Consider the following 112,798-nt stretch of genomic DNA (forward strand, 5'->3'; position numbering starts at 1 on the left):
GGTCGGCGTGCATCGCGGCGACGACCGGCCCGGGTGCGCGGTGGTGGATGCCGCGCATGCCGTTGAACGCATGCGTGAGGATCGACGCGCCGGCGTCGAACGCCGCGAGCGCCGTCGCGAAGTCCGCCCCGGTGTGCCCGACGGCGACCACCACGCCCGCGTCGACGAACCGGGCGATCGCCTCGGCCGCTCCGTCGTGCTCGGGAGCGATCGTGATCTGCCGCAACGTTCCGTCGGCCGCCGCGAGCAGCCGGTCGACCGCGACTGCGTCGGCCGCGCGCAGCAGCGCGGGGTCGTGCGCGCCGCGGAACGCGTCGTCGAGGAACGGACCCTCGAGGTGCGAGCCGAGCACACGCGGGTCGCGCGCGGCGAACCGCCCGATCGCAGCGACCTGCTCGGCGAGCCGGTCGACCGACGCCGTCACGAGCGAGAGCACCGAGCGGGTCGTGCCGTGGGCGTTGTGCACCGCGAGGATGCGCTCGATCGCCTCGTCGCCCTCGTCGACGGCGAAGCCGCCGGCGCCATGGCAGTGCAGGTCGATGAATCCGGGAACGAGGAAGCGCCCCGAGGCATCCGTGATGCTCGTCGCGGGGTCGAGCGCGGCGCGCCATCCGTCGCCGAGCCCGCGCTCGGCGATGCGGTCGCCCTCGAACCGCACCCACGCGTCGGGCACGCTGTCGAAGCCCGACACCAGGCGTGCGGAGTGGATGACGGTGGACGAAGGCGTCGAAGCGTCGGGGGTGCTCACCTAAGCAACGATAACGTCGTAGCCGTGGTCGGCGAGGCGCGCGAGCTGGTCGTCGGTGACGCCCGAATCGGTGATGAGCGTCGAGAACAGCCGACGCGGTCCGATCTGGGCGAACGCGCGCTTGTCGAGCTTCGACGAATCGGCCACGAGGACCGGGTGGGTCGCCCGCGACGCCATGAGCGCGTTGACCGCGGCCTCGCGCTCGTCGTGCGACGTCGGCCCGATGGCGGGGTCGATGCCGTTGACGCCGATGAACGCGTAGTCGAGCGTGACGCTGCCGAGCACGGCGTCGGTGTACGCGCCGACGAGCTCGTACGAGCGGGCGTGCACGACGCCGCCCGTGACGACCGTCTTGATCTGGGGCCGGATCGCGAGCTGCATCGCGATGTTGACGGCGTTCGTGACGACGGTGAGGCTCGGGTCGGTCGCGGGCTCCATGATGTCGGCGCGCGACATGAGCGCCTCGACGATCGCGGTCGCGGTCGTGCCGCCGCAGAGGCCGATCACCGCGCCCCGCGGAACCATCTCGCTCGCGGCCCGGGCGATCGCCGCCTTCGACTCGGGGTTCTGCTGGTTCTTGTACCGGATCGGCAGGTCGTACGCGACCGAGTGCGCCACCGCACCGCCGCGGGTGCGGGTGAGCAACTGCTGGCTCGCGAGCGCGTCGAGGTCGCGCCGGGCGGTGGCCGGCGACACGTTCAACCGCTCGACGATCTGCTCGACCTCGACCTGGCCGCCGTCGGCGAGCAGGTCGAGCACGGCACTCAGTCGTTCAGCGCGATTCATCCGATCCCGTCCTTCCCGGCCTGGGCCGAGGCGAAGAGCCGCAGCATCCGGCCCGCTTCGATGCGCACCGCGTCGCGGCCCGCCGCGACGTACTTGCGAGAGTCTACGGCGGCGGGATGCTCCGCGAGGAACTCCCGGATCGCGCCCGTGAACGCCTTGTTGAGATGCGTCGACACGTTGACCTTCGTGAGCCCCGCGGCGATGCCCGCGACGATCGTGTCATCGGCCACCCCCGACGACCCGTGCAGCACGAGCGGCACGGGCACGGCGGCGTGCAGCCGGGCGATGAGCTCGAGGTCGAGCGCGGCGGTGCGCTCGGTCATCGCGTGCGACGAGCCCACCGCGACGGCGAGGGCGTCGACGCCCGTCTCGGCGACGAATCGGGCGGCCTCGTCGGGGTCGGTGCGCACGCCGGGCGCGTGGGCGCCGTCCTTTCCGCCGATCTCGCCGAGCTCGGCCTCGACGAGGACGCCGCGTGCGGCCGCCGCGCCGACGACGCGCCGCGTGGTCGCGACGTTGTCGGCGAAATCGAGCTTCGCCCCGTCGTACATGACGGAGCCGAACCCCAGGTCGACCGCGCGCAGCGCGAGTTCGGGGTCCTCGGCGTGGTCGAGGTGCACGGCGACGTTCGCGGTCGACGACTCGGCGACCGCGAGCGTCGCACGGGCGATCGGCTCGAAGGCGCCGTGGTACCGCACGCAGTTCTCGGACAGCTGCAGGATGACCGGCAGCCCCGTGTCCTCCGCGGCGCCCGCGAGCGCCTCTGCGGTCTCGAGGTGCAGCACGTTGAACGCACCGACGCCGGTGCCGGCGGCGGCCGCCGCTTCGAGGATGGTGCGGGTGGGCGTGAGCGTCATGCGGTGGCCTTCGGGTCGGCGAGGGGGGTGGATGCCTCGGGGTTCGCGTCGTCGATGTCGACGACGACGCGGGATTCGATGGTCGGGTGCTCGGGCGAGAGTGCTCCCGCGAGCGGCATGAGCACGGCCGAGGCCGACCAGGCCGTCGCCCGCCGCGCGAGTGCGATGCGGGCGTCGCGCTCGCCGGGATCGATGGCGAGTGTCGGGGAGGCGGCGAGGGCCGCGGCGATCGCCGCGACGGCCGCGTCGCCGGCGCCGGTCGCGTTGCCGTGCAGGGGCTCGGGGAGGCGGGCGCGGATGCCGCGGGCCTCCGCCGCTGCGACGACGAGGAGCCCTTCGGAGCCGAGCGAGACGACGACGAGGCGGGCGCCCGCCTCGATGAGCACCCGTGCGCCCGCGACCGGGTCGTCGAGGCCGGTCACCTCGGCGAGCTCGTCGCGGTTGGGCTTCAGCACGGTGGCGCCGGCGCGGGCGGCCGCGATGAGCGCCGGCCCGCTCGTGTCGACGATCACGGCGGCACCCGCAGCGGTCAGCTCGGCGACGAGGCCGGCCAGCTCGGTCGGCTCGAGCCCGGGCGGCAGGCTGCCCGAGATCGCGACGACCGAGGCGCTGCGACCGAGCCGGGCGGCCTCGGCGAGGAGCGCCGTCGACTCGTCGGCGGTGAGCGCCGAGCCGACCTCGTTGAAGATCGACGTCTCGCCGGTCGCCTCGTCGACGAACGCGAGGCTGCGCCGGGTCTCGCCGGCGACGGGCACGATGCGGTGCGCGACCCCGCTGCGCTCGAGGTCGGCGACGAGGCGTTCGCCCGTTCTGCCGCCGGCGGTCGTGAGGGCGAGCACGTCGTGGCCCTCGTCGGCGAGCACCCGGGCGACGTTGAGGCCCTTGCCGCCCGCGCGGGAGGCGCCCGTAGGCACCCGATGGGTCTCGCCGGGGCGGAGCGCGTCGACGTGCCAGGTGAGGTCTTCGGCCGGGTTCGGCGTCACGGTGAGGATCACGGGGTCGCCTCCCAGGCCGTCGAGCGGGCGGCGAGGTCTCGCGCCGCGAGCGCCGTGCCGAGCAGGCCCGCGTCGTCGCCGAGCGATGCGCGCACGAGGACGGGGCGCCGATGGAAGCTGAGCAGCGCGTCGAGGCGTTCGCCGAGCGGCCCGAACAGGGCCGGGCCGGCCTGCGAGAGGCCGCCGCCGATGATGACGGCCTCGGGGGCGAGGTTCGCCACGAGGCGCGCGAGCGCCTGTGCGAGCGCCTCGATCGCCTCGTCCCAGATGCGTCGGGCCGTCGCGTCGCCCGCGGTCGCGGCGTCGAGCACCGCTCGTGCGCCGGAGACGGGCTCGCCGGTCGCGCCGGCGTAGCGGCGCGCGATGGCGCCGGCCGAGGCGATCGTCTCGACGCATCCGATCGCACCGCACGCGCAGCGGTCGCCCGCGGGGTCGGCGAGGGAGTGGCCGAACTCGCCGGCGTAGCCGCCGCCCGCGTAGGGACGCCCCTCGATCAGGATCGAGCTCGCGATGCCGGTGCCGATCGCGAGCACGACCGCATCGTCGTACCCGCGTGCCGCGCCGAGGCGGTGCTCGGCGTCGCCCGCGGCCCGCACGTCGTGTCCGAAGGCGACCGGCAGCCCGAGCGCGCGCTCGGCGAGCTCGCGGATGGGTGCGTCGCGCCAGCCGAGGTTCGACGAGAAGATGCCGGTGCCGGCCGCCTCGTCGACGAGTCCGGGCACGCTCACGCCGGCAGCGACGGGAACGACGCCGGGAGCGTCGGCGCGCAGTGCGGCGGCGAGGTCGGCGAATGAGCGCGCGATCGTGCCGGCCGGGTCGCCGGCGTCGAGCGGGGTCGGCGTGCGCCGCAGCCCGAGCACCCGCCCCGAGGCATCCACGAGCCCAGACTTGGTGTCGGTGCCCCCGACGTCGAAGGCGAGAACGGCCGCGCCGGGGCCGAGCGGCACCGAGTCGCTCGCGTCACCCATCGGCTCGGTGGTCATCGGTTCAGCCCTCGAGGATGACGGACCGCGTGAGGTTGCGGGGCTGGTCGGGGTCGAGCCCGCGAGCGAGCGCCCGCGCGAGCGAGACGCGCTGCGCGCGCACGAGGTCGGCCATGGGGTCGAGCGTGCTCGTCTCGAAGTGAGCGCCCGTCGCGGCGACGTCGCCGGCGAGCCCCTCGGGGGCCTCGCCGAACTGCCAGGTCACGCGGCCGGGCGCGGCGATCGCGATCGGGCCGTGGCGGTACTCCATCGACGGGTACGACTCGGTCCACGACTGCGAGGCCTCGCGCATCTTGAGCGCCGCCTCGTGGGCGAGGCCGACGCCCCAGCCGCGGCCGAGGAACGTGTACTGCTCGGCGTCGACGAGCGCGGGGTCGAGGTCGGCCGCGAGCGCGCGCTCGGCGTCGGCGATCGCGGGGGAGAGGTCCTCGCCGAGCGAGGCGCGGAAGAGCGCGAGCGCGGTCGTCGCGAAACGGGTCTGCACGACTGACTGCTCATCGGCGAACGGCAGCGTGACGGCATCGTCGACGAGGTCGACGAGCGGCGACGAGGCGTCGCCGATGACGCCGACCGTGCGCACCTTGCCGCGCAGGTCGCCGACGAGCTGCAGCACCTCGGTGGTCGTGCCCGACCGGGTGAGTGCGACGACGGCGTCGTAGCCGCGCAGGGGGAAGGCCTCGGACGCGGCGAACGCGTCGGTCTCGCCGTGGCCGCCCGACTCGCGCAGCCAGGCGTACGACTGGGCCATGAACCAGCTCGTGCCGCAGCCGACGACGGCGATGCGCTCGCCGCGCTGCGGCAGGCGCGACTGCTCGTCGCGGAGCTCGGCCGCACGCGCCCAGGTCTCGGGCTGCGAGGCGAGCTCGGCGGCCATGTGGGCGGCGGGGGCGGATGCGCTGGGCACGGTCACGGGATCTCCAGTCGACGGGCGGGGCCCGGCGATGCAGGGCACTGACGCTGCAATGATTGCAGATGACTGCAATCCGTGTCTACCGAGCATGGAAAAGATCGTTTCCGAACCGTGTCCCACGAAAGCGGGGTTTGTGAAGGATCCGAACAAAATCTGATAACAAATGGCTCCCGCGGCTTGACGGCCACGAGGCATCCGGAATAGATTGCCGAGCGTCGAATGAACGCACCTGATCGTTTGTTCGACGAAACGTTCATGAAACTGCACTTGTTTCCACGATCCGTGCAGGTTTCGAACGACGCACCGGCGCGTGAGCCCTCACGGCTGGTGCACCGACCACCAGAGTGAGGAAGCATTCAATGAAGAAGTCACTGCGCTTCGGCGCCGCGATCGCGCTCGCGGCCACCGCGTCGCTGACGCTCGCGTCGTGCGGTTTCGGCGGCGGCAACGGCGACGGCGGCGACGCCTCCGGCAAGACCACGCTCGACATGCTCGTCCCGAGCTACTCCGACGCCACACAGGACAACTGGGACACCGTCATCGAGGGCTTCGAGAAGGAGAACCCCGACATCGACGTGAAGCTCGAGGTCCAGTCGTGGGACAACCTCGAGTCGGTCATCACGACGAAGATCCAGGGCGGCGAGGCACCCGACATCTACAACGGCGGACCGTTCGCCGGATTCGCGGCCGACGGACTGCTCTACGAGACGAAGGACGTCGTCTCGGACGACACCTACAACGACTTCCAGGACTCGTTCCTCAAGAACGCCGAGGTCGACGGCACCGCGTACGCGCTGCCCCTCATCGCGTCGGCGCGCGCCCTGTTCGTCAACAACACCCTCCTCGACCAGGCGGGCGTCGAGGCGCCGACCAACTGGGACGAGCTGCTCGACGCGGCCACCAAGGTCTCGAAGCTCGGCGGCGGCGTCGCCGGCTACGGCATGCCGCTCGGCTCCGAAGAGGCGCAGGCCGAGGCGGCCGTGTGGCTGTGGGGCGGCGGCGGCACCTTCGGCGACGCCGAGGAGATCACGGTCGACATCCCCGAGAACCTGCCGGGCGCCGACCAGATCAAGAAGATGATCGACGCGGGCGCCACCCAGGCCGACCCGGGCTCGACCGACCGCACCCCGCTCATGGAGATCTTCGTCCAGGGCAAGATCGGCATGCAGGTCGGCCTCCCGCCGACCGTCGGCCAGATCGAGGACGGCAACCCCGACCTCGACTACTCGATCGTGCCGATCCCGACCAAGGACGGCTCGCCGTTCACGCTCGGCGTCATGGACCAGCTCATGGCCTTCCAGAACGACGGCGACAAGCAGGAGGCGATCAAGAAGTTCTTCGACTACTACTACTCGGCCGACGTGTACGTGCCGTGGGTGCAGGCCGAGGGCTTCCTCCCCGTCACGAAGTCGGGCGCCGACCAGCTGAAGGACGACGAGGCGCTCGCGCCCTTCCTCGCGGTGCTGCCCGACGCGCAGTTCTACCCGAGCTCGAACCCGAAGTGGCAGGCGACCGACGGCGCGTTCAAGGCGCTGTTCGGCCAGATCCAGTCGAAGCCGGCCCAGGACGTGCTGACCGAGATCCAGGCGCAGGTCGACGCGAGCTGACGCTCGCGCGATTCCACGGAAAGGGTTCGGTGATCCTCGCACCATGAGCTCCACGACCGACGCATCACCGAACCCGACGGGGGCGGCCCCAGGCCGCCCCCGTTCCGGGGGATCGCCGGCAGGCGGGACGGGCGCGAAGCCCGCCCGCCGCGGCAAGCCCGGCGGCCGCGACCTCGCGGCCGCGCTTCCCTGGATCACGCCCGCGCTGATCCTCATCTTCGGCGTCGTGCTCTTCCCGGCCGTCGTCATGTTCTACAACTCGACCCGCGACATCTCGCTGTCGGGGCTCGACAAGGGATCGGTCGGCTTCGACAACTACGTCGAGGTCTTCCAGTTCCCGTACTTCTGGCCGATCTTCTTCCGCACGATCGTCTGGGTCGTCGTGGTCGTGGCGTTCACGGTCGTGATCTCGCTCGGCCTCGCCCAGATCCTCAACAAGGCCTTCCCGGGCCGGCAGCTCGTGCGCCTCGTCGTCATCATCCCGTGGGCGGCCTCGGTCGTCATGACCACGATGGTCGTCTACTACGGCCTCGAACCGTACTTCGGCATCATCAACAAGTTCCTCGTCGACGTCGGACTCGTCGACACCCCCGAGGGCTACGGCTGGACGAAGAACCCGACCACCGCGTTCATGTGGTCGATCATCGTCGCGATCTTCGTGTCGCTGCCGTTCACGACCTACACGATCCTCGCGGGCCTCGCGACCGTGCCGGGCGACACGCTCGAGGCGGCGAAGATGGACGGCGCCGGCTCGGTGCGCACCTACTTCACGATCGTGCTGCCGCAGCTGCGGGGCGCGCTCAGCGTCGCCGTGCTCATCAACATCATCAACGTGTTCAACTCGCTGCCGATCCTCAGGGTGATGACCGGCTCGATCCCGGGCTACGACGCCGACACGATCATGACGATGATCTTCAAGTACATCCAGAACCAGCACAAGGTCGACGTCGCGTCAGCGCTCTCGGTCGTCGCCTTCGTGATCGTGATCGTGATCGTCGCGGTGTACGTGAAGGTCGTCAAGCCCATGAAGGAGGTCGGCGAGTGACCGTCACCGAAACCCGCGCGATGCTCGCGAGCGACACCGGTCGCGGGGCGTCCGGCGGCCAGACCCCGCCGCGCAAGCGCCGTTACACCGAAGACCAGGTCTCGCTCGGCCGCGTGCTGCTGCGCATGTTCGCGGGGCTCATCGTGCTCGCGATCTTCATCGTGCCGTACGCCATCATGTTCTTCGGCTCCGTCAAGACGAAGTCGCAGATCCTTTCGGTCGACCCCACCTACTTCCCCACGGAGTGGCACTGGGAGAACTACATCGACATGTGGTCGACGCCCGAGACGCCGCTGCCGCAGAACATGATCTCGACGATCGTGATCTCGGTGTTCGCGACGCTGCTCGTGCTCGCGGTCGCACTCCCGGCGGCGTACTACACGGCGCGGTTCAAGTTCCCGTTCCGCTTCGTGTTCCTCTTCCTCGTGATCGTCACGCAGATGCTGCAGCCCGCCGTGCTCACCTCGGGCCTGTTCCGCCAGTTCACGACGCTCGGCATGATCGACACCTGGGCGGCGATGATCTTCATCAACGCGGCGTTCAACCTGTCGTTCGCGGTGTGGATCATGCACTCGTTCTTCGCGGGCATCCCGAAGGAGGTCGACGAGGCCGCGCAGATCGACGGCGCGGGCCGGCTGACGGTGCTCTTCAAGATCAACCTGCCGCTCGTGTGGCCGGGCATCGTGACGGCCATCGTCTTCACCTTCGTCGCGTGCTGGAACGAGTTCGCCGCCTCGCTCGTGATCCTGTCGACGGCGGGCAACCAGCCGATGTCGGTGGCGCTCACGAAGTTCGTCGGCCAGTACTCGACGAGCTGGCAGTACGTGTTCGGCGTCTCGATCGTGGCGATCATCCCGGTCGTCGTGCTCTTCATGCTCATCGAGAAGCGCCTCGTCGGCGGCCTCACGGCGGGCAGCGTGAAGTAGGGCTCGTCGCGCAGACGGCAGGCGGATGCCTCGGGGCCGACCCCGGGGCATCCGCCTTCGTCGTCCGTGCCCGGCGTCGTGGTCGGCCCGGGGGTGGGACGGCTGCCGACAGCGGTGCTTGACGGTCGAGGCGCATGTCTCGTATGGTGTCGGGGGCAACTTAGTTTACTCACTCACTGAAGTGAGCATCGGGACGAGGAGGTCTCAGTTGGACGACAGGATTCCGCCCAGCGCGACGGGGGCGCGACGGCGACGCGCCACGGCCGTGGCGACGACGATCGCGACGACGGTCGCGCTGCTCGCCCTCGCCCCAACGCCCGCGCAGGCCGCGACCAACGCGGCGCCCGAGATCATCCCCGCGCTGCAGACGTGGACCGGCGGCGAGGGGGCGTTCGAGCTCGACGCCGACGCGCGGATCGTCGCCGATCCCGAGCTCGAGGACGTCGCGCGCCAGTTCGCCGCCGACCTCTCCGCCACGACGGGTGTCGTCGCCGAGGTGGCGATCGGCGCCGAAGCCGGCAGCGGCGACCTCCGGCTCGACCTCGACGCCGACCTCGAGTCCGCCGATGGCAGGGACCTGTTCGCGGCCGAGGGGTACCGCCTGAGCATCGACGCCGAGGGCGTCGAGATCGCCGCGCCCGCCTCGCAGGGGGCCTTCTGGGGCACGCGCACCGTGCTGCAGGCGCTCGTCCAGTCGCCGCTGCGCCGGTCGTTGCCGATCGGCGAGACGATCGACTGGCCGAATCACGGCGTGCGGGGCTTCTCGCTCGACGTCGGGCGCCGGTTCTTCACGCCCGAGTTCGTGCGCGACTACATCACGATGATGAGCTGGTACAAGCTCAACCAGTTCCAGTTGCACCTCAACGACAACGAGATCGCGCGGCCGGCGGGCGGCTGGAAGGACGCGTACGACGGCTTCCGGCTGAAGAGCGACGACCCCGCGTTCGCGGGGCTCGCCTCGGAGGACGGCGCCTACGATCGCGCCGACTGGCAGAGCTTCGAGGACACCGCCGCCGCGCACGCCGTGACGATCGTGCCCGAGATCGATGCGCCGGCGCACTCGCGCTCGTTCATCCGCTGGAAGCCCGAGCTGGGCTTCAACGGCGGCGACTCCGACCACCTCGATCTCTCGAACCCCGAGTCCACGGAGACGATCAAGGCCGTCTTCGACGAGTTCGTGCCCTGGTTCGAGGGCCCCGACGTGCACTTCGGCGCCGATGAGTACCCGCGCTCGGGCGCCGACCAGTACCGCGAGTTCTTCAACACGATGGCCGAGCACCTCCGCGGGCTCGGCAAGCAGCCGCGCGCGTGGGGCAGCATGAGCGTCATGCACGGCTCGGCCGACGGCTACGACCGCGACGTCGTCATCAACTCGTGGAACAACGGCTGGTACGGCATGGCCAAGGCCGAGGCCGACGGCTACCGGTACATCAACACGAACGACGGCGACCTCTACGTCGTGCCGTTCGCGAACTACTACCACGGCAACGGGCTGAACAACGCAGGCCTCTACGCGACGTGGCTCCCCAATCGACTCGGCTCGACCGCGGTCGTACCCGAGGGCGCGCCCGAGGGTGCGATGTTCGCGGTCTGGAACGACCTCGTGCACAAGGAGTACACCGAGCTCGACGTGCACGGACTCGTGCGCGACTCGTTCCCGGTGATCGCCCAGAAGACCTGGGACTCGCAGACGCCGACCCGCTCGTACGGCGACTTCGTCGAAGTGCTGCGCCGAATCGGCTCGGGCCCGGGGCTCTCGACGATCGACCAGGCCGGCGTCGCCCGGCCGGGCGAGCTGAGCCTGGGCGCGACGGCCACAGCGTCGTCGAGTGACGACGGCACGCCGGCCGAGTCGCTGACCGACGGCCTCGCACTCACTCGGTGGGCGACGAGCGAGGACTCCGCCGACGTGCGGATCGAGCTCGCCGAGCCCGCACCGGTGGGGAGGCTCGAGGTCGAGTGGGCCGGGGCCGCGCCGACGAGCTACGACGTCGAGGTGTCCCACGACGGCGTGTTCTGGCAGCGGGTCGCCGACGACGTCGACGGCGCGACGGCATCGGTCGAGCTCGGCTCGCTGCCGGCGAGGTACGTCGCGGTCCGCGACATCCGCTCCGGCGGCGAGGCCGTGAGCGCCTGGCGGATGTCGGTGTTCGCTCCCGAACCGCTCACGAGCGGCGCGACGGCGACCGCCTCGGGCGTCGAGGCCGCCGCGTTCCAGCCGGGTCTCGCGATCGACGGGGACGACAAGACGCGCTGGTCGGCGAACTACGTCGCGCAGCCGTGGATCGCCGTCGACCTCGGCGCGACGCAGCGGTTCGGCGAAGTGGTCCTGAACTGGGAGGGCGCCTCGGCGAAGGACTACGTCGTCGAGGTGTCCGGTGACGGGACGACGTGGACGAAGGTCGCGACGATGACCGGGCAGGCCGGCGGTGCGCGAGTCGACACCGTGACCTTCGAGCCCGTCGAGGCTCGCCACCTCCGGGTGACGGTGACGGCGAAGAACCTGAGCCCCTACCTCAGCCTGTTCGAGCTCACGATCCCCTCGAGCGGCGAGCCCGAGGCGTGGATCTCGGCCGAACTCTCGCCCGAGGCGCCCGACGGCCCCGACGGGTGGTACACCTCTGTGCCGACCGCGAGCTTCGCCGCAGGCGGCGCCCGGGGCTCGTCCTCGGCCGTCGAGTACCGGATCGACGGCGGCGCGTGGTCGGTCGCGGACGGCCCCGTCGAGATCGACGAGCAGGGCGACGTGCTGGTCGAGTACCGGGCGACGGTCGGGGACCGGCAGGTCACGGGCTACGGCCTGGTGCGCGTCGACACCGAGGCGCCGTCGGTCGAGGTCGACGCCGACCGCGCACCGGCCGTGAGCACTCCGAGGAACCCGGTGCGGTTCGCGGTCGAAGCGCACGATGAGGGCTCGGGCGTCGCGGGCGTCGAGGTCCGTCTCGACGGCGGCGCGTGGACCGCGTGGGACGGCGAGGACGTGGTCGTCGAGGCCCCGGGCCTGCACCGGCTCGAGGCGCGCGCCACCGACGGGGTCGGGCACGTCGGCCCGGTCGCGAGCTCACCGGCACCCGGTCGAGGGTGAACCGGGCGGGCCGGCTCGGCCCGTGCGAACACGGCGGATGCCTCGGGGTCGACCCCGAGGCATCCGCCGTCGTCGTGCGCGGAGCGCGCGCCGCTAGTCCTGCCAGTCGACCCCGCCGACCTGGCGATAGGCGACGCCGAGCCCGTCGAGGTGGGCGCCGAGCGTCGGCAGCCGCGAGCGGAAGTCCTCCTCGTCGCGTGCGTCGGCGGGCGACCACGCGACCTCGGCGATCGCGGCGATGCGGGGGAAGACCATGAACTCGAAGTCGGGCGCGTTCGAGAGCGTCTCGGTCCAGACCGACGCCACGACCCCGAGGATGTCGGACTCGTCGAGACCCTCGAGGGTCTCCTCGGGCCGCCAGTCGTACGCCTCCTCGAGTGTGATCGTGTCGGCCCACCGCGTGCCGAGCTCGGTGCCGAGCGGTCCGGCGGGGCGGTCGGGATACATCATGTCGAGGTAGGTGCGATCGGCGGGTGCGAGCACGAGCCTGCCGCCCTGCGCGAGGAACGAGCGCGCCTGACCGGCCGACTCGGCGTAGGGGCGCGCGGGTTCGTCGCGGCGGTTCGCCGCCATCTCGTGCGCGGCGGTGAGGTCCCAGTAGTGGCCGATCGTGCCCGGCGGAAGCTCGCTCGACGCGCCCATCTCGTGGTACGCGATCACGGTCTTCCCGGTCGCCGCGGCGGCCGCGGTGATGCGGCGCGTCAGGTCGAGGAAGTCGTCGGGCGCGGTCGCGAGCGGCTCGTCGCCGCCCACGTGGATCCACGGGCCGGGCGTCATCTCGGCGACCTCGGTCAGCACGTCGGTGAGGAACCGGTCGGTCGCCTCGGCGCGCTGAGGGTCGGCGCAGAGCGACGAGAAGCCGACCTCGATGCCCTCGTACGGCGCCGGCGCGACCCCGTCGCAGTTCAGCTCGGGGTACGCGCTGAGCGCGGCGTTCGTGTGCCCGGGCAGGTCGATCTCGGGCACCACCGTGATGAACCGCTCGGCCGCGTACTCGACGATGCGGCGGTAGTCGTCCTTCGTGTAGAAGCCGCCGCCGTCGCCGCCGACCGAGGTCGAGGCGCCGATGCCGGTGAGCTCGGGCCACGAGTCGACCTGGATGCGCCAGCCCTGGTCGTCGGTGAGGTGCAGGTGCAGCACGTTGAGCTTCATGAGCGCCATGCGGTCGAGGTGCTGCAGGACGTACTCGACCGGGAAGAAGTGGCGCGCGACGTCGACGAGCGAGGCGCGGTAGGCGAACCGGGGCCTGTCGGCGATGGAGGCCGCGGGCACCCGCCACCCGCCCTCGGGCTCGTCGGCGTCGGCCTCCTCGATCTCGCCCGGCAGCATCTGTCGCAGCGTCTGCGTGCCCCAGTACAGGCCCGCCGGCGCCGAGGCCGCGATCCGAACGCCGTCGGCGCCGCTGTCGAGCGTGTAGCCCTCGTCGCCCTCGACGTCGGGGTCGATGACGAGCGCGATGGCCGAGCCGTCGTCGGGCGCGGATGCCTCGGGCGCGAGCTCTTCGATCGGCAGCTCGTAGCCGGTGGCGGCGCGCAACGGCTCCGCGAACGTCTCGGCGACGCCCGCCGCGTCGTCGCCCGACACGACGAATCGCGTACCGGCGTCGAGGGTGAAGTCGCCCCGGTCGGTGCGCTCGAAGTGGGCGGGGGCGGGCACGACCCCGGCGAAGTCGGGGCGATCGGCCGGCTCGGCGGTGCATCCCGAGAGCACGAGCGAGGCGGCCGCGACGGCGACGGTCGTGCGGACGGCGGCGGTGCGGACGGTGGCGCGCGGCATCGGTGCCCCTTCGAAGCGAAAGACAGGAATCTTGACGAAATCGGCTCGGGGGACATGATGCCACGGACGGGCGGGCGCGCGGAAGGGGCGACGGGGCGCTTCGCGTCGCGAACTGCGGCGGCGCGAGGCATCCGTTGCTATGCTTGCTCGCGTCGCGACTGGCGTTGAGATGGATTCCCATCGGGGAGCGACTGGTACGGACCGACCGCACGCCTGGGCCGGTACGCCTGCTTCCGCGCGAGTCGCAGAGGCAGCAAACCCCTTGTTGGTCCGTACGTCATGAAGGAGCCAGTCTTGGCCGAATCCGTCTTCAACGCGCCCCTCTCCGAGGTCGACCCCGAGATCGCCGAAGTTCTCGAGCTCGAACTCGGTCGCCAGCGCGACTATCTCGAGATGATCGCGAGCGAGAACTTCGTTCCCGTCTCGGTGCTGCAGTCGCAGGGCTCCGTGCTCACCAACAAGTACGCCGAGGGTTACCCCGGTCGCCGCTACTACGGCGGCTGCGAGTACGTCGACGTCGCCGAGTCGCTCGCGATCGAGCGGGCGAAGTCGCTCTTCGGTGCTGAGTACGCCAACGTGCAGCCGCACTCGGGTGCGACCGCGAACGCGGCCGTGCTGAGCGCCATCGCGACGCCCGGCGACACGATCCTCGGCCTCGAGCTCGCCCACGGCGGCCACCTCACGCACGGCATGAAGCTCAACTTCTCGGGCAAGCTCTACAACGCCGTCGCGTACGGCGTCGACCCCGAGACCTTCCTCGTCGACATGAACGTCGTGCGCGAGAAGGCCCTCGAGCACCGCCCGCAGGTCATCATCGCCGGCTGGTCGGCGTACCCGCGCCAGCTCGACTTCGCGGCGTTCCGCGAGATCGCCGACGAGGTCGGCGCCAAGCTCTGGGTCGACATGGCGCACTTCGCGGGTCTCGTTGCCGCGGGCCTGCACCCGAACCCGGTGCCCCACGCCGACGTCGTCTCGTCGACCGTGCACAAGACGATCGGCGGCCCCCGCTCGGGCTTCATCCTCTCGCGCGACATGGAGCTCGCGAAGAAGCTCAACTCGAACGTGTTCCCGGGCCAGCAGGGCGGCCCGCTCATGCACGTGATCGCGGCGAAGGCGACCGCGTTCAAGATCGCCGCGTCGGCCGAGTTCAAGGACCGCCAGGAGCGCACGCTCCGCGGCGCCGCGATCCTCGCCGACCGCCTCACCGCCGACGACTCGCGCGCCGCGGGCATCGACGTGCTCACGGGCGGCACCGACGTGCACCTCGTGCTCGCCGACCTCCGCAACTCGAAGATCGACGGCCAGCAGGCCGAAGACCTCCTGCACGAGGCGCTCATCACGGTCAACCGCAACGCGGTGCCCTTCGACCCGCGCCCGCCGATGGTCACCTCGGGCCTGCGCATCGGCACGCCCGCGCTCGCGACCCGCGGCTTCGGCGACGCCGAGTTCACCGAGGTCGCCGACATCATCGCGCTCGCGCTCCAGGGCGAGGCCGATGTGGCCGCGCTCCGCGGCCGGGTCGAGGCCCTCACGGCCGCGTTCCCGCTCTACCCCGGCCTGCAGCAGTAGGCCCTTGCGCCGGGGCGGCGATCGCCGCCCCGGCGCAATGCCCCGGCTGAGGCATCCGCCGACGCCGAGGCATCCGCCCGCCCCGAGGCATCCGCCACCGCCCGCCCGCCACCGAGGAGCCCCATGACCGCCATCACCCTCGACGGGGTCGCCACCGCGTCCGCCGTGAAGCACGAACTCACCGGCCGCATCGCGCAACTGAAGGCGCGGGGCGCGACGCCCGGTCTCGGCACGCTGCTCGTGGGCGACGACCCGGCGTCGCGCTCGTACGTGGCGGGCAAGCACCGCGACTGCGCCGAGGTGGGCATCGAGTCGATCCGCGTCGACCTGCCGGTCACCGCGACCGAGGCCGACGTGCGGGCGGCGATCCGCGACCTCAACGCGGCTCCCGAGGTGACGGGCTACATCGTGCAGCTGCCGCTGCCGGCAGGGCACGACGAGAACGCGATGCTCGAGCTCATCGACCCCGACAAGGACGCCGACGGCCTGCACCCGACGAACCTCGGCCGGCTCGTGCTCGGCATCGAGGGCGAGCTGCACTCGCCGCTGCCGTGCACGCCCGCCGGCATCGTCGAGATGCTGCAGCGCTACGACGTGCCGATCCGCGGGCGCCACGTCACCGTGATCGGCCGCGGCCTCACGGTCGGCCGTCCGCTCGGGCTGCTCTTCACGCGCAAGGGGCTCGACGCGACCGTCACGCTCACGCACTCGCGCACGCAGGACCTCGCCGCCGAGGTGCGTCGCGCCGACATCGTCGTGGCCGCCGTCGGCGTGCCGCATCTCGTGAAGCCCGAGTGGATCAAGCCCGGCGCGGCCGTGCTCGACGTCGGCATCACGCGCGTGCAGGACGAGGAGACCGGCAAGGGCCGGCTCACGGGCGACGTCGACCCGGGCGTCGCGGCCGTCGCCGGCCACCTCTCGCCGAACCCCGGCGGGGTCGGGCCGATGACCCGCGCGATGCTGCTCGCGAACGTCGTGAAGGCTGCCGAGCTGCGCGTGGCCTGAGCGGGGGAGACCCTCCCTACGCGGACCGCTGCGCCGCAACCACGCCCCAGCGACGCTCGATCGTGTCGAGCACCGCGGTGTAGACGGCGTCCCAGTCGGCGTCGGGGGGCGCGACGCCCGCGAACTCGAGGCTGACGGCCCCGTGCACCTGCGCCCAGACGGCGATGGCGTCGCGCGCGACGTCGTCGGAGCCGGCGGCGGCGATCGCGGCCTGCAATGGCGCGAGCGACTCGGATGCCGCGGCCGGATCGGGTTCGCAGTCGGAGAAGTCGTCGAGCGAGCCGTCGAACATCAGCCGGTAGAGCGCCGGGTGGGCCCGTGCCCACTCGCGGTACGCGACGCCGAGCGCGCGGAGCCCGTCTGGGGCGGCGTGCTGCTGCGCCTCGGCGAACGATGCGAATCCGTGCTCGATGACGGCTGCGAGCAGCTCGCCCTTGCCGCCGAAGAGCGTGTAGATCGCCGAGGTCGACGTGCCCGCCGAGCTCGCGATCTCGCGCAGCGCGGCCTTCGCCGCGCCGTCGCGGTCCACCACCTCGGCGGTGACCTCGAGCAGTCGGACGCGGAGCGCCTCATCGTGGACGGGGGGTCTTGCCATGCTTGCATCCTAGCCGTAACATCGTTCTATAACGACGTTACGGAGAGAGCGATGACACGAGAAGTGTTCCCGGGGCGGTACACCGCGAAGCCCGAGCAGGAGACGATCACGGTGTTCCTCATCGGCATGCGTGCCAACCGCTGGTGGCGCTTCGCCCGGGTGCAGCGCGTCGCGAAGCAGATGCCGAAGATGCTGCGCCACCTCGCGACCCACCCCGAGTCGGGCATGCTCGGCTTCGAGAGCTGGGTCGGGCGCACGACGATCCTGCTGTCGTACTGGGAGAGCCCCGAGCACCTGCAGCGGTTCGCCGCCGACCGCGCGGCGCCGCACCTCGAGCCGTGGCGCGAGTTCATGCGCACGGCGCTCGGCACCGGGCACGTCGGCGTCTGGCACGAGACCTACGAGGTGCGGGTCGCCGATGCCGAGTCGGTGTACGCCGACATGCCCGCGTTCGGGCTCGCGAAGGCCACGGCCCACGTGCCCGTCGGCCCGGGCATGAACACCGCACGCCAGCGCCTCGGCCGCGAGCGGCGGCCCGCGGCGGCCTGACGGCCGGCGCCGCCTGCGGGCCGTTCCCGATCCGGGCGCTCCGAACGGGCCGCTCCGAGCCCGTGGTCACGGCGCGAGCTGCGCGACGACCTCCTCGGCCAGGGCGATCGCGGTCGCCTGGTCGGCGCCGGACACGTTGATCCAGTCGGGCCCGAGCGCCAGATCGACCGCGCAGGTCGGGCCGTAGGCGGCATCGCACCGGATCATCGCCTCGTCCCCGGCCGCGAGTCCCGTGATCGTCGTCGGCGCGAAGGTGCCCGCCGACAGTGCCCGGTCGAACGCCCACCGACCGTCGCGGATCCAGTCGACGGTCGCGACGTTCTGCTCGCCGACCGCCCAGCGGCAACCCTCGTTGCCCGCGGCGAGACGCGCCTCCGCCCAGTCGCTCCAGCCGCCGCCCGGGTGCGAGAGCACGGCCGAGGACTCGCCGGTGACGGCCTGCACGCTCGCCGGCGGGAGGACGAGTTCGCAGTCCGACGGCAGGGGCGGAGACGTGCGTGCCGGCGTGGGCAACGGCGCCGGAGCACCGGCCGCGGTGATCGACGAGACGGCGGCGGCCATGAGTGCCTCGGCCGCGGTCGGATCGATCGTCGCGACCGTGCCGCCCGATGCCTCGAGCGTCAACCAGGCGTCGCCGGCGACCCGGCTGAGCGTGCACAGGTCGGCCGCGCATGCGGTCGCATCGGCCGGCATGCCGTACTGCGCCGCCTTCGACGACCAGCCCGAGGCCGGTTTCGGCAGCACCGAGAGGAGGACGCCGGCGTAGGCGGCGTTGCCGCCGTACTGGGAGTTGTACGACTCGGCGTTCGACCATTCGCACACCGTGCCGCCCTCCGAGATGATCGACGTCTGCCGGGGGATCGCGACGCCGACCGCCGACGCGGTGACGAGCGGATCGGAGGCGGCCACCGGCACCGAGACCACATCGAGCGCGAGCGCCTCGTCGACGAGGCCGTCGCAATCGACTCCGTAGCGCGACGAGGGCTCGGCCGAGGCCGGCGCGTCGGTCGGCGACGACGGAGCGGTCGAGGTCGGTGCCGACGTCGTCGGCGGACCGCCCGTACCGCTGTCCGCGCAGGCGACGAGCGCGAGCGCGACGGTCGCCGAGGCGAGGATGAGCACCGGAGCGTTGCTTCGCATGGCCGGAGCCTAGGACCCCGTGCGTGCTCATGACATCAGGGGAGGCCCTGAAGCCCGCCCGCCGCGAACCGTTCACCCTCGCGCCACTCCGGCGCCACCTCGGCTCCGTAGCCTGCCCGCATGGCCGAGTCGAAGACCGATCCGCGCGGCGTCGCCGTCGCGATCATTCCGGCGCGGGGCGGGTCGAAGGGCCTCCCCGGCAAGAACCTCATGCGGCTCGGCGGCGTCTCGCTCGTGGGCCGAGCGGTCGCCGCCGCACGTGCCGCCCGCAGCGTGGGCGCCGTCGTCGTCACGACCGACGACGAGGAGATCGCGCGGGTGGCGCGAGCCGCCGGCGCGGAGGTGGTCGACCGGCCGGCCGAGTTCGCCGGCGACACGGCGTCGAGCGAGTCGGCGCTCCTGCACGCGCTCGACGAGCTCGAGGTCGACGGGCCGTTGCCCGCCGTCACCCTCTTCATGCAGGCGACCTCGCCATTCATCGATCCGTCGGACCTCGACGCCGCGGTCGCGCGCGTCGTCAGTCACGAAGCCGACAGCGCGTTCGCGGCGGTCGAGAGCCACGCGTTCGTCTGGCGTGCGGCCGGCGACGGCTCGGTGTTCGGCGCGAACCACGACGCCGCCGTGCGCCACCGCCGGCAGGAACGCGAACCCGAGTACCGCGAGACCGGCGCGTTCACGGCCATGCGCACGGCCGGATTCCGCGCTGCCCGCCACCGGTTCTTCGGCCGCATCGCGCCGCAGGTGGTGCCGCAGCTGCACGGCGTCGACATCGACACGGCGGCCGACCTCGTCATCGCGCGGGCGCTCGTCGAGCTCATCGATCGCCCGGCGCGCAGCATCGACGTCGACGCCGTGGTCACCGACTTCGACGGTGTGCACACCGACGACACCGCCTGGATCGACACCGACGGCCGCGAACTCGTGCGAGTGAGTCGCAGCGACGGGCAGGGCGTCGCCCGCCTGCGCGACGCCGGCGTGCCGCTGCTCGTGCTCTCGGCCGAGACGAACCGCGTCGTGGCCGCACGCGCGGCCAAGCTCAGGGTCGACGTGCTCCAGGGCATGCACGACAAGGCACCGGCGCTCGCCGAGTGGGCCGAGGCCCGCGGCATCCCGCTCGAGCGCATCGCCTACCTCGGCAACGACCTCGGCGACCTGCCGGCCATGGCCGTCGTCGGCTGGCCGCTCGCGGTCGCCGACGCGGTGCCGGCCGTCCGCGACGCTGCGCGGCTCGTGCTCGAATCGCGCGGGGGCGACGGCGCGGTGCGCGAGCTCGCCGACCTCGTGCTGGCGGCGCGCGAGCCCGCCGCCCTCGACGCCGACAGCACCGCCCGGACCGATCCGCCCGCCACCCGCCACGCACCCCAGGGAGCCCTCGCATGAACACCGTCCGCATCGGCCGATCGGCGATCGGCCCCGGCCAGCCCGTCTACGTGATCGGCGAGATCGGCCTCAACCACAACGGCGACGTCGAGATCGCCAAGCGACTCGTCGACGTGGCCGTCGAGGCGGGCGCGCAGGCGGTCAAGTTCCAGAAGCGCACGCCCGAGATCGCGACCCCAGAGCACATGCGGGACGTCGCCCGCGAGACCCCGTGGGGCACGATGAGCTACCTCGAGTACCGCCATCGGGTCGAGTTCGGCGAGTCCGAGTACCTCGAGATCGCCTCGTACGCGATGCGGTCGGGGCTCGACTGGTTCGCCTCGCCGTGGGACGTGCCGTCGGTCGCGTTCCTCGAACGCCTCGACGTCGTCGCCCACAAGGTCGCGTCGGCCTCGATCACCGACCTCGACCTGCTCGAGGCGATCGCGGCCACCGGCAAGCCCGTCATCTGCTCGACCGGCATGTCGACCCTCGACGAGATCGATCGCGCCGTCGAGGTGCTCGGCACCGAGCGACTCGTGCTCATGCACGCGACCTCGAGCTACCCCATGCCGCCCGAGGAGGCGAACCTGCGCACGATCGACACGCTGCGCCGACGGTATCCCGACGTGCCCGTCGGCTACTCGGGGCACGAGCGCGGCCTGCAGATCTCGCTCGCGGCGGTCGCGCTCGGAGCCGTCGCGGTCGAGCGGCACATCACGCTCGACCGGGCGATGTGGGGCTCCGACCAGGCCGCGTCGCTCGAGCCCGCCGGGTTCGAGCACCTCGTGCGCGACATCCGGGTCATCGGCGACGCCATGGGCGACGGCGTGAAGCGCGTGTTCCCCGGTGAGGAGGCGCCCCGCGCGAAGCTCCGCCGGGTGCCGGCGCTGTGAGCACCCGCGTCGTGCAGCGCCGACGGCTCGTCGTCGTGGCCGACTCGGACTCGTACGTCAAGTGGGGTGCGGCGTTCGCGTCGCGACTGCCCGACGGCTGGGAGGCGGAACTCGTCGTCGTGACGACGCCCGTGATGCCGAGCGACCGCCAGCTCGCGGCCGCCCTCGCCGGCTCGGACTTCACGGCGAAGGGCGTGCGACGGCTCGACCTCGCCTCCCTCGAGCGTCGGCTCGCCGCCCGGCCGGCCGACGCCGTGATGCTGGCGCTGCGCGGGCCGTTCGTTCGTGTCGTGGCGCCGATCGTGGCGTCCCTCCCGGGGCGCCCGGTCGTCATGAGCGGCTTCCCGGGCCTCACGATCCCCGCGGTGCCGAAGGCCGTCGTCTATCGCGAACAGGTCGACCTCGTCGTGCTGCACAGCCGTCGCGAGGTGCGGGAGTTCGAGGAGGTCGCGCGCGCGCTCCGCGTGGACGTCGCGTTCGGGCTCGCGACCCTGCCGTTCCTCACCGACCGCGGGCGGGGCGCCGACGATGGGGCGGATGCCTCGGGCGCGGCATCCGCACCGCCGTCGGCGCCGCACGACGGCGACCTCGTCTTCGCCGCCCAGGCGAAGGTTCCCGCCGACGCGGACGATCGGGTGCGGATGCTGCGACTGCTCGCGGATGCGGCCCGACGTCGCCCCCGGCGCCGGGTCGTGGTGAAGGTGCGTGCCCGACGCGGCGAGGCGCAGACCCACGCCGAGGCGTACGACTACGCCGAGCTGCTCGCCGACCCCGAGGTGCGCGCACGGCTCGGCGGCGTGCCGCCCAACCTCGTGGTCGAGGACGGCCCGATGGCGGCGCACCTCGACCGGGCCTCGCTGCTCGTGACGGTGAGCTCCACGGCGGTGCTCGAGGCGGTCGCCGCGGGGGTCCCGGTGATCGCGGTGGACGAGTTCGGGGTGGGGCCGAGGCTCATCAACACGGTCTTCGAGGGCTCGGAGCTCTTCGGCGACGGGGCCGACGTCGCCGGCTGGGCCGCGAAGCAGCCCGCAGCGGGGTGGCTCGCCGACAACTACTTCCACGGCCCCGCGCTCGACGATTGGGTCGAGCGGCTCGACGACCTGCTCGAACGACGTGACGCGGGGCTGCTGCCCCGGCCCGTGCGCCGGCACAACCTGGTCGGCGGGGCGGCGCGTCGGGCGTTCGAGCGCAAGCGCATGCTCGGCCCGTACGACCGCTCGGTCGCGGGGGCGATGTCGCTCGTCGTCGCGATCCCCTCGCGGTGGGCGGTGCGGCGGGTTCGGGCCGTGCGGCGCGCGGTCGTCGGTCCCGAGCGGGATGCGCCCGTCGTGAAGCTCTCGAACGCGGCGTAGCCCGGAGGTCAGGCCTCGGCGGTGTGCTCGCCGACGTGCGAGAGGTACGAGGCGGCGTTGCGGCGGATGCCGTCGCGCTCGGCCTCGCTCAGCTCGCGGCGCACCTTGCCCGGCACGCCAGCGACGAGCGAGCCCGGCGGCACGACGGTGCCCTCGAGCACGACCGCCCCGGCGGCGACGAGGGATCCGGCTCCGATGACGGCGCCGTTGAGCACCGTGGCGTTCATGCCGATGAGGCTGTCGTCCTCGACCGTGCAGCCGTGCAGCACGGCGCCGTGGCCGACCGAGACGCGCCGTCCGACCGTGAGGGGGAAGCCGGCGTCGACGTGGCAGACCACCGTGTCCTGCAGGTTCGACTCCTCGCCGAGCACGATCGGCTCGGCTTCGGCGCGCAGCACCGCGTTGTACCAGACGCTCGAGCCCGGCTCGAGGCGCACGTCGCCGACGATGACGGCGCCGGCCGCGACGAACGCCGAATCGTCGATGACGGGGGCGGTGATGCCGGCCAGCGGGATGATGCGTGCGGTGGGATCGACGGACATGGCGACAGCCTACCCGCGGGCGCGGCGGCGCCTGCGGAGGGCTCCGGTCGCGAGACGCCAGGCCGCGCCGACGAGGAAGACGACGACGCCGGCGACGATCGCGCTCGTCGGAAGGGTCACGACGAGCACGAGGCATCCGATCGCGCCGAGCGCCGACAGCGCGCGCGGGACCCGGCGCTCGCTCGCCGGCTGCGTGATCGCGGCGAGGTTCGCGACGAGGTAGTAGGCGAGCACGCCGAACGAGCTGAACCCGATCGCCTCGCGCAGGTCGACCGTGAGCACGAGCGCGACGATCGCGACCGCGACGGCGATCTCGGCGACGTGCGGCACGCGGAACCGCTCGCTCACGGTGGCGAGCGGGCGGGGCAGTTCGTCATCGCGCGCCATGGCGAGCACCGTCCGGCCGATGCCGGCGATGAGGGCGAGCAGCGCCCCGAGCGCGGCGGCTGCCGCACCGACCCGCACGATCGGCGCCGCCCAGGTCCAGCCGACCTCGTCGACGAGGTCGACGAGCGGTGCGGTCGACGCCGCGAGCGCGTCGGCGCCGAGCGTCGCGAGCAGGACCGAGCCGATGACCCCGTAGAGGGCGACCGCGATGCCGAGGGCGATCGGCACGGCGCGCGGGATGGTCCGCGCAGGATCGCGCACCTCCTCGCCGAGGGTCGCGATGCGGGCGTATCCGGCGAAGGCGAAGAAGAGGAGTCCCGCCGACTGTAGGATTCCGGGCCAGCCCGCCTCGAGCAGGCCCCCGGTCGGGATGCCGCGGGTGAGGAGCGGCCCGGCCCCCGCGGCGATCACGAGCAGCAGCACGGCGAGCACGGCCGCGACGATGATGCTCGCGGCTCGCGCCGTGCGGGTGATGCCCCTGAGGTTGACGGCCACGAGCACCACGACGGCACCGGCCGCGACGGGGCGCTGCCAGGCCGCGGGCACGAGGTAGGCGGCGAACGTCATCGCCATCGCCGCACAGCTCGCCGTCTTGCCGATCACGAACCCCCAGCCGGCGAGGAACCCCGGCCACTCGCCGAGTCGCTCCCGCCCGTAGCGGTATGCGCCGCCGGACTCCGGATAGCGCGCCGCGAGCTGCGCCGTCGAACTCGCGTTCGCGAACGCGACGATCGCGGCGATCGCGAGCCCGATGAGCAGGCCCGTGCCGGCGGCGGCCGCCGCCGGGGCGAAGGCGGCGAACACGCCGGCGCCGATCATGGCGGCGAGTCCGATGACGACGGCGTCGCGCAGGCCGAGTCGACGGTCGAGGGAGGGCTGTGGCACGCGCGAACTCTACGCCACCGAGGTTTCGCATCGGTGCCCGCCATAGGATCGGGGGATGAGCGCAGCGTCGTCCACCCCCTCGCACGCCGCCGTCGACCGCGTCGCGGCGGCGCTCGCCGAACACGGTCTCGAGCCCCGCATCGTCTGGTTCGACGACGCCGTGACGACCGCGCAGCTCGCGGCCGACGCCCTCGGCGTCGAGGTCGGGCAGATCGCGAACTCGCTCGTGTTCACCCTCGACGACGAGCCGATCCTCGTGCTCACCTCGGGCGCGCACCGCGTCGACACCGAGTGGCTCGGAGCCCAGCTCGGCGGCGTCATCCGCCGCGCGTCGAAAGAGACGGTGAAGGATGCGACCGGCCAGGTGATCGGCGGCGTCGCACCCCTCGGCCATCCCGCGCCCGTGCGCACGATCGTCGACACCGACCTCGCGGGTTACCCCGTCGTCTGGGCGGCCGCGGGTCACGCCAAGACGGTGTTCCCCACGACGTTCGACGAACTGGTCCGCATCACGGCCGGCACCCCGAGCGCCGTCGAACCCGCCCGCCTGACGGCCTCCGAAAACGCCTGATTCGTTCTCGCCTCCGCTGCTCGGCTGCTTCCGGAGCGTTCGCCCGGTAACGGCTCCCCGCAGCATCCGCCCGCTCCCGAGCGACCCGACCGCCCCACGGCCATCGAACAGCGGTCCCCACGGTAGTCCTACGTCACTGCTCCGTTCCGCGGAGCAGTGACGTAGTCGCCGGAGGGACGCCATGCGTGCATCTGCGGTCGCGCCGATGTCGGTGGGCCGCGTGATCGTTGATCGCAATCGATGACGGGAGGTGACATGGCATCGAACCGCAACGCTTGCGACGAAGCCGTGTGCGATGCAGGCGTCGACGTTGCTGGCATGGTGCTGCGAGTCCGTCGGAAGCTGGATCTGAGCCAACGGGAGCTCGCTCGTCGGCTGGGTATCGGCAATGGATCGATCGCTCGGATCGAGGCGTCGCAGGTGACCATCAGGGTCGCCGAGTTCGAGCGTGTGCTCGCTCTCGCAGGCATGCGGCTCGTGGTGCTCGATGAGGGCGGTCGCGAGGTCGCTCCGGTGCCCGAGGACGTGCTGCGCGACAATGCGGGGCGACGCATGCCGGCTCACCTCGACGTGCGAGCGCCCGATGATCCGCCGCGGTCGAAGCTGACCGACGTCCGCTACGACCGCGCCGCGCCGAACGGGTGGTATCACCATCGGGCGCGCCGCGACGAGCGTCGCTCGCGCCTCGGCCTGACCGAGGGAGACGACCAGCCGACGGTGAGCGCCCTGGTCGACGCCGCGCGGCATCGGCGCCGGGAGCGGCTCGCACGCGCGCGGGAGCGCGCTCGGCGCGAACCGATCACGCTCGACGACTGCCGGTGCTCGGCAGCGTGCTGGGAGACCGGCGAGTGCGTCGAGGGCTGCGGATGCGAATGCGCGACCTGAGCGTCGGGATCAGCCGTCGCGGCGGGCGCCCTCCGACGGGCGCACCGTGAAGATCGCGGGCTCGCGGTAGCCGTGCTCGGCGAAGGCCGACGTGACGGCGCGGGCGACCTCGGACACGAGCGCGTCGGGCACGAGTGCGATCGCCGAGCCGCCGAATCCGCCCCCGGTCATGCGGGCGCCGATCGCACCCGACGCCTGCGCGGTCTCGACGGCGAGGTCGAGCTCGGGCACGGAGATCTCGAAGTCGTCGCGCATCGACACGTGCGAGGCATCCAGCAGGGGGCCGATCGCACCCGCGCCGTGCTCCCGCAGCGTGCGCACGGTGTCGAGCACGCGCTGGTCCTCGGTGACGACGTGCCGCACGCGCCGGAAGGTCTCGTCGTCGAGCACCTCGGCCGCTCGAGCGAGATCGTCGATGCGCACGTCGCGCAACGACTCCACGCCGAGGCCGCGCGCACCGGCCTCGCACGACGCGCGGCGGGCCGCGTAGCCGCCCGAGGCGTGCGCATGCGTCACGCGCGTGTCGACGACGACGATCGACAGGCCCTCGGCCTCGAGCCCGAGCGGGATGACGTCGGCGTCGAGGCTGCGGCAGTCGAGGAACACCGCCGCGTCGGGCTCGCCGAGCAGCGACGCGGTCTGGTCCATGATGCCCGTCGGCGCACCCACGACGCGGTTCTCCGCGAGTCGGCCGACCTTCGCGAGCGTCGGGCGATCGAAGCCCAGCCCCCAGTGCTCGTCGAGGGAGAGCGCGACCGCGCACTCGATCGCCGCCGAGCTCGAGAGCCCAGCGCCGATGGGCACATCCGAGGTGATGTAGAGGTCGACGCCGCGGGCGTGGTCGAGGTCGGCGCCGAACTCTCGCAGTGCCCACGCCACGCCGAGCGGGTAGGCGGCCCAGCCCGAGACCGCATCGGGAGTGAGCTCGTCGAGCCGGATCTCGACCGCCTCGGGCTCGTGGCTCGTCGCCACCCGCACCACACGGTCGTCGCGGTCGCCGAGCGCGACCGTCGTGCGACGGTCGATCGCGAACGGGAAGACGAACCCGTCGTTGTAGTCGGTGTGCTCGCCGATGAGGTTCACGCGGCCGGGCGCCGACCAGACGCCGGCGGGTCGGCGGCCGAACCACTCCGCGAATCCGTGGGCGGCGTCGGCGACGGTCATTCTGCGGCTCCTTCGATCGCGGCGCGCAGCGCCTCGGCCTGTGCTTCGGGCGGGACGTCCCCGACCCATGCTCCCATCGCGGCCTCCGAGCCGGCGAGGTACTTCAGCTTGTCCTCCCCGCGCCGGGGACTCGTGACCTGCAGCATCAGCCGCACGTCGTCGCGGCGCTCGTGGGCGGGCGCCTGGTGCCAGGCGGCGATGTACGGCGTGGGCGTGTCGTACAGGGCGTCGATGCCGCGCAGCAGGCGGCGGTACAGCCCCGCGAGCTCGTCGCGCTCGTCGAGCGTCGTTGCCGCGAGGTCGGGCACGTGCCGGTGGGGGAGGAGGTGCACCTCGATGGGCCAGCGGGCGGCGAACGGCACGAACGCGGTCCAGTGCTCGCCCGCGAGCACGACGCGGGGACCGATGCGCTCGCGGTGCAGCAGGTCGGCGAAGAAGCCGGGCCCGTAGGCGTCGATCGAGGCGAGCAGCCGCTCGGTGCGCGGAGTCACGTAGGGGTAGGCGTAGATCTGGCCGTGCGGGTGGCCCAGGGTCACGCCGATCTCGCGACCGCGGTTCTCGAACGGGAAGACCTGCTGCACGCCGGGCAGCGTCGAGAGTTCGGCGGTGCGGTGCGCCCACGCCTCGATCACGGTGCGCGCCCGCGAGACCGACTGGGTGCCGAACGACCCCTCGTGGTCGGGGCTGAAGCACACGACCTCGCAGCGGCCGACCGACGGCAGGCGGCGCTCGAGCCCCACCCGGCGCAGTTCGGTGAGCGAGGCGCGCGCCCCCGACGGATCGGCGACGCCGGCCCGGGCGAGCTCGGGGCCGAACGAGGGCGACCGGTTCTCGAAGACCGCGACGTCGTAGCGGCTCGGGATCTCGGACGGATTGACCGGGGACTGCGGCGCGAGCGGGTCGAGCTCGGCCGGCGGCAGCACGACCCGGTTCTGGCGGGCCGCCGCGACCGAGATCCACTCGCCCGTGAGCACGTCCTGGCGCATCTCCGCCGTCGCGGGACGGGGACCGAGGTCGCGCTCGTCGACCGCCCGACCGGCGGGCAGCGTGGTGTCGACGTCGTCGAAGTAGATGAGCTCGCGCCCGTCGGCCAGACGTGTGCGGTGCACCGCGATGCGCGGGTCGGCGATGGGGGTGTCGGTCACGCCGCAACCCTACGTGACTTTCGTTTTGCAAACAAGCGTGCTTTCGTATTGCAAAGTACCGATCGAGGCAGCAGGATGCAGGTATGCAGGAGCGGAGCGAGGACCAGCTCGACGCGCCGCGGCGCCGGGAGCTCACGCGGGCGCTCGTCGCCGAACGCGGCTTCGTGCGGGTGGCCGAGCTGAGCCGCGCCTTCGGCGTGACGACCGTGACCGCCCGCACCGACCTCGACGCGCTCGAGCGGCAGGGCGTGATCCGCCGCGTGCACGGCGGTGCGGTGCCCGCGGGCACCCCGGGCGTCGACCGGCCCGAGCGCGAGCCGAGCTTCGAGGAGGCGCTCGAGGCCTCCGTCGAACCGAAGCGACGCATCGGCGAGCACGTCGCCGGCCTCGTGCGGAGCGGGCAGAGCCTCATCCTCGACGTCGGCACCACGACCCTGCAGGTCGCCCGCGCGCTGAAGCTCCGCACCGAGCTCGACGAGGTCGTGATCTTCACGAACGGGCTCTCGATCGCCCTCGAGCTCGAGAGTGAGATCCCCCGGTTCCAGGTCGTCGTCACGGGCGGCACGCTGCGTCCGCGGCAGCACTCCCTCGTCGACCCGCTCGCGGGCTCGATGCTGCGCGACGTGCACGTCGACCTCGCCGTCATCGGCTGCAACGGCGTCGACCCCGTGCACGGGGTGACGAACGCGAACCTGCCCGAGGCGCAGGTGAAGGCACTCATGCTGCAACGAGCCGCGCGGGCCGTCGTCGTCGCCGACGGATCCAAGATCGGCGAGGTGCACCTCGGCCGGGTCGGCCCGGTCGACGCGTTCGACCAGCTCGTGACCGACGCCTCGGCACCCCGCCCGGTGGTCGCCGAGCTCGAGGAGGCGGGACTCGCGGTCGTCACCGCGCACGGGCCGAACGCAGACCCTAGAGTTGGTGCATGACCCTTCCCACGGGCGAGCAGTTCGAGCTCGAGACGACGACGTCGAGCGGCGAGATCAGGGCCACCGTCACCGCGGTCGCGGCCGGGCTCCGCAGCCTCAGCATCAACGGCATCGACCTCATGCCGACCTACGGCGAGGACCAGTCGCCGCCGATGGGGGCCGGCATCGTGCTCGCGCCGTGGCCCAACCGCATCCGCGACGGTCGCTGGAGCCACGACGGGGTCGACCACCAGCTCGCCATCACCGAACCGGCGCGCGGCAACGCGATCCACGGGCTGCTCCGGTACACCGAGTACACGGTCGCAGGCCGCGAGCGCGACTCGGTCACGCTCGCCGCGCGCATCTACCCGCAGCTCGGCTACCCGTTCCTCCTCGGCACCGCCGTGCACTACGAGCTCGTCGCCGACGGACTGCGGGTCACGCACTTCGTCGAGAACCTCGGCGCCGAGGCCGCGCCGGTCGCGATCGGCACTCACCCGTACCTCAAGATCGGCGGCGTGCCGACGGCCGACCTCGTGCTCCGTCTCGACGCGGCGAGCCACATCGAGGTCGACGACCGGCTGCTGCCGACGGGCGAGGTGCCCGTCGACGGCACCGAGTGGGACTTCCGCGAGGGGCGTCGCGTGGGCGACGTGCAACTCGACGACGCGTTCGGCGAGCTTGCGGGCGACGACGGCCAGGTGCTGCACACGCTCACGGCACCCGACGGGCGCAGCGTGTCGGTCTGGGCCGACGACGAGTTCGGCTACGTGCAGGTCTACACGTCGCGCCAGTTCCCCGGCGAAGACGGCGACGTCGCGATCGCGATCGAGCCGATGACGGCGCCAGCCGAGGCGTTCAACTCGGGCCGGGGCCTGCGCTGGCTCGGCCCGGGCGAGGAGTGGCAGCTCAGCTGGGGCATCCGCTTCGAGGGCTTCGCCGCCGACTGAGACCGGTCAGGCGGCGCACGACCCCGAGTCCACGGCGTCGTCGAGGCCGGATGCCTCCGCCGCGAGCGGCGCGAGCGTCGACACGGGGATGGCGAAGCCCACGGTCGCGGCCGCCTCCGAACGGGCGAAGACGACGCCCGCCACCTCGCCGTCGACGTCGAGCACGGGCCCGCCCGAGTTGCCGTGGTCGACCTCGGCCGAGAGCGTCACGATGTCGCGGGTCGAGGTCGCACCGTCGGTCGTGATCGTCACCGGGCCGCTCGCCGCGACGCGGCCGGGCCGGAGCTCGAGCGGTCCGCCGAACGGGTACCCGGCGACGGCGACCTCGTCGCCGATGCCGGGCTCGTCGAGCGTCAGCGCGGGCGCGTCGAGCCCGTCGACGGCGATCACGGCGAGGTCGTGCTCGGGGTCGAACGCGACCACCCGGCCGGCGACCGCCGGAAGTCCGGGCGCCTCGACGATGGGCTCGTCGACGCCGGCGACGACGTGGGCGTTCGTGACGATGCGGTCGTCGGCGACCACGAAGCCCGACCCCGAGAGGTTGCTGCCGCACTCGAACGCGGTGCCCGTGATGCGCACGACCGAGTTCGAGGCGGCGGCGATCGCGGGCGAGCCGACGTCGCTCGGCGGGGCCTCGGTCGGCAACGGGGTGTCGAGCACGTCGACGAGCCACGGCAGGCCCTCGCCGAGGGCCGCCGCGCGGAGCTCGGCGAGCGCCGACTTCGCGGGCGGCGGCGTCACCTGGTCGAGTGCGCGCACGATCGCCGACCCCGCGACCGCGGGCGACAGCACGGGCACCGCGAGCGCCGAGACCCCCGAGGCGACGAGCGCGACGACGAACGCCGTGACGATGAGATTGCCGAGCACGCCGAGTACCCGGTCGAGCACGCCGAGTCTCACCTTGCGGGCCCCTCGATGCAGCGCCCGCCCGACGATCGCACCGAGCCACGCGCCGAGCGAGAGCAGCACGAGCGCCGCGGCGATCGCGACGGGGGCGCGCAGTGCGGGCGTCGGCATGAGGCCCGCGAGCCACGGCATGACGAACCACGCCGCGACGCCGCCCGCGACGAGCCCGACGAGGCCCGCCGCGGTGCGCAGGAGTCCCGAGCGCCACCCGTTCACGGCCGCGGCGATGAAGACGAGCACGAGCAGGAGGTCGAGTACGAGGCTCCAGGCCATCGGTCCTCCGTCCGGTCGTTTGGAGTCCAGCCTGCGGCATCCGTCTCGGAGCAACCTGAGGGTCGTCGGAACCCCACAAACCGGCGCGGCCCGGGCGCCCGCGTTCGGTAGCCTCTGAGTGCCCGTGCGCGCGCCGCCGGGCATTTGCACGAACCCCACACGATGAGGAGTGACGGATGCGCGTCGGCATGTTCCTGAACTACGCGGGCGGATTCCGCGAAGCGGCCGAGGAGGTCGCCGAGCTCGAGGCATCCGGCATCGACCTCGTCGCCGTGCCCGAGGCGTACTCGTTCGACGCCGTCAGTCAGCTGGGGTTCCTCGCCGCGCGCACCGAGCGGATGACGCTCATGAGCGGCATCCTGCAGCTGTACACGCGCACGCCCACGCTCACCGCGATGACCGCGGCGGGGCTCGACTTCGTCTCGGGCGGCCGGTTCGAGCTCGGCATCGGCGCCTCGGGGCCGCAGGTCATCGAGGGCTTCCACGGCGTGCGCTACGACGCGCCGCTCGGCCGCACGCGCGAGATCATCGACGTCTGCCGCATGACCTGGCGTCGCGAGCCCGTCGTGCACGAGGGCCGCAACTACACGATCCCGCTCCCGGCGGGCGAGGGCACGGGGCTCGGCAAGCCGCTCAAGCTCATCAACCACCCCGTGCGCGAGCGCATCCCGATCACCGTCGCGTCGCTCGGCCAGAAGTCGGTCGAGCAGACCGCCGAGATCGCCGACGGCTGGCTGCCCATGTTCTACCACCCCGAGCGAGCGGGCGACGTGTGGGGCGCCGCGCTCGCCGCGGGCGCCGCGAAGCGCGACCAGGCGCTCGCGCCCCTCGACGTGTTCGCGAGCCCCGCGCTCGCGATCACCGAGGACCCGCAGCTCGAGGCGATGGCGCTCGCCGCGGCGAAGCCGCAGCTCGCGCTCTACGTCGGCGGCATGGGCGCGCGCGGCAAGAACTTCTACAACGACCTCATCGCGAGCTACGGATTCGAGGCCGAGGCCGCGCACATCCAGGACCTCTACCTCGACGGTCGCAAGCAGGAGGCCGTCGCCGCGGTGCCCGACGAGCTCGTTCGCGCGATCTCGCTCATCGGCCCGGCGTCATACGTCGCCGAGCGCGTCGCGGCGTTCGCGGCGAGCGGGGTGACGACGCTCGCCGTCACTCCGCTCGCCCGCGACTCCGCCGAGCGCGTGGCGCTCATGGCCGGGTTCAGGCGACTGGTCGGCTGACCGGCAGCTCCGAGGGCTCGACTCGCTCCGACGGCTCGAGCGACTCGTCCTCGCGGCGCCAGGCGGCGTACGCCCAGACGGCGAGGGCGAGCATCGGGCCCCAGAACCAGAGCGGCAGCACGAGGTCGAACACGACGATCTCGACGATCGAGCCCGCGTCGAGCGACATGATGAGGAGCGGCACGGCCGAGATCGTGATGATCGCGGCCGCGGCCAGACCCGGCACGACGGCCAGCCGCGCGGGCACCGGCCGGCCGCCGATGCGCGGCATCCATCGCGGGAACTCGCGGCCCCACGGCAGGACGAGCCCGAGCGTGAGCACGACCGCGGCGGCCGCGCCCGACCCGAGCATGAGCCCGGTCGCGAGCGTCGCCGTCGACATCTCGTCGGCCGGGGGCGCGAACAGCGGCCACGGGGTGAGCCAGCTGGCCCGCATGGCCAGGTAGGGCACGGGTCCGAGTGCCGCGAGCACGGTCAGCACGCGGCGGTGGCGCACGAGCCCGGCCTCGAAGGCGCGCACCTCGCGGGTCGTGCGTCCGGCGACGATCGCGACGGCGGTCCAGCCGACGAGGGCGGCGACGGTCACGGCGGAGACGAGGATGAGCACCGAGTTCGCCGCGAGCGCCGCCCCGAACTTGCCGAGGAACTCGGTGACCCCGGCCCACGTGAGGCCCGCCCACCACACCGCGAGGCCGACGAGCCCGGCGAGCAGCACGGCGAGCGGCACGCCGAGCCGGGGTGCCCGTACGACGAGCACGGCGGTCGTGATCACCCCGGCGATCACGGCGCAGAAGCCGAACACGTAACCGGCGAAGGTGATCGTGCCGGCGTCGCCGAGCACCACGATCACCGCGAGGGCGAGCAGCGCCGCGGCGGCGGCGACGAGCGCCGTGCGGCGCCCCCCGGCGCTTCGCGAGGCGGCGGCGATCCCGACGACGAGGCCGAGCGCCCCGGTCGCGACGACCGTCGCGGCGAACTGGGCGGGATCGAGCAGGAGGCTCGCGAGGCTCCGAGAGGTGGGCGAGGCGTACGGGTTCGAGGTCGGCACGATCCACCAGACGAGCCCCAGGACGGTGATCGCGGCGGAGGCGACGAGTGCGAGCATCGCGGCCGCGCGGAGCCGCGGCCCCCCGGTGCCGTCTCGGCCGGGAGCCCCGTCGGGGCCGGCGTCGGCGTCGCGTGCGGGGTCGGCGCCCACGGTCGTCGGTCGGGTGGATGTCATCGTGAACTCCTCTGCGTCGGCCGGGAGGTCGCCGATGGGCGACGTTCCCGGCGGCTCCGGCCGGCGACCGGCGGGAGCCTTCGCCAGCGTCCCGCGCGACCGGGACCGGGCGCCTCACCCCATCGGGTGAGATGCGGCAGGCGGTGCGCCGGTAGCGTGGGGCCGGTGATGGATGCCTCGACCGAGCGCCGGTCCCCGGGCCTCGCCGACCTCGCGTGGGCGGCCGCGGCCGCGGCCGTGCTGCTGCCGATCACCGTCGCCGAGGTGCTGCGCGAGGCGGGGCCCGGCGCACTCACGTGGGCGGTCGTCGTGCTCGCGCTGTTCGCGGTGCTGCACGTCTTCGTCGCGCTGCGTCGCCGGTGGCCGCGTACGTCGATCGTCGTGGCATCCGCCCTCATGCTCCTGCTCGCCGTGGCGAGCCTGCCGGGCATGCCGGGCCTCGCGGTGCTGCAGGCGAGCTCGCTCGCGTACCTCGCCTTCGTCTACGGCGCGGCGGCGAGCGACGATCGCGCGGCCGGCGCGGCAGCGCTCGCGTTCGGCCTCGTGGGGGCCGGGATCATCACGGGCGTCGTGCTGCTGTCGGGCCGCGCGAGCGACGCCGCGATGGTCGCGACATCGGGTGCGGTGCTCGCGCTCGCGGGCTCGCTCGCCGGCGGGATCGGCGCGGCGTGGGCGCTCGGCCGCTACCGGCGCGAGATGCTGCGCAAGCGCGCCGCGCAGGAGCTCGCCGTCGCGCAGGCGGCGGAGCTGCGCCTGCAGGGCGAGCTGCGCGCCGTCGCCGAGGATCGGCGGCGCATCGCCCGGGAGCTCCACGACGTCATCGCCCACTCGCTCGCCGTGATGGTCGCGCAGGCCGAGGCGGGCCGACTGCTCGTCGGCCGCGACGACGACCGCGCCCGGGGCGCGATCGGGCACGTGGTCACGACCGGGCGGGCGGCCATGGGCGACATGCGCGGGCTGCTCGGGGCGCTCGCCGCGTCGCCGACCGCGCCGCGCGGCGCCGACGGAGCCGCGTCGGGCGACGTGCGGGCCGGCCACGTGCGGCCGGGCGGGATGCCGCGGGGCGACGGGCCGTCGGGCGACGCGCCGCGGGCCGACCCCGCCGCGCCGCTCGAGCCGAGCCCGGGGCTCGACGGCATCGCCCGCCTCGTCGAACGCTCGCAGTCGCCGGGACGCACGGCCGAGCTCGTCGTCGACGGTGCGCCGGTCGGGGTCCGGCCCGGGGTCGGGCTCGCCGCCTACCGCGTCGTGCAGGAGTCGCTCACCAACGTGCTCCGGCACACGGCGCCGCCGACCCATGCGCGCGTCGGGCTCGCGTGGGGCGACGAGCTCGAGGTCGAGGTCGTCGACGACGGGCGGGGTGCAGCGGCGACGGCGGAGGTTCCCGCGTCGCCCGGGCGGGGACTCCGCGGCATGCGGGAACGGGTCGAGCAGGCCGGCGGTCGCTTCGAGGCGGGGGCGCGGCCGGATGCACCGGGATGGCGGGTCGTCGCGCGACTGCCGCTCGACGACGGCACGGGCGACGCGAGCGGGGAGGCGGTGCGATGACCGGGGCGGCCGCGACGGCAGGCGCGACGGCGACGACCGCGTCGCGCATCCGCGTCGCGCTCGCCGACGACCAGGAACTCATGCGCTCGGCGATCGCGGTCATGCTCGAGGAGCCGCCCGACCTCGACCTCGTCGTGCAGGCGGGCGACGGCATCGAGCTCCTCGAGGCGCTGCGGGCGCACCGTGTCGACGTCGTCGTGATGGATGTGCGGATGCCTCGGCTCGACGGCATCGAGGCGACGAGGCGCGTGCGGGCGGAGCATCCGGGAACCCGGGTGCTCGTGCTCACGACGTTCGACCTCGACGAGTACGTCTTCGCGGCGATCCGCGCGGGCGCGAGCGGCTTCCTCACGAAGGACGCCACGGTCGACGAGCTCACGGCCGCGATCCGCGCGGTGCACGCGGGCGACGCGACGCTCGCACCGCGTGCGACGGCGAGCCTCGTCGACTTCATCGCCCGGGCGCCCGAGCCGGCCGACGCCGAGTCGCTGCTCGGACCCTTCACGGGCCGTGAGCGCGACGTGCTCGCCGAGCTCGTCGCCGGCGCCTCGAACGACGAGATCGCCCGGCGACTCCACCTCACGGGCAACACCGTGAAGACGCACGTGAAGGCGATCCTCGCGAAACTCGACCTGCCCGATCGCGTGCACGTCGTCATCTGGGCGTACGAGCGCGGGCTCGTGCCGCGCTGACGCGGCAGGTACGCGACGAGAACGTACGTCGTAGTGGACCCGGTGTGCCGTCGAGGCCCGATGTCCGCGGTCGAAGATAGCTTCGAACGAAGGAGGTCTTCGATGATCAATGGCGATGAAGATACTGGTCGACCGGAGGGTGCCCCCGGGGAATTCCGACATCCCGACCCGCTGATTAAAAGTCAGCTGCTCTGCCTCTGAGCTACGGGGGCGTGACCGAATGACGCAGAAGCGCTGCTCGGCTTGCCGACAGTCTAAGCCACTCGCCGATTTCAATCGGTTGCGATCCGCTCGCGATGGACTTCAGCCCATCTGCCGCGAATGCAACAAGCTCAAGGCTCGCGAGTACTACGCGAAGAACCGCGAGGCGCACATCCGGGTGATCATGGCGCGGAAGGCGGTTCAGCGCCGGATCGCGCTTCACGAGGTCGGCGGATACCTTCTCGAACATCCGTGTGTCGACTGCGGTGAGGCCGACGTTCGCGTGCTCGATTTCGATCATCACGAGAACTGCGGCAAGACCGCCGAGGTGATGAAACTCGTGCAAGACGGATACGGGCTTCGTCGCATCATGGCCGAGATCGCGAAGTGCGACGTGCGCTGCCGCAACTGCCACGCGCGGGTCACCTACGAGCGCATGGGCGACAACTGGCGCTCGGCGCTCATGCGTCGCACCGACGACGAGGGACGTGCGTCGTAGCGGGCACGGCGAAGAACCGCGATCGGTGCACGGCGATACGGCCGGTCAGGGGGGATCCGTGACCGGCCGCTCGCCATCTCGGTGACGGGGCACGTCGGCCAGAAGGGCCGGACGCGCTGCCCTCGAGCGGCATCATGGTCAGCTCGCCGCCCGCCCGAGAATGCTTCGGGTGTGCACGCCTCGCAGGCTATGCCCGATCGCGACGGCGCCGAAGCCCCCAATGCGGGCGGCCCCCACCCGGGGGAGCGGGCGAGGCCGCGCCCGGGGAGTACGGCATCCGACCGGAGTATCCTGTACCGAATGGCCGCCGACTTCCACCGCCCGACGAAGCTCCCGCCCGGCATGTTCGACGACTTCGTCGGCGGCGCCGACCCGGCCCACCTCAACCGGGCCGCGCACGACACCGCGCAGGCACTGCTCGCGCGCGTGCGCGCCGACCCCGACCCCGAGGTCGTCGCGCGACTGATCGCCTACACCGACCGTCACGGCATCGACGCGATCGCCGAACTCTGGTCGGGCGCCTCGGCGAAGAGCCTGCCCGGAGCGCTCTGGCGCATCTACCTGCTGCGCACGCTCATCGGCCAGGACGCCGAGATGCTGAGCCTCGCCTACCGGCGCGGCACCGAGGTCTCGCACACGATCGACCAGGTCGTCGCGGGCGCGGCCGCGCCCGCAGGACCCGCCGAGATCCGCGAGCTCGCCGATCGCGTGCTGCATGGCGTCTTCACGGGCGACTTCGCGGTGGCGCTCGAGCGCGCGGCGGCGTTCGCGCGCGTCTCGGCGATCGGCTTCACGAGTCTCGCCGACGACGCGGATGCCTCGGACTCGGTGCACCACGATCGCTCGGCCACGCTCACCCGGCGTGCGCTGCGCCTGACCGAGCTCGCCGACGAGCTCGCCTCCTGCGCGAAGCTGTGGCGCCGGGACGCGCTCGACTGACCGCCGGGGCCGTCGTCGCGAACGGGCGGGAATGAAGCGCCCCTCGACGTCGTTTAGACTGTCTGAGGCCGGCCGCAGTAACCCCGGGCTCCAAAATTCGCCGCTGCGAGCGGCCTCGCGCCGAGAGGCGTTCTGCGGCCGGCCTTTTCACGCCTCCGGGGGCGCCGCCCAGTCCGTCGTGCGGGTCTCGAGGTCGACGGTGCCGAAGCCGCGGGCGGGCGAGAACGTCGTCACCCGTCGCCCGGGCCGCACCCGACCGTCGTCGTGCCATCTCGCGGCGAGCTCGGCCTCGGCCGCGGCATCCCCGTCGTCGGCCGCGACGATGAGCCGGGCGATCAGGTCGGCGAGCGCGAGCGACTCCGCCGTGATCGGCGCGTCCGGTGCGTCCAGCACGCCCCAGCCGTCCCAGAGCAGCAGCTCGCTGCCCATGCGGTGCGCGAGGTCCCCGAGCACGTAGCCGTGCACGATCCATGGGCCCGAGATCGGATGCCCCGGCGCCACGCCGTACGCCGACAGCCCGGTCTCCCCGGAGCGATATGCGAGCCACGCCTCGGCGGCGGTCTCGAACGGCGAGCCGGGTCCGCGAGGCAGGTCGTGCACGTCGAACGCGAACGCCTCGGGGTCGAGCTCGGGGTCGAATCGCGTCCACCGGCCGTCGCGAATCACCTCGACGACGACGTGGTCGTGGCGGAACGACGGACTGAAGTAGTCGGCGAACCCGAGCCGCGTGCGCGCCGGCACTCCGTGCTCGCGCAGGATCGACACCGCGAGCAGCGAGTGGTCGCGGCAGCAGCCGCCGACGCGCTCGGCCGGAGCCCGGTCGGCGACGAGCGGGCCGTCGGAGCGCTCGACCGCGGCGTCGAGGATCGAAGAGATCCAGCGCCGGTCGACGTCGGCGACCTGCTCTCGGGTCGCCGACGCATCGGCCCGGTAGTGCACGATCGTGGCCGTCACCGCCCGGTGGATCGCGTCGGGGTCGGGCGCGACCCCGGCGACGAGCGCGCGATGGGCGCCCGGGTCGGAGAACGGCGAGTGGCGGCGGCGGTCGGCGGCCGGGTCGGGTGCGGTCATGCGTCGATCGTGCGCATGGCCCCCGGGGCAGGGTCAAGCCCGGCCCCGCCGATCGGCGTGACGGGCATCGCGATGCGCACGGCGATCGCGTCGTCGTCGTCGGGCCACCCGGCGGCGTACCACTCGCGAGGCGGCCCCGCCTCGCCCGGCCCCGCCTCGCCCGGCCCCGCCGAGCGTGCCGCCGCCCGCACGACGTCGTAGAACCGCAGCAGGTGCGGGTAGACGACCTCTCGGGCCGCCACGTCGGCGACGGCGTACCGGGCGGCGGGCTCGACGCGGAGCGAGATGCTCGGCGTCGGTGCGGCGCGGCCCGTGAACGGCACGGCCGTCTCGATGCGCCCGGGCAGGCCGTCGCCGACGGGGGAGTGGTAGATCACCCAGTGCCCCGCGTGCGGCGTCGCCCCTTCGCGCTCGAGGTGCCCGCGGAGCTCGATCACGTCGGCGACGAAGCTCGGCACGAGGCGCGGCTGCTCGACCGTGCGCACGATGCTCGCGACGGCGGTGTCGGGCAGCGTCTCGAACCCGACGGGCTCGTTCGCGAGCACCGACCCGGCGCCCGCGGGTTCGGCGGCCGCCTCCGCCGCGCCGGCCGCGAGCCGGTCGACCGCCTGGCTGCGCACGGCGAAATCGTCGCGCTGCGACGCCCACCAGTCGAGCAGCAGCTCGCGAGATGCCGCGGGCGGCGCGTCGAGCAGTTCGCCGACGAGCGCGAGCGGCAGGTCGATGCGGCGCAGCATGGCGATCGTGCGGGCTCGCTCGACCTGGTCGGGGCCGTAGCGGCGATAGCCCGTGCGCGGATCGACCTCGGCGGGCACGAGCAGCCCGCTCGCGTCGTAGATCCGCAGCGCCTTGCGCGAGAGCCCCGAGGCCCGGCTCATCTCCCCGGTCCCGAGCGCGTGCATGCACCGTACGGTAGCGCATGGCGGCGAGGCATCCGCCCGTACGATTGGGTGCATGCCCGAGACCGTGACGTTCCTCATCGCACCGCTCGCCGCCGACGCGCCCGCCGTCGACCTCGAGGCGACGTTCCATGCGGTGGATGCCTCGGAGCCGGCGCTGCGCGTCGGCGAGCTCTCCACCCAGCGCGGCGACGGCATCTTCGAGACCCTCGCGGTCGTCGACGGGCACGCGCAGGAGGCGGAGCCGCACCTCGAGCGGCTGCGCAACTCGGCCGCGATCTGCGAACTGCCCGAACCCAACCTCGCGCAGTGGCGAGCAGCGATCGCGGCGGCGGTGGCGCAGCTCCCGGCGACGGGCGAGTTCGCGCTGAAGCTCGTGCTCAGCCGCGGTGTCGAGCACGGCCCGGCGCCGACCGCCTGGCTCGCGGCGTCGCCCGCCGCCGACTTCACCGAATCGCGCGAGCAGGGCATCCGCGTCGTCTCGCTCGACCGCGGCCTCGCGCACGACGCGGCCGCGAAGGCGCCGTGGCTGCTGCTCGGTGCGAAGACGCTGAGCTACGCGACGAACATGGCGGCGATCCGCGAGGCGAAGCGCCGCGGCGCCGACGACGCGCTCTTCGTCTCGAGCGACGGGTACGTCATGGAGGGTCCGACCTCGAGCGTGATCCTGCGGCACGGCGAGGTCTACTCGACGCCCGAGCCGAGCGGGGCGATCCTGCGCGGCACGACGCAGTCGAGCCTCTTCGACTTCCTCGAGCGCGAGGGGCGCGTCACCGAGTACCGCGACATCCCGGTGGCCGAGCTCGCGACCGCCGATGCGATCTGGCTCGTGTCGAGCGTGCGGCTCGCCGCGGGCGTGACGGCGCTCGACGGGGCGCCCGTGCCGTTCGACGCGGCCGAGACGCGCCGCCTCAACGAGTACCTGCTGAGTCCGCGCGACTGACCCGGGGAGCCCCCTCGAACGGGGAGTTGCGCGGCGCGCGGCGACCCTCGCGACCACTTTGTAAATGTTGCTAACATAACCCCACGCGACCGATGGAGCGAGCGGAGGGGCCGATGCCTGACACACCCGAGCACCCCCGACCGTCCGCGCGGCACCGGTCGCCGATCGAGGCCTTCGAAGACACGCGCGCCGTCGTCGAACTGCTCGCGCGCCACCGGCTCGTCGCGGCTCCGCACGTCGCGGCTCGGCTGGGACTCGCACTCGGCGGCGATGCCGACGCGATCATCGAGGTCGCCGGGCTCCTGCGCGGTGCCCAGCGCCTCGGTCACGCCGTGCTGCCCGACCCGCTGCCCTCGGTGCCGGCGATCGAGGCCGCGATGGCGCCGAGCGGCACGCGACTCGCGCCCTGGGAGCGCAACGTGCTCATCGTCGCTTCGGTCTGCGTCGACGACCGCATCGACGCACTCCTCGCCGCCTCGGGCCGACCGGTCGCCGACCTCATCGACGGCGAGGTCAGCCGGCACCTGCTGCTCGTCGCCGGGCACTTCGCCTTCGCCGACCCGCGCATGCGGGTGTGGGTGCACGGTGCGGCGAGCCTCGCCGAGCGCACCGCGGCCCACGCGTCGCTCGCGCGGGCGTGCGCCGGTCTCGGCGACGCTCGGCAGGCGGTCTGGCATCGCTCGCTCGCGACGCTCGAGGGTTCGCGCGACCTCGTCGCGCCGCTGCTCGAGATCGCCGAGGCGGCCGACGCCGCCGGCGAGTCCGAGTGGGCGCACGCCGTCGCACGCGAGGCCGCGAGCCACGCGCGCGGTGCCGACGCCGTCGCCGCGTGGCGCATCGCCGGCCGTGCGGCCCTGCACGGCGGGCACGTCGACGACGCGCGCGGCTGGCTCGACCGTGTGCTCGAGCACGGCGACGAGACGGCGCGCACGGTCGTGCTGGCCGACTACCTCACCGCCTGCGCCGGGCTCGAGGGCGACGTGCCCGAGGTCGAGCTCGACGACCGGCTCGCGGCGCTCGCGGGCGACCTGGGGTTCGCGTCGACCGACGTCGACGGGCCCGTCGCCGACGCGGACGGGCGCCGGCGCGCCGCACGACCGCTCGACACGACCGATCGTGACGCCGCAGGCCGCGACGCGGCGGAGGGCGAGGCGACGGCCGGCGACCCGGCGTACGACGCTCCCGAGCTGCGCCGGCTGCGGCTGCACCTCGCCCGAGCCGTTGCGACGGCGGCCGGGCTGCTCGCGGAGCGCGGCGCCCTCGTCGCCGCGCGCCGCCGCCTCGAGCAGGCGCGCATCGTCACCGACGCCTACGGCCTCGATCGCGGCCCGCTCGAGGCGGGTACCGCCTGGTGCGCGCTCTTCGGCCTCGACGTGGATGCCGCAGGGGCCGAGGGCGCGGTCGTGACGGCCACGACGGGGGCGATCAAGGTCGTCGGCGGCGCGCAGGCCGTCGCGGCGGCCCTCGAACGCGGTCTCGCGGGCGACCCGGCGGGTGCCGTGCGCTGGCTCGGCGCGGTGCGCGAGACGTCGGCCGATCCGGCGCTCGCCCGCGACGACCGCTCGCCGCTCATGCGGGCGGCGCGCGCGGTCGCGACGAGCCTGCTCGAGTTCTGGGCCGGGGACGTGCGCCGCGCCGCGCAGGCACTCGCCCGCAGTGCGGCCGACCTGCCCGTCGCACTGCCGCTCGGCGGGCTCGGCGCGGCGATCGCCCGGCGCATCGACATCATCACGACGGGTGAGGTCTCGGCGTTCGCGCGGGCGATCGAGGCGTCCCGGCCGCCCTCGGCGGGCACCGTGCGCTACGAGGAACTGATCGATCGCGCCGTCGTGGCCCACCTCGGCGGCGCCCGCACGGAGGCGGCGACGCTCGTGGCGCTCGCGGCGGAGTTCGACCACGGCTCCGGCGGCCTGCACGTGCCCGGCCTCGACGCCGGCATCGACTGGGGCGCACGCGAGCCCCTCCCGGCCCCGGACGACGGCTCGGTGCGACGGCCTCCCGACGCGCGGCTCGCGAGCGCGCTGCGCCGACGCATGCGCAGCACCGACCGCGGGCGGTTCGAAGCCGACTACCTGACCGCCGTCGAGGGCACGCGAGCGATCGCCTCCTCGTACGAGCGGGCGCGCACCGAGCTCATGCTCGCGCGCGCGTGCGGCGAGGCCGGTGCGCCCGACCGCGCCGAGCGGCACCTCCTCGCGGCCGAGCACCTCTTCGGCGAGGCGGGCGCCGACGCCTGGCTCGCCGCCGTGGCCGACGAGCGGCGGTCGCTCGTCGCGTCGCCGCGCGTCGAGCGGGTCCCAGCTCCCGTCGTCCGGCCGTCCGCGCCCGCGCGACCCGTTCCCCCTGCGGATCCGCCAGGCGACCCGCTCGCCGCCTGCCGCACGGCCTGGGCCGCGGTGCTGACCGAGCGCGAGCTCGAGGTCGCGATGCTCGTCGCGGAGGGGGCGTCGAATCGGGACGCGGCCGCCCGGCTCTACGTCTCGGTGCGCACCGTCGAGGTGCACGTGGGCCGGGTGTTCCAGAAGCTCGACGTGCACTCGCGCGTCGAGCTCACCGTGCTCGCCCACCGCATGGCGCCGGCCGCGCGCGCCCTCCGCTGAACGCCCCGCTCCGGTCCTGAACCGCGCACGGGAACGCGCCGTACGCAGTCCTACGTATGCGGGGTCGTACGGACGCGCTCGACCCCTCCCGCAGATAGCGTCGAGCCGCCGGGCGGCCGCCGCCGCGGCATCCCCAGTCAGTGAGGACTCGAATGCGCACACTCTCTTCACGTGCCCGCTTCCGCGCGGGCGCGATCGTCTCGGGCCTGGCGCTCATCGGCACCCTCGGGTTCGCCGGCGCCACGGCCGCGACCGCCGCCACGACCGCGTGCGAACCCGCGTGGTCGTCGACGGCGACGTACACGGGCGGCCAGCTCGCCTCGTACCAGAACGTCAACTACAAGGCCAAGTGGTGGACGCAGAACAACGTGCCGGGCACCGAGCAGTGGGGCCCGTGGGAGGCGCAGGGCGCGTGCGGCACGGTCGACCCGACGCCGACGCCGACGCCGACGCCGACGCCGACGCCCACCCCGACGCCCACCCCGACCCCGACGCCCACTCCGACCCCGACGCCCGACCCGGGCGGCACCCCGTGGACGACGAACCCCGACGAGAAGTGCCGCCCCGACGGCCTGTACCAGACGCCCGGCGTGAACGTGCCCTACTGCACGGTCTACGACGAGCAGGGTCGCGAGAAGCTCCCGAACGGGCTCGAGCACCGCGTGATCGGCTACTTCACCAACTGGCGCACGGGCCAGAACGGCCAGCCGCGGTACCTCGCGAGCGACATCCCGTGGAAGCAGGTCAGCCACATCAACTACGCCTTCGCCCACATCGACGGGCAGGGCAAGGTCTCGGTCGATCAGGATGTCGCGGGCAACGCCTCGACGAAGATGACGTGGCCCGGGGTCGCCGGCGCCGAGATGGACCCGTCGCTGCCGTACCAGGGGCATTTCAACCTGCTCACGAAGTACAAGCAGCAGAACCCGGGCGTGAAGGCGCTCGTCTCGGTCGGCGGCTGGGCCGAGACCGGCGGCCACTTCGACGCGAACGGCGACCGCGTCGCCGACGGCGGCTTCTACACGCTCACCGACTCGCAGGCGAAGATCGACGCATTCGCCGACTCGGCCGTGCAGTTCATCCGCACCTACGGGTTCGACGGCGTCGACATCGACTACGAGTACGCCAACTCGAACGGCAAGGCCGGCAGCCCCGACGACTTCTCGTTCTCGGAGCCGCGTCGCGCGAAGCTGTGGGCCGGCTACGAGGCGCTCATGAAGACGCTCCGCGAGAAGCTCGACCGCGCCGGCGCCGCCGACGGCGAGCACTACCTGCTCACGGTCGCAGCACCCGCCTCGGGCTGGCTGCTGCGGGGGGCCGAGATGTACCAGGTCACCCCGTACCTCGACTACGTCAACATCATGAGCTACGACCTGCACGGCTCGTGGAACGACTACGTCGGCGGCAACGGACCGCTCTTCGACGACGGCAAGGACCCCGAGCTCGCGGCGGGCGGCGTCTACGGTGCCTACAACGGCATCGGCTACCTCAACACCGACTGGGCGTACCACTACTTCCGCGGCGCGATGCAGCCGGGTCGCATCAACGTCGGCCTGCCGTTCTACACCCGCGGCTGGGACGGCGTGCAGGGTGGCACGAACGGCCTCTACGGCAAGGCACCGCTGCCCGACCAGACGAAGTGCCCGCCCGGAACGGGACCGTCGCTCGGCGGCACCTCGAAGTGCGGCAACGGCGCGGTCGGCATCAACAACCTGTGGCACGACCTCGACAAGTCGGGCGCCGAGGTCGGCGCCGGGGCGAACCCGATCTGGCACGTGCTCAACCTGCAACAGGGCGTCGTCGGCGACTACACGGCGAGCTACGGCGCGCCGACGACGATCACCGGGTCGTACACGCACCACTTCGACTCGGTCACGAAGACCGAGTGGTGGTGGAACGACACGACGAAGACCTTCCTCTCGGGCGACGCTGACCAGGCGATCACGGCGAAGGCCGACTACATCGCGCGCAACGGCGTCGGCGGCGCGATGATCTGGGAGCTCGCGGGCGACTACTCGTACAACGCCCAGAAGGGCCAGTACGAGATGGGCTCGACGCTCGTGTCGCTGCTGCACGACCGGCTCGCGGCGTCGCAGCCGTACGACGCCGCGAAGGCGAACGTCGCGATGCCCGCGAAGGCGATCGACCTGCAGGTGCGGTACTCCGACTTCGCGCTCGGCGACAACAACTACCCGATCAACCCCAAGGTGACGTTCACGAACCACTCGACGACCGCGATCCCCGCGGGCTCGACGATCACGTTCGACACCGCGACGAGCGACACGGGCGCGATGGGCGAGCAGAACGGGTGGGGCATCACGAAGGTCTCGAGCGACCACACCGGGTCGAACGTCGGCGGGCTGAAGGGCGACTTCCACACGTATTCGATCACGGTCCCGGCCGGTGGCATCCCAGCCGGCGGCAGCGTGTACACGAAGCTCAGCTGGCGACTGCCGATGGCCGAGCTCTCGAACCTGCGGGTGAAGATCGGCACCGAGACGTACGCGACGCTCTACGACCTGCCCCGCGGGGCGATGGTCGTGGCGCCGGGCGGCGGCTCGGGCGGCGGCACCGGCGGCGGCGCGTGCGACGCCGCGGCGTGGAGCTCGAGCTCGGTCTACACGGGCGGCCAGACCGTCTCGTACGGCGGCGCCGAGTACACCGCGAAGTGGTGGACGCAGGGCGAGACGCCGGGCACGGCCGCGGTCTGGGGCGACGCGCAGGCCTGCTGACCGGTGCGGATGCCGCGGGCGGGGGTTCCGGCGACCGGAATCCCCGCCCGTCGGCGTGCCCGCCTACGTAGTACTGCGTACCGAGCATCGACGCGCGGATCATGTGGATCGTGCGGACGCCGAGCCGGCGCACCCCTCCCTAGCGTGAGAGCGTCCAAGGGCGTGCACCGTGTGCGTCCGCCTCCCCACACGACGAAGGACATCATGGAGAATCAGCAACGCACGCGACGGGGCCTGCGCGCAGCGCTCGCCGCCGTCGCCACCGGCGCGATGGTCGCCGGGCTCGCCGCGTTCGGGGCCGCCGCCCCGGCTGTCGCGGCCGAACAGGCGCCGAGCGCGGTCAACGGCTACCGCAACGTCGGCTACTTCGCCCAGTGGGGCGTCTACGGCCGGGCGTTCCAGGTCAAGCAGCTCGAGACCTCGGGCGCAGCCGACGACCTCACTCACATCAATTACGCGTTCGGCAACATCCACTACCAGGACCTGACCTGCTTCATCGCGAACAAGGCGCAGGGCACCGGGCCGACGGGCTCCGACGGCGCGGGCGACGCGTGGGCCGACTTCGGCATGGGCTACACCGCCGCGAACTCGGTCGCGGGCGTCGCCGACACGTGGGACCAGAAGCTCGCGGGCTCCTTCAACCAGCTCAAGCAGTTGAAGGCGAAGCACCCGAACCTCAAGGTCATGCTCTCGATCGGCGGCTGGACCTGGTCGAAGAACTTCTCCAAGGCCGCGGCCACCGACGCGTCGCGCAAGAAGTTCGTGAAGAGCTGCGTCGACCTCTACCTGCGCGGCAACCTGCCCGTGATCGACGGACGCGGCGGCACCGGTGCTGCGGCGGGCGTCTTCGACGGCATCGACATCGACTGGGAATGGCCCGGCTCGCAGAACGGCGAGGTCGGCAACTACGTCGACGAGGTGAACGACAAGGCGAACTTCACGCTGCTCCTCAAGGAGTTCCGCACCCAGCTGGACGCGCTCAGCGCGGAGAACGGGCACCCGTACCAGCTCTCGGCGTTCCTGCCCGCGAACCCCGCCGACATCGCCTCGGGCGGGTGGAACAACCCCGAGAACTTCCGGTACCTCGACTACGGCAACGTGCAGGGCTACGACCTGCACGGTGCGTGGGACCCGGCCCTCACGGGCCACCAGGCGAACCTCTTCGACGACCCGGCCGACACGCGACCGGCGTCGAAGAAGTTCAGCGTCGACAAGGCCGTCAAGGAGTACCTGCGGACCGGCATCGACCCGAAGCAGCTCGGCATCGGCCTCGCCGCCTACGGTCGAGGCTGGCAGGGTGCCACCTCGGTGAACGCGTGGGGCCCGGCGACGGGCGCCGCCCCCGGCACGTGGGAGAAGGGCAACGAGGACTACGACAAGCTGAAGTCGCTCGGCACCGACCACTACGACGCCGCCATCGGCGCGGCCTGGCGCTACGACGGCAACCAGTGGTGGAGCTACGACAACGCCCAGTCGACGACGCGCAAGGCGCAGTACATCGCCGACCTCGGCCTCGGCGGCGGCATGTGGTGGGAGCTCGACGGCGACCGCCAGGGCGCGCTCATCGGCACCCTCGCCGACAAGCTGCGCGCGGCGAAGGCCGGCCCCGCCACCGATCCGGTCGGCACGACCGACCCGACCGACCCGACCGACCCGACGGACCCGACCGACCCGACGGACCCGACGGACCCGACGGACCCGACCGACCCGGGCGCCTGCGCGTCGCCCGCCTGGAGCTCGACCGCCGTCTACACGGGCGGGCAGAAGGTCTCGTTCGGCGGCAAGGAGTACTCGGCGAAGTGGTGGACGCAGGGCGAGCAGCCCGGCACCGCCGCGGTCTGGGCCGAGGTGGGCTCGTGCACGACCGATCCCACGGATCCCACCGACCCGACCGACCCGACGGATCCGACCGATCCCGGCACGTGCGCGGCCGCGGCGTGGAGTGCGTCGACCGCCTACACCGGCGGGCAGGTCGTGAGCTACCAGGGCAACGAGTACCGGGCCAAGTGGTGGACGCAGAACAACGTTCCCGGCGCCGAGCAGTGGGGCCCGTGGGAGCTCGTGAAGGCCTGCTGACCCCGGCATGAGACACGGATGCCTCGGAGCGAAGTCGCTCCGAGGCATCCGTTCTCGTCGTCAGCAGGCGGCGATCACCCGAAGCGGCCCGAGACGTAGTCCTCGGTCGCCTGCACCTGCGGGTTCGAGAAGATCGTCGTCGTGTCGGCGTACTCGATGAGCTTGCCCGGCTGGCCGGTGCCCGCGATGTTGAAGAACGCGGTCTTGTCGCTGACGCGCGACGCCTGCTGCATGTTGTGCGTCACGATCACGATCGTGTACTGCTGCTTGAGCTCCTCGATGAGGTCCTCGATCGCGAGGGTCGAGATCGGGTCGAGCGCCGAGCAGGGCTCGTCCATGAGGATCACCTCGGGCGAGACCGCGATGGCGCGCGCGATGCAGAGACGCTGCTGCTGGCCGCCCGAGAGGCCCGAGCCGGGCTTGTCGAGACGGTCCTTCACCTCGTTCCACAGGTTCGCGCCCCGCAGCGATCGCTCGACGAGCTCGTCGGCGTCCTGCTTCGCGATGCGCTTGTTGTTGAGGCGCACACCCGCGAGCACGTTCTCCTTGATCGACATCGTCGGGAACGGGTTCGGGCGCTGGAACACCATGCCGACCTGCCGGCGCACGAGCACCGGGTCGACGCCGGGGCCGTAGAGGTCGTTGCCGTCGACGAGCACCTTGCCCTCGACGCGCGCGCCGGGGATGACCTCGTGCATGCGGTTGAGGGTGCGGAGGAAGGTCGACTTGCCGCAGCCCGAGGGGCCGATGAACGCGGTCACCGTGCGGGGCTCGATCTCGAGCGTGATGCCCTCGACGGCGCGGAAGTTGCCGTAGTAGACGTTGAGGTCCTCGACCTCGATGCGCTTGGACACGAGTGGTGCTTCTCTCTGTACGGGGGTCGGTACGGGTCTGTGCGGTCGCCGGTGCGGGCTCCGGCGCTCAGCGGCGGCCGGTCTTGGGCGAGAATGCCTTCGCGATGATGCGGGCGATGACGTTCAGCAGGGCGACGATGAGGATGAGCGTGAGCGCGCCGGCCCAGGCGCGCTCGATGTACGCCTCGGGCGGGTTGCCCTGGTTCATGTACTGCGTGTAGACGAACACCGGCAACGTCATCATTCGGTCGGCGAACAGGTTGTAGTTCATGCTCGTCGTGAAGCCCGCGATGATGAGCAGCGGCGCGGTCTCGCCGATGACGCGGGCGACCGCGATCATGATGCCCGTGATGATGCCGGCGATCGAGGTGGGCAGCACGACCTTGAGGATCGTGAGCCACTTCGGCACGCCGAGTGCGTACGAGGCCTCGCGGAGGTCGTTCGGCACGAGCTTCAGCATTTCCTCGCTCGAGCGCACGACCACGGGGATCATGAGCACCGAGAGCGCGACGGCGCCGCCGAAGCCCATGCGCACGCCGGGGTCGTCGGTCACGAGCGCGAAGAGCGCGAAGGCGAACAGGCCGGCCACGATCGAGGGGATGCCGGTCATGACGTCGACGAAGAAGGTGATGCCGTGCTTGAGCTTGCCGCGGCCGTACTCGACGAGGTAGATCGCGGTGAGCAGGCCGACCGGCACCGAGATGAGCGCGGCCATGCCCGTGATGAGCAGCGTGCCCATGATCGCGTGCAGCGCACCGCCGCCCTCGCCGACGACGTTGCGCATCGACTGCGTGAAGAAGTCGATGTCGAACCGCGGCAGGCCGTTGACGATGGTCGTGAAGGCGACCGAGATGAGCGGCAGCAGTGCGATCGTGAACGCCGTCGCGACGAGCGCCGTCACGAACCGGTCGGCGGCCTTGCGCGAGCCTTCGACGAGTCGCGAGATCAGCCAGATCGAGGCCGTGTACAGCACGACGCCCCAGAACACGGCGCCCGCGATGTCGAACAGCTCGCCGCTCGAGATCGCGATGAGGCCGAAGATCGCGCTCGTGACGGCGAGTGCGCCGACGAGCACGTAGACGGAGGCGTACTTCGGGAGCTTGCCCGCGGTGAGCGAGTTGGAGATGCCGGTCTGCGTGACCGGCGCCTGCGGGGGAGTGGCGGTGAGACTCATCAGTTGGCTCCCGAGAATTCCTTGCGGCGGTCGACGATGTAGCGGGCGACCATGTTGACGGCGAGCGTGATCGTGAAGAGCATGAGGCCCGTCGCGATGAGGATGTTGACCCCGATGTCGTGCGCCTCGGGGAAGTTGAGCGCGATGTTCGCGGCGATCGTCGTCGGGTTCTGCGACTGCAGCACCGCGAAGCTGATGATCGCCGACGGCGAGAGCACCATCGCGACGACCATCGTCTCGCCGAGGGCACGGCCGAGGCCGAGCATCGAGGCGGAGATGATGCCCGCCCGGCCGAAGGGCAGCACGGCGAGCTTGATCATCTCCCAGCGGGTCGCGCCGAGCGCGAGCGCGGCCTCCTCGTGGAGCACGGGGGTCTGCAGGAAGATCTCGCGGCAGAGCGCGGTGACGATCGGCAGGATCATGACGGCGAGCACGATGGCGACGGTGAGGATCGTGCGTCCGGTGCCCGAGACGGGCGGTGCGAAGAGCGGGAACCAGCCGAACCACTCGGTGAGCGTCGTGTAGAACGGCTGCACGGCCGGGGCGAGCACCGTGATGCCCCAGAGGCCGAAGACGACCGAGGGCACGGCGGCGAGCAGGTCGATGATGTAGCCGAGCCCCTGGGCGAGCTTGCGCGGGGCGTAGTGCGAGATGAAGAGGGCGATGCCGAGCGAGAGCGGCACGGCCATGATGAGGGCGAGCGCCGCGGCCCAGATCGTGCCGAACACGAGCGGCCCGACGTACTGCCAGAAGTTCTCGGCGTCGCCCTTGAACTCGTCGGAGACCGCGGTGAACGCGGGCAGCGACTGCGCGACGAGGAAGATCGCGACGGCCGCGAGGGTGACCAGGATGAGCACGCCCGCCACGAGCGCGGCGGTCGAGAAGACGCGATCGCCGGGGCGCTGCTTGGCGGTGATGGTGGATGCCTCGGGGGCCGTCATGGGGCGGGGTCTTCCTGGTTCGTGCGAATGGGAATGGCGCGAGCCCGGCTCGCGCACCGGGCCCGCCCGGCCCGATCGGACACCCTGCGGGGCGATGATCAGGCCGGGCGGGCGTCGGACTACTTGACCGTCTCGAGCGCGGCCTGGACCTGCTCGCTCAGCTCGGTCGAGAGCGGCGCGGAACCGGCCTGCTCGGCGGAGAGGGACTGGCCCTCCTCGCTGGCGAGGTACGAGACGTAGCTCTTCACGAGCTCGCCCTGCGCGGCGTCGGCGTACTCCTGGCAGACGATCGCGTAGCTCACGAGCACGAGCGGGTAGTGCGTCGGGTCGGTCGTGGTGCGGTCGAGCGCGATCGCGAGGTCGTTCGCCTCGCGGCCCTCGACGAGCGGCGACTCGGCGACGACCGCGGCGGCCGCCTCGGGCGTGTAGCCGACGAACTCGTCGCCCACCTTGATCTTCGCGACGCCGAGGTCGCCGGCGCGCGACGCGTCGGCGTAGCCGATCGTGTTGACGCCGTTCGTGACGGCCTCGACGACGCCCGAGGTGCCCTGGGCGCCCTCACCGGTCTGGTACGGGAAGGTGTCGCTCGGCTCCTCGGCCCACACGTCGCCGGCCGTCTTGTTGAGGTAGTCGGCGAAGTTCTTCGTCGTGCCCGAGTCGTCCGAGCGGTGCACGGCGGTGATGTTCGCGTCGGGGAGGGCGGCGCCCTCGTTGAGCGCGGCGATCGCCGGGTCGTTCCACTTCGTGATGTCGCCCTTGAAGATCTTGGCGAGCGTGGCCGAGTCGAGGTTGAGCTCGTCGACGCCCTCGACGTTGAAGATGACCGCGATCGGCGAGATGTAGACCGGCAGGTCGATCGCCTTCGTGTCGGGGGCGCACGCGGCGAACTCGCCCGCGAGCTCCTCGTCCTTCAGGTACGAGTCGCTGCCGGCGAAGTCGACGCCGCCGGCGATGAAGGCCTCGCGGCCCGCACCCGAGCCCGAGGGGTCGTAGTTGATGGTGACGTCGGGGTTGGCGGTCTGGAACGCGGCGACCCACGCCTCCTGGGCCGAGCCCTGCGACGAGGCGCCGGCCGCGTCGATCGTGCCCGAGAGGCTCGAGGCGGTCTCTTCGGGGGTGGCGCTGCCACCGCCTTCGTTGGCTGCGCAGGAGCTGAGCGCGAGCGCCGCGGTGACGGCGACGACGGCGGGCACGCCGAAACGCTTGAAGTTCACGTGAAGTCCCTTCCGGGGTTCGATTGCAGGTCCGGGTCGGTGCCGACCCGCCTGCGACGCTAATCAGTGCGCCTTACGAGCTTCCGCCACGTCGGTGAACGGGAGGTGAACGGATTCGGGCGCGTGATTCCGCGGAAGTCAGGCGCGCGGCGCGTGCGTCTCGATCGAGATGATGCCGGATCCCTGGTTCGTGGCCGACAGGTGCACGACGCTGAACGCGCCGGGTTCGAGCTCGGCCGCATCGGTCGCGTAGGTGCCGAGCGGCGTGCCGGTCGCGAGCGCGAGCTCGCGCATGATGTCGGGCAGCAGGGGTCCGTGGCTGCAGATGACGGCGGACTTGCCCGCGCGAACGCGCTTGCCGACGACCCGGCGGACCTCGCCGTCGCCGGCCTCCCAGGCGTCCTGGCTGATGCCCGCGTCGCGCTTGATCTCGATGCCGGTGGCCGCGGCGAGCGGCGTCACGGTCGTGACGCACCGCACGGCCGGGCTCGACACGATGCGCCTCGGCCCCCACGCGGTGAGGGTGTCGACGAGCCCGGCGGCCTGGTCGACACCGCGCGCGCTCAGCGGCCGCGAGGCATCCGGCCCCTCGAACGCGCCGCGCCCGACGGCCTTGCCGTGTCGCAGCACGGTGATGCTGAACGTCTCGGTGACGCCCTGCTCGACGAGCGCCGTGAAGTTGTCGAGGATCTCGACGTCGGGCTCGTAGGTGAGGTAGCCGCGCGCGCGCTTGGGCGTGACCCACTCGAGCGCGGCGACCTCGGCGTTCGGCTTGAACGTCGAGCGCTGCACGGCCTTCTCGCTGACCTCGGCGGCCCAGTAGTGCACGATCTTCTCGCGCCCCGACGGCAGCGGGTACCGCGAGACGCCGAGCGGCACGCCGAGGTCGACGGCGAGGCCCGTCTCCTCTTCGATCTCGCGCACCGCGGTCTGCGGCAGCGACTCGCCCGGATCGACCTTGCCCTTCGGGATGGTGACGTCGCCGTACACGGTGCGGTGGATGACGAGCACGTGCAGCTTGCCGTCGAGGTGCCGCCAGCAGACGGCACCGGCGGCGTAGACGGCCGTCGTCACCGGCGGGACCCCGATCGGCTGCGCTGGCCGGAGCGCGTGCGCTGTGCGATCTCGAGCATGAGGCCATTCTGCAGGTCGGTGAGCGGGCGGCCCTCCTCATCGACGGATCGGCGTGTCCAGACGCCGTCGCCGTCGAGGTGCCACGAGCTCGTCGAGGGATCCATCGCCTGGTCGAAGACGTGCTCGATCTCGGCCAGGTGCGCCGGGTCGGTGAGCCGCACGAGCGCCTCGACGCGTCGGTCGAGGTTGCGGTGCATCATGTCGGCCGAGCCGATGTAGACCTGCGGGTCGCCGTCGTTCGCGAACGAGAAGATGCGCGAGTGCTCGAGGTAGCGCCCGAGGATCGAGCGCACCCGGATGTTCTCGCTGAGCCCGGGGATGCCGGGCCGCAGGCTGCAGATGCCGCGCACCCACACCTCGACCGGCACGCCCGCGTTCGAGGCGCGGTAGAGCGCGTCGATGATGGCCTCGTCGACCATCGAGTTCACCTTGATGCGGATGCCGCTGGGCCGTCCCGCCTCGGCATTGCGGATCTCGGTCGCGATGAGCTTCAGGAGTCCCTTGCGCAGGTGCAGCGGGGCGACGAGCAGGCGCTTGAACTTCTTCTCGATCGCGTAGCCGCTCAGCTCGTTGAAGAGGCGCGTCAGGTCTTTGCCGACCTGGTCGTCGGCCGTCAGCAGGCCGAGGTCCTCGTAGATGCGGCTCGTCTTCGGGTTGTAGTTGCCTGTGCCGATGTGGCTGTAGTGCCGCAGCACGCCCTTCTCCTGGCGGATCACGAGGGCGAGCTTGCAGTGGGTCTTGAGGCCCACGAGGCCGTAGACGACGTGCACGCCCGCCTTCTCGAGCTTGCGCGCCCACGTGATGTTCGCCTGCTCGTCGAAGCGCGCCTTGATCTCGACGAGCGCGAGCACCTGCTTGCCGGCCTCGGCGGCGTCGATGAGGGCCTCGACGATCGGGCTGTCGCCCGAGGTGCGGTAGAGCGTCTGCTTGATGGCGAGCACGTCGGGGTCGGCCGCGGCCTGTTCGAGGAAGGCCTGCACGCTCGTCGCGAACGACTCGTAGGGGTGGTGGAGCAGCACGTCCTGGCGGGAGACGGCCTTGAAGACGTCGGCGCGCAGGTTCGACTCGGTCGGCTGCAGCTGCACGGCCGTGGTCGGCACGTGGGTGGGGTAGTGCAGCTCGGGGCGGTCGAGCCGGGCGAGGTCGAACAGCCCGCCGAGGTCGAGCGGCGCGGGCAGCCGGTACACCTCCTGCTCGGTGACGTCGAGCTCGCGCACGAGGAGGCCGAGCGTCACCTCGTCCATGTCGTCGGTGACCTCGAGCCGGATGGGCGGGCCGAACCGGCGGCGCAGCAGCTCCTTCTCGAGCGCCTTGATGAGGTTCTCGGTCTCGTCCTCCTCGATCTCGACGTCTTCGTTGCGGGTGACGCGGAACACGTGGTGCTCCACGATCTCCATGCCGGGGAAGAGGTCGCCGAGGTGGTTGGCGATGAGGTCCTCGAGGGTGATGTACCGCGCGTCCTCGACCGACTCGTCGGGGTCGACCCGCACGAAGCGGGGCAGCATCTGCGGCACCTTCACGCGGGCGAACTCCTGCCGGCCGGTGCGGCTGTTGCGCACGCGCACCGAGAGGTTGAGCGACAGCCCGGAGATGTACGGGAACGGGTGCGCCGGGTCGACCGCGAGCGGCATGAGCACGGGGAAGATCTGCGAGGAGAAGTAGTCGTGCAGGTGGGCGCGCTCGTCGTCGCCGAGCTCCGTCCACGTCGCGATGCGGATGCCGGCGTCGGCGAGGGCGGGCTTCACGAGCTCCTGGTAGGCGGTCGCGTGCCGCTCCTGCAGCTCGTGCGCCATGCGCGAGATGTCGCTCAGCACGTCGACCGGGGCGCGGCCCACGTTCGTCGGCACCGCGAGCCCCGTCATGATGCGGCGCTTCAGTCCCGCGACGCGCACCATGAAGAACTCGTCGAGGTTCGACGCGAAGATCGCGAGGAAGTTCGCGCGCTCGAGCACGGGCACGGTCGGGTCCTCGGCGAGCTCGAGCACGCGCTGGTTGAACGCGAGCCAGCTGAGCTCGCGGTCGAGGTAGCGCTCGGCCGGCAGCTCGGGCGCGCCCTCGATGTCGAGCGGTTCGAAGTCGTCGTCGAAATCGCTCGCCGTGCGATCCGACATGCGGTCGTCCTCGAGGATGCTGTCGGGGCTCATCCACTCATCATGGCACGCAGGGGTTTCGCGGCGATGAGCACCGGGTCAACGCGCGGTGACGGGTGCGCCCTCGTCGAACTCCTCGTGCACGTTGAAGCGGTAGCCGACGTTGCGCACCGTGCCGATGAGGCTCTCGAGGTCGCCGAGCTTCGCGCGCAGCCGCCGCACGTGCACGTCGACGGTGCGGGTGCCGCCGAAGTAGTCGTAGCCCCACACCTCGCTGAGCAGCTGCTCGCGGGTGAACACGCGCGACGGGTGGGCTGCGAGGAACCGCAGCAGCTCGAACTCCTTGTAGGTGAGGTCGAGCGGCTTGCCGTGCACCTTCGCCGAGTAGCTCGCCTCGTCGATGACGACGCCCGAGGTCTGGATGCGCTCGGACGGCTGGTTCTGCTGCGCCCGCCCGATCGCGAGGCGGATGCGCGCGTCGACCTCGGCCGGGCCCGCCCCCTCGAGCACGACGTCGTCGACGCCCCAGTCGGGCGAGACGGCGGTGAGGCCGCCCTCGGTGACGACGAGCACGAGCGGCGCCGAGAGCCCCGTGGTCTTCAGAATCTGCGCGAGCGCCTTCGCCCCGGCGAGGTTGGAGCGGGCGTCGAGCAGCACGAGTTCGGCGTCGGGCGCGTTGACGAGGCGCTCGGGCGACGCGGGGATCACCCGCACGCGATGCGTCAGGAGTGCGAGCGCCGGGAGAACGTCGTCGGCCGCCGGCGTCAGAATGAGCAGCTGCGCCACGCCACACCCTCCAGTAGTAAGGTGCGGTCAATACTACGGGACGGCCGGGGCCGCCCCGCGAAGCGAACGGAGCGGAATGACCGACGAGACCGAGACCCGTGCCGGATGGCCGGGCATCGTGCTGATCTGGGCGGTCGCCGTCGTCGGTTGCGCGATCGTCGCCGGGCTCGCGTTCGGCGGGCTCGACGCCTGGTTCGAGGATGACTCGTGGCTCGGCGTCTACGGCGCGCTCGGCGTCGTGCTCGCCGTGGCCGTGCTCGGCACGCTCGTCGTGCAGCTCGCGACCAGGCGCCCCGCGGGCTTCGTGCGGCGGGTCTCCGCCTCGATCGCCGGCGCCGTGGTCGTGGTCGGCATCGCGGCCGCGATCGTCGCGCCCGTCGCCGCGGGCTAGACTCGAGGCATGTCTGAGCTGCTCGCCCTCGAACTCCTCTTCATCGGCCTGCTCGGCCTCGCGAGCCTCGCGATCGCGTGGATCAGCGGCGTCGTCGTCTACAAGCTCTTCAAGGGCCAGCGCTAGGCACCGGTGACGTCGTGGCGATGATCGAGCTGCCCGTCGACCTTCCCGCCGAGCTCGTGCCCCTCTCGTGGCTGCTCGGCGTGTGGGAGGGCTCGGGCGTCATCGACTACAAGGTCGGCGACGAGTCGGTCACCCATGAGTTCGGGCAGCGCGTGAGCTTCAGCCACGACGGCCTGCCGCACCTCAACTACACCTCGTACACGTGGCTCTTCCCCGCCGAAGAGGGCGGCGAGCCGACACCGCTCGCCACCGAGACGGGATACTGGCGGCTCGCGCGCGAGCAGGGCGACGGCGACCCGGGGCCCGCGATGCTGCCGGCCGTCGGCGAGCCGCGCTACGGCGACGCCGACGCGGTCGAGCAGCTGCGCAACGCCGACGGCGGGTTCGACCTCGAGGTCTCGATCGTGCACCCCGGCGGCGTCTCCGAGCTCTACCTCGGCCAGGTCAAGGGGCCGCGCATCGACCTCGCGACCGATGCCGTCATGCGTTCGGCGGGCGCGAAGGACTACGCCGCCGCCACCCGGCTCTACGGACTCGTCGAGGGCCACCTGCTCTGGGCCTGGGACATCGCCGCCCTCGGGCAGGACCTCCGCACCCACGCGTCGGCCCGCCTCGCGAAGGTCGACTGATGACCGGTTCGCCGTTCCTGGCGCTGCCCGGCGCGGTCGCGCTCGAGGCGTCGCCGGCCGTGGCCGGGCACTACGGCGAGCCCATGATCGAGCAGCGCCGCCTCGAGCGCGGCGAGGCGATCGTCGACCTCTCCGACCGCGGCATCGTGACGGTGGCCGGGCCCGACCGGCTCAGCTGGCTGCACTCGATGGCGAGCCAGTCGTTCACGGGGGTGCGCCCCGGCGAGGGCATCGAGGCGCTCCTGCTCGATGCGGCGGGGCACGTCGAGCACGCGGTCCACGCGATCGACGACGGCGAGACGGTCTTCCTCGTGGTCGAGGGCGACGAGGCGGCGGCCCTGGCCGCCTGGCTCGACCGCATGCGCTTCATGCTCCGCGTCGAGGTCGCCGACCGCAGCGCCGAGCTCGCCGTGATCGCCGCATTCTCGACCGAGGCGCTCGACGCCGCGGCATCCGCCTTCGCCCCCGCGGGGGTGGCGCTCGACTGGACCGACCCGTGGGCGGCACCCCGGCCGGGCGGCCACCAGTACGCCGCGGCGGCCGGCCATCCCGCCGCCGACTGGCACTGGATCGAGCGCATCGTCGCCCGCGGCGCGCTCGCCGACGCCGCCGCGGCGGTGCGCGCGCGCCGGGTCGCCGCAGCCGGTGCGCTCGCCGCAGAAGCGCTGCGCATCGCCGCGTGGCGTCCGCGGTTCGCGACCGAGGTCGACGAGAAGACGATCCCGCACGAGCTCGACTGGCTTCGCAGCGCCGTCGACCTCGGCAAGGGCTGCTACAAGGGCCAGGAGACGGTGGCGAAGGTGCTCAACCTCGGCCGCCCGCCGCGCCGGCTGGTGCTGCTGCACCTCGACGGCAGCGACACGGTGCTGCCCGCGCCCGGCGACGAGGTGGTCGGCGAGAAGGCGCGGCCCGAGCCGGCCGAGGGCGAGGAGCCCGAGCGCAAGGTCGTCGGCCGCATCACCTCGAGCGCGATGCACCACGAGCTCGGCCCGATCGCGCTCGCCGTCGTGAAGCGCGCCGTTCCGGCCGACCTGCCGCTCATCGTCGAGAGCCACGGCGTCGAAGTCGCGGCCGCGCAGGTCGAGATCGTGCCGGCCGCCGCAGGTGCCGCCGTCGAGGTGCCGCGCCTGCCGCGCCTCGGCGTGCGCAAGCCCTGACGCGTCGCCCACCGGGTGCGACGCACCTCCCGACCTGACCGACGCACGGCACCGAGCGCGCACGCATGACGGCGGCCCCGGCGCCGAAGCGCCGGGGCCGCCGTCCTGCGACTACCTGCAGTTCGCCTGGGCGTAGGCGGCTCGGGCCTTGGCTTCGTGCTCGCCGTCGGCGTGACGGAGCGTCACCGTGAGCGTTCCCTTCTTGAGTTTCGCGGCGCCCGTGTCGAACAGGTGGTAGACCGCCGAGCCCGCCGCCACGTCGGCGATCTCGTGGTCGCCCCACGGCGTCGAGATCACGAGGTCGGCCGGGGCGTTGCCCGTGTTCGCCGCGTACACCGCGACCTGTGCGGTGCCGGCGAGGCACTGGGTGGCGGCCGTCGCCGACACCTTCAGCTCGACCGGGATCGGCTCGTCGATCGTGAGCCGCGCCGTCTGGTCGTCCTCGGCATTGCCCGCGGTGTCGACCGAACGGTAGTCGACGGTGTGGTCGCCCGCGCCGGTCACGACGATCGGCTCCGCGTACGCGGTCCATTCGCCGCCGTCGACCCGGTACTCGGTGCCGGCCGTGCCCGAGGTGTCGTCGGTCGCGGTCAGCGTGACCCGCGCGTCGTCGCCCGCCGCTTCGACCGTGGCCGTCGTGACCGGGGCGATCGTGTCGACCGCGATGGTCGACGAACCGGCCTCCTCGACGTTGCCCGCGGCGTCGGTCGACCGGAAGGCCACCGTCGCCTCGCCCTCACCGGTCACCGCGACCGGCTCCGTGTAGGCCGTCCACTCGCCGTCGCCGATCGCGTACTCGGTGGTCGCGACCCCCGAGCCGTCGCCGTCGGTCGCCTCGAGCGAGAAGCTCGGTGCGGTCGTGTACCAGCCCTCCTCGCCGTCGGCCTCCGCGGGATCCCACGTGAGCGACGTCGTCGGGGCCGTCGTGTCCTCCTGCTCGGTCTCGAGCGTGAACGAGTCGAAGCCGACGACGACGGGCTCCCCCTGCTGCGGGCCGATGGCCATGAGGCCGAGCCCGCGCAGCGGCCGGTCGAAGGTGATGCCGGCGCCGATCGACGTCCAGTTGACCCCGCCGTCGCTCACCTCGGCCGTGTACAGGTCGCCCGCCTTGGTGACGCGGATGTACCAGTACCCGCTCTCGCTCGAGTCCGCGATGTTCAGGTTGCGGTTGCCGATGCCCAGGGCGTCGACCTCGCCCGCGAGCTCCGCGCGCAGGTCGAGCGCCGTGCCCGGGTTGTTGTAGGCGACGACATCGGCCTTGACGTAGTTGTCGTCGTCGGCCCACATCATCAGCCCGGCGAGCTGCCAGCGGTGCTTGAGCGGCGCCGTGAACCTCGTCGTCGCCACCCAGTCGCCCTCGGGCGCCTCGGTGAGGATGAAGTTGCGCGGCGAGATGGGGTTCGTGCCGTTGATGTCGCCCGGCTGCGTCTCGATCTTCAGGTGGCCGTCGGCGACCTCCACGTGGTTCGAGTCGTAGCGCACGGTCTCCGACCAGCGGCAGCCGTCGAGCGTCGCGCCGTCGAAGCCGTCGTTCGGCGTCACCGGCTCGCCGGCCTCGGGCTCCGGTGCGAACCGGAACCAGTCGGCCTTCGCGACGACCGGCGTGCTGCCGAGGTCGCCGGCCGCCATGATGCCGATGCGCGCGTTCGCCTTGAGCTGGAGGCTGCCCGAGAGCGGGGTCCACGTCGTGCCGTCGGCGGAGTACGCGCCCGTGAGGGCGGTGCCGTCGCTCGTGAGCTTGAGGTGGATCGTCGTCGGGAAGTCGGCCGGCAGCGTCGGGGCCGCTGCGGTCGTCCGCGAACCGCCCGTCTCGCTCTGGAACTCGATGAACCGGTTGCCGTTCTGGTGCCTGACGAAGGCGAGCTTGTTGTACTCGTCATCGCTCTGGTGCACCACGAGGCCGGCCCACTGCCAGTGCGAGGTGTGCGCGAGCGTGAGCTTCGTCGTCGCCTCCCACGCACCGGTCGGCAGCGGCTTGCCCGCGAAGCTCACGGGCCCCGTCGACGCCTCGTTGATGTCACCCGTCGTCACCGGCAGGTTGAGTGCGCCCGCCGACTGCGTGACCGGCACGGTGCCCTGGCGCAGTGCCCACGACGCCGCGACCACGGGGCCGTCGAACTCGTCGGAGAGCGGTGCCCCCTCGCACATGAGCGGCTCGAGCGGCAGCTCGGGCTCGGGGTCCTTCGGATCGGTGTCGATCGCGAAGTCCGCGAAGTCGACCGTTCCGGGACCGCTCGCGTGCGACACCATGAACATGCCGACGTCCTGCGTGCTCGCCGCGCCCGTCAGGGTGACGGCTCCGCCCACCTGCGTCCATGTCGTGCCGTTCTTCGAGAAGTACGCCGTGTACGAGGCATCCGACCGCTTGAGCTTCACCCAGACGGGGTAGCTCGTCGTGCCGCCCGCCACCGAGGTGTTGAGCTGGCCGTTGCCGTCGGGGTCCGCGAGGAACTCGACGCCGCCCGACGGCCGGATGCCGACCATCGCGTAGCCGGGGGAGGTGCCGGGCTGCGTCACGTCGTTGCGGACGATGACGCCCGCCTTGGCCGAGCCGTTGGTGTTCTGCTGGGCCTCGACCTTCACGACCGCCTCCCAGTCCTCGTCACCGCCGGCGGGCGCGTAGAGCGTCGAGTACTCGTCGATGCCCTGCCACGTGTCGTCGCCCGCTCCCGTGATCCGGAAGCGCCCGTCGCCGAGGCGTTCGAACACCCCGTCGGCGTTCGTGAACGGCACGAGGTCGCCGAAGAGCTCGCCGACCTGGGCGACGACGGTGCGCGAGGTGCGTGACTTGCCCGCCTCGTTCGTCGCGACGGCGGTGAGCTCGTAGAGCCCCTCCTCAGGAGCCGCGAGCGTCGCCGAGTACGGTGCGCTGTCGTCGGTGCCGATCGACTCGCCGTCGACGAAGAACTCGACCCCGGTGACGGCGCCGTCGGCGTTGTACGGGTCGGTCGCGTCGGCCTCGATCACGACGTCCTGCCCGGGCTCGAGCTCGGCGCCCGCGGTCGGGGCGGTGATCGCGACGTCGGGCGCCGACGTCGGCGAGGAGCCGCGGCCGATCGCCTCGAGGAAGTTGAGCTTCGTCTCGCCTCCGCGGAACACGAGGTAGAGGTCGAGCGAGTCGCCGGGCAGCGCGCTCACGTCGACGACCACGTCGGCGAACGTCGTCGACCCGGTCGCCGGCACCTCGGCGGTCGCGAGCAGCGCGCCGTCGACGGCGCCGTCGCGCAGCTCGATCGAACCGGCCGCGGTCGCCGAGACCCGGAGCGCGAGCCGGTCGACGCGGTGGAAGCTGACGGGGTCGTAGTGCACCCACTCGCCGTCGCCGGCCGCGATCACCTTGTCGGCCTCGCCGCCCTCCGTGTCGCGGCTCGGCGACACGGTGACGCCGGGCGCCGCGCTGTCGAAGAACTCCGCCTGCTTGAGCTTCGGGAACACGAGCGTCGTCGCCGAGCCCGTGAGCGGATTCTCGCCGCCCTCGCCGCCGTGGTCGGTGTAGCGCGCGTCGATCGCGAAGAAGATGTCCTCGTCGGGCGCGTGCCCGCCGAGGCTCGTCTCCGTCGTCCCCGTCAGGCCGCTGAGCGGAGTCAGCGGGTGGGCGTGGTCGTCGTGCCCGAGCGCCGGCTGGATGATGAGCTCCGACCCGTCGACGGTGCCGTCCTCGGGGTCGGTCACCTGCGCCGCCCACGACAGGTCGTCGCCGAAGTCGAAGAAGGCGCCGTTCGGGGGCAGCGAGATGCCGACGCTCGGCCGGGTGTTGCCGACGGTGATCGGCACGGTGGTCGTGCCGGTCTTGCCGTCGGGGTCGGTCACCGTGAGGCGCGCGTCGTAGACCCCGGCCTCCGCGTAGGCATGGGTCGCCGTCGCGGTCGTCGCGTCGGTCGTGCCGTCGCCGTCGAAGTCCCACGCGTACGCGAGCGCGGCGTCCTCGGGATCGGTCGAGGCCGAGCCGTCGAACGAGACCTCGAGCGGTGCCGGGCCCGAGTCGCGGTCGACCGAGATCTTCGCGATGGGCGAGCGGGAGCCCTGGATGTAGTCGATGCGGTGGAGCCCGGAGTTCGGGTTGTCGCGCCCGAAGCCGCCGCCCCAGTCGAGCACGTAGAGCGATCCGTCGGGGCCGAACTTCGAGTCGATCGGCGCGAGGAACTGCTCCTGCGGCAGGAAGGCGTTGACCTTCTCGACCTGCGAGCCGGCGCCGGCGGCCGGATCCTTGAGCTGGATCGAGTACATCTTGTTGCGCGCCCACTCGTAGAAGAAGGGCTTGCCGTCGTACGACGCCGGGAACTTCGTGTCGGACACGAGGTCGGGGTCGTACTCGTAGACCGGTCCGCCCATGGGGGCGAGTCCGCCGCCCTGGGGGATCATCTCGGGCACCGACGACCGCTTGTAGCCGTACCACATGTCGGCCGCGCGGGCCGCGGGCAGTTCGGTGAGGCCCGTGTTGCGCGGCGAGTCGTTGATCGGCGCGTCGCAGTCGAAGAAGTCGCCGACGGTCACCGGGCTCGTCGTGTAGTCGACGTCGCGGAAGGGCTCGTTGTCGCCCATGCAGAGCGGCCAGCCGTAGTTGCCGGGGCTCTTGATGAGGTTCCACTCGGCGATGCCGGCGGGGCCGCGCGTCGTCGGGGCGTCGGTGCCGTTGTCGGGCGAGTAGTCGGCGAGGCTGATCCACCCGGTGCGCTGGTCGACCGAGAAGCGGAACGGGTTGCGGAAGCCCATCGCGTAGATCTCGGGACGGGTCTTGTCGCCCGGGTCGTCGGCCTCGGGGAAGAGGTTGCCCTCGGGGATCGTGTAGCCGGGGCCGTCGGGCTTCGGCGTGATCCGGAGGAGCTTGCCGCGCAGGTCGTTCGTGTTGGCCGAGGTCGCGCGCGCATCGTGGAAGGTGCCGTCGCGGGTCGAGAGCGGCGCGTAGCCGCCCGACGGCTCGGAGTGCGGGTTCACGTCGTCGCCGACGCTGAGGTACAGGTTGCCGTCGGCGTCGAAGTCGAGCCCGCCGCCCGTGTGGCCGGGCTCGTCGGGCAGGCGCCGGGCGGGCACCTCGATGATGAGCTCCTCGGTGGCCGGGTCGATCACGCCGTTCTCCATGGTGAACCGCGAGACGCGGCTGAAGAAGCTCGACGGGTCGGCGTTGTCGGGCGCGTCGGGCGACCGGTAGACGTAGAGGCGCCCGTTGTCGGTGAAGTCGGGGTCGAGGGCGATGCCGAGCAGGCCGTCCTCGCCGCCCGAGTACACGTCGAGCTCGAGGGCGGTCGTGACGTTGTTCGTCGCCGGGTCCCACACGCGCACCTGGCCGCGCACGAGCTCGGTGTAGAACACCCGGCCGTCGTCGGCGATGTCCATCGCGAACGGCGCCGACGTGTTCTCGTCGAGCGCGACCTTCTCGAAGTTGTTCCAGACGGTGCCGCCGCAGTCGCCGGGCTCGATGCCCGCGGCGTACTTGACGCCGCCGACGATGTGGGCCATGAAGTCGGGCTCGAGGTAGTGCGAGCCGAAGTGCCCCATGGCGGTCGCCCAGGCGCGGCCGCCGTCGTAGGGCTTGCACCACGAGATCGGGTGGTCGTAGCCCATCGCGTTCGACCCGGCGTCGTAGGTCGACTCGTCCATCGACGCGAGCACGTGCGCCGTGCCGCGCACGTTGTTCGAGAAGTTGTACCACTCGTCCGACCGCTCCCAGCGCGCGCCGTCGAAGTGCTCCGTGGAGGGGTGCGTGTCGTCCTCGATGCGCACCGTGCCCGGCTGGCCGGGGTCGGTGCCGGTCGCCGCGTGCCCGGGCATGAGCGAGCCGACGAGCTGGTCCCACCAGGGGTAGTTGCCGCGCATGTCGGTCGCGTTGTGGATCGCGACGATGCCGCCGCCGGCCTCCTGGTAGCGCTCGAGCGCCGCCTTCTGGTCGGCGTTCCACGGGTCGCCGGAGGCCTGGAACATGATGAGCGCATCGAAGCCCGCGAGGTCGGTGTCGTTGAAGATCGTCGAGTCCTCCGTGTGCGTCACCTCCATGCCCTCGGCCTCGAGCGCGGCCGTGATGAGCGGCGTGCCCTTGTCGATCGCGTCGGTGTGCCGGAACTGCGTCGTCTTGGTGAAGATCAGCACATGGGCGCCGTCGTGGGCCTGTGCGGGGGCGGCGGTGGCCGTGATCACGCCGGCGGCGAGGATCGCGGTGACCGCTCCGGCGAGGAGCCGGGCGAGGACGTGGTGCAACTTCGACAGCATGAGACCTCCGTTGGTTTCGAATGCTGGACACGCGAACCATCACGAATCGAGTGCGAGCCCGGTCCTGAACCTAGGGAGACTTTTGCCGTTCGTCAAGCAAAAGATGGAGGATCGTCGTCTCCTTACGAAAATCGACCGCATTCGTAATGTGCGATGGCACGCAGAACTCGCCATTCGGAAGGGCCCCTGAAAAGGCCCCTGAACGGGGGGTTTCATCACCCGGATCAGCGCGGCGCGACGGCGGCCCACGGCACGGTGAGCTCGCCCAGCCGGCTGCGGCGGGGGCCGCCGATGACGGGCCAGCCCTCGTGGCGCAGGGTCGCCACCATGGCGATCCATCGCTGCGAGGGTCCGTAGACCGCGAGCGGCGCGTGCACGCGCCAGGCGGCGTCGAGCGTCGCGAGCAGCTCGTGGATCCGCTCGCCGGGCACGTTGCGGTGGATGAGCGCCTTCGGCAGCCGCTCGGCCACGATCGACGGCGTCTCGAGGCCCGAGCGGCGCAGGCTGATCGTGAACGTGCGCGGACCCTCGGCCCCCAGGCCGACCCAGCTCGCGACCCGGCCGAGCTCGTCGCACGTGCCCTCGACGAGGAGGCCGCCGGGTGCCAGCCGCGACCGCATGAGCCGCCATGCGCCGTCGACGTCGGACTCGCCGTACTGCCGCAGGACGTTGAACGCGCGGATCACGGCCGGCCGGCGGTCGCCGGGCGTCGGCACCTCGAAGCCGCCGACCGCGAAGTCGACGTCGAGGCCGGGGGCGAAGTGGGTGTCGCCGGCCCGCACCCGCGCGAGCTGCTCGCGCGCCACCCGCACCCGCTCGGGCTCGATCTCGAGGCCGAGCACGTGCACGTCGGGCCGCACGTGCGCGAGTCGCGAGGCGAGTTCGAGCGCCGTCACGCCGCTCGCACCGTAGCCGAGATCGACGACGAACGGATCGGGCGCGCGCACGAGGGCGGGGTGCGCGGCGATCCAGCGATCGACGCGGCGGAGCCGGTTCGTGTTCGTCGTGCCGCGGGTCACCGTGCCGACGCGCTGCCCGGGACGCAGGCGCCGTGGGTGGGGCGAGGCGTCGGGCATGCCTCCAGTCTCGCAGGCGACGCCCGCGCGCTCGACGAGGCGGACCTCCGCGCGGCGCCGGCCGCGGCATCCCCGGTCATCGCCCGTCACGAGACGGGGGCGCGGATGCCCCGCCGGTAGGCTGTTCGCATGCCTCACACCCTCGTGCTGCTCCGCCACGGCAACAGCGAATGGAACCAGAAGAACCTGTTCACCGGTTGGGTCGACGTGCGACTCTCCGAGCTCGGCCGCACCGAGGCCGCGCGCGCCGGCGAGCTGCTGCGCGAGTCGGGCCTGCTGCCCGACGTGCTGCACACCTCGGTGCTGACCCGGGCGATCCAGACCGCGAACATCGCGCTCGACGTCGCCGACCGCGCGTGGATCGACGTGCGCCGCACGTGGCGTCTCAACGAGCGCCACTACGGCGCGCTGCAGGGGCTCGACAAGGCCGAGACGCTCGAGAAGTACGGCCCCGAGCAGTTCCAGCTCTGGCGCCGATCGTTCGACGTGCCGCCGCCCGTGCTCGGCGACGACTCCGAGTGGTCGCAGGTCGGCGACCCGCGCTACGCGTCGCTCAGCGACGACGAGCTGCCGCGCACCGAGTGCCTGAAAGACGTGATCGCCCGCATGCTGCCGTACTGGGAGGAGGGCATCGTGCCCGACCTCGCCGCCGGCAGGACGGTGCTCGTCACCGCCCACGGCAACTCGCTGCGTGCGCTCGTGAAGCACCTCGACGGCATCAGCGACGACGACATCGCCGAGCTCAACATCCCGACCGGCATCCCGCTGGTCTACGAGCTCGACGACGACTTCCGCCCGGCGAAGCCGGCCGAGTACCTCGACCCCGAGGCAGCGGCGGCGGGTGCGGCCGCGGTCGCCGCGCAGGGCAAGAAGTAGGCGCGAGCCGCGTCGAGACGAACGAGGGGGATGCCGCACCGGCATCCCCCTCGTTTCATGTCTGCTTCGCGCCTCAGAGCGCGGACTTCTCCGGGTCCCAGTCGCCGGTCGCGAGGTACTGCACCTTCTTCGCGATCGACACGGCGTGGTCGGCGAAGCGCTCGTGGTACCGGCTCGCGAGCGTCGCGTCGACCGTGTCGACGGTCTCGCCCTTCCACTTCTCGCCGAGCACCTTGTCGAACACCGAGAGGTGCAGCGCGTCGACCTTGTCGTCCTCGTTGCGGATCTCCTCGGCGAGGTGCACGTCCTCCGTGCGCAGCAGCTCGACGAGCTTGCGCGCGATCTCGACGTCGAGCCGGCCCATCTCGGCGAAGGTCGGGCGCAGCGACTTCGGCACGACCTTGTCGGGGAACCGGTAGCGGGCGAGCTGCGAGATGTGGGTCGACATGTCGCCCATGCGCTCGAGCGACGCGCTCACGCGAAGGGCGCTCACGACGATGCGCAGGTCGCGGGCGACGGGCTGCTGGCGGGCCAGGATCGTGATCGCGAGCTCGTCGAGCTCGACGGCCGCCTGGTCGATCTTGTCGTCGTCGGCGATCACCTCCTCGGCCAGGCTGACGTCGGACTCGTTGAACGCCCGGGTCGCCTTGTCGATCGAAACGGCGACGAGGTCGGCGATCTCGACGAGTCGCTCCTGCACCTCGGCCAGCTCCTGCTGGAACACCTCACGCATGTTCGGGATACCTCTGTCTCTCATCGGCCGCGCGCACAGCACGAACGGGCCGGGTCGATTCCGGCTCCGCGTCATCTTCCCCGGCGCAGGTGAACAACAGGTGCCGGGTCCGTGAACACTCCCCAACGTACCGCCAGCCGCCGGGGGAGCGGGCGGAAACGGCGCGTGCGGCGTCGTTAGTCTGGTGCCATGGATTCCACCTGGGCAGTGCTCACGGCGCTCGCCTTCGGCCTCTTCCTCGGGGCCGCCTTCATGATCGTGCTGCACATGGCCGAGCGCCGCGGGTCGAGTGCCGCGAAGGTCGTCGCGCCGACGATCCCCGACGGCGTCGACCAGGTGCTCGAGGTGCTGGAATCCGCGGGCGTCGTGCTCGATCCGTCGAACAACGTGCTGCGCGCCTCGCCCGGCGCGCTCGCGATGGGGCTCGTGCGCCACCAGGCGCTCGTGCATCCCGAGCTCCTCGAGCTCGTCGCGGCGGTGCGACGGTCGGGCGAGCCCGTGGCCGAGGAACTCGCGGTCGCGCGTTCGCCCCAGGGCGACGCCACGATGCGCCTCCGGGTGCGGGTCGCCCGCCTCGGCACGCGGTTCGTGCTGCTCCTCGCCGAGGACCGCACCGAGTCGTATCGCCTCGACGAGGTGCGCCGCGACTTCGTCGCGAACATCAGCCACGAGCTCAAGACGCCCATCGCCTCCGTGAGCCTGCTCGCCGAGGCGCTCGACCAGGCGGCCGACGAGCCCGACCAGGTGCGCCGCTTCGCGGGCCGGCTCTCGATCGAGGCGACCCGGCTCGCCCACATCACGAGCGAGGTCATCGAGCTCTCCCGGCTGCAGGCGAAGGACGCCCTCCGCCCCGACGTGCTCGTCGACGTCGACGAGGTCGTCGCGGCGGCCGTCGACCAGAACCGCGTCGTCGCGGGCGGCAAGCAGGTCGAGGTCGCGGTGAAGGCGGCCACGGGCGCGAAGGTCTACGGCGACCGGGCGCTCATGGTCGTGGCCGTGCACAACCTCGTGGCGAACGCGATCGCCTACTCGAACGAGGGCGGGCGGGTCGGCGTCGGCACCAAGATCGTCGACGGCTCGGTCGAGATCGCGGTCACCGACCAGGGCATCGGCATCGACGCCGACGAGCTCGATCGCGTGTTCGAGCGGTTCTACCGGGTCGACCAGGCCCGCTCGCGCAACACGGGCGGCTCGGGCCTCGGGCTCAGCATCGTCAAGCACACGGTGCAGAACCACGGCGGCGACGTGCGCGTGTGGTCGCAGCCCGGCCGCGGGTCGACCTTCATGATCACGCTGCCGATCGCCGACGAGGCGCCGGCCGCCGCCGCGGCGCGCGAGGAGCCGACGGCGAAGCCGGCCACGAAGTCGTCGAAGTCGTCGAAGGGCGGCAAGCCCTCGAAGGCGCCGAAGACGTCCCCGGCGTCCGAGTCGTCGAAGATCCCGAAGGCGGATGCCGCTGGCACGAGCCGACGCGCTGCGAAGGTCGCAGCATCCGACCGAGGAGAACCCCAGTGACCCGCATCCTGCTCGTCGAGGACGAGATCGCCCTCTCCGACCCGCTGAGCTTCCTGCTCGAGCGCGAGGGCTACGAGGTCGAGGTGGCGGCCGACGGCCCCACGGCGATCGCCGCGTTCGACCGCGGGGGAGCCGACCTCGTCCTGCTCGACCTCATGCTGCCGGGGCTCCCGGGCACCGAGGTCTGCCGGGAGCTCCGCAACCGCTCGTCGGTGCCGATCATCATGCTCACCGCGAAGGACTCCGAGATCGACATCGTCGTGGGCCTCGAGCTCGGCGCCGACGACTACGTGACGAAGCCGTACAAGACGCGAGAGCTCCTCGCCCGCATCCGGGCCGTGCTGCGCCGGCGCACCGAGATCGAGGACTTCGACGAGTCGGTGCTCGAGGGCGGCCGGGTGCGCATGGACGTCGACCGGCACACGGTCGAGGTCGACGGCGTGCAGGTGCCCATGCCGCTCAAGGAGTTCGAGCTGCTCGAGCTGCTCATGCGCAACCCCGGCCGCGTGCTCACCCGCGGCCAGCTCATCGACCGGGTGTGGGGCTCCGACTACTTCGGCGACACCAAGACGCTCGACGTGCACATCAAGCGCATCCGCTCGAAGATCGAGACGCAGCCCTCCGAGCCCGTGCAGCTCGTCACGGTGCGCGGCCTCGGCTACCGGTTCGAGGCCTGAGACCCCGGCCTTCCGCGCCCGGTCCCGCAACCGCCCCCGTTCGGGGGACTCGTGTGCCACGATCGAGGCATGACTCCGAACCCGATCCCGGCCACCCCCGCGGCACCGGCGAGCGCCGACGGCGTGCCGGCCCGTCACAACGTGCTCGGCTATCTCGGCGCGGGGCTGGGGGTGCTCGCGCTCATCGGCGTGGCCACCCCGAGCATCCTCCTCGAGTTCCTCGGCGGAGCGCTGCTCATCGTCGCGCTCGTGCTGTCGATCGTCGCGATCTTCCGCCCGGGGCCGAAATGGCCGGCGTTCGTCGGCATCGGCATCTGCTTCGCCGCCGCGGTCACCGCGACGGTGATGTTCGTGATCGGCTTCCTGGGCGCCGTCTCCGGCTGAGGCGCTGCGCGCTCGCCGCGGGAACGCAGAAGGGCGGATGCCGCAGCATCCGCCCTTCGGAACGTTCGTGTGAAGGCGGGTCAGCCCTCGGTCGGTGCCTCGGTCGCGTCGTCACCGCTCTGGAACTCGACCGAGCCTTCGGAGGCCTCGACCTCGGACGGCAGGAGGCCCGCGTACTCGGGCAGTCGGCCGTCGAGCACGGGGACCTGCTTCTCGATGCCCTCGGCGGTGCCGTACTGGAAGTAGATGGGCAGGAGCGCGCCCGGCTTGGTGTCGATGCCGCGCAGCACGAGGGGCTGCACGACGTCGAGCTCGTCTTCGTCGGCCACGCCGAAGGCGACGGTCGCGCCGGCGTCGACCGGGATCGTCTCGGTCTCGCCGTCGGCGACCTGGACGCCGAGGTCGACGTCTTCGTCGCCGTCGTTCACGATGGTGAGCACGAGCGTGCCGTCGACGCCGTCGTCGCTCACGACGAGCACGTTGCGCAGGTGGAGGTCGCCGACGTTCACGCCGACGCCGTCGCTCGCGTCGTACGGCTCGGTCGTCGCCTGATAGGTCAGCATCGAGCAGCCGCTCGCGCCGAGCGCGATGCCGAGGGCCAGAGCAGCTGATGCCGCGAGACGCGCCTTCACAGAACCTCCAAAGTGCGAGCGTGTGCGCACGCTCGCCCGGTGGCGCGCGTGATCGACTCCGAGCATATCGCACGGCCGACCCCGGCCCGCGAAGGGGAGGCGAACCTTAGCACGATCGCGAATGTGATATCCTGAAAGTTGCCGAAAGGACTACTATTCATGCTTTTTGAGGTTGGCGAAACCGTCGTTTACCCCCACCACGGAGCCGCAACGATCACCGAGGTGAAGAAACGGATCATCAAGGGTGAAGAGAAGCTCTACCTCAAGCTGAACGTCACGCAGGGCGACCTCGTCATCGAGGTGCCGGCCGAGAACGTCGACCTCGTCGGCGTGCGCGACGTCATCGGCAAAGAGGGGCTCGACAAGGTCTTCGAGGTGCTGCGCGCACCGTTCACCGAGGAGCCGACCAACTGGTCGCGCCGCTACAAGGCGAACCTCGAGAAGCTCGCGTCGGGCGATGTCATCAAGGTCTCCGAGGTCGTCCGCGACCTGTGGCGCCGCGACCAGGACCGCGGGCTCTCCGCCGGTGAGAAGCGCATGCTCGCCAAGGCCCGCCAGATCCTGATCTCCGAGCTCGCGCTCGCCGAGAAGACCGACGAGGAGGCGGCTTCGACCGTCCTCGACGAGGTCCTCGCGTCCTGACCCGAGCCGACGCGCGCGGCTACGCTCGTGACATGAGCTCTCCGCGCACCGCCGTCATCGTCGTCGCCGCCGGAAGCGGCGCCCGACTCGGCCACGTCGAGCCGAAGGCGTTCGTGCCGCTGGGCGGCGGCACCGTGCTCTCCACCGCGATCGCCGGTGTCCTCGCCATGCGCGAGGCGCCGGCGATCGTCGTCGTGGTGCCCGAGGCGCGCGTCGACCTCGTGCGCGACGAGCTCGCGCCGGCCGTCGCCGCGGCGGGCGCGGAGCTCGAGGTCGTCGCCGGCGGCGCGACCCGTCAGGAGTCCGTGGCCCGGGGCCTCGCGCTCGTCGGGCCGGCCGTCGACACCGTCCTCGTGCACGACGCGGCGCGGCCGCTCACGCCCGGGCTCGTCTTCGACGAGGTCGAGGCCGCCGTGCGAACCCGGGGCCACGGCATCGTGCCCGCCCTCGAGGTGGTCGACACCATCAAGCGGGTCGCCGGAGGGGCGGTGGTCGAGACCGTCGACCGGTCCGAGCTGCGTGCCGTGCAGACGCCGCAGGGCTTCCCGCGCGGGGCGCTCGAGCACGCGTACCGCATGGCGCGCGCCGAGTACACCGACGACGCCGCGCTCGTCGCGGCGGCGGGGCTCGACGTCGACACCGTGCCCGGCGACGTGCGCGCGTTCAAGATCACCGTTCCGGCCGACCTGCACAGGGCCGAACGGCTGCTCGCGGAGTCGGCCGCGTCCCGTCGGGCGGCGCCGGCGCCCGCACGACCGGTGCTCCCGCGCATCGGCACGGGCACCGACGTGCACGCCTTCGCCGACGACGACACCCCGCTCTGGCTCGCCGGACTCGAGTGGCCGGGGGAGCGCGGGCTGTCCGGGCACTCCGACGGCGACGCCGCGGCGCACGCGATCTGCGACGCACTGCTCGCCGCCGCCGGTCTCGGCGACGTCGGCAAGGTCTTCGGCACCGCCGACGAGCGCTTCGCGCGTGCGCACGGCGAGGTCTTCCTCGCCGAGACGCGACGCCTGGTCGAGGCATCCGGATTCGTCATCGGCAACGTCACCGTGCAGGTCGTGGGCAACCGGCCGAAGCTCGCGCCGCGCCGAGGCGAGGCGGAGGCGCTGCTCGGAGGCGTGCTCGGCGCGCCCGTGAGCGTCGCCGCCACGACGAGCGATGCGCTCGGCTTCACGGGACGCGGCGAGGGCGTCGCGGCCATCGCGACCGCCCTCATCCTCCCCGCGTGAACACGTCTCGCCGGGCACGGCGCCGGTAGGCTTGGCGGGTGACCGTGCGACTCTACGACTCGAAGGCCCAGGCGCTGCGCGACTTCGTGCCCCTCCGCGAGGGGCGCGTCGGCATGTACGTCTGCGGTCCGACCGTGCAGTCGAGCCCGCACATCGGGCACCTCCGCAGCGCGCTCGTGTACGACATCATGCGCCGCTGGTTCTCGTACCGCGGCAACGACGTGACCTTCGTGCGCAACGTGACCGACATCGACGACAAGATCCTCGACGCCGCGCACCGCGAGGCGCAGGGCGCGGGCGAGGAGTGGTGGGCCCTCGCCTACCGCATCGAACTCGAGTTCACGTCGGGGTACGCGCAGCTCGGCATCCTGCCGCCGACGTACGAACCGCGGGCGACCGCGAGCGTGCAGCAGATGCAGGAGCTCATCGCACGCCTCATCGAGCGCGGACACGCGTACCCCGCGGCCGACGGCTCGGGCGACGTCTACTTCGACACCTCGAGCTGGCCCGCCTACGGCGAGCTCACGAGGCAGTCGCGCGACAAGATGGAGGCGGCGGCCGACGCCGACCCCCGCGGCAAGCGCGACCCCCGCGACTTCGCCCTGTGGAAGGGGCGCAAGGCCGACGAGCCCGAGTCGGCGGGCTGGCGCTCGCCCTGGGGCGAAGGGCGCCCCGGATGGCACATCGAGTGCTCCGCGATGGCGGCGCGCTACCTCGGGGACGAGTTCGACGTGCACGGGGGCGGGCTCGACCTGCGCTTCCCCCACCACGAGAACGAGCTCGCGCAGTCGACCGCCGCCGGGCAGCCCTTCGCGCGCTACTGGGTGCACAACGGGCTCGTGAACATCGGCGGGCAGAAGATGTCGAAGTCGCTCGGCAACTCCGTCTACGCTGCCGAGCTGCTGGGCCTCGCGTCGCCGCTCGCCGTGCGGTACCTCCTCGGGCAGGCGCACTACCGCTCGACGCTCGACTACTCCCCGGGCTCGCTCACCGAGGCCGAGGCTGCGGTCGACCGCATCCGCACGTTCCTGCAGCGCGTCGAGCGACGCCTCGCGGGCACCCGGTTCGCCGGGGTCGGCGCCCCCGAGGTGCCGGCGGCCTTCGCCGAGGCGATGGACGACGACCTCGGGGTGCCGCAGGCCCTCGCGGTGCTCCACGAGACCGTGCGCGCGGGCAACCAGGCGCTCGACGACGAAGAGCTGCACGACGCCGCGACGGCCCACGGCCAGGTCGGCGCCATGGTCGGGGTGCTCGGCATCGACCCCCGTGACCCGCACTGGGCCACGGCCGACGCCGGCCCCGCGGCATCCGCACTCGGCTCGCTCGTCGAGCGCCTGCTCGACGACCGTCGCGCGGCGCGCGAGGCGAAGGACTGGGCGACCGCCGACCGCATCCGCACCGAGCTCGCCGAGGCGGGCATCACCATCGAAGACAGTCAGACCGGCACGCATTGGAGCTTGGGATCATGAAGGGCAGCAGCGGCAAGTCGCGCGCCGGAGCCGTGCGCAAGGGCGGCCACGGCAAGCAGGCCGGAACCGGCGGGCACGGGCGCAAGGCGCTCGAGGGCAAGGGGCCGACGCCGAAGGCGGAGGACCGCGCCTGGCACCCCGCCGGCAAGCGCAAGGCGGCGCAGGAGCGCTACGCCGCGGCCGGCGGCAAGGGCAAGCCCGGCGGCCGTGTCGCGGGGCAGAAGGCCGGCGCACCGCGCGGAGCGTCGGGCGCCTCGCGCCGCGCCAAGTCGGGCGACGAGTCCGAGATCGTGACGGGCCGCAACTCGGTCGTCGAGGCGCTGCGCACCCGCATTCCGGCGTCGACCCTCTACATCGCCGCGCGCATCGAGATGGACGACCGCGTGAAAGAGGCCGTCAAGATCGCGACGAACCGCGGCATCCCGATCCTCGAGGTCATGAAACCCGAGCTCGACCGGCTCGCCGGCGAGGGCGGCGTGCACCAGGGACTCGCGCTCAAGGTGCCGCCGTACGAGTACGCGCACCCGATCGAACTGCTCGACGAGGTGATCGCCCGCGACGAGACGCCGCTGCTCGTGGCCCTCGACGGCATCACCGACCCCCGCAACCTCGGCGCCATCCTGCGCTCGACCGGGGCGTTCGGCGGCCAGGGCGTCATCGTGCCGCAGCGCCGTTCGGTCGGGGTCAACTCGGCCGCGTGGAAGACGTCGGCGGGCGCCGCCGCCCGCGTGCCCGTCGCGATGGCGGCCAACCTCACGCAGACGCTCAAGAGCCTCAAGGAGCGCGGTGTGTTCGTGCTCGGCCTCGACGGCGACGGCGACGTGTCGCTGCCCGGCCTCAGCTGGGCCGACCGGCCGATCGTCATCGTCGTCGGCAGCGAGGGCAAGGGCCTCTCGCGGCTCGTCGCCGAGACGTGCGACGCGATCGTGTCGATCCCGATCAGCGCGGTGACCGAGTCGCTGAACGCGGGCATCGCCGCGTCGGTCACGCTCTACGAGATCGCGAAGCTGCGCGCCGCCGCCGAGTAGCCGTGGCGGCGACCGGCAGGCGGCGACCGGTGACCGGCAGCCTCAGACCTTGAGCCGCCAGTCGTCCTCGTCGTCGGGGTCGATCGCGCTGATCGCCGCGGTCTCGGTCGGCACGACCTCCATCGCCGCGGTCACGGCGCCGGTGGGCGGCCCGATGACCGTCGCCTCGTCGCGCCGGTGGCGCAGCACCTCGTTGACGTACGACGACACCGCCTCGGCGAGCGGGATGTCGTGCCCGGCGCGCTGCGCCATGAACCAGCGGTGCTCGAGTAGCTGGTGGAACACCTCGGCGGGCTCGAGCTTGCGACGCAGCTCGATCGGGATGGCCCGCACGACCGGCTCGAACACCCGCATGAGCCACTCGTGCGCGACCATCTCTTCATCGAGGTCGGCCTTGCCGTACGCCGCGCGGTAGGAGTCGAGGTCGTTGAGCAGGCGGCGGGCCTGGTTCTCGCCCGCATCGAGGCCGGTCAGTCGCAGCAGGCGCCGCTGGTGGTGCCCCGCGTCGACGACCTTCGGCTGGATGCGGACCGTCGTGCCCGAGGCATCCGTCTTGATCGCGAGCTCCTCGACGTCGAAGCCCAACTCGTTCAGCCGGTTGACGCGCTCGGTGATGCGCCAGCGCTCGGCGCCGGGGAACGATTCGGAGCCCGTGAGCTCGCCCCAGAGCTTGCGGTACGCGTCGACGATGCCGTTCGAGATGCGCACCGGGTCGAGCTCGTCGGCGACCTTGCCGCCCGCCTCGAGGTCGAGGAGCTCGCCCGCGATGTTGACGCGCGCGATCTCGAGGTCGTTCTCGCGCTGGCCGTTCGAGAGCCCGCCCTCGTAGAGCTTGCCCGTCTCGGCGTCGACGAGGTACGCCGCGAACGCGCCCGCGTCGCGGCGGAAGAGCGTGTTCGACAGCGACACGTCGCCCCAGAAGAATCCGACGATGTGCAGGCGCACGAGCAGCACCGCGAGCGCGTCGACGAGGCGGGTCGCGGTGTCGGGGCGCAGCGTCTGCGAGAACAGCGCCCGGTAGGGGAGCGAGAAGCGCAGGTGCCGGGTGACGAGCACGGGCTTGAGCTCCTCGCCCTCGTCGTCGGTGCGGTTCGTGATGACCGCGACGGGCTCGACGCAGGGGATCTCGAGTCGCTGCAGGGTGCGCAGCATCTCGTACTCGCCGCGCGCCATCTCGGCGGTGGTCTCCTTGATCGCGACGACGTGCCCGCCGAGGTGCGCGAAGCGCACGAGATGCCGCGAGATGCCCTTCGGCAGCGCGGCGATCGCGTCGGACGGCCACGATTCGAGGGGCAGGTCCCACGGCAGGTCGAGGAGCGCGGGGTCGGCCATCGCCGAGGTGATCGAGAGTGAGCCGCTCATACGTCGATCCTTCCAGTCTTCGGGCGGCGGATGCCGCGCCCGGGCTCGCCCGGGGGCGCCGGAGGCCGCCCGCCGGAGACGACGATGCCGGCCGGGCCCAGGGCCCGACCGGCATCGATCGTCATGGTCGCGTCAGCTGACGACGGCCTTGTTGCCGAGGCGGTCGCCCGACTCGGCGTCGAAGAGGTGCACGTGGTTCGGCGTCGCGGTGAGGTACACCTTGTCGCCGGCGTTCGGGTGCGAGCGGCCGTCGACGCGGGCGACGATGTCGGTGCGCTTGCCCTCGACCGTCGAGTGGCCGTAGAGGTAGCCGTCGGCGCCGAGCTCCTCGACGAGGTCGACGTCGACCTCGAGGCCCTCGCCAGGGGTCGACGAGACGACGATGTCCTCGGGGCGGACGCCGATCGTGGCGATCGTGTTCGTGGTCTCGGCGAGGATGTCGCGGTCGACGGGCACGACGGCCGAGCCGAACTTGACGCCCGACTCGGCGAGGTCGGCGTGGAAGAGGTTCATGGCGGGCGAGCCGATGAAGCCGGCGACGAAGACGTTGTTCGGCTTCTCGTACAGGTCGCGCGGGGTGCCGACCTGCTGCAGCACGCCGTCCTTCAGCACCGCGATGCGGTCGCCCATCGTGAGCGCCTCGGTCTGGTCGTGCGTGACGTAGACCGTCGTGACCCCGAGGCGGCGCTGGAGCGAAGCGATCTGGGTACGGGTCTGCACGCGGAGCTTGGCGTCGAGGTTCGACAGCGGCTCGTCCATGAGGAAGACCTGCGGCTGGCGCACGATCGCGCGACCCATGGCGACGCGCTGGCGCTGGCCGCCCGAGAGGGCCTTCGGCTTGCGGCTGAGGTACGGCTCGAGGTCGAGCAGCTTCGCGGCCTCGAGCACGCGCGCGGCGCGCTCCTCCTTGCCGACGCCGGCGATCTTGAGCGCGAAGCCCATGTTCTCGGCGACGGTCATGTGCGGGTAGAGCGCGTAGTTCTGGAAGACCATCGCGATGTCGCGGTCTTTCGGGGGCACGTCGGTGACGTTGCGCTCACCGATGAAGATGTTGCCGTCGTTGACCTCTTCGAGGCCCGCGAGCATGCGGAGCGACGTGGACTTGCCGCAGCCCGACGGGCCGACGAGCACGAGGAACTCGCCGTCGGCGATCTCGAGGTCGAGCTGGTCGACCGCGGGGCGGGTGCCGCCCGGGTAAAGGCGGGTGGCCTTGTCGAACGTGACTGACGCCATGTTGATTTCTCTCCTTCACCGGCAGGTACGTGCCGGACGATCCGTTGTGATGGAAGCGCGTCGACGGTGACGCCTCCTCAGTATCGCATGCGGCGCGGGCGCTTCGGACCACGGGCGGTGCCGCGCGAGTGCTGCCGCGAACGCCGCCGGCCGCGCGTCCGAGCATCCAGTGGCTGTTCGGGTGATTCCCAGATGCCGTTCCTACTATCGTGTTCACGTGCGCCCCCCTGTTTCGGCGCGCCCACACAGCGACCGGAGTGACCATCGATGAGCAACGGCGGATCCAACCAGCCACGCCCCACCCGTAACCAGCAGCGGGAGGCCGCCCGCCAGAAGGCGCGCGAGCTTCGCGAGGCGCAGAAGAAGCGCGACCGCCGCAACAAGGTGCTCATCCAGGGCGGCATCATCGTGGCGGTCATCGCGATCGCGGCCCTCGTCGGCACGCTCATCTTCAACAGCGTGAAGCCCGCTGGCCCCGGCCCCGCCAACATGGCGAGCGACGGCATCGTGCTGACGGGCGCCGACGGCGCGATCACGCCGGTCGAGACCCCGGCGCTCGCCGCGGGCGCCACGCCGACGCCGACCGAGCAGGACGACAGCGGCACCGTCGCGAACATCGTCGTCTACGTCGACTACCTGTGCCCGTTCTGCGGCCAGTTCGAGACGACCAACGGCGACGCCATCAAGACCATGGTCGAGCAGGGCGCCGCGACGCTCGAGACGCACCCGCTCGCCATCCTCACCAACCGCTCGAACGGCACCCAGTACTCGCTGCGCGCCGCCAACGCGGCCGCGTGCGTCGCCGACACGTCGCCCGAGGCGTTCCTCGACTTCAACGCGCTCCTCTTCGCGAACCAGCCCGAGGAGAACAGCGACGGCCTCACGAACGACGAGATCAAGGGCTTCGTGAAGGAGTCGGGCGCCTCCTCGGTCTCGACGATCGAGAAGTGCATCGACGAGACGCAGTTCAAGTCGTGGGTGCAGGAGGCGACGACGCGCGCCCTCACGCAGCCGGTGCCGAACTCCGAGCTCGAGTCGATCAAGGGCACGCCGACCGTGCTCGTCAACGGCAAGCAGTACGTCGGCTCGCTCACCGACCCGGCCGAGTTCCAGTCGTTCGTGCTGCAGGCGACCGGCGAGGCGTTCAGCGAGTCCAACTCGTCGCCGTCGCCGACTCCCAGCCCCACGCCCGCGAGCTGATCGGTCGCGATCCGCACGAAGGCCCGGCGCACGTCGCCGGGCCTTCGTCGTCTCCGGGCGCCGAGTAGGATGGTCGAGGCCCGGCTCCGCCCGTGCCACGCCGGCTTGGCGCAATTGGTAGCGCACCGTACTTGTAATACGGGGGTTGCGGGTTCAAGTCCCGCAGTCGGCTCTTGACCGAGCACCCTGCCGACGTGCACCAGCCGCACCAGCACGCCGAGCGCACGCGCATGCCGCGCTGGATCGCGGTCGTGCTGGCGATCGTGTTCGGCGCCTGCACCGCGTTGCAGTCGCGGGTCAACGGAGCGCTCGCGGCCGACCTCGGCGATCCGTTCGCGGCGGCCGCGATCTCGTTCGGGTCAGGACTCGTGATCCTCGCCGTGGCCCTCGGCGTGTGGCGTCCGGGGCGTCTCGGGCTCGCTCGGGTGACGGACGCGCTCCGTACGCGCCGGCTCGCCTGGTGGATGGTGCTCGGCGGGTTGAGCGGGGCGTGGTTCGTGACGACCCAGGGGCTGTCGGCGGGCCTGCTCGGCGTCGCGATGTTCACCGTGGCGATCGTCGCCGGGCAGACGATCGGCGGCATCGTGTTCGATCTCGCGGGGCTCGGCCCGGGCGGGCGCCGGCCGTTGTCGCCGACGCGGGTGCTCGGTGCGCTGCTCGCACTGGCCGCGATCGGCTGGGCCGTGTCGGCGCAGCTCGCCCACGACGTGCCGCCGCTGCTCATGCTGCTGCCGTTCGCCGCCGGGCTCGCCGTCGCGTGGCAGCAGGCCGTCAACGGCCGGGTCAAGGCCGAGGCGTCGAGTGCGCTCACCGCGGCGTTCGTGAACTTCGCCGTCGGCACGGTCGCCCTCGTCGTCGTCGCGGTGGCGCACGGCGCGGCGGGCGGCTGGCCCGAGCGCCTGCCCTCCGAGCCCTGGCTCTACGCGGGCGGCGCGATCGGGTGCGTCTTCATCGCCGGCCAGGCGCTCGTCGTGCGCGTGGTCGGGGTGCTCCTGCTCGCGCTCTGCGGCGTCGCCGGGCAGCTCGCCGGCGCGCTGGCGCTCGACCTCCTCCTGCCGACCGGCCGCGCCGTCGACGCCGCGACGATCGGCGGCACGCTGCTCGCGCTCGCCGCCGTCGCGGTCGCCTCGATCCGATGGTCGCGACACCGGCACCGCGGCGACGAGCCGGTGCGGTCGGGCGAGGTCAGTCGAGCGAGCTGAACTGCGGCGGCTTGGCCGGCCCGCGCGGCGCACGGTCGCCGATGCGGCCGCCGACGTAGAGCCAGCCGAGCAACTGCTCGTTGGGCGCGAGCCCGTGCATCTCGGCGACGGCGGGATGCCGCGTGTGCGGTCCGGTGCGCCACATGACGCCCCACCCCGCCTCGTCCAGGAGCAGGCTCAGCATGTGGGCGACGCCTGCCGCCGCCGCATCCTGCTCCCACTCGGCCGCCTTCGGGTGCCACGTGCGCCTGATGACGAGGGCGATGAGCAACGGCGCCCGGAGCGGCTTGGCCGCGAGCTTCTGCGCGGCCTCGCCCTCGAGGCCCGACGCCTCGACGAGGGCGTCGCCGAGACGGCGCCGCGCGTCGCCGCGCAGGGCGATCGTGCGCCAGGGTCGCAGCCCCGCGTGGTCGGCGACCCGTTCGGCCGCTTCGAGCAATCCGAGCAGCTCGGCGTCGTCGGGTGCGGCATCCGTGACCTTCGGTGCCGAGCGGCGCGCGAGCGCCGCCCGGCGAGCCGGGCCGTTCGTCACTGCTCGGGCGTGAAGTCGAGCGCGAGCGAGTTCATGCAGTAGCGGTCGCCGGTGGGCGTGCCGAACCCGTCGGGGAAGACGTGCCCGAGGTGCGAGCCGCAGGCCGCGCAGCGCACCTCGGTGCGCACCATGCCGAGGCTGCGATCCTCGATGAGCTCGACCGCCTCGGGGCGGACCGACTCGTAGAAGCTCGGCCAGCCGCAGCCGGAGTCGAACTTCGTGCCGCTCTTGAACAGCTCGGCGCCGCACGCGCCGCACGTGTAGACGCCGGCGCGCTCCTCGTCGAGCAGCTCGCCCGACCACGGGCGCTCGGTGGCCGCCTGGCGGAGCACCTGGTAGCGCTCGGGGTCGAGCTCGGCGCGCCACTCCTCATCGCTCTTCTGCACCGGGTGGGTCATGGGCGCTCCTCTCGTTCGCGGGCCGATTCCATCGTCGCAGTTCCTGGCCGGATGCGACGACATGAGGTGCAACGCCGCAGGGTCGTGCCCTGTTCCGGGCCGTGCCGACCGGTTCCGCGGGGACACACGCGCCCATGCGGCGGCCTCTCGGGGAGCGTTGCCTAGGATGTGCTGCAGGCGGGCCGACCGGCTCGCGCGAGGGAGGACCGCATGAGCGCCGAGCGCGTGCCGCACCGCCCCGACGACGCCGCGCTCGACGATCGCCAGCTGCGGGTACTCGCCTTCGAGGCGCGCGCCTGGCAGCAGCCCGCCCGCAAGGCCGAGGCGATCCGCGACGAGTTCGGCATCTCGGCCGCCCGCTACTATCGGATCCTCGGCGAGCTCATCGACTCGCCCGCCGCCCTCCGGCACGATCCGATGCTCGTCAAACGATTGCAGCGACTGCGGTCGGCACGCCGGGCAGCGCGGTCGCAACGTTCGCTCTCACTCGGCCGACCGCTCGACTGAGCCCGGCCCCGAACCCGATCTGGACCCCATGGCGCAGAAGTTCCCCCGCGACCGCTTCGACTCGATCCCGCACGGCATCGACCGCGTCGGCGCGCACCGCGCGCCCGCACGCCGCGGCGCGAAGTGGATCAAGTTCGGCTGGGCCGCCCTCGCCACGGTCGTGCTCGCCGGCATCGGCATCGCCGGCGTGATGATCTTCAACGACCGGCTGAACGTCTCCGGGGAGCCACAGGCGACCCCGTCGGCCTCCCCGGCCCAGACGGCGGAGCCGACCATCGCCCCGATCCCGGTCACGGTGCTGAACGGCACGGCGACCGAGGGGCTCGCCGCGACGGCGAGCGCCGCGCTGACGGCCGGCGGCGCGACCGTGGGCGCCACCGCCAACGCGAGCGAGAACGACCTCACCGAGACGGTCGTCTACTACGCGACCCCCGACCTCGAGGGGGCTGCGCGCGGCGTCGCCGGGCTGCTGCCCGAAGCCGACGTCCGGCTGTCCGAGAGCTTCGCCGAGACGGGCACGCCGCTCGTCGTCGTGCTCGGCTCCGACTACGCCGAGGCCACGGCCGGCTGATCTCCGTCGAATCGTTGCCATTCTGCGACCATTCGTTGCGAAACCCCCCTTGTGCCCGGGATGCCGCCTCTGTGAGTATCGGGAATTGGTCGCTCGCGCGCGTGCTGCGCCGGCGCCCTTCGGGGGCGTCGTCCGGTGCTCCGACTGAGCCGGCCCGGTACAGGCGACAGGCACGTGCTGATCGACACACTGCAGTTATGGGAGCAACACATGGCGAACGGAACCGTCAAGTGGTTCAACGCTGAAAAGGGATACGGCTTCATCACCGTCGATGACGGCGGCCAGGACGTCTTCGTCCACTACTCCGCCATCGACATGGCCGGGTACAAGGTGCTCGAAGAGGGCCAGCAGGTCGTCTTCGAGGTCGGCACCGGGGCGAAGGGGCCGCAGGCCGAGGCGGTGCGTCCGGCCTGAGCTTCATCCGAGCGTCCCGAACGCGCCGCCCGAGGGGCGGCGCGTTCGGTGTCTCGGGGCGATCCAACCGGCCGATGGCGGCGCGGTGGATCGCGCGGCGTGTCTCGGCGGCTCCGGGGTCGATCGGGCCGTCGTCGTGGCTACGATGACGGCATGGTGAACGGGGTCCGCCCTGGCGCACGACGCGCAGCCGCCGCGGTCGCGCTCGCCGTCGCTGCGCTCGTCATGACCGCCTGCCAGAGCTCGCCGCCCGAACCGACCGAGGTGCCCACCCCGACGGCCGAACCGCGACCGGTCGGCACCTCCGAGCCCGTCGCGATCGCGTTCTCGCCGCTGCGGGGCACGCAGACCGACCCGGCGTCGCCGGCGCACCCCTCGCTCGCCGTCAAGATCGACGACCACGAGGAGGCCCGGCCGCAGATCGCCCTCAACCGCACCGACCTCGTCTACGAGGAGCTCGTCGAGGGCGGCCTCACCAGGTACGTCGCGGTCTGGCACTCGGACGTGCCCGACACCGTCGGCCCGGTGCGGTCGATCCGGCCGATGGACCCCGACATCGTGACGCCGCTCGGCGGCATCATCGCGTACTCGGGAGGACAGGACCAGTTCGTCGCGATGATGATGGCGACCGGGCTCAAGAACATCGTCTTCGACTACGACGAGACCGGCCTCTTCTTCCGCGCCGACGCGCGACCGGGTCCGCACGACGTGATCCTGCGTTCGAAGGAGGCCGTCGCACGCAATGCGAAGCTCGCGCCGCCGCCCGTGCAGTTCGCCTACGGCACGGCCGACCCGCTCGCCGACCCCGACCTGAAGGCGACGCCCACCGAGCGGATCGCGATCGTCTTCTCCGACGCCCGCAATCCGTCATGGGACTGGGACGCCGGCACCACGAGCTGGCTGCGCTCGCAGGAGGGGCAGGCCGACACCCAGGAGGGCGGCGAGCGGGTGCGTGCGACGAACGTCGTCACGATGCGCGTCGACATCGACTGGCGGTACGGCGAAGTGCCGAAGACGGTGATGGTCGGTTCGGGCGAGGTCCAGGTGTCGAGCGCGGGCCGAACCGCGCACGGCACCTGGAAGAAGGACTCGCAGTCGTCGCCGATCGTCCTGACGGCCGACGACGGCTCGCCGCTGCGGCTCGCACCGGGCAACAGCTGGATCGAGCTCGTACCGAAGTCGGGCTCGGTGGAGTTCACCTCCTGAATCGCGCCGGGCCGGCGGCATCCGGGATGCAGGGACCCCCGGTCGACGGGAGGGCTCGTGTTCGCCGCGAGCGTGCGGGAGCGGGCTCCCGCTCGCTTGCACTCCCAGCACGAGAGTGCCAGAATCGTCTTAGCACTCACTCGTTTTGAGTGCTAAACCACGAATCTTTGAAGACGTCCGAGAAGGGACGAGAGACACACATGGCAAAGATCATTGCTTTCGACGAAGAGGCCCGCCGCGGCCTCGAGCGTGGCCTCAACACGCTCGCCGACGCGGTCAAGGTGACCCTCGGCCCGCGCGGCCGCAACGTCGTGCTCGAGAAGAAGTGGGGCGCCCCCACGATCACGAACGACGGCGTGTCGATCGCCAAGGAGATCGAGCTCGACGACCCGTACGAGAAGATCGGCGCCGAGCTCGTCAAGGAGGTCGCGAAGAAGACCGACGACGTCGCCGGTGACGGCACCACGACCTCGGTCGTGCTCGCCCAGGCGCTCGTGCGCGAGGGCCTCCGCAACGTCGCCGCGGGCGCCGACCCCATCTCGCTCAAGCGCGGCATCGAGAAGGCCGTCCAGGCCGTCGAGGCCGAGCTGCTCTCGAGCGCGAAGGAGGTCGAGACCAAGGAGGAGATCGCCGCCACGGCTTCGATCTCGGCCGCCGACGAGCAGATCGGTGCGCTCATCGCCGAGGCGATCGACAAGGTCGGCAAGGAGGGCGTCGTCACCGTCGAGGAGTCGAACACCTTCGGCACCGAGCTCGAGCTGACCGAGGGCATGCGCTTCGACAAGGGCTACCTGTCGGCGTACTTCGTCACCGACCCCGAGCGCCAGGAGGCGGTCTTCGAGGACCCGTACATCCTGATCGTCAACAGCAAGGTCTCGAACATCAAGGACCTGCTGCCCATCGTCGACAAGGTGATCCAGACCGGCAAGCAGCTGCTCATCATCGCCGAGGACGTCGACGGCGAGGCGCTCGCGACCCTGATCGTGAACAAGATCCGCGGCATCTTCAAGTCGGTCGCCGTCAAGGCCCCGGGCTTCGGCGACCGCCGCAAGGCGCAGCTCCAGGACATCGCCATCCTCACGGGCGGCCAGGTCATCTCGGAGGAGGTCGGCCTCAAGCTCGAGAACGTCACCCTCGACCTGCTCGGCCAGGCCCGCAAGGTCATCATCACCAAGGACGAGACGACCATCGTCGAGGGTGCCGGTGACGAGGAGGCCATCGCCGGTCGCGTCGCGCAGATCCGCAAGGAGATCGACAACACCGACAGCGACTACGACCGCGAGAAGCTCCAGGAGCGCCTCGCCAAGCTCGCCGGCGGCGTCGCCGTCATCAAGGCGGGCGCGGCCACCGAGGTCGAGCTCAAGGAGCGCAAGCACCGCATCGAGGACGCCGTCCGCAACGCGAAGGCCGCCGTCGAGGAGGGCATCGTCGCCGGTGGTGGCGTCGCCCTCATCCAGGCCGGCAAGACCGCCTTCGAGAAGCTCGAGCTCACGGGCGACGAGGCGACCGGTGCGAACATCGTCCGCGTCGCGATCGACGCGCCGCTCAAGCAGATCGCGCTCAACGCGGGCCTCGAGCCGGGCGTCGTCGTCGACAAGGTGCGCAACCTCCCGACCGGCCAGGGCCTCAACGCCGCGACCGGCGAGTACGTCGACATGCTCGAGGCGGGCATCAACGACCCGGTGAAGGTGACCCGTTCGGCGCTGCTCAACGCGGCCTCGATCGCCGGCCTCTTCCTCACCACCGAGGCGGTCGTCGCCGACAAGCCCGAGAAGAACCCGGCTCCGGTCGGCGACCCGACGGGCGGCATGGACTTCTAAGCAGGTCCGCTCAGCACGACACGCGAAGGGCGTCTCCCGAACGGGAGGCGCCCTTCGCCGTGTCGGAGGCGCCGCGTCAGCGCAGGAACAGGCGCGCGTTGGCCTGTTCGGCATCGGTGTACTGGGTCGCCGCGAGGCCGAGCGCGTGGTTGAGTCCGACGAGGCTCTGCTCGACCTGCAGCTGGGTGGCGCGCCAGTCGGCGACGGCGCCCTGGAACGCCGACGAGGCCTGGCCCGACCACGACGACTGCAGCCCGGTGAGCTGCGACATGAGCGCCGCGACGTCGGACTGGATGCGGCCGATCGTGCCCTGCACGGTCTGGGTCGCGGCGGAGACCTGGTCGGCATCGACCTGATAGCTCGTCATGGGACATCCCTTTCATTCGGTGGTGTCCCACAAGCTAGGCGCGCTCGGCGGGCCGAGCGCTCGTCGCGGCGGCCGTCGTGCACCGATGGTGCGGATGGCCGCCTGTCGAGGACGAGTCGCAGGCGTGCCGAGCGCCTCAGGCCTCGGTGATCGACTGCGGCGCGGCGGCGGAGCCGGCGAGCGGCAGCATGACTCTGAACGTCGCGCCGCCGCCCGGGGTCTCCACCACGTCGACGGAGCCGTTGTGCGCGGCGACGATCGAGGAGACGATCGCGAGCCCGAGGCCCGACCCGCCGGTCTCGCGCGTGCGCGAGGTGTCGGCGCGCCAGAAGCGCTGGAAGATCTTCTCGCGGATCTGCGGCGGGATGCCCTCGCCGTGGTCGATGACCTCGACCATCGCACGCTCCGCAGGTGCGTCGATGCTCACCCTGATCTCGATCGGCGAGCCGTCGGCGGTGAACCGCATCGCGTTGCCCATGAGGTTCGTGATGACCTGGCGGATCTTGTTCTCCTCCGCCAGCACGACGGCGCGCTGCACGGGCGCCGGGTCGCCCGTGCCGATCGGCACCGGCATGGTCGGCGCGGGGCCCGTCGCCTCGGCCGCGGCGCCGGGGCCCGCCGCGTCGAGCTGCCGCCGTCGCTGCGCCTCGCGGCCCGCGGAGCGAGCCGAGGTGCGGCGGGGCGCCGGCGACAGCCGCCGGCCGCGGAGCCGGGCGAGCGTCGCGCCCGCGAACGCGATCGCACCGGTCGAGCGCATGGGCGCGGACTCGAGGTCGACCGCGAGCTCGACCGGCTCGGAGGCATCCGTGGCGGTGCCCGCCTCGGGCGCGATGACCGTGACGGTGCGGTCGGGGTGGGCGGCCATCGTGTCGAGCGCCGCGTCGCGGGCGAGGGGAACGAGGTCGACCTCGGCGAGCTCGAGCGGCTTCGCCTCGTCGAGGCGGGCGAGCGCGAGGAGGTCTTCGACGAGGCCGCCCATGCGGATGGCCTCCTTCTCGATGCGCTCCATCGCCTGCCCGACCTCCTCGGGCGATTGCAGCGCGCCCATCCGGTAGAGCTCGGCGTAGCCGCGCACCGAGACGAGCGGCGTGCGCAGCTCGTGCGAGGCGTCGCCGACGAAGCGGCGCATCTGGTCGATGGTGCGGGCGCGGTCGCGGAAGGCGCGGTCGATGCGATTGAGCATCGTGTTGAGCGAGCGGTTGAGCCGGCCGACCTCGGTGTTCGGGGTCGCGCCGCCGAGCCGCTGGCTGAAGTCGCCGTCGGCGATGGCCGCGGCGGTGCGCTCGACCTCGCGCAGCGGGGCGAACGTGCTCGTCACGAGCATGCGGGTGAGCAGGGCCCCGACGAGCACGACACCGAGCCCGAAGCCGAAGAAGATCGTGAGGTAGACCGCGAGCAGGCGCTCGGTGTCCTTCGACGAGATCGCGATCACGATCGGCACGAGCGTGCCGTGCGAGTCGGCGGTCATGAGCGTCGTGACCGCGCGGAAGGTCGGCTCGCCGTTCGCGTCGTTGAGCGCGAAGGTCTCGTAGCCCCCGGTGTTCTTCGCCGTGACGATCGCCTGCGTGAGCGTGTTCGGGATCTGCGGCCAGTCGGCCTCGGCGCGGTCCTCCCAGTTGCTGCGAAGGTACTGCCCGCTCGAGGTGTAGATCGCCACGAACACGTCGTCGCTCGAGCTGAAGTCGAGCTGGTTGAGGTTCGTCTGCGCGCGCGGCTTGTCGTTGTCGATCTGGAAGTACTTGTCCAGGCTCTCGCCCGACGCGATCGACTGGAGCTTCGCCTCCATCTGGTCCTCGACGTACGAGCGCAGCATCGCCGCCGTGCCGATGCCCGAGACGAGGAGTCCGAGCGTCAGCATGAGCACCGTCACGCCGGTGATCTTGGTGCGCAGCGAGATGCGGTTCCACCGCTCGAACATCGTCTGATTCATGGCGGGCCGAGTCTAGGCGGCGGAACCTGAGTCAGGGCTTGGAGGAGGACTTGAGCATGTACCCGAATCCCCGCTTGGTCTGGATGAGGGGCTCGGTCGAGTGCTGGTCGAGCTTGCGGCGCAGGTACGAGATGTAGCTCTCGACGATGCCGGCGTCGCCGTTGAAGTCGTACTCCCACACGTGGTCGAGGATCTGGGCCTTCGACAGCACCCGGTTCGGGTTCAGCATGAGATAGCGGAGCAGCTTGAACTCGGTGGGGGAGAGCTCGACGGGCACGTCGCCGACCAGCACCTCGTGGGTGTCCTGGTCCATCGTGAGCTCGCCCGTGCGGATGACCGCGTCCTCCTCGGCGTGCATGGTGCGACGCAGGATCGCCTTGATGCGCGCGACGATCTCGTCGAGCGAGAACGGCTTCGTCACGTAGTCGTCGCCGCCGACGGTGAGGCCCGTGATCTTGTCCTCGGTGTCGTCCTTCGCGGTGAGGAAGAGGATCGGCGCGGTGTAGCCGGCCGATCGCAGTCGCTTGGTCACGCCGAAGCCGTTCATGTCGGGCAGCATGACGTCGAGGATGATGAGGTCGGGCTCCTCCTCGAGCACGGCCGAGATGGTCTGCGCGCCGTTGCCCACGGCGCGCACCGCGAAGCCCGCGAACCGCAGGCTCGTGGTGAGGAGGTCGCGGATGTTGGGCTCGTCGTCGACGATGAGAATGCGAGGTCCGTCGCTCATGGCTCGATTCTCTTGACGTTTGCTGAAACTTGCCTGTGAGTCGTGTGGGCGGCGCTTCAGAGCGGCGGGTCGACGATGCGGATGCAGCAGGCCCCTGCGCCCGGATCGAGGCGCACACGGCCGGGGTCGGCGCCCGTCGAGCCCGCCATGCCGCAGACGAGTGCGTGGTTGAGCTCGCACACGACGCCGGGGTGCTCGCGCGCCAGGCGGTGGAAGGGGCAGGTGCCGAGCACGACCCCGCCGCCGCCGTCGTCGTCGCGCGGCTCGAATCCGGCGTCGCCCAGGGCGTCGGCGAGATCGGGGGATGCCTCGGCGAGCCGTCGCCCGGCGCGCTCGGCGGCTTCGCGGAGCGCGTCGCGGACGGGCACCCCGTCGTCGACGGCGCGACCGATCGCCTCGGCCATGACGCCGCCGCCGAGCTCGTAGAGCCGGGCGGGGATGCTGACGGCGACCTCGTCGTCGGCGCGGCGATACAGCTTCGCGGGCCGACCCGCACCCGGCCCGGTGCGGCCCGTGAGCCGGCGCGACTCGGTGGCGAGCAGCCCGGCCTCGACGAGTCGGTCGAGGTGGAAGGCGGCGGTCGAGCGCGCGAGGTCGAGCGTTTCGGCGACGCGGTCGCGGCCGACGGCCTCGCGGCCCTCCGACACGACGTGGTAGACGCGTCGGCGCACGGGGTCGGCGAGTGCGCCGATCGCCCGGATCGCGTCGGTGTCGCCGGGTGCCGCGTCCTCTGCTGCGGAGGCCATGCGCCGATCATATCTCTAAATGCAGAAAACATTGACAAAAGAATTCGACCGGCCTAGCCTCGGCATCGAGGGCGGGGAGGAAGACGTGACGCCGATCGAGCCGGCCGGAGCCGTCGACGCAGCCGATCGCGACGACTCGGCCGCGGTGCCGAGGCTGCACGCCGTCACCGCGGCCGAGGCCGAGCACGCCATCGACCGCGAGGGCGCCGTCGACGCCGTGCGCGCCCTGCTCGTCGCGCTCGGCCGCGACGTCGAGAGCGAGCACCTCGCCGACACGCCGCGACGCGTCGCCGACGCGTACATCGAGCTGCTCTCGCCGCGTCCGTTCACGCCCACGACGTTCCCGGGCGAGGGCTACGGCGAGCTCGTGGTGGTGCGCGACATCCCGTTCGACTCGCTGTGCGAGCACCACCTGCTGCCGTTCCGCGGCGTCGCCCACCTCGGCTACGTGCCCGGCGACCGCATCATCGGCCTCTCGAAGCTCGCGAGGGTCGTCGAGCAGTACGCCCGCGACCTGCAGGTGCAGGAACGGCTGACCCGGCAGATCGCCGACCGCCTCGTCGAGGTGCTCGAACCCGAGGGCGTCGGCGTCGTGCTCGAGGCCGAGCACCTCTGCATGTCGCTGCGCGGCGTCCAGGTGCCGGGCACGCGCACGGTCACGACCGCGCTCGCGGGCAGCGTGCGCGACGACGAGCGAACCCGGCGCGAGTTCCTCGATCGCTGCGGCGTCGGCAGAACGGAGAAGTGAGATGACTGACGAAGGGCTCGTGATCGTCGGCGGGGGCCTCGCGGGCGCCCGAGCGGCGGAGGGGGCGAGGCAGGCCGGGCACACGGGGCCCATCACGATCGTGGCCGGCGAGGACGCGATGCCGTACATCCGGCCGCCGCTGTCGAAGGAGTACCTGACCGGGGCCGCCGAGCGCGACGTCGTGGACGTGTTCCCGGCCGAGTGGTACGCCGACGAGCGCGTCGAGGTGCTGCGCGGTGTCCGGGCGACCGCGCTCGACCCGGCCGGCCACCGGATCCGCCTCGCCGACGACCGCACGCTCGACTACGGGCGACTGCTCATCGCGACCGGGGCGAGCGCCCGGCGCTGGCGTGCGCCCGAGGGCGAGCTCGAGGGGGTCCGCGTGCTGCGGACGTTCGACGACTCCGAGGCGCTGCGGACGGAGCTGCGGGGCGGCGGGCGACGGATGGTCGCGATCGGGGCCGGCTGGATCGGCCTCGAGGCGACGGCCGCCGCCCGCGGCTACGGCGACGAGGTCACCGTGATCGCGCCCGAGGCGGTGCCCCTCGCGGCGGCCGTGGGCAGCGCGGTCGGCGAGGTCTTCGCGGAGCTCCACCGGGCGAACGGCGTCGACCTGCGCATGTCGACGGGCGTCGCGGGCATCCGCGGCGCCGAGGGTCGCGTGACGGGCGTCGAGCTCGACACCGGCGAGACCGTTCCCGCCGACCTCGTGCTCGTCGGCATCGGCGCCGTGCCCGAGACCGGGCTCGCGGAGGCGGCCGGGCTCGAGGTGCGGGGCGGCATCGTGACGGATGCCTCGTTCCGCACGAGCGCCGACGACGTCTACGCCGTCGGCGACGTGGCGAGCGTGTACCACCCCGTGCTCCAGGCCCACCTGCGCATCGAGCACTGGGCCAACGCCGAGAACGCGGGTCGCGCCGCAGGGCGGGCGCTCGCCGGCGACGAGGTCGCGTACGACGAGATCCCCTACTTCTACACCGACCAGTACGATCTCGGCATGGAGTACTCGGGCTACGGCACGCTGGCCGACGGCATCGAGCCGGTGTTCCGCGGCGACCGCGCGTCGCGCGAGTTCATCGCGTTCTGGCAGCGGGAGGGGCGCGTGGTCGCGGGCATGAACGTGAACGTCTGGGACGTCAACGAGCAGGTCCAGCAGTTGATCCGCTCGGCGGCCCGCATCGACCCCGCCCGGCTCGTCGACGCGTCGGTCCCGCTCGAACGGCTCGTCGCCGAGGCATCCGCGTGACGGCGGAGCCCCTGGGCTGGGTCGAGCCGAACCTCGCCCGGCCGGTTCGCGCGATCGCCGGCCGCGAGGTCGACTTCCGCCGCGAGATCGCCGTGATGGCGGTGGTCAACCGCACGCCCGACTCGTTCTACGACCGCGGTGCGACGTTCGGCCTCGACGCGGCCGTCGAAGCGGGCCGTCGCGCGATCGACGCGGGCGCGTCGTGGATCGACATCGGCGGCGCGAAGTTCGGGCCCGGGCCCGCGATCCCGGTCGGGGAGGAGATCGATCGGGTCGTGCCCGTCGTGGCCGCACTCGCCGGAGCCGGTGCCGCGCTCTCGGTCGACACCTTCCACGCCGAGGTCGCCGCCGCCGCGATCGCCGCAGGCGCCGACGTGATCAACGACACCACCGGCGTGCACGACCCCGCGCTCGCCGAGGTCGTGGCCGACTCCGACGCGACCCTCGTCATCACGCACAGCCGCGCCGAGCCCCGCCAGTGGTTCCCGAAACCGCAGTACGACGACGTCGTCGGCGACATCAGCGCGTTCCTCGAGCAACGCGTCGCCCTCGCCGTCTCGCGCGGCGTGCCCGAGGAGCGCATCGTGCTCGACCCCGGGCACGACCTCAACAAGAACACGCTGCAGACGCTCGAGCTCACGCGCCGGTTCGGCGAGTTCACCCGGCTCGGCTTCCCGCTCGTCGCGGCGGTCTCGAACAAGGACTTCATCGGCGAGAGCCTCGACCGCCCTCGCGGCGAGCGACTCGCCGGCTCGATCGCCGCGGCCGTCTTCTGCGTCGCGCAGGGCGCTCGCATCCTGCGCATGCACAACGTGCCCGAGTCGGTCGACGCGGCGCGCATGGTCGAGGCGATCATGGGCTGGCGCGAGCCCGCGTACCTCAAGCACAACCTGGTCGACGGGCCGAACGAGGAGCCATGACCGAGGCCGTGGGCGACCCCCGACACGACGACGAGACGCCCGACGTCGACCGCGAGCGGCTGCTCGAGGCGTACGCCGTCGCCGACCGCGCGACACCCCGGGTACGCATGAACTTCGTCGCGAGCCTCGACGGCGCCGTGACGATCGACGGTCGTTCGGGCGGCCTCGGCGACGCGGCCGACCGGCTCGCCATGGGCGTCATGCGCACGCTCGCCGACGTGCTGCTCGTCGGCGCCGGCACCGTGCGCGTCGAGGGGTACGGCGGCGTGCGGCTGGGCGGAGCCGACGCGGCGTGGCGGCGCGGGCGCGGCCTCCCCGATCAGCCCCGCATCGCGGTCGTCTCGTCCGCGCTCGAGCTCGAGCCGCGGCATCCCTTCTTCACGGAGGCGACGAACCGGCCGATCGTCGTGACGCACGCGGCATCCGATGCGGGGCGACGGGCCGCGCTCGCCGAGGTCGCCGACGTGCTCGTGTGCGGCGACGACGCGGTCGACCTGCGCGCCGCGGTCGACGCGCTCGCCGCGGCCGGGCTGCCGCAGGTGCTCTGCGAGGGCGGACCCCACCTGTTCGGGTCGCTGCTCGAGGCCGACCGCGTCGACGAGCTCTGCCTGAGCCTCAGCCCGACGATCGTCGGCGGCGACGCGGGGCGCATCGTGCGCGGGGTACCAGAGCACGATCGGCCCATGCGGCTTCTGCACGCCATCCCGGCGGGCGACCTGCTGCTGCTGCGCTACGAGCGGGCGCGCTGAGCGGGCGCGTGGAGCGCCTGGTCAGGCCGCCTCGAGCGCGTGGGCGTCGAGGATCGTGTAGCTGTAGCCCTGCTCGGCGAGGAACCGCTGCCGGTTCTGCGCGAAGTCCTGGTCGACGGTGTCGCGCGCGACGAGCGTGTAGAAGTTCGCGCTGAGACCCGACTCCTTCGGCCGCAGGAGACGCCCGAGCCGCTGCGCCTCCTCCTGCCGCGAACCGTACGAGCCCGACACCTGGATCGCGACGGTCGCCTCGGGAAGGTCGACCGAGAAGTTCGCGACCTTCGACACCACCAGGACCGGTGTCGTGCCCTCGCGGAACTCCTGGAACAGGCGCTCGCGCTCGTCGACGGGCGTCGCGCCGGTGAGCTGCGGGGCGTCGAGCGCGTCGGCCAGCTCCTCGATCTGGTCGAGGTACTGGCCGATCACGAGGATGCGCTCTCCGGCGTGGCGGGCGACGAGCTCCTTCACGACGCCGAGCTTCGCGGGCGCGGTCGCGGCGAGCCGGTAGCGCTCGTCGTCGGCGGATGCCGCGTACGCGAGCCGCTCGGACTGCGGCAGGTCGATGCGCACCTCGTAGCAGGCCGCGGGCGAGATGAAGCCCTGCGCCTCGATCTCCTTCCAGGGTGCGTCGAAGCGCTTCGGCCCGATGAGGCTGAACACGTCGCCCTCGCGGCCGTCTTCTCGTACGAGCGTCGCCGTGAGGCCGAGCCGACGGCGGGCCTGCAGCTCGGCCGTGAGCTTGAACACGGGCGCGGGCAGGAGGTGCACCTCGTCGTAGACGACGAGACCCCAGTCGAGGGCGTCGAGGAGCGACAGGTGGGCGTACTCGCCCTTCCGCTTCGCGGTGAGGATCTGGTAGGTCGCGATCGTGACGGGCTTCACCTCTTTCACCTGCCCCGAGTACTCGCCGATCTCGTCGGGGGTGAGGCTCGTGCGCTTCAGCAGCTCGTCGCGCCACTGGCGGGCCGACACGGTGTTCGTGACGAGGATGAGCGTGGTCGTCTTCGCCGTCGCCATCGCGCCGGCGCCCACGAGCGTCTTGCCCGCGCCGCAGGGCAGCACGACGACGCCCGAGCCGCCCTCGAAGAAGTTGTCGACGGCCTTCTGCTGGTAGTCGCGCAGGTGCCAGCCGCTCTGTTCGAGGTCGATCTCGTGCGGCGTGCCGGGCGTGTAGCCGGCCAGGTCCTCGGCGGGCCAGCCGAGCTTCACGAGCTCCTGCTTGAGCGCGCCGCGCGCCCACGGCGCGACGAGGAAGCTCATGTCGTCGAGGCGCTCGCCCACGAGCGGGGCGATCTTCTTCGCGCCGACGACCTCCGTCAGCACGGCGAGGTCGGTGCTGTGCAGGCGCAGCGCCCCGTCGTCGGTGCGGTCGATCACGAGCCGTCCGTACCGGCCGACCGTCTCGCGCAGGTCGACGGCGACCGTCTGCGGCACCGGGAACTTCGCGTAGCGTTCGAGGGTGCCGAGCATGTCGTCGGCGTCGTGACCCGCCGCCCGGGCGTTCCAGAGGCCGAGGCGCGTGATGCGGTAGGTGTGCACGTGCTCGGGCGCGCGCTCGAGCTCGGCGAACACGGCGAGGTCGTGCCGCGCGTCCTCCGCGAGGGGGTGCGCGACCTCGAGCAGGACCGTGCGGTCGCTCTGAACGATGAGTGGGCCGTCCGACATGACCGACCAGTCTACGCCCGGTTCGTGAACGACCGGCCGGCGCGGATGCCTCGCTGCGGGCGCGACGGTGGCGCTAGAGCTCCGTCGCGGGCGCCGGCGCGACCGCGGCGATCGCGGAGAGCGGCAGCGTGCGCTCGATGTCGGCCTTGTGGTCGCGGGCACGGAGGCGCCCGTTCGCGACGCTCGCCGGCGCCAGCAGGTAGTCGGCCGTGTCGCCGCCCGGCATCCGCACGGTCACGGTGAGCGTCTCCTTCGAGCGCGCGGCCGCCTCGAGCTGGCGCGCGAGCCACGCCTCCTCGGTGCCGTCGCCCGACTGCGTCGCCTCGAGCCGGTCGAGGAGCGCGGCGATCGGGTCGGTGCGCGGCGCCGCCACGGGCGCGGGTGCGAGGCGGTGCCGCTGCAGCCGCACGATCTCGCCGTCGGCGTTCTCGGCGGCGACGGGGTACTTGGCGTCGGAGAGCGCCCAGAAGACGACGTCGGGCGCGAAGCGGGTCAGCAGCCGGTGCGGGCCCGTGCGTCGCAGGGCGAGCGAGGCGAGCGCCTGGTCGACGGCGAGGGTGCCGATGAGCTCCGCGTCGTCGGAGCGGATCGAGGCCTGCGCGGGGAGCTCGGCCTCGGCCGCGGCGCTCACGCGCACCGCGCCGAAGCGCTCGGCGGCCTCGGACACGAGGTACGCGAGCGGTTGCGGGATGCCGGTCAGCGAGATCGACGACAGGAACTCGAGGATCGAGTCGGCGCGCTCGCCCGCCGCGAGGGCGCGGTTCACGGATGCCGCGCTCACGCGATACGTCGAGGCGAGGTCGCGGGCCTCGACGTCGGCGATGCCCCGCAGCCGGGCGTCGAGCTCGGGTTCGAGCGGCCCCGGCGCGACGATCGACAGGTCGTGCTGCAGGTACACCCGGTCGACCTGGGCGGGGAAGTGCGCCGAGACGAGGTCGGCCGCGCGCTCGAGCTCGCCGGCGAGCACGAGCCGTGCCGCCTCGACCGGCTCGCCCGACACCGCGAGGCCGAGCGCCTCGGCCTCGCCGAACAGCCGCTCGAGACCCTCGTCGAGCCAGATCCCGCCCGCCGGGTAGAGCCAGCGGACGTCGTCGCGGAGCGCGCCCGCGGTGAGCGGATCGCTGCGCCGGGCGACGAGCTCGCGCAGCGTCTCGGGGATGCGGTCGCGCCAGCACGACGCGAGCACGAGCCATCGCCCGCGGGCGGATTCGAGCGACCATGCGGCGCCGCGATCGGACTCGAGCCAGTACGCGCCGTCGCGCACGACGAGCCCCGCCTCGTCGGCGCGGTGGAAGAGGCGCGGAAGCGCCTCGAGCGCGGTGCCGCTCGCCTCGGCGAGGCGCTTCGAGTCGGGAAGCGCGAGGCCGCCCTTCGCGAGCTCGCGCGCCGGCTGCGCGCCGAGCGAGGCGAGCAGCTCGGCGGTCGCCGCCACGGTCGCGTACGCGGCGTCGGACGAGTGGCGCTCGAGGAGGCTGCGGTCGACGGGATCGTCGCCGACGAGCACCGGGGGAGCGGGCGCTGCGAGCTCGGCGAGCGTCGGCAGGTCGTCGCCGAGTCGCGGCAGCAGCCTGCTGGACACGCCCGCCGGCACGTGCACGAGCTCGCCCGTGCGCACCGCGAGGAGCGACTCGGCGAGCCGGTCGATGATCGGCCCCGCGGCATCCACCGTCGACGACGGCGCGCCGAGATCGCCGAGCACCCGGCGGACCCCCGCGAGCGTCGCGCCCGGCTCGGCCGCGGCGGCGAGCACTGCGAGCCGCGGGCGGTCGAGCCGGGCGATCGCCCGATCGACCGAGTCGGGTGCGAGGAGCGACTCGGCGAGGTCGAACAGGTCGGCGACGCCCGTCGTGTCGAACTCGCGCAACCGGAGGGCTGCGGCGAGATCGTCCCGTGGCAGCTCGCGAAGTCGTCCGGCGAGTTCGAGCATCGTCTCCGCTCAGCCCGCCCCGGCGCCGGTCTCGCGCGAGCGGCGCACCGCGTTCACGATGAGCAGCACGATCAGCAGGATGAGCGCGATCGGCAGGCCGAACCACGGGAACATGATGACGAACGGCCACACGCCGTGGCTGAAGCCGTCGTCGGCCGCCGCGCCTGCCGCCGAGCCGATGATGACCGCGAAGAACGCGACGATCGAGCAGCCGACGATCGCCGCGAACATGACGGCGAGGATGCGTTCGGCGCGATGATCGGTGACAGGGCCGGAATCACTCACTCGTCAAGGATAGGGCAGCGAGGCCGCGCGTGGGTCGGCGGGACTCTAGACTGGAGGGTGAACGGCGCGTTGCTCTCGGCGCGCCGTGCGACGTATAAGCGAGGTTCTGCGATGCCCACCGGCAAGGTCAAGTTCTACGACGAGGAGAAGGGGTTCGGCTTCATCAGCTCCGATGACGGCCAAGAGGTCTTCCTCCACGCCTCCGCGCTTCCCGCCGGCGCGACCGTGCGTGCGGGCTCGAAGGTCGAGTTCGGCATCGCCGACGGCCGTCGCGGGCCGCAGGCGCTGTCGGTGCGCGTCGTCGACACGCCCCCGAGCCTCGCGAAGATGAACCGCCGTTCGGCCGACGACATGGCGGTCGTCGTCGAAGACCTCGTGAAGTGGCTCGACGCCGCCGGCAGCGACCTGCGTCGCGGCCGCTACCCCGACAAGGCGCGCGGCCGGCAGATCGCGACCCTGCTGCGCAAGGTGGCTGACGAGCTGGATGCCTGAGTCGCGCGAGTTCGAGCCGACGGCCGACGGGGCCGTCGCCGAGGCGGCGGTCGACGTCGTCGAGCAGGTCGACGAGGTCGACGAGCCGGGTGCGGCCGAGCACGGCGAAGCGTCCGACGTCGCCGAGCCGGAGCCCGTCTTCGTCGCCGACGAGGTGCTGCTCGCCTCGGCCGGGCTCGCGCAGCGGGCCCTGCTCGAGGTGACCGCTCCCGAGACCGTGGGCTCGGTCGTCGGCCACGTCGTCGAGGGCGAGCACGTGCTCACCCTGCTGTTCGCGGCCGACCTCGCCGGCTACCCCGGCTGGCACTGGAGCGTCACCATCGCACGGGTCGACGACGGCGAGCCGACCGTGCTCGAGACCGAGCTCATGCCGGGCGAGCGGGCGCTGCTCGCGCCCGAGTGGGTGCCCTGGTCGGAGCGACTGGCCGAGTACCGCGCCGCGCAGGCGGCCGCAGCCGCGGAGGCCGCCGAGTCCGACGAAGACGACGAGGACGACTACGACGAGACGGCCGTCGACGACGAGGTCGACGACGACGAGGACTTCGACGACGACGAAGACGACGAGGTGGACGAGGCGGACGGCCTCGGTGACGGCCTCGAGGTCGACGACGAGTTCGACGGCATCGACATCGACGTGCTCGACGATGACCACGACGACGACGCGGTCGACGTCGATGACGCCGTTGACGTCGACGACGAGGGCCACGACGACCCGTCGGTCGGCGACGACGCGGCTCAGTCGCCCGATTCGGAGACGCCGGCCGGCGACTGACGCGCGCGCCGGCGCATCGCCTGCACGACGACGAGGCCGATGACCCCGAGCGCCGCGCCCACGGCTGCGGCGGCGGTGAGCCAGCCGAGGCCGGATGCCTCGAGCCCGTCTCGGGCCAGGAGGCCGATGCCGAGCACCACGAGCCAGCCGATGGTGCCGGCGACGAGCGCCTTGCGCGCGTCGGCCCTGGCCGGCGCCGGATCGGGCCGGCGCTCGCTCTCGCTCAGCCAGAGCCGCACGAGGTCAGCCGATCCGGTCGAGGACGTGGTCGATCGAGGCGATGAGCGCGCGCACGTCGTCGGGCTCGATCGCGGTGAACGTCGCGATGCGCAGCTGGTTGCGGCCGAGCTTGCGATAGGGCTCCGTGTCGACGACGCCGTTCTCGCGGAGCACCTTCGAGACCGCGGAGGCGTCGACGCGCTCGTCGAAGTCGATCGTGACGACGACCTGCGAGCGGTCGGCCGGGTCGGCGACGAACGGCGTCGCCACCTCGCTCGCCTCGGCCCACCGGTAGAGCAGCGACGACGACTCGCGGGTGCGGGCGTCGGCCCAGGCGAGTCCGCCCGAGGCGTTGATCCAGTCGATCTGGTTCTCCATGAGCAGGAGCGTCGCGAGCGCCGGGGTGTTGAGGGTCTGGTTCAGTCGCGAGTTGTCGACCGCGTTCTTGAGCGAGAGGAACTCGGGGATGTAGCGATCGGTCGCGGCGACGCGCTCGATGCGCTCGACGGCGGCGGGGGAGAGGATCGCGAACCACAGCCCGCCGTCGGCGGCGAAGTTCTTCTGCGGGGCGAAGTAGTAGACGTCGAACTCGCGGGCGTCGACGGTGGCGCCGCCGGCCGCACTGGTCGCGTCGATGACGGTCAGGGCGCCGTCGTCGCCCGTGACCCGGGCGACGGGAGCCTGCACGCCGGTCGAGGTCTCGTTCTGCGGCCAGGCGTACACGTCGACGCCGGCGACGGCCTCGGGCCGCGCGCTCGAGCCGGGGGCGGCCGTGCGCACGTCGGGCGCTTCGAGCCACGGTGCGCCCGCGGCCTTCGCGAACTTCGCACCGAACTCGCCGAACGAGGCGAGCTGCGCTCGACGCTCGATGAGCGAGGCCGACGCCGCGTCCCAGAACGCGGTCGAACCGCCGTTGCCGAGCACGACCTCGTACCCGTCGGGCAGCGAGAAGAGCTCGGCGAGCCCCGAGCGGACCCGGCCGACGAGGTTCTTCACGGGAGCCTGTCGGTGCGAGGTGCCGAGGATGGCGGGGCCGAACTCGGCGAGGTGCGCGAGCTGCTCGGGCCGCACCTTCGACGGGCCGCATCCGAAGCGTCCGTCGGCGGGCAGGAGGTCGGCGGGGATCACGAGGCTCGGCATGCGTCGAGTCTATCGAGGCGGTGGCGGCCGCTAGGCTTGATGACGGGCCGCGACGCAATGGGAGGACACGCGTGACCGATCTGATCGACACCACAGAGATGTACCTGCGCACGATCCTCGACCTCGAAGAAGAGAACATCGTCCCGCTGCGTGCGCGCATCTCCGAGCGTCTCGGTCACTCCGGTCCCACCGTCTCGCAGACCGTCGCCCGCATGGAGCGCGACGGACTCGTCGTCGTCACGGGCGACCGCCACCTCGAGCTCACCGAGTCGGGCCGCTCGAAGGCCGTGCACGTCATGCGCAAGCACCGGCTCGCCGAGCGGCTGCTCGCCGACGTCATCGGGCTCGAGTGGGAGTACGTGCACGACGAAGCATGCCGCTGGGAGCATGTGATGAGCGAGCAGGTCGAGCGCCGCATCATCGAGATCCTGGGCAATCCGAAGGAATCGCCCTACGGCAACCCGATCCCGGGCCTCGACGAACTCGGGCTCGCGCCCGCCGACCCCTTCCTCTCCGGGGTCGTCAACGTCGTCGACCTGGTCGCCGACCGCGACGAGCCGGTGCGCGGCACGGTGCGACGCCTCGGCGAGCCCGTGCAGTTCGACCCCGAGCTGCTCGGCCAGCTCAAGCAGGCCGGCATCGTCCCCGGCGCGGTCGCGGCGTTCAGCCGGACGGCCGGCTACGTGCTCGTGCGGGTCGACGGGGCGGGCACCGCGCTCGAGCTCCCGACCGAGGTCGCGAGCCACATCTTCATCGCCGAGTGACTCGGCGTTCTCGCCCCTGATCGGCCGTTCCGCGACGCGCCGTGATCAGAATGTGACATTCGGGCGGTACTCGCGTACCCTCGTACGAGTCCGCTGGCGAGAAGCCCGCCGGCAGGCCAAGGGTCGAGACGCCTCCCGCGTTCCACCGCTCGATCCGGTACCCGTGAAGCGCCGCGCGCGCATCAGGTGGAGCGGCGCCCCCGCGCCGCGGGGCGACGGAGGTACACGTTTTGGCTCGACTCTCACGGCGTCGGCTCGCGAAGAGCCGCACCCGCGGGGCTGCGACGAAGGCGATCATCGCCTCGAAGGCCCGCAACACCCAGTCCCCCACTCCAGATCTCGCACCGGCAGTCGCAGCGAAGCCGCTGCCGTCCACGCGCCGCTTCCGGCGGGGCGGCATGGCGAACATCCTCGTGATGACGGTCGCCGCCGGCATCGTCGGCACGCTCGCGATCCCCGCCTACGCGATCGCCCCGGGCAGCGTCGGCCCGCAGTTCGGCGAGACCGACGCGACGAAGCTCTCGAAGGCGCAGGCGCAGACGGTCGAGACCACCGACGACGTGATCGCCGCACCGGTCACCGAAGACGGCTACAAGACCGTCACTGGCGAGTCGATCCGCGCCGCCGAGCGCGCCGCGGCCGAGGCCGAGGCCGCCCGCATCGCGGCCGAGAACGCGATGGCCTCCTACGCGGCGTCCTACGACGGGCCGAGCGCGTCGGAGCTCCTCGCGAACCCGCCGTACCCGAACTTCGACCTCGCGAGCGTCTACAGCGTCGCCCAGAGCTACACCGGCGTGCCGTACGTGTACGGCGGTGCGACGCCCGCGGGCTTCGACTGCTCGGGGTTCGTCATGTACGTCTACGCGCAGTTCGGCGTGAGCATGCCGCACTCCTCGTCGGGCCAGGGCGCGATGGGCACCGTCATCTCCGAAGCCGACGCGCAGCCCGGCGACCTCGTCATCATGGACGGCCACGACGGCTTCTACGCCGGCAACGGCATGATCCTGCACGCACCCTACGAGGGGGCGTCGGTGCGGGTGCAGCCCATCTGGACGAGCGACTACTACATCGTCCGCATCGGTATCTGAGCGATGAACGACGCGTGACCGACACGCGACGAACGGCGCGCCGGGAGTTCCCGGCGCGCCGTTCGTGTTCTACCCTGAAGCCCTGACGACCCTCGGTATCCGAGCAAGGGGAGGGCGATGGCAGGCTCGCGCAGCATCCATTCCGCGGATGCGCGCGCGCAATTCGACCATCGTCCGAGCAGTCGACCGGGCTCCATCCTGGCGAACACTTCGACGGGCGCTGTCTTCACGACGGTGCCCGTTTCGCGTTCCCGGGGCCCCGCCGGCGCATCGCCTGCCCGTCCGGCCACGACCGCCGGAACCGGGTCGCCGAACCGTCCACGCGGCTGGAAGCCATCCAGCACCGAACGAAAGGCCCCGCATGCGCACCCTCGTGCTCAACGCCGGATATGAACCGCTCGCCGTCGTCTCGTTCAAACGAGCGCTCCTGCTCGTGATGAATCAGAAGGCGACCGTGCTCGTGCACGAGGAGGGCAATCCGGTGTGCGCGGCGAGCGGGAGCTGGGAACGCCCCAGCGTCATCCTGCTCAGCCGCTACGTCCGCGCCCCGCGCGCCCACCGCATCCCGGTCACCCGGCGGGGCGTGCTGCGCCGCGACGAGCACCGCTGCGCCTACTGCGGGCGCAGCGCGGCCACGATCGACCACGTCCTGCCGAGGTCCCGCGGTGGGCGCGACACGTGGGAGAACCTCGTCGCATGCTGCCTGCGGTGCAACAACGTGAAGAGCGATCGCACGCCGGCCGAGATGGGCTGGGAGCTGCGGTTCATCCCCAAGATGCCGAACGGTCGCAACTGGGTCGTCCGCGGGGTCGAGCGTCCGATGCCGCAGTGGACCGAGTTCCTCGCGACGGCTGCGTGAGAGCGCGACACCGGCACTCGCGGGACACGCCGCGCTGCCGTGCGGGCCGATCGTGACAAAGCGTCGCGACGTGCCCTATGGTAGGTCGGGTGCGGAGCCGCCCCCGAGAACCCGAGCACGGTCGTCGTGCTGCCTCGGCACCGTCGCCGCAGCGCTCGTCCCGCCGGGTCGAGGCGCCGAAGCAGGCGGCCGCCGCATCGAGCACGACCCGTCCGCGCGACCGACGGTTGCGTGCGCTCTCGACCATCGTGATCGTCCCGGCGATCGTCGGCACCGTCGCCCTGCCCGCCTACGCCATGGTGCCGACCGGCACCGAGTTCGGGGCATCCGGCGATTTCAGCCGCACGGTCGCCGAGGCGCAGGGGCTGTCGGTCGGGGCGGAGGCGAGCGACGCCCCCATCACCGTCGACGGCTACGCGGTCACGACGAAGGTCGAGATCGATGAGGCGGCCCGTGCCGCCGCCGAGGCCGAGGCGCGCGCCTGGGCCGCCGAGCTCGCATCACGGGGCAACGGCGCGTACGCCAAGCCGAAGGTGCAGGCGCAGGGCGACGACTACCCCTGGTGGGACCAGCTTCCCGACGACTACGGCGGCGGGCTGTCGCCGCTGCGGTACTACTACCGCGAATGCGTCGACTTCGTCGCCTGGCGCCTCAACCGCGACGCCGGCGTCACGAGCGCCCCGTGGAAGTGGGACTGGTCGAACCTCGCCTCGGGCAGCGCCTACGCCTGGGCCGACGAGTGGGTCGCGCACGGCTGGCCGACGTCGTCGACGCCCGTCGTCGGCGCGGTCGCGTGGTTCCCGTACAACCACGTCGCCTACGTGCAGTCGATCAACGCCGACGGATCGGTGAACCTCGAGGAGTACAACCAGAACTCCGATCACTCGTACCATCGGCGTACGATTCCCGCCGGCGACGCGCTCTACCTCTATCCGCCGGTCTGATCGCCGCGGCGGTCGCCCGTGCGGGCGCCGACGTGCCCGTCGGCGTCGGTCGGGCCGCGGCGTCGACGGTCAGCAGGCCCTACGGCACCCGCGCCAGACACGCGGGCGCGGGAGTCTCCACGGTACCGACGACGTCGAGCGGCACGCCCGCCCCGTCGAGCGCGACGATCGCGATCGAGTCGGAGCCCTGGTCGGCGACGAGGGCGAACCGCTCGTCGTGCGTGAGCTCGAGATCCCGCGGGTGGCGGCCGCCGGTCGGCACCGTCGCGACGAGTTCGAGCGCCGGACGGTCGCGATCGAGCCGCAAGCCGCGCAGGGCGTCCGCGTCGCGGTCTCCGATGAGCACGATCCCGCCGCGCGTGAGCCGGATCGCCGAGCATCCGAGCCCGCGAGGCGGCGTCTCGGGGCCGATCGGGAACCAGGCGAGCTCGCGCCCCTCGACGAGGTCGATGATGCTCGCGGTGCGATCGAGCTCGTTCGCGGTGATCGCGAGGTCGCCGGTCACGACGAGGTGGCGGGGACCTGCTCCCGCGTGCACGGCGATGTCGCCGGTCGGTTCGTGCACGAGCTGCTCGGGCAGGCTCGCGAGGCCGACGACGCGCACACGGTCGGCGCCGAGGTCGGGCACGAGCAGCCGATCGCGCGCGCTGTCGAGCACCGCCTGATGGGGATGCGAGGCCTCCTGCCGGGCCGCATCGGGGCCCGAGCCCGTGAACTCGGCCTCGAGCACCGCGTCACCCGAGGCATCCGGCGACACGTGGTGCACGGTGAGGCGGCGGCCCGAGTAGTTCGCGGCGAACGCGAGCTCGCCCGACTCGTCGAACGCGACGTGGCACGGATCGCCCGAGGCGGTGCCGGGCCGGCCGAACGCGGCGAGTCCGTCGCCCTCGAGCGTCCAGGTCGAGACGCGCCCGTCGGCGAGCTCGTGCACGATGCCGAGCACCCCGTTCGCGGGTGAGATCGCGAGGAACATGGGGTTCTCGCCCACGTCGACCGGCTCGCCCAGCACGGCGCGCCCGTCGGCGTCGACGTCGAGCGATCGCACGCCCGCGGCCGCCGAGCCGAGGGCGCCGACCGTGGACGCGCCGATCCAGAACCTCGTCGTACCCGTCGTCTCCACGCGCCTCCAACTCCCTGCGGACGAGCCGCACCGGGGCGCACGGGTCTGCGCCGCGTCCTACGCTAGCCGAGCCGGTAGACTCTTCCGGTCAGCCTCTGTAGCTCAATGGAAGAGCAACTCCGTCCTAAGGAGCAGGTTGGGGGTTCGAGTCCCTCCAGGGGCACCGGGATCGGTGCCGCATCGTCGTGATTCACGGCGATCGCGCGTGTCATGCGCCCCGTACGGGGGCGGGACTTCGATAGGGTCGAGGTACTCCGCGGTGCGGCGGCGGCGATGATTCGGGTTCATCGCCTCCTCGTTACCGCAGTCGCGGAGCGCGACGGGGGAGGAGTTCGGGGGCAGTTGGCTTCTTCCTCGCCTTTGCGACGCGTGTGCCTTCCGGCGTGCGCCATCGGCGGATTCGCGACCCTACCCGCGTGAGCCGTCGATGGCCGGGCCGGTGATCCCCCTCACCGGCCCGGCGGCACCCGCTCCCGCATTCAGGGCTGGATGAGCCCGCGCAGGTCCTCCGCGGTCAGGGCGGTCGAGAAGAGTTCTTCGTCGTCCATGACCGACGAGACGAGGGCGGCCTTCTTCTCCTTGAGCGCCATGACCTTCTCCTCGATCGTGTCCTCCGCGACGAGCCGGTAGACCATGACGGTGTTCGACTGGCCGATGCGGTGCGCCCGGTCGACGGCCTGCGCCTCGCTCGCGGGGTTCCACCACGGGTCGAGGAGGAACACGTAGTCGGCCTCGGTCAGGTTGAGGCCGAACCCGCCGGCCTTCAGGCTGATGAGGAACACGGGCGCGTCCCCGGTGCGGAACCGGTCGATCACCTCGCTGCGGCGTCTCGTCGCGCCGTCGAGGTACGCGTACGGCACCCCGGCCGCGTCGAGTCGTGCCGCCGCCAGGTGGAGGAACGACGTGAACTGGCTGAACACGAGCGCGCGATGTCCTTCGGCGACGACCTCGTCGAGCTGCTCGAACAGCGCGTCGAGTTTGGCCGACGGCACATCGGCGTACTGCTCGGAGTCGATGAGCGTCGGCGAGAGGCTCAGCATGCGCAACAGGGTCAGCGATCGGAAGATCGTGAACCGGTTGCGGTCGAGGTCGTCGATGAGTCCGAGCAGCTTCTGCCGCTCGCGCTGCAGGAAGGTGTCGTAGATGCGGCGGTGCGCGGGGTCGAGCGCGACGGTGAGCACCTGCTCCTGCTTCTCGGGCAGCTCGGGCGCGACCGACTCCTTCGTGCGACGCAGCACGAGCGGCCGGATGCGGCGGCGCAGCGTCGCGAGGCGTTCGGCGTTGCGGTCGTTCTCGATCGGCCGGCGATAGCGCTCGGCGAACGCGCGCGCAGAGGGGAAGAGCCCCGGCGCGACGATCTTCATGAGCGCCCACAGCTCCATGAGGTTGTTCTCGACGGGCGTGCCGGTCACGGCGAGGCGGAACGGGGCGCGGATGTCGCGCGCCGCCTGGTTCGCCTTCGAGTTGCCGTTCTTGACGAACTGCGCCTCGTCGAGCACGAGCCCGGCCCACTCGGATTCGGCGAACGCCTCGGCATCGAGGCGCAGGATCGCGTAGCTCGTGATGACGAGGTCGGCCCCGGCGACGGCGTCGGCGAGCCGCGTGCGGCTCGCCGCCTGCGTGGCCGTGACGGTCGCGACCTTCAGGCCGGGCACGAACCGGGATGCCTCGCGGGCCCAGTTCGACACGACCGAGGTCGGGGCGACGACGAGGAACGGCGGCTCCGCGGCATCCCGCTCGCGTGCGTGGGCGATGAGCGCGAGCGTCTGCGCGGTCTTGCCGAGGCCCATGTCGTCGGCGAGGATGCCGCCGAGCCGGTGCTCGTGCAGGAATGCGAGCCAGCGGAATCCCTCAAGCTGGTACGGGCGGAGCTCGAGCGCGAGACCCGCCGGCGGCGGGACGGGGTCGATGCGGTCGAGCGAGCGGAGCCCCGACACCGTCTCGCGCCACGAGACGGCGGCCTCGGACTCGTCGGCGAGATCCTCGAACTCGCTCCACAGGGCGGTCTGGGTGCGGTGGATGGCGAGTTCGCCGGTCTCCCACTCGTCGAGCGTGCCGGCCTCCTCGAGGAGCTCCCGCAGGGGCGCGAACACCTCGTGGTCGAGCGAGAGGTAGCTGTGGTCGACGAGCAGCAGCTTCCGCTGCCCGCGCGACAGCGCGCGGAACAGCGGCCCGAACGGCACCTTCTTGCCCTCGACCGTGACGATGACGCCGAGATCGAACCAGTCGGTGCGCTCGCTCTCGACGGCGGTCACGGCGAGCCGGGGCGGTTCGGTGAGCTCCCGGTACTCGGGCGCGTCGCCCTCCTCGTCGACCCGCACGCGCTCGAGTCGACGGAGCGCCGGGAGCACGCGCGTCGAGAACTCGGCGGCCTCGATGCCGCGCAGCACCGTCGCCGGTCGCAGGGTCGGGCCCGAGCGCTCGTCGTGCGCGCCGCCGCGGAGGAGCGGCGCGCCGGCAGGGTCGCCGGCGGCGACGGCCGCGGCTTCGGCGGCCGGACGGCGCTCCCGCGCGGGGTCGTGGAACTCGGCGTCGGGCACGTCGAACGGCAGCCGTCGGCCGCCGTCCGCCTCCCAGTCCCAGGCGACCCGCAGCACCTGCCCGGGCTCGTGCGCGACCGTGGCCACGAGCGTCGCGGGCGGCAGCTCGGGAAGCACGACCTCGGGGTCGGCGCTCGTGATGCGGAGCGACCGTGCGAGCACGGGGTACTGCTCGCGGGTGAACGCCGCGACCTCCTCGCCGGGCACGACGATGGGCTCGCGACGCCGGACCGCGGCTCGCGCCGCAGGCCGGAGCGGGGCGGCGAGCGGGGCGAGCGCGATGCGGCCCGCGGCGAAGTCGAACGCGTAGACGCCGTGGTCGCCGATGAGGCGGGCGCGTCGCGCCGGATGGCGTTCGCCGTCGATCGTCACGCTCGAGACGAGCTCGATCGGCGGCTGGCCGTCGACGGCTCGGCCATCCGGCCCCTCGGCGGCCTCGTCGTCGGGCTCGGCGTCGGTCGCCGACGACGCGTCGGCGCGCCGGACGTCGAGGCCGATGTCGGCGGCACCGCCGATCGTGATCTCGGTGCGCGCGCCCGTGCCGACGAACTCGATGCCGTGCGACGGCGCCGCCGCGAGCAGGGCCCAGAGCGTCGCGCTCTCGTAGTCGTCGAGCGAGATCCACGCCGAGCCGTACTCGGCGAAGCCCGCATGCCGGGTGCCCTTGAGCATCGAGAACTCGGCGAACCAGCGGGCCTGTCGCGGGTCGAAGCCGCCTGCCCGGCCCTGGAAGCCGACGTTCTGCCAGGTCAGATTCGCCTTGATCCAGCCGCCGCGCGCCCCGCGCGTGACGGGTCGCACGGCGAGGCGCTCGACCGCCTCCTCGTTCGTCGCCGGCTCGTCGCGCGCGACCTGGCGCGAGCCCCGGCGGGCGACCCGCTCGCGCAGTTCGAACTGCAGGGCGAGCGGCTGACGCGGTGCGCCGTCGGCCGGGGCGACGGGAGCGGTGAGCGCGTTGAGCGCGCTGCGCCACTCGGGCTCGGTCGGGTCGACGGGGACCGCGGGTACGGCAGGTGCCTCATCGCGGCGGTGGCGCTCGCCGGAGGCGAGCAGCACGGCCGCGACGTGCTTGCAGTTGCGTGCGACCGGGCACGTGCACGTCCCCGACAGGATCGTCGTCCGGCCGGGGACGCCCAGGTCGAGGCGCACCTCGACGTGATACGGGTCGGGGGCCGTGCCGTCGACGTCGGCCGAGAGTCGGAAGCCCGAGGCGTCCCAGGCGAGGTCGCGCACCGCGCCTGCGCGCTCGACCGTGCGACCGCGGCTGAGGCTCAGCGGGCCGACGAGTCGGGCGATCGCGAGTTCCTCGACGAGCGGGAATGAATCCGAGGGCATCCGTCTATCGTCGCATTCCCGCGACGTAGGGTGCACCTTCGCGGGTGCTCAGGTCCAGTCGACCGCGTGCATCCACCCCGCGATGTACGCGCGCTGGTTCTCGTCGAGGCGCACGCCGATGCGCGGCGTCACCCCGGGTTCCAGATCGCAGAGCTCGAAGATGCGTCGCACGACGACGGCGCGCAGCGGCGCCTCGAGGTTCTCCAGGATCTCGCGCCGGAGCGTGCCCTCGAGCATCGGCCACCACAGGCCGATCGGCGGAAGGACGAAGTCGGGGCCGCGGTCCCGACGATTGACGGGCCGGTCGACGATCGAACTCATGGTCAGCTCCTCGCCCCGGCATCCCCGCCGGATGCTCCCGACGCTACGCGCCGGTGCCGGGGCGGGCGAGGGATTGACCGCTCACATCACCGGTGCTACCGCTCGTCGGAGGCAGGGTGCAGGATGGTCGGATGGACCTCCCGGTGATGCCGCCCGTCGCGCCCATGCTCGCCAAGTCGGTGAAGGAGATCCCCGACGTGGGCCACGTCGAGCCCAAGTGGGACGGCTTCCGCACGATCGTGTTCAAAGACGGCGACGAGGTCGAGCTCGGCAGCCGCAACGAGAAGCCGATGACCCGGTACTTCCCCGAACTCGTCGAGGCGCTGCGGCGCGAGCTCCCCGAGCGCTGCGTCGTCGACGGAGAGATCGTGCTCGTGCGCGGCGGCAGGCTCGACTTCGACGCGCTGCAGCAGCGCATCCATCCGGCGGCGAGCCGGGTGAAGCTGCTCGCCGAGGAGACCCCCGCGTCGTTCGTCGCGTTCGACCTGCTCGCCCTCGGCGACGACGACCTCACCGGCACCGCGTTCGGCGAGCGGCGCCGACGGCTCGAGGAGGCGCTGGCCGAGGCATCCGACCCCGTGTTCGTCACCCCGGCGACGGCCGACCTCGACGTCGCGCGCGACTGGTTCACCCGGTTCGAGGGCGCCGGCCTCGACGGCGTGGTCGCGAAGCCGCTCGACGGCACGTACCAGCCCGACAAGCGCGCCATGTTCAAGATCAAGCACGAGCGCACGGCCGACTGCGTCGTCGCCGGGTACCGGTGGCACAAGTCGGGCGACGTCGTCGGGTCGCTGCTGCTCGGGCTCTACGGCGACGACGGCCGGCTGCACCACGTCGGGGTGGTGGCCGCCTTCTCGATGGCGCGCCGGGCCGAGCTCGTCGAGGAGTTCGCGCCGCTCGTCGTCGCGAGCGACGACGAGCTCGCGGCGCACCCGTGGGCGGCGTGGGCCGAGGCGCAGGCGGCTGCGCAGTCGGGGCCCGGCGCGACGCGCATGCCCGGAGCGGTGAGCCGGTGGAGCGCCGGCAAGGACCTCTCGTTCGTGCCGGTCCGACCCGAACGCGTCGTCGAGGTCGCCTACGACCACATGGAGGGCGACCGGTTCCGCCACACCGCCCAGTTCCGCCGGTGGCGGCCCGACCGGGAGGCCGCGAGCTGCACGTACGCGCAGCTCGAGTCGCCCGACGGACTCGACCTCGCGGAGATCCTGCCGCTCGGCCCCTCCGCCGGGTGACGAGGCGCGCCGCGACGTCTCGACGCCTCAGAGCACCGTGCGCAGCCCGGCCGACATCGCGGTGTGGTGCTCGAACACGAGGTTGGTCTCGGTGAGGGCGACGGCGGGGTTCGCCGAGAGGTTCTTCAGCACGAACTGGCGCACGTGATCGCTGTCGCGCACGCGCACGTGGATGAGGAAGTCCTCGGTGCCGCCGAGGAAGAAGAGCTGCGCGACCTCGGGTTCGCGTCGCAGCTCGTCGGAGATCTGCTCCATGAGGTGCCGCGCCCCGGGGCGGATGCGCACGCTCACGAGGGCCTGCAGGTGGTAGCCGAGCGCCGCCGGGGAGATCTCGGCCGTGTAGCGCACGATGACCCCGCGCTCGCGGAGCGACCGCACGCGGGCGAGGCACGTCGACGGCGAGACACCGACCGCGCGCGCCAGCTCGACGTTCGGGATGCGGGCGTTCTCGTGCAGGAGGGCGATGATCTGCCGGTCGATCGCATCGAGCGACACCGCGGCCGGCTCGGTGCCCGGAGCGCTGATCTGCGGTGCATCGGTCATCGCACGCCTCCCTTTCGCATGAATGAATCGACAGGAGCGATTCTACCGAATGATCCACGGTGGTTCTTTCGGAACGGCGAACAACCGGCGACAATATCTGCGACACCCCACACACCATTCGGCCATCGGCCAAAACGGAGCAACCCATGCGCATCGGCGTGCCTGCTGAGATCAAGAACAACGAATTCCGCGTCGCGATGAACCCCGCCGGCGTGCACGCGCTCACGCAGCGCGGCCACTCGGTCCAGATCGAGGCCGGTGCCGGCCTCGGCGCGGGTTACACCGACGCCGAGTACGCCGACGCCGGTGCGACGATCGTCGCCACCGCCGCCGAGGCCTGGTCGAACGAACTCGTGCTGAAGGTCAAGGAACCCATCGCGAGCGAGTACGGCTACCTTCGCAGCGACCTCACGCTCTTCACCTACCTGCACCTCGCCGCCGACCTGCCGCTCACGAAGGCGATCCTCGAGTCGGGCGTCACCGCCATCGCCTACGAGACCGTGCAGCTCGCCGACCGCTCGCTGCCGCTGCTCACCCCGATGAGCGAGGTCGCGGGCCGGCTCGCCCCGCAGGTCGGAGCCGCAGAGCTGCACGCCTCGAAGGGCGGCCGCGGCGTGCTGCTCGCGGGCGTGCCCGGCACCGCGCCGGCCAACGTCGTCGTCATCGGCGGCGGCGTCGCCGGCGAGCAGGCCGCGGCGACCGCGCTCGGCCTCGGCGCCGACGTCACCGTCTTCGACATCTCGCTGCCGAAGCTGCGCGAGATCGACGGCCGCTACCACGGCCGCATCAAGACCATGGCCTCGTCGTCGTACGAGATCGCCCGCGCGCTGAAGACCGCCGACCTCGTCGTCGGCGCCGTGCTCATCCCCGGTGCCGCAGCTCCCAAGGTCGTCACCGACGAGATGGTCGCCGCCATGAAGCCGGGCGCCGTGCTCGTCGACATCGCCATCGACCAGGGCGGCTGCTTCGAGGGGTCGCGCCCGACCACGCACGCCGAGCCCACCTTCAAGGTGCACGACGCGATCTACTACTGCGTCGCGAACATGCCCGGCGCGGTGCCTGCGACCTCGGCGCCCGCGCTCATCAACGCGACCCTGCCGTACGCGCTCAAGATCGCCGACCTCGGCTGGGAGGCCGCTCTCGACGCCGACCCGGCGCTCGCCAAGGGCCTCAACGCCACCGCCGGCAAGCTCACGTACGAGCCCGTTGCCGCGGCGCACGGCCTCGAGTACTCGGCCCGCTGACCGACGAGTCGGGGCGTCACGGCGCCGCGGCGCACGGCCTCGAGTACACGGCTCGCTGAACAGCTGAGTCGTGGATGCCTCGGCCGAGGCATCCACGACCGTGATCGTCACCCCTCGCAGCCGATCGGCCGCCACTGCACAGGCGGCCGCGAGGGGTGCACCAACGTCACCGCCGGCTCGCTCCCGGTCCGGTGGTGACCGGAGGCCCCTCCTCGCGTCTGCGAGGAGGGGCCTCCGTCATTCCCGTCAGGCGAGGCTGAGGAACAGCTTCTCGAGCTCGTCGACGTCGAGCCGGTCGCGCTCGTCGGCGCCGGCCTCCGCCGCAGCGCTCTCGTCGGCGAGGCACTCGCGCATCGCGGTCGAGATGATCGCGAACCCGGCCTTGTCGAGGGCCGACGAGACCGTCGCGAGCCGGGTCACGACGGTACGGCAGTCGGCACCCGACTCGATCGCCTCGATGACCGCGGTGAGCTGGCCGCGTGCGCGCTTCAGCCGGTTCGCGATGCGGCGCTGCTCTTCGGGCGTGCCGTTCACGACGCACCCCCGAGTTCGACCGGCAGGCCTTCGCGGTACCAGCCGACGATGCCGCCGTCGACGTTCACGGCGTCGTAGCCCTGCTGCTCGAGGTAGACGACCGCCTGGGCACTGCGTCCGCCGACGTGGCAGAGCACGTAGACGGTGCGGTCGCGCGGCACCTCGTCGATGCGGGCGACGAGTTCGCCGAGCGGGATGTGGTGGGCGCCGTCGATGCGCGCCTGCTCGAGCTCGGTGCCCTCGCGGACGTCGATGAGATAGGCGTCGGCGGTGGCGTGCACCTCGGCGGGGGAGAGGGATCGCATCTGGGCTCCTTCGTCAGCGGGTCGGTCAGGCGGCGAGGTCGCCGTCGTCGGTGTTGGATGCCGCGGCTGCGGCGAGCTCGCGGGCGCGCATGCCGTCGCGCCAGGTGAGGAAGCCGCCGTCGAGGTTGACCACGTCGTGGCCGAGGCTCGCGAGCAGGCGGGCGGCGGTGTGCGCGCCCTGGCCGACGCGGCAGTGCACGACGACGCGGCGGCCGGCGAAGTCGGCGTGACGCTCGCGCAACGACTCGACGGGGATCCAGACGGCGCCCGGGATGCGGCCCTCGTCGAGCTGCGACTCGGCCCGCACGTCGACGAGCACGGCGCCGCCCGCGAGCTCGGCCTCGAGCTCGTGCCACTGGATGACGCGGTCCTCGCCGCTCGCGAGGTTGCCGGCGATGTAGCCGAGCTGGTTGATCGGGTCCTTCGCGTGGCCGTACTGCGGGGCGTAGGCGAGCTCGAGGTCGGCGAGCTCGGATGCCGCGAGACCCGTGGCGATCGCGGTGGCGAGCACGTCGATGCGCTTGTCGACCCCGTCGGTGCCGACGGCCTGCGCGCCGATGATGCGGTCGCTCGCCGCGTCGACAACGAGCTTGAGCGACATCGGGGCCGCGCCGGGGTAGTAGCCGGCGTGCGACGCGGGGTGCGAGTGCACGACGCGGTGCGCGAGGCCGCGCTCGCGGGCGCGGCGCTCGCTCCAACCCGTCGAGGCGACCGTGAGCCCTGCGGCGTCGACGATCGCGGTGCCGAGCGCGGGCGCGGTGCGCCGCGCGGTGCCGGCGATGACGTCGGCCACGGCCCGGCCGTGCCGGTTCGCGAGCCCGGCGAGGGGTGCGAGCCGCGCCGAGCCGTCGACCGCGTCGCGGAGCTCGGTGACGTCGCCGACCGCGAAGATCGACGGGTCGCTCGTGCGGTGCTCGTCGTCGACGACGATGCCGCCCGTCGGGCCGATGGCGAGACCGGCATCGGCGGCGAGGCCCGCCTCGGGATGCACGCCCATCGCGGCGAACACGATGCCGGCCGCGAGCCGGGTGCCGTCGTCGAGGTCGACGTGGTCGCGCGCGACCCGGCGCACGTCGCGGCCGAGCTCGAGCCCGATGCCCCGGCTCGCGAGGTGATCGGCGACGGGCGCGGCCATCTCGGGGTCGAGCCCGGCGAGCACCTGCCCGCCGCGCTGCACGAG

At 72.2% G+C, this 112,798-nt stretch carries 101 protein-coding genes, 3 tRNA genes and 1 riboswitch (2 of these 105 cut by a window edge); of the genes, 55 read left to right on the forward strand and 49 right to left on the reverse strand.

Features of this window, described 5'->3' with window-relative positions; all coding sequences use genetic code 11:
* The 6 genes in view from nagA to AC3RJ6_RS10755 are tightly spaced (at most 4 nt apart) and all read right to left on the reverse strand, a layout consistent with a single transcriptional unit that may run on beyond the window.
* A protein-coding gene (gene nagA, locus AC3RJ6_RS10730; RefSeq protein WP_491427036.1) for an N-acetylglucosamine-6-phosphate deacetylase crosses the window boundary here: on the reverse strand, positions 1-748 show its 5' portion. 428 nt of this gene lie to the left of the window's left edge; the window shows 748 of its 1,176 coding nt (coding positions 1-748); the start codon lies at positions 746-748; its stop codon lies beyond the left edge, outside the window.
* A complete protein-coding gene (locus AC3RJ6_RS10735; protein ID WP_491427037.1) occupies positions 749-1,534 on the reverse strand; it encodes a DeoR/GlpR family DNA-binding transcription regulator in 786 nt (261 codons plus the stop codon).
* Positions 1,531-2,391: a class II fructose-bisphosphate aldolase gene (locus AC3RJ6_RS10740; protein ID WP_491427038.1), complete on the reverse strand. Its 861-nt coding sequence runs from the start codon at positions 2,389-2,391 to the stop codon at positions 1,531-1,533. The genes AC3RJ6_RS10735 and AC3RJ6_RS10740 overlap by 4 nt, the downstream gene beginning before the upstream one ends.
* On the reverse strand, positions 2,388-3,386 hold the full coding sequence (locus tag AC3RJ6_RS10745; protein ID WP_491427039.1) for a 1-phosphofructokinase family hexose kinase: 999 nt from the start codon (positions 3,384-3,386) through the stop codon (positions 2,388-2,390). Before AC3RJ6_RS10745 ends, AC3RJ6_RS10740 begins: the two co-directional genes overlap by 4 nt.
* A complete protein-coding gene (locus AC3RJ6_RS10750) occupies positions 3,383-4,369 on the reverse strand; it encodes an ROK family protein (RefSeq protein WP_491427040.1) in 987 nt (328 codons plus the stop codon). The genes AC3RJ6_RS10745 and AC3RJ6_RS10750 overlap by 4 nt, the downstream gene beginning before the upstream one ends.
* Positions 4,370-4,373: 4 nt before the next feature.
* On the reverse strand, positions 4,374-5,243 hold the full coding sequence (locus AC3RJ6_RS10755; protein ID WP_491427167.1) for an SIS domain-containing protein: 870 nt from the start codon (positions 5,241-5,243) through the stop codon (positions 4,374-4,376).
* 395 nt (positions 5,244-5,638) lie between these two features.
* Between AC3RJ6_RS10755 and AC3RJ6_RS10760 the strand changes: the two genes are divergently transcribed.
* The 4 genes from AC3RJ6_RS10760 to AC3RJ6_RS10775 all read left to right on the forward strand — a co-directional run bounded on the left by AC3RJ6_RS10760 (position 5,639) and on the right by AC3RJ6_RS10775 (position 11,942).
* A complete protein-coding gene (locus AC3RJ6_RS10760; protein ID WP_491427041.1) occupies positions 5,639-6,886 on the forward strand; it encodes an extracellular solute-binding protein in 1,248 nt (415 codons plus the stop codon).
* A gap of 43 nt (positions 6,887-6,929) precedes the next feature.
* On the forward strand, positions 6,930-7,931 hold the full coding sequence (locus AC3RJ6_RS10765; protein ID WP_491427042.1) for a carbohydrate ABC transporter permease: 1,002 nt from the start codon (positions 6,930-6,932) through the stop codon (positions 7,929-7,931).
* Positions 7,928-8,857: a carbohydrate ABC transporter permease gene (locus AC3RJ6_RS10770; protein ID WP_491427043.1), complete on the forward strand. Its 930-nt coding sequence runs from the start codon at positions 7,928-7,930 to the stop codon at positions 8,855-8,857. Before AC3RJ6_RS10765 ends, AC3RJ6_RS10770 begins: the two co-directional genes overlap by 4 nt.
* A 265-nt stretch (positions 8,858-9,122) precedes the next feature.
* Positions 9,123-11,942, forward strand: coding sequence for a glycoside hydrolase family 20 protein (locus AC3RJ6_RS10775; RefSeq protein WP_491427044.1), 2,820 nt, complete (start codon positions 9,123-9,125; stop codon positions 11,940-11,942).
* A 93-nt stretch (positions 11,943-12,035) separates the two neighbouring features.
* On the opposite strand, the gene AC3RJ6_RS10780 is transcribed toward AC3RJ6_RS10775, so the two are convergent.
* Positions 12,036-13,718: a beta-N-acetylhexosaminidase gene (locus tag AC3RJ6_RS10780; protein WP_491427045.1), complete on the reverse strand. Its 1,683-nt coding sequence runs from the start codon at positions 13,716-13,718 to the stop codon at positions 12,036-12,038.
* A 144-nt stretch (positions 13,719-13,862) separates the two neighbouring features.
* Positions 13,863-13,944, forward strand: a riboswitch (ZMP/ZTP riboswitch).
* Positions 13,945-13,997: 53 nt separating this feature from the next.
* On the opposite strand from AC3RJ6_RS10780, the gene glyA reads away from it, so the two are divergent.
* Entirely contained in the window at positions 13,998-15,287 is a 1,290-nt protein-coding gene (glyA, locus tag AC3RJ6_RS10785) for a serine hydroxymethyltransferase (protein WP_491427046.1), read from the forward strand.
* A gap of 123 nt (positions 15,288-15,410) precedes the next feature.
* The gene (locus AC3RJ6_RS10790; protein ID WP_491427047.1) at positions 15,411-16,292 is read left to right on the forward strand and encodes a bifunctional methylenetetrahydrofolate dehydrogenase/methenyltetrahydrofolate cyclohydrolase; all 882 of its coding nucleotides are present in this window, start codon (positions 15,411-15,413) and stop codon (positions 16,290-16,292) included.
* 16 nt (positions 16,293-16,308) lie between these two features.
* Here AC3RJ6_RS10790 and AC3RJ6_RS10795 read toward each other — a convergent pair whose 3' ends face one another.
* Positions 16,309-16,887 carry a TetR/AcrR family transcriptional regulator gene (locus AC3RJ6_RS10795; RefSeq protein WP_491427048.1) on the reverse strand — a complete coding sequence of 193 codons (579 nt, stop codon included), beginning with the start codon at positions 16,885-16,887 and terminating at the stop codon, positions 16,309-16,311.
* 51 nt (positions 16,888-16,938) lie between these two features.
* Between AC3RJ6_RS10795 and AC3RJ6_RS10800 the strand changes: the two genes are divergently transcribed.
* Entirely contained in the window at positions 16,939-17,436 is a 498-nt protein-coding gene (locus AC3RJ6_RS10800; protein WP_491427049.1) for a DUF4188 domain-containing protein, read from the forward strand.
* A gap of 66 nt (positions 17,437-17,502) precedes the next feature.
* On the opposite strand, the gene AC3RJ6_RS10805 is transcribed toward AC3RJ6_RS10800, so the two are convergent.
* Positions 17,503-18,576, reverse strand: coding sequence for a hypothetical protein (locus tag AC3RJ6_RS10805; RefSeq protein WP_491427050.1), 1,074 nt, complete (start codon positions 18,574-18,576; stop codon positions 17,503-17,505).
* A gap of 120 nt (positions 18,577-18,696) precedes the next feature.
* On the opposite strand from AC3RJ6_RS10805, the gene AC3RJ6_RS10810 reads away from it, so the two are divergent.
* From AC3RJ6_RS10810 to AC3RJ6_RS10820, 3 genes are read left to right on the forward strand one after another with little or no spacing between them, the layout of a single operon-like run.
* Positions 18,697-19,956: a cytidylyltransferase domain-containing protein gene (locus AC3RJ6_RS10810; protein ID WP_491427051.1), complete on the forward strand. Its 1,260-nt coding sequence runs from the start codon at positions 18,697-18,699 to the stop codon at positions 19,954-19,956.
* The gene (locus tag AC3RJ6_RS10815; RefSeq protein WP_491427052.1) at positions 19,953-20,831 is read left to right on the forward strand and encodes an N-acetylneuraminate synthase family protein; all 879 of its coding nucleotides are present in this window, start codon (positions 19,953-19,955) and stop codon (positions 20,829-20,831) included. Before AC3RJ6_RS10810 ends, AC3RJ6_RS10815 begins: the two co-directional genes overlap by 4 nt.
* Entirely contained in the window at positions 20,828-22,183 is a 1,356-nt protein-coding gene (locus AC3RJ6_RS10820; protein ID WP_491427053.1) for a DUF6716 putative glycosyltransferase, read from the forward strand. The genes AC3RJ6_RS10815 and AC3RJ6_RS10820 overlap by 4 nt, the downstream gene beginning before the upstream one ends.
* A gap of 8 nt (positions 22,184-22,191) precedes the next feature.
* On the opposite strand, the gene AC3RJ6_RS10825 is transcribed toward AC3RJ6_RS10820, so the two are convergent.
* Together AC3RJ6_RS10825 and AC3RJ6_RS10830 are read right to left on the reverse strand one after the other, a co-directional pair.
* Complete coding sequence (locus tag AC3RJ6_RS10825) at positions 22,192-22,725, reverse strand: gamma carbonic anhydrase family protein (protein ID WP_491427054.1); 534 nt, start codon at positions 22,723-22,725, stop codon at positions 22,192-22,194.
* A gap of 9 nt (positions 22,726-22,734) precedes the next feature.
* The gene (locus AC3RJ6_RS10830; RefSeq protein WP_491427055.1) at positions 22,735-23,997 is read right to left on the reverse strand and encodes an APC family permease; all 1,263 of its coding nucleotides are present in this window, start codon (positions 23,995-23,997) and stop codon (positions 22,735-22,737) included.
* Between the two features lie 55 nt (positions 23,998-24,052).
* Here AC3RJ6_RS10830 and AC3RJ6_RS10835 point away from each other — a divergent pair, with 55 nt between their 5' ends.
* Entirely contained in the window at positions 24,053-24,568 is a 516-nt protein-coding gene (locus AC3RJ6_RS10835) for a YbaK/EbsC family protein (RefSeq protein ID WP_491427056.1), read from the forward strand.
* A gap of 255 nt (positions 24,569-24,823) precedes the next feature.
* The gene (locus AC3RJ6_RS10840; RefSeq protein ID WP_491427057.1) at positions 24,824-25,453 is read left to right on the forward strand and encodes a helix-turn-helix domain-containing protein; all 630 of its coding nucleotides are present in this window, start codon (positions 24,824-24,826) and stop codon (positions 25,451-25,453) included.
* Between the two features lie 9 nt (positions 25,454-25,462).
* Here the strand turns inward: AC3RJ6_RS10840 and galK are convergent, their stop codons facing one another.
* Positions 25,463-26,617, reverse strand: a complete 1,155-nt coding sequence (gene galK / locus AC3RJ6_RS10845; RefSeq protein ID WP_491427058.1) for a galactokinase — start codon at positions 26,615-26,617, stop codon at positions 25,463-25,465.
* The gene (gene galT / locus AC3RJ6_RS10850) at positions 26,614-27,762 is read right to left on the reverse strand and encodes a galactose-1-phosphate uridylyltransferase (protein ID WP_491427059.1); all 1,149 of its coding nucleotides are present in this window, start codon (positions 27,760-27,762) and stop codon (positions 26,614-26,616) included. The genes galK and galT overlap by 4 nt, the downstream gene beginning before the upstream one ends.
* Before the next feature lie 83 nt (positions 27,763-27,845).
* Here galT and AC3RJ6_RS10855 point away from each other — a divergent pair, with 83 nt between their 5' ends.
* Entirely contained in the window at positions 27,846-28,691 is an 846-nt protein-coding gene (locus AC3RJ6_RS10855; RefSeq protein WP_491427060.1) for a DeoR/GlpR family DNA-binding transcription regulator, read from the forward strand.
* On the forward strand, positions 28,688-29,620 hold the full coding sequence (locus AC3RJ6_RS10860) for an aldose 1-epimerase family protein (protein WP_491427061.1): 933 nt from the start codon (positions 28,688-28,690) through the stop codon (positions 29,618-29,620). Before AC3RJ6_RS10855 ends, AC3RJ6_RS10860 begins: the two co-directional genes overlap by 4 nt.
* Before the next feature lie 6 nt (positions 29,621-29,626).
* On the opposite strand, the gene AC3RJ6_RS10865 is transcribed toward AC3RJ6_RS10860, so the two are convergent.
* On the reverse strand, positions 29,627-30,799 hold the full coding sequence (locus tag AC3RJ6_RS10865; protein WP_491427062.1) for a MarP family serine protease: 1,173 nt from the start codon (positions 30,797-30,799) through the stop codon (positions 29,627-29,629).
* Between the two features lie 176 nt (positions 30,800-30,975).
* Here AC3RJ6_RS10865 and AC3RJ6_RS10870 point away from each other — a divergent pair, with 176 nt between their 5' ends.
* A complete protein-coding gene (locus AC3RJ6_RS10870; RefSeq protein WP_491427063.1) occupies positions 30,976-32,025 on the forward strand; it encodes an LLM class F420-dependent oxidoreductase in 1,050 nt (349 codons plus the stop codon).
* Here the strand turns inward: AC3RJ6_RS10870 and AC3RJ6_RS10875 are convergent.
* Positions 32,006-33,247 (reverse strand): hypothetical protein, encoded by a 1,242-nt coding sequence (locus AC3RJ6_RS10875; RefSeq protein WP_491427064.1) that lies wholly within the window; start codon positions 33,245-33,247, stop codon positions 32,006-32,008. The genes AC3RJ6_RS10870 and AC3RJ6_RS10875 overlap by 20 nt on opposite strands.
* Positions 33,248-33,415: 168 nt before the next feature.
* Between AC3RJ6_RS10875 and AC3RJ6_RS10880 the strand changes: the two genes are divergently transcribed.
* Together AC3RJ6_RS10880 and AC3RJ6_RS10885 are read left to right on the forward strand one after the other, a co-directional pair.
* Complete coding sequence (locus AC3RJ6_RS10880) at positions 33,416-34,795, forward strand: sensor histidine kinase (RefSeq protein WP_491427168.1); 1,380 nt, start codon at positions 33,416-33,418, stop codon at positions 34,793-34,795.
* Positions 34,792-35,487 (forward strand): response regulator, encoded by a 696-nt coding sequence (locus AC3RJ6_RS10885; protein ID WP_491427065.1) that lies wholly within the window; start codon positions 34,792-34,794, stop codon positions 35,485-35,487. Before AC3RJ6_RS10880 ends, AC3RJ6_RS10885 begins: the two co-directional genes overlap by 4 nt.
* Positions 35,488-35,627: 140 nt before the next feature.
* On the opposite strand, the gene AC3RJ6_RS10890 is transcribed toward AC3RJ6_RS10885, so the two are convergent.
* Positions 35,628-35,699: transfer RNA gene (locus AC3RJ6_RS10890), tRNA-Lys, on the reverse strand.
* A gap of 8 nt (positions 35,700-35,707) precedes the next feature.
* Here AC3RJ6_RS10890 and AC3RJ6_RS10895 point away from each other — a divergent pair.
* Positions 35,708-36,187 (forward strand): hypothetical protein, encoded by a 480-nt coding sequence (locus AC3RJ6_RS10895; protein WP_491427066.1) that lies wholly within the window; start codon positions 35,708-35,710, stop codon positions 36,185-36,187.
* A gap of 300 nt (positions 36,188-36,487) precedes the next feature.
* Positions 36,488-37,126 (forward strand): DNA-directed RNA polymerase subunit beta, encoded by a 639-nt coding sequence (locus AC3RJ6_RS10900; protein ID WP_491427067.1) that lies wholly within the window; start codon positions 36,488-36,490, stop codon positions 37,124-37,126.
* A gap of 147 nt (positions 37,127-37,273) precedes the next feature.
* On the opposite strand, the gene AC3RJ6_RS10905 is transcribed toward AC3RJ6_RS10900, so the two are convergent.
* Positions 37,274-38,197 carry a transglutaminase-like domain-containing protein gene (locus tag AC3RJ6_RS10905; protein WP_491427068.1) on the reverse strand — a complete coding sequence of 308 codons (924 nt, stop codon included), beginning with the start codon at positions 38,195-38,197 and terminating at the stop codon, positions 37,274-37,276.
* Entirely contained in the window at positions 38,194-39,099 is a 906-nt protein-coding gene (locus AC3RJ6_RS10910; protein ID WP_491427069.1) for a MerR family transcriptional regulator, read from the reverse strand. Before AC3RJ6_RS10910 ends, AC3RJ6_RS10905 begins: the two co-directional genes overlap by 4 nt.
* Positions 39,100-39,151: 52 nt before the next feature.
* Here AC3RJ6_RS10910 and AC3RJ6_RS10915 point away from each other — a divergent pair, with 52 nt between their 5' ends.
* The 4 genes from AC3RJ6_RS10915 (at position 39,152) to AC3RJ6_RS10930 (ending at position 47,447) form a co-directional block, all read left to right on the forward strand.
* A complete protein-coding gene (locus tag AC3RJ6_RS10915) occupies positions 39,152-40,039 on the forward strand; it encodes an aminodeoxychorismate lyase (protein WP_491427070.1) in 888 nt (295 codons plus the stop codon).
* Positions 40,040-40,152: 113 nt separating this feature from the next.
* Entirely contained in the window at positions 40,153-42,639 is a 2,487-nt protein-coding gene (locus AC3RJ6_RS10920) for a LuxR C-terminal-related transcriptional regulator (protein ID WP_491427071.1), read from the forward strand.
* Positions 42,640-42,791: 152 nt separating this feature from the next.
* Positions 42,792-45,371: a glycosyl hydrolase family 18 protein gene (locus AC3RJ6_RS10925; RefSeq protein WP_491427072.1), complete on the forward strand. Its 2,580-nt coding sequence runs from the start codon at positions 42,792-42,794 to the stop codon at positions 45,369-45,371.
* Between the two features lie 204 nt (positions 45,372-45,575).
* Positions 45,576-47,447 carry a glycosyl hydrolase family 18 protein gene (locus AC3RJ6_RS10930; RefSeq protein WP_491427073.1) on the forward strand — a complete coding sequence of 624 codons (1,872 nt, stop codon included), beginning with the start codon at positions 45,576-45,578 and terminating at the stop codon, positions 47,445-47,447.
* Positions 47,448-47,521: 74 nt separating this feature from the next.
* Here AC3RJ6_RS10930 and pstB read toward each other — a convergent pair whose 3' ends face one another.
* From pstB to AC3RJ6_RS10965, 7 genes are all read right to left on the reverse strand, one after another.
* Positions 47,522-48,301, reverse strand: coding sequence for a phosphate ABC transporter ATP-binding protein PstB (gene pstB / locus AC3RJ6_RS10935; protein ID WP_491427074.1), 780 nt, complete (start codon positions 48,299-48,301; stop codon positions 47,522-47,524).
* A gap of 67 nt (positions 48,302-48,368) precedes the next feature.
* A complete protein-coding gene (gene pstA / locus AC3RJ6_RS10940; protein WP_491427075.1) occupies positions 48,369-49,475 on the reverse strand; it encodes a phosphate ABC transporter permease PstA in 1,107 nt (368 codons plus the stop codon).
* On the reverse strand, positions 49,475-50,416 hold the full coding sequence (gene pstC / locus AC3RJ6_RS10945; protein WP_491427076.1) for a phosphate ABC transporter permease subunit PstC: 942 nt from the start codon (positions 50,414-50,416) through the stop codon (positions 49,475-49,477). The genes pstA and pstC overlap by 1 nt, the downstream gene beginning before the upstream one ends.
* A 119-nt stretch (positions 50,417-50,535) precedes the next feature.
* Entirely contained in the window at positions 50,536-51,630 is a 1,095-nt protein-coding gene (gene pstS, locus AC3RJ6_RS10950; protein ID WP_491427077.1) for a phosphate ABC transporter substrate-binding protein PstS, read from the reverse strand.
* Positions 51,631-51,768: 138 nt separating this feature from the next.
* Positions 51,769-52,704 (reverse strand): NUDIX hydrolase, encoded by a 936-nt coding sequence (locus AC3RJ6_RS10955; RefSeq protein WP_491427078.1) that lies wholly within the window; start codon positions 52,702-52,704, stop codon positions 51,769-51,771.
* The gene (locus AC3RJ6_RS10960; protein ID WP_491427079.1) at positions 52,701-54,908 is read right to left on the reverse strand and encodes an RNA degradosome polyphosphate kinase; all 2,208 of its coding nucleotides are present in this window, start codon (positions 54,906-54,908) and stop codon (positions 52,701-52,703) included. Before AC3RJ6_RS10960 ends, AC3RJ6_RS10955 begins: the two co-directional genes overlap by 4 nt.
* A gap of 45 nt (positions 54,909-54,953) precedes the next feature.
* Positions 54,954-55,640: a response regulator transcription factor gene (locus tag AC3RJ6_RS10965; RefSeq protein WP_491427080.1), complete on the reverse strand. Its 687-nt coding sequence runs from the start codon at positions 55,638-55,640 to the stop codon at positions 54,954-54,956.
* 76 nt (positions 55,641-55,716) lie between these two features.
* On the opposite strand from AC3RJ6_RS10965, the gene AC3RJ6_RS10970 reads away from it, so the two are divergent.
* The 3 genes from AC3RJ6_RS10970 to ygfZ all read left to right on the forward strand — a co-directional run bounded on the left by AC3RJ6_RS10970 (position 55,717) and on the right by ygfZ (position 57,943).
* Entirely contained in the window at positions 55,717-56,031 is a 315-nt protein-coding gene (locus tag AC3RJ6_RS10970) for a hypothetical protein (RefSeq protein ID WP_491427081.1), read from the forward strand.
* Positions 56,032-56,177: 146 nt separating this feature from the next.
* Entirely contained in the window at positions 56,178-56,786 is a 609-nt protein-coding gene (locus tag AC3RJ6_RS10975) for a nitrobindin family protein (protein ID WP_491427169.1), read from the forward strand.
* Complete coding sequence (gene ygfZ, locus AC3RJ6_RS10980) at positions 56,786-57,943, forward strand: CAF17-like 4Fe-4S cluster assembly/insertion protein YgfZ (protein WP_491427082.1); 1,158 nt, start codon at positions 56,786-56,788, stop codon at positions 57,941-57,943. The genes AC3RJ6_RS10975 and ygfZ overlap by 1 nt, the downstream gene beginning before the upstream one ends.
* A 111-nt stretch (positions 57,944-58,054) precedes the next feature.
* Here ygfZ and AC3RJ6_RS10985 read toward each other — a convergent pair whose 3' ends face one another.
* Positions 58,055-64,147 (reverse strand): ThuA domain-containing protein, encoded by a 6,093-nt coding sequence (locus AC3RJ6_RS10985; RefSeq protein ID WP_491427083.1) that lies wholly within the window; start codon positions 64,145-64,147, stop codon positions 58,055-58,057.
* A 224-nt stretch (positions 64,148-64,371) separates the two neighbouring features.
* Positions 64,372-65,223: a class I SAM-dependent methyltransferase gene (locus tag AC3RJ6_RS10990; RefSeq protein WP_491427084.1), complete on the reverse strand. Its 852-nt coding sequence runs from the start codon at positions 65,221-65,223 to the stop codon at positions 64,372-64,374.
* A gap of 129 nt (positions 65,224-65,352) precedes the next feature.
* On the opposite strand from AC3RJ6_RS10990, the gene AC3RJ6_RS10995 reads away from it, so the two are divergent.
* Entirely contained in the window at positions 65,353-66,099 is a 747-nt protein-coding gene (locus AC3RJ6_RS10995; RefSeq protein WP_491427085.1) for a phosphoglyceromutase, read from the forward strand.
* A gap of 73 nt (positions 66,100-66,172) precedes the next feature.
* Here AC3RJ6_RS10995 and phoU read toward each other — a convergent pair whose 3' ends face one another.
* Positions 66,173-66,832, reverse strand: a complete 660-nt coding sequence (gene phoU, locus AC3RJ6_RS11000; protein WP_244853047.1) for a phosphate signaling complex protein PhoU — start codon at positions 66,830-66,832, stop codon at positions 66,173-66,175.
* 189 nt (positions 66,833-67,021) lie between these two features.
* Here phoU and AC3RJ6_RS11005 point away from each other — a divergent pair, with 189 nt between their 5' ends.
* From AC3RJ6_RS11005 to AC3RJ6_RS11015, 3 genes are all read left to right on the forward strand, one after another.
* A complete protein-coding gene (locus AC3RJ6_RS11005; protein ID WP_491427086.1) occupies positions 67,022-68,347 on the forward strand; it encodes a sensor histidine kinase in 1,326 nt (441 codons plus the stop codon).
* Entirely contained in the window at positions 68,344-69,024 is a 681-nt protein-coding gene (locus AC3RJ6_RS11010) for a winged helix-turn-helix domain-containing protein (protein ID WP_491427087.1), read from the forward strand. Before AC3RJ6_RS11005 ends, AC3RJ6_RS11010 begins: the two co-directional genes overlap by 4 nt.
* Before the next feature lie 69 nt (positions 69,025-69,093).
* Entirely contained in the window at positions 69,094-69,408 is a 315-nt protein-coding gene (locus AC3RJ6_RS11015; protein WP_491427088.1) for a hypothetical protein, read from the forward strand.
* Between the two features lie 80 nt (positions 69,409-69,488).
* On the opposite strand, the gene AC3RJ6_RS11020 is transcribed toward AC3RJ6_RS11015, so the two are convergent.
* Positions 69,489-70,040 carry a hypothetical protein gene (locus tag AC3RJ6_RS11020; RefSeq protein ID WP_491427089.1) on the reverse strand — a complete coding sequence of 184 codons (552 nt, stop codon included), beginning with the start codon at positions 70,038-70,040 and terminating at the stop codon, positions 69,489-69,491.
* 159 nt (positions 70,041-70,199) lie between these two features.
* Here AC3RJ6_RS11020 and AC3RJ6_RS11025 point away from each other — a divergent pair, with 159 nt between their 5' ends.
* From AC3RJ6_RS11025 to rlmB, 4 genes are read left to right on the forward strand one after another with little or no spacing between them, the layout of a single operon-like run.
* On the forward strand, positions 70,200-70,682 hold the full coding sequence (locus AC3RJ6_RS11025) for a CarD family transcriptional regulator (protein WP_022889889.1): 483 nt from the start codon (positions 70,200-70,202) through the stop codon (positions 70,680-70,682).
* A gap of 32 nt (positions 70,683-70,714) precedes the next feature.
* Positions 70,715-71,914, forward strand: a complete 1,200-nt coding sequence (gene ispD, locus AC3RJ6_RS11030; RefSeq protein WP_491427090.1) for a 2-C-methyl-D-erythritol 4-phosphate cytidylyltransferase — start codon at positions 70,715-70,717, stop codon at positions 71,912-71,914.
* Positions 71,915-71,952: 38 nt separating this feature from the next.
* Positions 71,953-73,383 (forward strand): cysteine--tRNA ligase, encoded by a 1,431-nt coding sequence (gene cysS / locus AC3RJ6_RS11035; RefSeq protein WP_491427091.1) that lies wholly within the window; start codon positions 71,953-71,955, stop codon positions 73,381-73,383.
* The gene (gene rlmB / locus AC3RJ6_RS11040) at positions 73,380-74,411 is read left to right on the forward strand and encodes a 23S rRNA (guanosine(2251)-2'-O)-methyltransferase RlmB (protein WP_491427092.1); all 1,032 of its coding nucleotides are present in this window, start codon (positions 73,380-73,382) and stop codon (positions 74,409-74,411) included. Before cysS ends, rlmB begins: the two co-directional genes overlap by 4 nt.
* Positions 74,412-74,453: 42 nt before the next feature.
* Here rlmB and AC3RJ6_RS11045 read toward each other — a convergent pair whose 3' ends face one another.
* Both AC3RJ6_RS11045 and AC3RJ6_RS11050 read right to left on the reverse strand, forming a co-directional pair.
* The gene (locus AC3RJ6_RS11045) at positions 74,454-75,773 is read right to left on the reverse strand and encodes a DUF4032 domain-containing protein (protein ID WP_491427093.1); all 1,320 of its coding nucleotides are present in this window, start codon (positions 75,771-75,773) and stop codon (positions 74,454-74,456) included.
* A gap of 132 nt (positions 75,774-75,905) precedes the next feature.
* Positions 75,906-77,006, reverse strand: a complete 1,101-nt coding sequence (locus AC3RJ6_RS11050; protein WP_491427094.1) for an ABC transporter ATP-binding protein — start codon at positions 77,004-77,006, stop codon at positions 75,906-75,908.
* 267 nt (positions 77,007-77,273) lie between these two features.
* On the opposite strand from AC3RJ6_RS11050, the gene AC3RJ6_RS11055 reads away from it, so the two are divergent.
* The 3 genes from AC3RJ6_RS11055 (at position 77,274) to AC3RJ6_RS11065 (ending at position 79,408) form a co-directional block, all read left to right on the forward strand.
* The gene (locus AC3RJ6_RS11055; RefSeq protein WP_491427095.1) at positions 77,274-78,206 is read left to right on the forward strand and encodes a DsbA family protein; all 933 of its coding nucleotides are present in this window, start codon (positions 77,274-77,276) and stop codon (positions 78,204-78,206) included.
* A gap of 99 nt (positions 78,207-78,305) precedes the next feature.
* Positions 78,306-78,378: transfer RNA gene (locus AC3RJ6_RS11060), tRNA-Thr, on the forward strand.
* A gap of 22 nt (positions 78,379-78,400) precedes the next feature.
* Complete coding sequence (locus AC3RJ6_RS11065) at positions 78,401-79,408, forward strand: DMT family transporter (protein ID WP_491427096.1); 1,008 nt, start codon at positions 78,401-78,403, stop codon at positions 79,406-79,408.
* Here AC3RJ6_RS11065 and AC3RJ6_RS11070 read toward each other — a convergent pair.
* Both AC3RJ6_RS11070 and msrB read right to left on the reverse strand, forming a co-directional pair.
* Complete coding sequence (locus tag AC3RJ6_RS11070) at positions 79,392-79,940, reverse strand: nitroreductase family protein (protein ID WP_491427097.1); 549 nt, start codon at positions 79,938-79,940, stop codon at positions 79,392-79,394. The two genes, AC3RJ6_RS11065 and AC3RJ6_RS11070, sit on opposite strands and share 17 nt — an antisense overlap.
* A complete protein-coding gene (gene msrB / locus AC3RJ6_RS11075) occupies positions 79,937-80,338 on the reverse strand; it encodes a peptide-methionine (R)-S-oxide reductase MsrB (protein ID WP_491427098.1) in 402 nt (133 codons plus the stop codon). The genes AC3RJ6_RS11070 and msrB overlap by 4 nt, the downstream gene beginning before the upstream one ends.
* A gap of 210 nt (positions 80,339-80,548) precedes the next feature.
* Between msrB and AC3RJ6_RS11080 the strand changes: the two genes are divergently transcribed.
* The 5 genes from AC3RJ6_RS11080 (at position 80,549) to groL (ending at position 84,856) form a co-directional block, all read left to right on the forward strand.
* The gene (locus tag AC3RJ6_RS11080) at positions 80,549-80,845 is read left to right on the forward strand and encodes a DUF3263 domain-containing protein (RefSeq protein WP_491427099.1); all 297 of its coding nucleotides are present in this window, start codon (positions 80,549-80,551) and stop codon (positions 80,843-80,845) included.
* Positions 80,846-80,873: 28 nt separating this feature from the next.
* Positions 80,874-81,416 carry a LytR C-terminal domain-containing protein gene (locus AC3RJ6_RS11085; protein ID WP_491427100.1) on the forward strand — a complete coding sequence of 181 codons (543 nt, stop codon included), beginning with the start codon at positions 80,874-80,876 and terminating at the stop codon, positions 81,414-81,416.
* Positions 81,417-81,626: 210 nt separating this feature from the next.
* On the forward strand, positions 81,627-81,830 hold the full coding sequence (locus AC3RJ6_RS11090; RefSeq protein ID WP_491427101.1) for a cold-shock protein: 204 nt from the start codon (positions 81,627-81,629) through the stop codon (positions 81,828-81,830).
* 153 nt (positions 81,831-81,983) lie between these two features.
* Complete coding sequence (locus AC3RJ6_RS11095) at positions 81,984-83,036, forward strand: DUF3048 domain-containing protein (RefSeq protein ID WP_491427102.1); 1,053 nt, start codon at positions 81,984-81,986, stop codon at positions 83,034-83,036.
* 200 nt (positions 83,037-83,236) lie between these two features.
* Complete coding sequence (gene groL / locus AC3RJ6_RS11100) at positions 83,237-84,856, forward strand: chaperonin GroEL (RefSeq protein ID WP_491427103.1); 1,620 nt, start codon at positions 83,237-83,239, stop codon at positions 84,854-84,856.
* Between the two features lie 76 nt (positions 84,857-84,932).
* On the opposite strand, the gene AC3RJ6_RS11105 is transcribed toward groL, so the two are convergent.
* The 4 genes from AC3RJ6_RS11105 to AC3RJ6_RS11120 form a co-directional block, all read right to left on the reverse strand.
* Complete coding sequence (locus AC3RJ6_RS11105) at positions 84,933-85,223, reverse strand: WXG100 family type VII secretion target (RefSeq protein ID WP_491427104.1); 291 nt, start codon at positions 85,221-85,223, stop codon at positions 84,933-84,935.
* Between the two features lie 136 nt (positions 85,224-85,359).
* Positions 85,360-87,153, reverse strand: coding sequence for a sensor histidine kinase (locus tag AC3RJ6_RS11110; protein WP_491427105.1), 1,794 nt, complete (start codon positions 87,151-87,153; stop codon positions 85,360-85,362).
* A gap of 31 nt (positions 87,154-87,184) precedes the next feature.
* Entirely contained in the window at positions 87,185-87,880 is a 696-nt protein-coding gene (locus tag AC3RJ6_RS11115) for a response regulator transcription factor (protein WP_491427106.1), read from the reverse strand.
* Positions 87,881-87,936: 56 nt separating this feature from the next.
* On the reverse strand, positions 87,937-88,626 hold the full coding sequence (locus tag AC3RJ6_RS11120; RefSeq protein WP_491427107.1) for a helix-turn-helix transcriptional regulator: 690 nt from the start codon (positions 88,624-88,626) through the stop codon (positions 87,937-87,939).
* A gap of 85 nt (positions 88,627-88,711) precedes the next feature.
* Here AC3RJ6_RS11120 and folE point away from each other — a divergent pair, with 85 nt between their 5' ends.
* Genes folE through AC3RJ6_RS11140 form a run of 4 tightly spaced genes read left to right on the forward strand, consistent with a single transcriptional unit; the run spans position 88,712 to position 92,289 of the window.
* Complete coding sequence (gene folE / locus AC3RJ6_RS11125) at positions 88,712-89,374, forward strand: GTP cyclohydrolase I FolE (RefSeq protein WP_491427108.1); 663 nt, start codon at positions 88,712-88,714, stop codon at positions 89,372-89,374.
* Between the two features lies 1 nt (position 89,375).
* Complete coding sequence (locus tag AC3RJ6_RS11130; RefSeq protein ID WP_491427109.1) at positions 89,376-90,620, forward strand: NAD(P)/FAD-dependent oxidoreductase; 1,245 nt, start codon at positions 89,376-89,378, stop codon at positions 90,618-90,620.
* Entirely contained in the window at positions 90,617-91,540 is a 924-nt protein-coding gene (folP, locus tag AC3RJ6_RS11135; RefSeq protein ID WP_491427110.1) for a dihydropteroate synthase, read from the forward strand. Before AC3RJ6_RS11130 ends, folP begins: the two co-directional genes overlap by 4 nt.
* Complete coding sequence (locus AC3RJ6_RS11140) at positions 91,537-92,289, forward strand: pyrimidine reductase family protein (RefSeq protein ID WP_491427111.1); 753 nt, start codon at positions 91,537-91,539, stop codon at positions 92,287-92,289. Before folP ends, AC3RJ6_RS11140 begins: the two co-directional genes overlap by 4 nt.
* A gap of 21 nt (positions 92,290-92,310) precedes the next feature.
* Here AC3RJ6_RS11140 and AC3RJ6_RS11145 read toward each other — a convergent pair whose 3' ends face one another.
* The 3 genes from AC3RJ6_RS11145 to AC3RJ6_RS11155 form a co-directional block, all read right to left on the reverse strand.
* On the reverse strand, positions 92,311-93,954 hold the full coding sequence (locus AC3RJ6_RS11145) for a DNA repair helicase XPB (protein ID WP_491427112.1): 1,644 nt from the start codon (positions 93,952-93,954) through the stop codon (positions 92,311-92,313).
* 73 nt (positions 93,955-94,027) lie between these two features.
* Positions 94,028-95,881, reverse strand: coding sequence for a helicase-associated domain-containing protein (locus AC3RJ6_RS11150; RefSeq protein WP_491427113.1), 1,854 nt, complete (start codon positions 95,879-95,881; stop codon positions 94,028-94,030).
* A 9-nt stretch (positions 95,882-95,890) separates the two neighbouring features.
* The gene (locus AC3RJ6_RS11155; protein WP_491427114.1) at positions 95,891-96,166 is read right to left on the reverse strand and encodes a hypothetical protein; all 276 of its coding nucleotides are present in this window, start codon (positions 96,164-96,166) and stop codon (positions 95,891-95,893) included.
* A gap of 111 nt (positions 96,167-96,277) precedes the next feature.
* Here AC3RJ6_RS11155 and AC3RJ6_RS11160 point away from each other — a divergent pair, with 111 nt between their 5' ends.
* Both AC3RJ6_RS11160 and AC3RJ6_RS11165 read left to right on the forward strand, forming a co-directional pair.
* Positions 96,278-96,658 carry a cold-shock protein gene (locus AC3RJ6_RS11160; RefSeq protein WP_491427115.1) on the forward strand — a complete coding sequence of 127 codons (381 nt, stop codon included), beginning with the start codon at positions 96,278-96,280 and terminating at the stop codon, positions 96,656-96,658.
* Positions 96,651-97,430: a DUF3027 domain-containing protein gene (locus AC3RJ6_RS11165; RefSeq protein ID WP_491427116.1), complete on the forward strand. Its 780-nt coding sequence runs from the start codon at positions 96,651-96,653 to the stop codon at positions 97,428-97,430. Before AC3RJ6_RS11160 ends, AC3RJ6_RS11165 begins: the two co-directional genes overlap by 8 nt.
* Here the strand turns inward: AC3RJ6_RS11165 and AC3RJ6_RS11170 are convergent.
* Positions 97,394-97,669 carry a DUF2530 domain-containing protein gene (locus AC3RJ6_RS11170; protein ID WP_491427117.1) on the reverse strand — a complete coding sequence of 92 codons (276 nt, stop codon included), beginning with the start codon at positions 97,667-97,669 and terminating at the stop codon, positions 97,394-97,396. The genes AC3RJ6_RS11165 and AC3RJ6_RS11170 overlap by 37 nt on opposite strands.
* Positions 97,670-97,673: 4 nt before the next feature.
* A complete protein-coding gene (serC, locus tag AC3RJ6_RS11175) occupies positions 97,674-98,789 on the reverse strand; it encodes a phosphoserine transaminase (RefSeq protein WP_491427118.1) in 1,116 nt (371 codons plus the stop codon).
* Positions 98,790-98,860: 71 nt separating this feature from the next.
* Here serC and AC3RJ6_RS11180 point away from each other — a divergent pair, with 71 nt between their 5' ends.
* The 4 genes from AC3RJ6_RS11180 to AC3RJ6_RS11195 all read left to right on the forward strand — a co-directional run bounded on the left by AC3RJ6_RS11180 (position 98,861) and on the right by AC3RJ6_RS11195 (position 102,444).
* Positions 98,861-99,553: an iron-dependent transcriptional repressor DtxR gene (locus AC3RJ6_RS11180; protein WP_491427119.1), complete on the forward strand. Its 693-nt coding sequence runs from the start codon at positions 98,861-98,863 to the stop codon at positions 99,551-99,553.
* A gap of 230 nt (positions 99,554-99,783) precedes the next feature.
* Positions 99,784-100,641, forward strand: coding sequence for a C40 family peptidase (locus tag AC3RJ6_RS11185; protein WP_491427120.1), 858 nt, complete (start codon positions 99,784-99,786; stop codon positions 100,639-100,641).
* A gap of 361 nt (positions 100,642-101,002) precedes the next feature.
* Positions 101,003-101,500, forward strand: a complete 498-nt coding sequence (locus AC3RJ6_RS11190; protein ID WP_491427121.1) for an HNH endonuclease — start codon at positions 101,003-101,005, stop codon at positions 101,498-101,500.
* 89 nt (positions 101,501-101,589) lie between these two features.
* Positions 101,590-102,444, forward strand: a complete 855-nt coding sequence (locus AC3RJ6_RS11195) for a CHAP domain-containing protein (protein ID WP_491427122.1) — start codon at positions 101,590-101,592, stop codon at positions 102,442-102,444.
* A 79-nt stretch (positions 102,445-102,523) separates the two neighbouring features.
* Here the strand turns inward: AC3RJ6_RS11195 and AC3RJ6_RS11200 are convergent, their stop codons facing one another.
* Positions 102,524-103,564 (reverse strand): lactonase family protein, encoded by a 1,041-nt coding sequence (locus AC3RJ6_RS11200; RefSeq protein ID WP_491427123.1) that lies wholly within the window; start codon positions 103,562-103,564, stop codon positions 102,524-102,526.
* 91 nt (positions 103,565-103,655) lie between these two features.
* On the opposite strand from AC3RJ6_RS11200, the gene AC3RJ6_RS11205 reads away from it, so the two are divergent.
* Positions 103,656-103,727, forward strand: a tRNA-Arg gene (locus AC3RJ6_RS11205).
* A 316-nt stretch (positions 103,728-104,043) separates the two neighbouring features.
* On the opposite strand, the gene AC3RJ6_RS11210 is transcribed toward AC3RJ6_RS11205, so the two are convergent.
* Both AC3RJ6_RS11210 and AC3RJ6_RS11215 read right to left on the reverse strand, forming a co-directional pair.
* On the reverse strand, positions 104,044-107,439 hold the full coding sequence (locus AC3RJ6_RS11210) for a DEAD/DEAH box helicase (RefSeq protein ID WP_491427124.1): 3,396 nt from the start codon (positions 107,437-107,439) through the stop codon (positions 104,044-104,046).
* Positions 107,440-107,487: 48 nt separating this feature from the next.
* Positions 107,488-107,760 (reverse strand): hypothetical protein, encoded by a 273-nt coding sequence (locus tag AC3RJ6_RS11215; RefSeq protein ID WP_491427125.1) that lies wholly within the window; start codon positions 107,758-107,760, stop codon positions 107,488-107,490.
* A gap of 131 nt (positions 107,761-107,891) precedes the next feature.
* Between AC3RJ6_RS11215 and AC3RJ6_RS11220 the strand changes: the two genes are divergently transcribed.
* Positions 107,892-108,992 (forward strand): ATP-dependent DNA ligase, encoded by a 1,101-nt coding sequence (locus AC3RJ6_RS11220; RefSeq protein ID WP_491427126.1) that lies wholly within the window; start codon positions 107,892-107,894, stop codon positions 108,990-108,992.
* Positions 108,993-109,019: 27 nt separating this feature from the next.
* Here AC3RJ6_RS11220 and AC3RJ6_RS11225 read toward each other — a convergent pair whose 3' ends face one another.
* On the reverse strand, positions 109,020-109,535 hold the full coding sequence (locus AC3RJ6_RS11225) for an Lrp/AsnC family transcriptional regulator (protein ID WP_491427127.1): 516 nt from the start codon (positions 109,533-109,535) through the stop codon (positions 109,020-109,022).
* A gap of 146 nt (positions 109,536-109,681) precedes the next feature.
* Between AC3RJ6_RS11225 and ald the strand changes: the two genes are divergently transcribed.
* Positions 109,682-110,779 carry an alanine dehydrogenase gene (gene ald / locus AC3RJ6_RS11230; RefSeq protein ID WP_491427128.1) on the forward strand — a complete coding sequence of 366 codons (1,098 nt, stop codon included), beginning with the start codon at positions 109,682-109,684 and terminating at the stop codon, positions 110,777-110,779.
* A gap of 246 nt (positions 110,780-111,025) precedes the next feature.
* Here the strand turns inward: ald and AC3RJ6_RS11235 are convergent, their stop codons facing one another.
* The 3 genes in view from AC3RJ6_RS11235 to AC3RJ6_RS11245 are tightly spaced (at most 25 nt apart) and all read right to left on the reverse strand, a layout consistent with a single transcriptional unit that may run on beyond the window.
* Positions 111,026-111,313 (reverse strand): metal-sensitive transcriptional regulator, encoded by a 288-nt coding sequence (locus AC3RJ6_RS11235; protein ID WP_491427129.1) that lies wholly within the window; start codon positions 111,311-111,313, stop codon positions 111,026-111,028.
* Entirely contained in the window at positions 111,310-111,618 is a 309-nt protein-coding gene (locus tag AC3RJ6_RS11240) for a rhodanese-like domain-containing protein (protein ID WP_491427130.1), read from the reverse strand. The genes AC3RJ6_RS11235 and AC3RJ6_RS11240 overlap by 4 nt, the downstream gene beginning before the upstream one ends.
* A gap of 25 nt (positions 111,619-111,643) precedes the next feature.
* Positions 111,644-112,798 carry the 3' portion of an FAD-dependent oxidoreductase gene (locus tag AC3RJ6_RS11245; RefSeq protein WP_491427131.1) on the reverse strand. 576 nt of this gene lie beyond the right edge of the window, so 1,155 of the gene's 1,731 nt are visible here — the last part of the coding sequence; the start codon falls outside the window, past its right edge — the gene reads right to left on this strand; its stop codon occupies positions 111,644-111,646.

This window comes from Agromyces cucurbitae (assembly GCF_058349945.1).

Coding starts and splice junctions, on each gene's coding strand:
- AC3RJ6_RS10735 (WP_491427037.1), bottom strand. CDS start 1,534: ATGAATCGCGCTGAACGACTGAGTGCCGTGCTCGACCTGCTCGCCGAC.
- AC3RJ6_RS10740 (WP_491427038.1), bottom strand. CDS start 2,391: ATGACGCTCACGCCCACCCGCACCATCCTCGAAGCGGCGGCCGCCGCC.
- AC3RJ6_RS10750 (WP_491427040.1), bottom strand. CDS start 4,369: ATGACCACCGAGCCGATGGGTGACGCGAGCGACTCGGTGCCGCTCGGC.
- AC3RJ6_RS10755 (WP_491427167.1), bottom strand. CDS start 5,243: ATGGCCGCCGAGCTCGCCTCGCAGCCCGAGACCTGGGCGCGTGCGGCC.
- AC3RJ6_RS10760 (WP_491427041.1), top strand. CDS start 5,639: ATGAAGAAGTCACTGCGCTTCGGCGCCGCGATCGCGCTCGCGGCCACC.
- AC3RJ6_RS10765 (WP_491427042.1), top strand. CDS start 6,930: ATGAGCTCCACGACCGACGCATCACCGAACCCGACGGGGGCGGCCCCA.
- AC3RJ6_RS10780 (WP_491427045.1), bottom strand. CDS start 13,718: ATGCCGCGCGCCACCGTCCGCACCGCCGCCGTCCGCACGACCGTCGCC.
- glyA (WP_491427046.1), top strand. CDS start 13,998: ATGAAGGAGCCAGTCTTGGCCGAATCCGTCTTCAACGCGCCCCTCTCC.
- AC3RJ6_RS10790 (WP_491427047.1), top strand. CDS start 15,411: ATGACCGCCATCACCCTCGACGGGGTCGCCACCGCGTCCGCCGTGAAG.
- AC3RJ6_RS10795 (WP_491427048.1), bottom strand. CDS start 16,887: ATGGCAAGACCCCCCGTCCACGATGAGGCGCTCCGCGTCCGACTGCTC.
- AC3RJ6_RS10800 (WP_491427049.1), top strand. CDS start 16,939: ATGACACGAGAAGTGTTCCCGGGGCGGTACACCGCGAAGCCCGAGCAG.
- AC3RJ6_RS10805 (WP_491427050.1), bottom strand. CDS start 18,576: ATGCGAAGCAACGCTCCGGTGCTCATCCTCGCCTCGGCGACCGTCGCG.
- AC3RJ6_RS10810 (WP_491427051.1), top strand. CDS start 18,697: ATGGCCGAGTCGAAGACCGATCCGCGCGGCGTCGCCGTCGCGATCATT.
- AC3RJ6_RS10815 (WP_491427052.1), top strand. CDS start 19,953: ATGAACACCGTCCGCATCGGCCGATCGGCGATCGGCCCCGGCCAGCCC.
- AC3RJ6_RS10825 (WP_491427054.1), bottom strand. CDS start 22,725: ATGTCCGTCGATCCCACCGCACGCATCATCCCGCTGGCCGGCATCACC.
- AC3RJ6_RS10835 (WP_491427056.1), top strand. CDS start 24,053: ATGAGCGCAGCGTCGTCCACCCCCTCGCACGCCGCCGTCGACCGCGTC.
- AC3RJ6_RS10840 (WP_491427057.1), top strand. CDS start 24,824: ATGGCATCGAACCGCAACGCTTGCGACGAAGCCGTGTGCGATGCAGGC.
- galK (WP_491427058.1), bottom strand. CDS start 26,617: ATGACCGTCGCCGACGCCGCCCACGGATTCGCGGAGTGGTTCGGCCGC.
- AC3RJ6_RS10855 (WP_491427060.1), top strand. CDS start 27,846: ATGCAGGAGCGGAGCGAGGACCAGCTCGACGCGCCGCGGCGCCGGGAG.
- AC3RJ6_RS10860 (WP_491427061.1), top strand. CDS start 28,688: ATGACCCTTCCCACGGGCGAGCAGTTCGAGCTCGAGACGACGACGTCG.
- AC3RJ6_RS10865 (WP_491427062.1), bottom strand. CDS start 30,799: ATGGCCTGGAGCCTCGTACTCGACCTCCTGCTCGTGCTCGTCTTCATC.
- AC3RJ6_RS10870 (WP_491427063.1), top strand. CDS start 30,976: ATGCGCGTCGGCATGTTCCTGAACTACGCGGGCGGATTCCGCGAAGCG.
- AC3RJ6_RS10875 (WP_491427064.1), bottom strand. CDS start 33,247: ATGACATCCACCCGACCGACGACCGTGGGCGCCGACCCCGCACGCGAC.
- AC3RJ6_RS10880 (WP_491427168.1), top strand. CDS start 33,416: ATGGATGCCTCGACCGAGCGCCGGTCCCCGGGCCTCGCCGACCTCGCG.
- AC3RJ6_RS10885 (WP_491427065.1), top strand. CDS start 34,792: ATGACCGGGGCGGCCGCGACGGCAGGCGCGACGGCGACGACCGCGTCG.
- AC3RJ6_RS10895 (WP_491427066.1), top strand. CDS start 35,708: ATGACGCAGAAGCGCTGCTCGGCTTGCCGACAGTCTAAGCCACTCGCC.
- AC3RJ6_RS10900 (WP_491427067.1), top strand. CDS start 36,488: ATGGCCGCCGACTTCCACCGCCCGACGAAGCTCCCGCCCGGCATGTTC.
- AC3RJ6_RS10905 (WP_491427068.1), bottom strand. CDS start 38,197: ATGACCGCACCCGACCCGGCCGCCGACCGCCGCCGCCACTCGCCGTTC.
- AC3RJ6_RS10910 (WP_491427069.1), bottom strand. CDS start 39,099: ATGCACGCGCTCGGGACCGGGGAGATGAGCCGGGCCTCGGGGCTCTCG.
- AC3RJ6_RS10915 (WP_491427070.1), top strand. CDS start 39,152: ATGCCCGAGACCGTGACGTTCCTCATCGCACCGCTCGCCGCCGACGCG.
- AC3RJ6_RS10920 (WP_491427071.1), top strand. CDS start 40,153: ATGCCTGACACACCCGAGCACCCCCGACCGTCCGCGCGGCACCGGTCG.
- AC3RJ6_RS10925 (WP_491427072.1), top strand. CDS start 42,792: ATGCGCACACTCTCTTCACGTGCCCGCTTCCGCGCGGGCGCGATCGTC.
- AC3RJ6_RS10930 (WP_491427073.1), top strand. CDS start 45,576: ATGGAGAATCAGCAACGCACGCGACGGGGCCTGCGCGCAGCGCTCGCC.
- pstA (WP_491427075.1), bottom strand. CDS start 49,475: ATGAGTCTCACCGCCACTCCCCCGCAGGCGCCGGTCACGCAGACCGGC.
- pstC (WP_491427076.1), bottom strand. CDS start 50,416: ATGACGGCCCCCGAGGCATCCACCATCACCGCCAAGCAGCGCCCCGGC.
- AC3RJ6_RS10960 (WP_491427079.1), bottom strand. CDS start 54,908: ATGAGCCCCGACAGCATCCTCGAGGACGACCGCATGTCGGATCGCACG.
- AC3RJ6_RS10970 (WP_491427081.1), top strand. CDS start 55,717: ATGACCGACGAGACCGAGACCCGTGCCGGATGGCCGGGCATCGTGCTG.
- AC3RJ6_RS10975 (WP_491427169.1), top strand. CDS start 56,178: ATGATCGAGCTGCCCGTCGACCTTCCCGCCGAGCTCGTGCCCCTCTCG.
- ygfZ (WP_491427082.1), top strand. CDS start 56,786: ATGACCGGTTCGCCGTTCCTGGCGCTGCCCGGCGCGGTCGCGCTCGAG.
- AC3RJ6_RS10985 (WP_491427083.1), bottom strand. CDS start 64,147: ATGCTGTCGAAGTTGCACCACGTCCTCGCCCGGCTCCTCGCCGGAGCG.
- AC3RJ6_RS10990 (WP_491427084.1), bottom strand. CDS start 65,223: ATGCCCGACGCCTCGCCCCACCCACGGCGCCTGCGTCCCGGGCAGCGC.
- AC3RJ6_RS10995 (WP_491427085.1), top strand. CDS start 65,353: ATGCCTCACACCCTCGTGCTGCTCCGCCACGGCAACAGCGAATGGAAC.
- phoU (WP_244853047.1), bottom strand. CDS start 66,832: ATGCGTGAGGTGTTCCAGCAGGAGCTGGCCGAGGTGCAGGAGCGACTC.
- AC3RJ6_RS11005 (WP_491427086.1), top strand. CDS start 67,022: ATGGATTCCACCTGGGCAGTGCTCACGGCGCTCGCCTTCGGCCTCTTC.
- AC3RJ6_RS11015 (WP_491427088.1), top strand. CDS start 69,094: ATGACTCCGAACCCGATCCCGGCCACCCCCGCGGCACCGGCGAGCGCC.
- AC3RJ6_RS11025 (WP_022889889.1), top strand. CDS start 70,200: ATGCTTTTTGAGGTTGGCGAAACCGTCGTTTACCCCCACCACGGAGCC.
- ispD (WP_491427090.1), top strand. CDS start 70,715: ATGAGCTCTCCGCGCACCGCCGTCATCGTCGTCGCCGCCGGAAGCGGC.
- rlmB (WP_491427092.1), top strand. CDS start 73,380: ATGAAGGGCAGCAGCGGCAAGTCGCGCGCCGGAGCCGTGCGCAAGGGC.
- AC3RJ6_RS11045 (WP_491427093.1), bottom strand. CDS start 75,773: ATGAGCGGCTCACTCTCGATCACCTCGGCGATGGCCGACCCCGCGCTC.
- AC3RJ6_RS11050 (WP_491427094.1), bottom strand. CDS start 77,006: ATGGCGTCAGTCACGTTCGACAAGGCCACCCGCCTTTACCCGGGCGGC.
- AC3RJ6_RS11055 (WP_491427095.1), top strand. CDS start 77,274: ATGAGCAACGGCGGATCCAACCAGCCACGCCCCACCCGTAACCAGCAG.
- msrB (WP_491427098.1), bottom strand. CDS start 80,338: ATGACCCACCCGGTGCAGAAGAGCGATGAGGAGTGGCGCGCCGAGCTC.
- AC3RJ6_RS11080 (WP_491427099.1), top strand. CDS start 80,549: ATGAGCGCCGAGCGCGTGCCGCACCGCCCCGACGACGCCGCGCTCGAC.
- AC3RJ6_RS11085 (WP_491427100.1), top strand. CDS start 80,874: ATGGCGCAGAAGTTCCCCCGCGACCGCTTCGACTCGATCCCGCACGGC.
- AC3RJ6_RS11090 (WP_491427101.1), top strand. CDS start 81,627: ATGGCGAACGGAACCGTCAAGTGGTTCAACGCTGAAAAGGGATACGGC.
- AC3RJ6_RS11095 (WP_491427102.1), top strand. CDS start 81,984: ATGGTGAACGGGGTCCGCCCTGGCGCACGACGCGCAGCCGCCGCGGTC.
- groL (WP_491427103.1), top strand. CDS start 83,237: ATGGCAAAGATCATTGCTTTCGACGAAGAGGCCCGCCGCGGCCTCGAG.
- AC3RJ6_RS11105 (WP_491427104.1), bottom strand. CDS start 85,223: ATGACGAGCTATCAGGTCGATGCCGACCAGGTCTCCGCCGCGACCCAG.
- AC3RJ6_RS11110 (WP_491427105.1), bottom strand. CDS start 87,153: ATGAATCAGACGATGTTCGAGCGGTGGAACCGCATCTCGCTGCGCACC.
- AC3RJ6_RS11115 (WP_491427106.1), bottom strand. CDS start 87,880: ATGAGCGACGGACCTCGCATTCTCATCGTCGACGACGAGCCCAACATC.
- AC3RJ6_RS11120 (WP_491427107.1), bottom strand. CDS start 88,626: ATGGCCTCCGCAGCAGAGGACGCGGCACCCGGCGACACCGACGCGATC.
- AC3RJ6_RS11130 (WP_491427109.1), top strand. CDS start 89,376: ATGACTGACGAAGGGCTCGTGATCGTCGGCGGGGGCCTCGCGGGCGCC.
- AC3RJ6_RS11140 (WP_491427111.1), top strand. CDS start 91,537: ATGACCGAGGCCGTGGGCGACCCCCGACACGACGACGAGACGCCCGAC.
- AC3RJ6_RS11145 (WP_491427112.1), bottom strand. CDS start 93,954: ATGTCGGACGGCCCACTCATCGTTCAGAGCGACCGCACGGTCCTGCTC.
- AC3RJ6_RS11150 (WP_491427113.1), bottom strand. CDS start 95,881: ATGCTCGAACTCGCCGGACGACTTCGCGAGCTGCCACGGGACGATCTC.
- AC3RJ6_RS11160 (WP_491427115.1), top strand. CDS start 96,278: ATGCCCACCGGCAAGGTCAAGTTCTACGACGAGGAGAAGGGGTTCGGC.
- AC3RJ6_RS11165 (WP_491427116.1), top strand. CDS start 96,651: ATGCCTGAGTCGCGCGAGTTCGAGCCGACGGCCGACGGGGCCGTCGCC.
- serC (WP_491427118.1), bottom strand. CDS start 98,789: ATGCCGAGCCTCGTGATCCCCGCCGACCTCCTGCCCGCCGACGGACGC.
- AC3RJ6_RS11190 (WP_491427121.1), top strand. CDS start 101,003: ATGCGCACCCTCGTGCTCAACGCCGGATATGAACCGCTCGCCGTCGTC.
- AC3RJ6_RS11210 (WP_491427124.1), bottom strand. CDS start 107,439: ATGCCCTCGGATTCATTCCCGCTCGTCGAGGAACTCGCGATCGCCCGA.
- AC3RJ6_RS11215 (WP_491427125.1), bottom strand. CDS start 107,760: ATGAGTTCGATCGTCGACCGGCCCGTCAATCGTCGGGACCGCGGCCCC.
- AC3RJ6_RS11220 (WP_491427126.1), top strand. CDS start 107,892: ATGGACCTCCCGGTGATGCCGCCCGTCGCGCCCATGCTCGCCAAGTCG.
- AC3RJ6_RS11225 (WP_491427127.1), bottom strand. CDS start 109,535: ATGACCGATGCACCGCAGATCAGCGCTCCGGGCACCGAGCCGGCCGCG.
- ald (WP_491427128.1), top strand. CDS start 109,682: ATGCGCATCGGCGTGCCTGCTGAGATCAAGAACAACGAATTCCGCGTC.
- AC3RJ6_RS11240 (WP_491427130.1), bottom strand. CDS start 111,618: ATGCGATCCCTCTCCCCCGCCGAGGTGCACGCCACCGCCGACGCCTAT.